Genomic DNA, 115,343 nt, shown 5'->3' on the forward strand with positions numbered 1-115,343 from the left:
GATTGCGTACCTGTTTTTTCAGCTAGCTCACGTAACCGATTAGAGTTAGAGCTGTTTTTTGAACCAACAACAATCAATAAATCAACTTCGGCAGACATGCTACGCACGGCATCTTGACGGTTTTGAGTTGCGTAGCAAATATCATCTTTACGAGGTCCTTCAATTGAAGGGAAACGTTTTTGTAAGGCTTCGATAATATCTAAAGTGTCATCTACTGAAAGTGTTGTTTGGGTAACAAAACATAAGTTTTCAGAATTGCTAACTTGTAAGCTTTGAACATCTTCTGGTGATTCAATAAGATAAACACCACCATTAGGGTTATCGTATTGACCCATTGTGCCTTCAACTTCTGGGTGACCTTCATGACCAATCAAAATACATTCAATGCCTTTACGGCTGGCACGAGTCACTTGTAAATGCACTTTAGTCACTAAAGGACAGGTTGCGTCAAATACCTTCAACCCACGCTCTTTAGCTTCTTTTCTTACCGCTTGTGACACACCATGAGCACTGAATATAACAATGCTGTTATCAGGTACTTGCTCAAGTTCATCGACAAAGATTGCGCCGCGTTGTTTGAGATTTTCAACTACATACCGATTGTGCACCACTTCATGACGCACATAGATAGGCGGTTCAAATAGCTCTAATGCACGCTCAACAATGCTAATGGCACGGTCAACTCCTGCACAAAACCCTCGAGGATTAGCCAGTAAAATGCTCAGTTCAGGAGATGTAGGATCAACTTTCAACATATTCTGCCTTTATTCCGTTATAACACTGACCACTTCAAGTTCAAATGTAATGGTGTGGCCGGCTAATGGATGGTTTAAATCAACGGTAATTGAATCGCCCGCAGTGTCACGCACAACACCAGGGATTTCACTACCTCCTGGTCCTGCAAAGCTCACTATCACGCCGGTTTCAAGCTTCATATCCCCAGGAAAACGGCTTCGGTCCATATAATGGATTGCATCAGGATTTGATTCACCAAACGCATCTTGCGGTGCGAGTGTAAATTGATGTTTATCCCCTTCTTTCAAGCCTTTAAGTTGAGCTTCAAATGCAGGACTTAAACTATTATCACCAATGTTTAAACGAGCTGGTTTACCCGAGGCTTTAGTGCTATCGGCTGTTGAGCCGTCTTCAAGCACGATATTCATGTGGCATACAAGTGCATGGCCATCTTGTTTAGATAAATCAGTCACGGTGAGATTGCTCCTCTGACGCGTTAGCTTCTGGTTTAAACGATTCCCAAATGATTAATATCGCACCAACAAATATGCCAGCATCGGCGATATTAAAGGCTGGGTAATGGCTGGTATTCCAGTAAAAATCAATAAAATCCACGACAAAGCCATGCATTAAGCGATCAACTAAATTACCTAGCGCCCCACCAATTACAAGGGTAAAAGCTAAATTACTGCGCCACATAGTGTGCGACTGCTTACGTAGCCAAATGGTTAATAAAGTACTAAACCCCACCGCAATAACGGTAAATAACCAACGTTGCCAGCCACCGGCATCACTTAAAAAGCTAAATGCTGCGCCGTAATTTCTTACGTAAGTGAAGTTAAAAAATGGCAGTAAGTTAACCGAGTCATACAATTCGAAGTTGCTCAGTACCCATTGTTTAGATAGCTGATCGGCTAAAAACACCAATGCAGCTACCCAATACCAACGCAAGCCACTGTCTTTCCAAGTTAATGGCACAGAACTCATTATTAGTGCTTCCTTAAGCGAATTCGCGTTGTTCGCCTTCACCCTCAATATTGGTCACACAACGTTGACACAATGTTGGGTGAGCTTCGATGGTGCCAACCTCTTCACGGTAGTGCCAGCAGCGCTCACACTTCTGTGCGTCACTTTTGCTAACCACTAATTTAAGTGAGCTTAACTCGGTTTCAATTGCGTCATCGCCCGCTTGAGATAAATCAGCAACTGCCGCTTTTGAAGTCAATAACACAAAGCGAAGTTCATCGCCGACTTTTGCTAACTGCGCAGCTAAATCAGCATCAGCATATAGCGTAAGCTCAGCTTCTAATGAACCACCAATACGCTTATCACGACGTGCTTGCTCAAGCACTTTGTTCACTTCGTTACGAACATCTAACAGCTTAGCCCAATAGTCATCACTTAAATCAGTATCTAAAGTGACAGCATCAAGGCCTTGATACCACTCTTGAGTGAATACGTACTTTTCACGCTTACCAGGCAATAATTGCCAAACTTCGTCAGCGGTAAAGCTAAGGATAGGTGTCATCCAACGTACCATTGCTTCTGCAATATGGAATAACGCAGATTGACAACTACGACGAGCATGTCCTTCTTGCTTAGCGGTATATTGGCGATCTTTAATGATATCAAGATAAAAACTACCTAACTCAACTGAACAGAACTGCATCAGCTTTTGAGTTACTTGGTGGAAGTTATATTGATTATATGCTTCGATGATTTCTTTTTGTAGCGCTGCTGCACGGCGAACAACCCAACGGTCTAGCGCCACCATATCTTCAGACGCAATCATGTCAGTTTCAGGATTGAAACCACTTAGGTTTGCTAACAAGAAACGCGCTGTATTACGAATACGGCGATATGCATCAGCACTGCGATTTAAAATCTCGTCAGATACGGTCATTTCACCGCTGTAATCAGTCGCAGCAACCCATAAGCGTAAAATGTCTGCACCAAGCTTGTTAGTCACCTGCAAAGGTGCAATCACATTACCCACAGACTTTGACATCTTGCGGCCTTTACCATCAACGGTAAAACCATGGGTTAGCACTTGTTTATAAGGTGCTTTACCATTCATCGCAGTTGAAATCATTAGCGACGACATAAACCAACCACGGTGCTGATCACTACCTTCTAGGTATAAATCGATTTCGTGACCATGGAATTCAGGGCGCGCAGCAACCACTGATGAAAAAGTTGAACCAGAGTCATACCATACATCTAATGTGTCAGTGACTTTACGGTATTTATCGGCTTCATCACCGAGTAGCTCGCTTGCATCAAGGTCCCACCAAGCTTGGATACCTTGCTGCTCAATACGATGAGCAACACGCTCCATTAATGACACGCTATCTGGATGCAGTTCTTCAGTTTCGCGATGTACAAATAGTGTGATTGGTACACCCCAGGTACGTTGACGTGAAATACACCAGTCTGGGCGGTTTTCTACCATTTTTTCGATACGGCTTTGACCCCAATCTGGGATCCACTGCGTCTTTTCAATTTCTTTCAATGCTTGCGAACGTAAACCATGGTTATCCATAGAGATAAACCATTGTGGCGTTGCACGGAAAATAATGGGCGTTTTGTGACGCCAGCAGTGTGGGTAGCTATGACGATAAGGCACATGCAGCAATAACGCGCCCTTTTCTTCAAGTAATTCAACCACATTTGCATTGGCTTTAAATACATGCTGACCGGCAAAAAACTCTGTATCTGGCTTATAAACACCATTATCGCCAACAGGGTTTGCCACTTCTAGACCATATTTTTGACCAACCACAAAGTCGTCTTGACCATGGCCAGGTGCAGTATGAACAATACCGGTACCCGCATCAGTAGTAACATGGTCGCCTAAAATAGCTGGGACGTCGAATGCGTAGAATGGGTGATTAAAGCGCATAAGCTCAAGCTCAGCACCTTTCACTTCACCTAAAACAGTGTGTGACTCGGCGCCATAACGCTCAAGACAAGACTCAACCAACACTTGTGCTAAAACCAGTGTGGTTGTTTCACCTTCTTTGGTAAATTCAACCAAGCTGTAATCTAATTCAGGGCTAAGTGATAACGCGCGGTTAGCAGGTAGAGTCCACGGAGTCGTAGTCCAAATAGCCATTGCAACCGGCTTGGCATAGTTTTCAACACCAAATTTAGCAGCCACGGCAGCACTGTCTACAGCAACAAAAGCCACATCAATTGCTGGTGAGGTTTTATCTTCGTATTCAACTTCTGCTTCAGCAAGTGCTGAGCCACAGTCGGTACACCAATGCACTGGCTTAACGCCTTTATGTAAATGGCCACTGTCGATAACTTTTGCTAGCGAGCGAACGATATTCGCTTCAGTTGAAAAATCCATGGTTAAGTACGGATTTTGCCAATCACCCAATACGCCTAAACGAATAAAGTCATCGCGTTGACCGGCAACTTGGGTTGCAGCATATTTGCGACATTCTTCGCGAAATTCTGCAGCAGAGATTTTAACCCCTGGCTTACCCACTTTTTGCTCAACTTTGAGCTCAATCGGTAAACCGTGACAATCCCAACCAGGAATATAAGGTGCGTCAAAACCTGACATGGTTTTTGATTTAATAATAATGTCTTTCAGAATTTTATTTACAGAGTGACCAATATGAATGCTGCCATTAGCGTATGGAGGGCCATCGTGCAAAATGAAAGGTTTACGGCCAGTACGGCTGTCACGGATCTGTTGGTACAGTCCATCTTGCGTCCAGCGAGTTAACATTTCTGGCTCGCGATTTGCCAAATTACCGCGCATCGGAAACTCTGTTTCCGGCAAATTCAAAGTAAATTTATAGTCGCTCATTGATCCCATACCGTTATTAAAGCTGATTAGTTTCAGCTAGCATCGTTGCTAAACAAAGCCCGCGCTTCGTTTGCATCATTTAAAATTTGTTTTTTTAGCGCATCCAATGATTCAAAAGGTTGTTCATCACGGATTTTTGCTACTAACTCCACTTCCACTCGTTTACCGTATAAATCACCGGAAAAATCAAACAAGTGGACTTCTAATCTACAGGTTTGCCCATTGACTGTCGGTCTAAAACCCACATTAGCAACACCTTCATAAATATCACTATCATCCCAATATAAACGCACAGCAAACACGCCGCGCACCGGAACCACATTTCTTTTTAACGCAATATTGGCAGTAGGAAATCCAATAGTGCGGCCAATTTTTTGCCCGTGAGCAACACGACCGCTGAGTATGAAAGGATGCCCTAATAAACGCCTGGCTTGCTCTAGATGACCTAATGCAAGCTGCTCTCTCACTGCAGTAGAACTGACTCTAAGTGAGCCCACCATAAAGCTTTGAGTGCTCACCACGGTAAAGCCAAACTTTTTACCCGCAGCAACCAGCATATTAAAATTGCCAACACGACCTTTACCAAAGCAAAAATCGTCACCTACAACCAGATATTTCACACCCAGTTTTTTGACCAGTAAATCTTCAATAAAGACTTCTGCAGGTTGATTAGCAAAAGCGACAGTAAAGTTAATACACAACAATTGTTCGATTTTAAGCTCGTCGAGCAACCGAATTTTGTCACGTAAAAGGCTTAAGCGAGCTGGAGCATCTGCACCACGAAACCGTTCTTGTGGCTGCGGCTCAAAAGTCATTACAGTGGCTGGCAATTGAAAGTGATGCGCCTTATTCACTAAGTTGCTTATCACTTGCGCATGACCACGATGGACACCGTCAAAATTCCCGATGGTTAATACGCAACCATGATGAGAAGGTAAAATATTGTGTATACCGCGGATTAATTCCATTACGCTCAATAACTGCCAATTGTAAATCGGCAGATTATATACCCAAACCAATGTCAGATGCGAGTTTCCACCTGATATAATTCCACTCGTTTTAAGCTAAACTCGCCGTGTTGTTTATCAATGCTTATATCAGTTTGCTGTTGATTGACGTTTTATTTTCCAAGGTCGAACGCCCATCACAAGTAAACTCAATAAATACACCAAGGCGCCGCCCACTATCAATTCAAATAGCATCACCATGCGTTCAAATGTATGCCATTCAAGCCATTCGCTTATTTGCGGCATAAAATAGGTAATCACTAATGTCATTATAGCTGTGGCCACGATTACTTTTGCGGTAAAGAAAAGCGTTTGCCGGCTCATTTTATACACACCAGCACGATGAAGACCACGGTACAAAAGGCTTGCGTTTAACAACGCCGACAATGATGTCGCCAGTGCTAAACCGACATAACCAAAGGGTATGGCGAAGATTAAGTTAAACCCCATGTTACTCACCATGGCAATGATTCCGTATTTTACTGGAGTTTTGGTGTCTTGGCGTGAGTAATAACCCGGCGCGAGCACCTTAATCATCATAAAACTTAACAAGCCACAACCATAAGCCACCAAACTGTAAGAAGCCATTTCAACATCGTTGATGCTAAATGCGCCGCGCATAAACAACACCATCAACATCGGTTTCGCTAATATAATTAATCCAAGCATGGCTGGTGTGCCCAACAACAAAATGGCTTTGACCCCCCAATCCATTGTTTGATTAAAACCTGAGCCTTGGGCGGTAACATGTTTTTGTGATAATGCAGGTAAAATGACCGTTGCAATGGCAATACCGAACAGTCCCAGCGGAAACTCAAGTAACCTGTCTGCGTAATACAACCAGCTAATGGAGCCTGTCATCAAAAAGCTCGCGATAAACGTGTCGAACAATAAATTGATTTGTGAAACCGATACACCAAATAACGCCGGCACCATTAAGGTTCTAATTTTGACAACGCCCGGGTGACTCCATCCCCACGAAGGTTTTACGAGTGCTTTTTCGCGAATTAAAAAAGGGATTTGGAATAAAAACTGAATCAACCCACCAGCAAATACCCCCCAGGCCAAACCAATTTCAGGATTTTCGAGGGTATCGGCATACCACATCGCAACACAAATAATCGCGATATTTAAAAACACTGGAGTAAATGCCGATACAGCAAAGCGTCCACGGGTATTTAAAATTGAGCCTGCAAGTGCGGTAAAAGTAATAAACCACAAATATGGGAAGGTAATTTTGAGCATCAATGATGCCAATTCAAACTTTTCAGCATTAGGACCATCATTTAACCAATCTAAAAACCAACCACCCCCAAAAAGTGCTGCTAACACGGGCGAGCAAATCACACCGAACAATGTGACAATGGTAACCAATAAGCCCAAGGTACCGGCTACTTTACCGATCAGCTCCCGCGTATCTTCTGGGGTCATCTTTTCTTGATATTCGGTTAAAACAGGCACAAAAGCTTGCGCAAAAGCACCTTCAGCAAACAAACGCCTTAAAAAGTTAGGAATTTTATTAGCAAAGAAAAATACATCTGCGCTGCTACCCGCGCCCATTAAATTGGCAATGACTACGTCGCGAACTAAACCTAATACTCGCGAAATCAGGGTCATAACACTCACAATTAGACCTGATTTAAATAATTTTTTGCTCAAACAGCCCCCAGAGACTCAGCCACTTCAAAGAAAATTAATGGGATTTATGACAAATATTCGATTCTAGCCCTGTCACACCGACTAAAGAGCTGGTAGAATTGCGCCACATATTACACGAGTTGGGTTGAAGATAGGCATGCTAGGTTGGATTAATTTATCTTTATGATGAATATTCAATCGCAGTCGTTGACAAGACGATAAAAAGCAGGCATATTCCTCGGCCTTTAAAAGTATCAAATCCAGTTTTTAGGAGTTGCACCTTGGCTAATAGCAAGTCTGCAAAGAAGCGCGCGCTTCAGTCTGAAAAGCGTCGTCAGCATAACGCTAGCCGTCGCTCAATGTTACGTACATACGTTAAAAAAGTTATCGCTGCTATCCAGAGCGGTGACCATAAAGCGGCTACAGAAGCATTCGCTACTGCACAACCAATTGTTGACCGTATGGCGACTAAAGGTCTTATTCATAAGAATAAAGCCGCTCGTCAAAAGGCACGCTTAAACGCAAGAATCAAAGCAATTGCTGCTTAATTCTTACGATTAAGATTTTAAAAAACCGGCTTATGCCGGTTTTTTTATACCTAAAATTTAATCACTTACCTACACAAGCTTTTCAAAACTCACCAAATCAACAATGCTTTACCATTTGTATACTCAAACCAAATAGCTGCACTTTTATACACTCGGATAAACCTAAAAGCGAGCCACAATCCGGATAACGAGAGCAGTAGTTGAGTGGTAGGCTGTGCATGAGGGAGATCGACAACACACAATTGATACTCACGATGAGCTTAATTTATTGTGCAGTAAAACCAATTGAAGTTATCACAGTTACAGACAAGAAAACGCGAAACGTCTTAATGAACGATTCATTAAGACGTTCGTGAGATAGTATTAATGGCAATACATATTGTTTAGCACTTGGATCAGCTCTTTTACCTCATCACTCTTCAATGAATAGAAAACCGTTTGTGCTTCTTTTCTGGTACATACTAAATTATCTTTTCGAAGCCATGCCAAATGTTGAGATAAAGCCGATTGGCTTAGCCCTAATTTTTTATTCATCTCTCCGACACACATTTCACCTTCATTAAGAAGATGGCACAAAATAAACAATCTACGTTCATTTGCTAATGCTTTTAGCAACACTACTGCATGATCTGCTTGCTGCTGCATTTTTTCTATATTCATCACGAGTATGTTCTCCTAATCTAACCCCGCTCTAATATAGCGTTCCCTTACAAATAGAGTCGGGACATAAAGCACACTTTTTGGTAGATTGTTTTAAAAAATGAGACTTAGCTAAAATAATCAAAGGAAACTCATGAAACACTATCAAACAGCCAGCCTCGTCGGCGCCATTTTTGTCGCACTTGTTGGTTGCCAAAATATATTGCCAACTCAAACTTCCACCCCAAAATTAGTTATTAATAACTCAGATGATGCTCAAATTAGCCAGAAACTGGCAAAACAAGCATTAGCATCTCAATTGAGCTATGACATTGTTGAATCGCTAACCGTTGAAGTCGGCCCCAGACTCGCTGGCACAGAAAAAGACATCGTCGCCGTTGAATGGGCCATGGAAAAGTTGTGGCTGATGGGTTTTGATAAAGTGTACAAAGAGTCAGTTCAAGTACCGGCATGGTCACGCGGTACTGCGTACGCGAGTGTGGTATCTCCGTATGAGCAACCTTTAGTGGTTACCGCGCTAGGTGGCAGTATTGCAACACCCGTTAATGGTATTCAAGCCCCTATTGTGCGCTTTGAAAGTTTAGAAGAATTAACCCATGCCTCTCCTGGCCGCATTGAAGGGAAAATTGTCTTTATCGACCATAAAACTGAACGCCACATTACAGGCAAAGGCTACGGTGAGTCCGTTGGCGGCCGTTCTCGTGGGGCAATTGCCGCAGCTGAAAAAGGCGCTGTAGCGATTGTGATCCGCTCTATTGGTACAGATCATGACAGAATGGCACATACCGGTATGATGCGTTACCAAGAAGACGTGCCTAAAATCCCTGCTGCTGCAATGTCTAATCCAGATGCTGATTTAATTAATGCCATGCTAAAGCGTGACCCTAAAGTGGTACTGTCATTAAACATGACATCAGAAAATCAAGGCATAGCCACATCATATAACGTGATTGCTGAAGTAACAGGCAGCAGCAAACCTGATGAGATAGTATTAATTGGTGCTCACTTAGACTCTTGGGATGAAGGCACGGGTGCAATTGATGATGGTGCGGGCGTCGCCATCGTAACCACAGCCGCTAAACTCATTCAAGATTTACCCCAAAAACCTGCTCGTACAATTAGAGTGGTATTATTTGCAGCAGAAGAAGTTGGCATAGTGGGCGCAAAAGCCTACGCAGAACAACATGCAGACGAGCTAGATAAACACTATATTGCTGCTGAATCAGACTTTGGCGCAGGTCCTGTTTACAAGATTGATTTTAATGTTAATCCTGCGACCTATGAGCAAGTTAAGCAAGAACACTCAGCAATGACCTTATTTGGTGTTGAAATGGGTAACAACGAAGCTTCGGGTGGTCCAGATGTATCAATCATGCCAGCCTTGGGCGTACCCGTTGCCTCGCTCAGACAAGATGGCACTGATTACTTTGATTATCACCACACGCCGAATGATACCTTAGATAAAATCGATCCTAAAAAACTGGCTCAAAGTGCAGCCGCTTATGCGCAATTTGCTTACATGATGGCGCAGTCTGAAATTGATTTAAGACCTCTTAAACAAAAACAACAGCAGCACTAAAATATAAGCGCCATAACGCTTAAACAGTAAAAAGCCCTCAACTAGATGTCTAGTTGAGGGCTTTATTTTTACAAAGAAGTAGAGCTAAAAACGGCTCACTAGTTTTGTTCCGCACGTAAAAAAACAGGTTCTGTCGGTGTAGATTGCTCTTCACTGTAATAGTAGCCTTCAAGATCAAACTGAATTAGTTGTTCGATACTATTAGGTTGAGTATCAACTATATAGCGAGCCATCAAGCCACGTGCTTTCTTAGCGTAAAAACTAATCACCTTAAATTGACCATTCTTACAGTCTTTAAACACTGGCGTAATGAGCGTTCCATCAAGTTGCTTAACCTTGACCGATTTAAAGTATTCGTTGGATGCTAAGTTAACGATAATATCATCGTCCTGCTCTTTTAATGCTTTATTCACTTCCTCGGTAATGGTTTCGCCCCAAAAAGCATAAAGATTACTGCCTTTAGGATTAGCCAATTTTGTGCCCATTTCTAAGCGATAAGGCTGAATTAAATCAAGCGGTTTGAGCAAACCATACAAGCCTGACAAAATGCGCAAATGCTTTTGGCTAGCGTCAATTTGCGCTTTAGATAAGTTATCAGCATCAAAGCCAGTATACACATCGCCTCTAAATGCAAAGATAGCTTGCTTAGCATTATCGAGCGTAAAAGGAGGTTGCCAATCAGCAAAACGGGCTGCATTTAATCCTGCAATGTTATCGCTTACTTTCATTAAGCTGGCAATGTCCATTGGGGTTAACTCACGGCAAACATCTATCAACTCTTGGCTTTGCTTTAATAAAGGAGCCTGAGTAAATGTATTGGTTATTGGAGGATTTTCAAAATCCAATGTTTTCGCAGGTGAAACTAAAACCAGCATAAGTTCGCTCCAAATAAAATCATAGCTTTATGATACTGAACTGATATAAAAAAACCATGCCGCAATGACATGGTTTTTTCGATTACCTTAATAGATAAATCTTACTTTTTGGTTGCTTCAGCAGAATTGGGCCAAATTTTCTCTTCTAACTGATCTGCCAATTCAGGAAATTTGCTAGTGTCGAATTTAGGATCAATACCCGCATCGATTTGCTCACGGTAATCATTAATGACTCGAACCGCTAAACCAGATAACAACACAAGCGCCACCAAGTTAACAATCGCCATTAAGCCCATTGATACGTCCGCTAAGTCCCACACTAAACTGATTTTAGCGAGTGAACCAAACATAACCATGCATAAAACAACAATACGGAAAATGGGTAAGGCTTTTTTACTGTTACCAGACAAAAACATCACATTGGTTTCAGCGTAAGAATAGTTAGCAATAATAGAGGTGAAACAGAACAGCAAAATAGCAAAAGCAATAAAGGCACCGCCCCAATCACCAACATGGCTGGTTAAAGCGCTAATGGTTTTAGCAATACCGTCAGAACCGGCAGCAGCATCACCAGAGAGTAAAATAATGGCTGCAGTGGCAGTACAGATTACAATAGTGTCTACAAACACGCCCATCATTTGCACAAAGCCTTGTGATGCTGGGTGGTTAGGATTGGGTGATGCACTTGCTGCAACGTTCGCCGCGCTGCCCATACCAGCTTCGTTTGAAAACAAACCACGCGCAATACCGGCTTGCATTGCTTGTGCAACACTATAAGCAATACCCCCAGCGGCCGCTTCTTGCCAGCCAAATGCACTGTTTATCACCAACATAAATACATCTGGGAGTTTTTCAATATTCATTGCCACCACCACAAACGCAATGGCGATATAGGCAACAGCCATGACAGGCACGATTAATTCAGAGGCTTTAGCGACTTTCTTTAAGCCACCTGTAATCACAAATGCACTGCATATCACAATACCAATGCCGATATAGGTAGGCTCAAAACCAAATACTTGAGTCATTGCCCCTGTGATGGTATTTGCTTGCACTGCATTAAAGACTAAGCCAAAGGCTAAAATTAGGAAGAATGAAAACAATACCCCCATCCAACGTTGGCCTAAGCCTTTTTCCATATAATAAGCAGGACCGCCACGGTATTGTCCGTCAGTGTCTTTCACTTTATAAACTTGGGCTAAGGTTGATTCGATCATCGCGGTAGCCATACCTAGCACAGCAATTGCCCACATCCAGAACACAGCACCGGGGCCAGCGGTACCAATAGCGACGGCAACACCAGCCATATTACCTGCGCCAACCCGGGCCGCCATACTGGTACAAAATACCTGAAATGAAGACAGTCCATGCTTACCAGGACGACGACTGATAGATAATACTTTAATGCCATGAACAAAGTGAGTTATCTGAATAAAGCCAAGACGTACGGTAAAAAACAGACCGGCACCAACCAAGCCGTATACCAATAACTTGCCCCATAGTAGGCTGTTCATGAAATTAATGATCGTTTCTAACATTGCCATATTGATTTATCTTCCCCGTTGTAAGGTTATTTTTCTGTTTCAGATTTATACCTGAATATCTATCTCTACAAAAACAGACTAAGCACGTCACTGTGCAAACTGTTCTGCGTAAAACGTTTTGAGTTCAAAATTAATCAAACATTATAAAAGCTAAAGCATGTTGATTCATAGGTATTGTTTGCCGAAGTCCTTGAATGCTAAAACCATGTTATCTAATAAATGGATTGCCTAAGTAAATAACACGTGAAAGCAACACAATTAAAACAAAACCCACAAGTGAGTCGCGTCACACTTTATCACTTCTCTAATTAATGCTCTATTTATAAAATTCCAGTGAATCGTTATTAAATTTCAAGCGATTAGCACCAAAACCTAAAAAAGTGCGATCTAGATAAACAAACATTGCTCAAAAATTAGATAAAGGCCACATTATTGTAACTAAATTACGAATACAGTGTTCCCCAAGAAAGTTAATTAAATATTTTCACTTTTAACCGAGGTCACTATGGCTAACTCAAATGAGATCACCGCGCTAAAGAAATATGTAAGAGCAACCAACTTCCTTGCTACTTCACAAATTTATCTAAAGCAAAACGTCCTATTCAAACGTCCTTTACAGCACACAGATATCAAACCACGTCTTCTTGGCCACTGGGGCACCTGCCCGGGTATCAACTTTGTCTATGCCAACGTTAACCGTTTAATTGTTAAACATAAACGTGAATTTATTTATCTTGTCGGTCCTGGTCATGGTTTCCCAGCGGTACAAGCAAACTTATTTGTTGAAGGTTCATTAAGCCACTTCTATCCAGAAACAATCCCTTATACCGAAACCGGCATTGAAGATATTTGTAAAAAATTCTCTGCTGCGTACGGATACCCTTCACACGCAAACCCAGAAGCACCAGGACAAATTCTAGAAGGTGGTGAGTTAGGCTATTCACTTTCTGTTGCTTGGGGCTCAGTACTTGATAACCCAAACCTTATTGCAGCCTGTTTAATTGGCGACGGTGAAGCGGAAACCGGTCCTTTAGCCGCGTCTTGGTATGCTAACCGTTTAGTTTCTCCAGCTAACAACGGTGCGGTACTACCAATTGTTCATATCAATGGCTATAAGATTTCAGGTCCAACACGCATGGGTCGTATGAGCCATGAAGAATTAGATCTCGAGTTCCGTGGCTTGGGTTACCATCCCATTATTGTTGATGACCAGCTAGACACTGACATCTTTGAACAAATGACAGCGGCAATGGACTTATCATATGACATGATTAATGACATTCAGCGTCGTGCACGTTCTGGCGAAGATGTTGTCAAACCACGCTGGCCGGTGATTTTAATGCGCACAGCAAAAGGTTGGACAGGCACATCTGAATACGATGGTAAAAAACTAGAAGGTAACTGCGAATCACACCAAGTGATTGTCAACAACTGTGCTAAAGATAAAGGCCACCTTGCGGCACTTGACGCATGGTTAGCCAGCTACAAGTTTGAAGAGTTAGTACAAACGACAGAAACAGGTGAGTTAGTATTTGATAAAGACATCATGTCTTTAATGCCACCAAAAGATCTGTGCTGTGGTCGTCAACGTTTAAGTTACGGCGGCGAAGTGGTGCGTGCACTAGCAAACCCTGATTTAACGAAATTAGGATACGGTGCGGAAACCCCACGTGGTCAGCGCGGTTTCTCAATGTTGAAAATGGGTCAATGGATGCGTGATGCATTCAAATTAAACCGTGACCAACGTAACTTGCGTATTTTCAGCCCTGATGAAACTTATTCAAACCAATTACAAGCAGTATTTGAAGAAACAGATCGCGCTTGGCAGTGGCCAATTGAAAGCTGGGATGAAGACATGTCTCGTGATGGTCGCGTCATCGAGCTTTTATCTGAAAACTTGCTTTTTGGTATGCTGCACGGTTACACAGTAACGGGTCGTCACGGCATGTTCCCAACTTATGAGGCATTCTCACAAGTTGTATCTTCAATGGCTGACCAATACTGTAAATATGTACATGCGAGCCAAGGCATTCATTTCCGTAAGCCTATTCCTGCATGTAACGTAGTACTGTCATCGCTACTAGAACGTCAAGATCACAACGGTTATTCTCACCAGAACCCATCGTTCCTTGGCGCTATGTTAGAAAAACACCCAGACATTATCTCTGCTTATTTACCAGCAGATGCTAACAGCACCTTGATTTATACTGAACGCGCTTATGCTGACAGAGATAAGTTAAACATTATTGTTGCGGGTAAAAAATCGCTACCACAATGGTTATCATTAGATGAAGCTCGTAAACAAGCTAAAGACGGTGTCATGGTATGGGATTTTGCCTCTGACGAAAATCCTGATGTGGTATTAGCGGGTTGTGGTGATTACGCAACACAAGAATGTATGGCTTCATTGGTACTCATTCGTGAAATATTACCAAGAGTGCGTATTCGCTTTGTCAGTGTATCTGAATTACACAGTAGCGGTTTAGGTAGCCTTAAATTCCAAAGCAAGCCTTGGATGATGGACGAAGTGTTCACCGAAGATAAAGGTGTGGTATTTAATTATCACGGTTACCCAAATACCATCAAAAAATTGGTGTTTGATTATAAAGGCAACCGTCGCTTCCGTATTAAAGGTTACGAAGAAGAAGGTTCAACGACTACACCATTTGATATGGGTGTACGTAACGGGACATCTCGCTACCACCTCGTTATCGATATGGCGTATAAATTGTTCCAACAAGGTGTGATTGATGAAACTCAACATGTTGCAATTACAACAGACATGTTACAACGCTTAGTTGATCACAAGAACTACATCAAAGCCAACGGTGTAGACCCAGAAGAGATTGAAAACTGGGTATGGACTCGTTAATTCAGTCAGTTAGATAAAAAATACGCCGTCAAGGCGTATTTTTTTGTCTGTAGCGCAATAAAAACGACATTTTTTTAGGTGTATTAGACTAACTATCTAAAAATAAAGATTAATTTCAACATTGATTTTCAATCATTCACATTAAAAAACAAGTTTCATTAGCAATTGTTTTCATTGGTATTTTTCTGCATACGTCAATTTTACAACGGTGACTTTTAATTGACCATTACAAAAAATTAATCCTTTTTACTATAGAAAAACATCTAATTACGGCTCATAATTGCCGCGCTGACTAAAATACAAAGAATCACCACACTAAGTGTCAGCAATGCATGACCCTAACAACTCCGTTACATGCATGTATGGTGGAGTAAAATAACAATGGACTATAAGATTATGATGAAGAACACATTAAAAGTAGTATTACTCACCTCTATGTTACCTTTCGCAGCCTCTGCCGCTGAAGAAATGACTCCTTGGTATATTGGTGGTGGTGTAGGCATTAACGATTACGAACAGAATTGCGACAACGCATTGACATGTGGTGACGATGACCCATATGCATGGGATGTGTTTGGTGGCTATTTATTTAACGAATTCATCGGTATCGAAGTCGGCTACCGTGATCTAGGCAACGCAGAATGGACTGGTAATGACGGCAACATGTATGACGTTGGCGCAAGCGGTGTTAGCGTAGGTGTTGTTGGCTTTTACCCATTAGCTGACAAGTGGAGTCTTTCTTCTGAAGTTGGTACTTACAGCTACCTTCTAGAAAACGACAAAAAAATTAATGGCTCAAACTTGAGCGATTCAGGTATTGGTTTATTTGTTGGTGCAGGTGTTGGCTATAACTTTACCGACAACCTTAAACTACAAGCTAAATACCGTCGCTATGAAAACATGGATGCTGACGTATTAAATAACCTTAAGATGGAAAGCAACTATTGGGGCTTAGCTCTTAGCTACCGTTTTGGTACTGCTAGCCCAGCACCTGTTGCTGCAGCGCCAGTAGTTGCCGCTGTTGTTGCCGCTCCTGGCGATGATGACAAAGATGGTGTAACAAACAACATCGACAAATGTGCAGACACGCCAATGACTCACAAAGTTGATGCTACTGGTTGTACTGTATATGAAAACATCACAACCAAGCATGATTTAGGCGGTATTTTATTCGCTAACAATTCTGCTGAAATCCGTACTGGTTCATTTGCTGATTTAGAAAAATTAGCTGACTATTTAACTAAGTACCCACAACACACTGTATCTATCGAAGGCCACGCGTCTAACGTAGGTAAAGCAGAATACAACATGAAGCTTTCTGAGCGTCGTGCTGTAGCTGTAGCAAATGCATTAAACACAAAATATGGCATTAGCTCTAGCCGTATCAGCTCTGTAGGCTATGGCGTAACTAAACCTGTTATGCAAGGTAGCTCTGCTGAAGCAAACCGTGTAAACCGTCGCATCGAAGCGATTATTACTGGTACTGAAAAGCGTCCAGTAATGCGTTAATTTTTACAAAAAATACGCTACACTTTAAAGTCGCTGCTTGCAGCGGCTTTTTTATTTTCAGAACGACCAAAAAACAATACAACACTGACTAACACTGACGTTGCGGTAACTGAATTGTCAATCAAGTTCAGCTTGGTTAACCAATTCTGTCTGTTTAGCAACAATATCAATTAAATTTGAGCGAAAATAATGATTTTTTTCGTAATTTTTTTACAAATTAAGTTGGAATAATCGCTATAATCGCTTCTAATAACGGTATAGATTTATATTAATTGCTTATCGAGAGGAAAATTTCCATGGCCAACACACTCGCGCAACTCAAGTCATTCACTACCATCGTTGCTGATACTGGCGACATAGAGGCAATTAAGCGTTACCAGCCTGAAGATGCCACGACCAATCCATCATTGATTTTAAAAGCATCTCAAATTCCAGAATATGCACCGCTTATTGATGACTCGATTGCTTGGGCTAAAACACAGAGCAGCAACATTGACCAACAAATCGAAGATGCTGGCGATAAACTGGCTGTCAACATCGGTGTTGAAATTTTAAAATTAGTACCTGGCCGCATTTCTACAGAAGTTGATGCACGATTATCATTCGACAAGCAGCGCTCAATTGATAAAGCTCACAAACTAATTAAACTTTACCAAGAAGCGGGTATTGATAAGTCACGCATTCTTATTAAGTTGGCTTCTACTTGGGAAGGCATTTGCGCTGCAAAAGAGCTCGAAAAAGAAGGTATCAACTGTAACTTAACCTTACTGTTTAGTTTTGCCCAAGCAAGAGCTTGTGCTGAAGCTGGCGTATACCTTATCTCGCCTTTTGTAGGCCGTATTTTAGACTGGTATAAAAAAGACACAGGTCTAGATTACACCGCTGAAACTGACCCAGGTGTCGTTTCGGTTACTGAAATTTACAACTACTACAAGCAACATGGCTACAACACAGTAGTGATGGGCGCGAGCTTCAGAAATATCGGTGAGATTATCGAATTAGCCGGTTGTGACCGTTTAACGATTGGCCCTGCTCTGCTTGAAGAATTAGCTAACACAGATAAAACAATTAGCCGTAAATTAGTGGCAACAACCTCAACAGTTGCAGCGCCAACAGCACTCACTGAAGAGCAATTCCGTTGGGCCTTTAATGAAGATCCAATGGCCGTTGACAAGTTAGCAGAAGGTATTCGTAACTTTGCCATCGATCAGGGCAAGCTAGAAGTTATGCTAAAAAGCAAATTAAGCTAAACAGTAGGAGACTTTACTCGTGACTAAACTCACTCAAAGCACTACCTGGAAAGCACTACAGGCTCACACAAGCCAATTACCTCATATGCGTGAACTGTTTGCTCAAAACCCACAGCGTTTTGAACAAATGAGCGTTAAGGCCTGTGGGCTGTTTTTAGATTATTCTAAAAACCGCATCAACGATGACACGCTTGAGCTGCTTTTTTCATTGGCTAAAGAAGCCAATTTAACTGAAAAAATAGCAGCCATGTTTAATGGCGATGTCATTAACAACACTGAACACCGTGCAGTGCTTCACACCGCCCTTCGCAGTAAAGCGGAGCAAGAAATCATTGCTGAAGGTGCCAACATCGTCCCTGAAGTACAGCAAACACTGGCTAAAATGGCCGGTTTTGTTGAGTCTGTTCAATCAGGACAATGGAAAGGCTACACAGGCAAAGCCATCACTGATGTTGTCAGCATTGGTATTGGCGGCTCTTTTCTTGGGCCTAAGATTGTCTCTCAAGCGTTGAGACCTTATTGGCATGCAGGGCTTAATTGCCACTTTGTCGCCAATGTTGACGCGACATCAATTTGCGAAAAGCTTAAAGGCCTTAATGCCGAGACAACCTTGTTTGTCATGTCATCAAAGTCATTTGGCACCCAAGAAACACTCACAAATACCTTAAGTGCGAAAGACTGGTTCTTAGCTCAAGGCGCGACACAGCAAGATATTGCAAAACATTTTGTCGCCGTCACATCCAATGTGGCTAAAGCGACTGAATTTGGAATGGATGCAAACAACATTTTCCCAATGTGGGACTGGGTTGGTGGACGCTATTCTTTATGGTCAGCAATTGGTCTGCCAATCGCGCTATTAGTCGGTATGGATAATTTTAAAGCCTTACTTGACGGTGCTCACCAAATGGATGAGCACTTTGCCAATACGCCTCTACCCCAAAATATGCCGGTGATTATGGCGATGTTGTCTGTGTTATATGGTAATTTCCATGGTTCACAGTCGCATGTCATTTTAACCTATGACCATTATTTGCGTGGTTTACCTGCTTATTTCCAACAGCTTGATATGGAAAGTAACGGCAAGTCAGTCACCTTAGATGGCACCGATGTAGATTACAGTACTGGCCCAGTGATTTGGGGCGGCGAAGGCACTAATGGTCAACATGCTTATCACCAATTACTGCATCAAGGTACAGCATTAATCCCTGCTGACTTTATCATGCCACTTCAAAGTCATAATCCTTTGGGTGAACACCATGATCAATTAGCCTCAAATTGCTTTGGACAAACTCAAGCATTGATGCAAGGTCGTACGTTTGCAGAAGCATTGGCAGAACTCAGTAACAGTAAGCTTGATGAGCCACAAAAAGCGCTTATCGCCAAACATAAGGTGATGTCTGGTAATAAACCAAGCAATACTTTATTGATGGATAAATTAACCCCGACGACCTTAGGTGCATTAATTGCGCTATATGAACACCGCACATTTGTGCAAGGTGCGATATGGCAAATTAACTCATTTGATCAATGGGGTGTAGAGCTAGGTAAGCAGTTAGGTAATGATGTACTAGAGCGCATTGGTGCAGACCTAGATGCAACAGAACTAGACAGCTCAAGCAATGCTTTGGTCAACCTATATCGTCAAGGTAAGCTTTAAAAGCAAGCTTGTGTGCCCCCATAAAGCACGATGAATAAAAAATGCCGTTCAACTTGTTTGAACGGCATTTTTGTTTTTAATTTCTTGCAAATTCACTAAATCGTGATTTTTTAGTAACCTAAATGCAACACAAGTGTTGCACCCTATAGTTGAAATATGATACTTATTTGTTGAGAGACATCATAATAACAAGGGAGGTTACCATGGATCGATTAGACTATGGTGGTGCGCTAGACGAAGTTGTTGAAAGACCAAGCCGCTCAAAAAGCTCGTCCAAAAAACGCAAATGGCGTGAGATTGAAGCCATTAAAGATAAACAGCGTTTGCTCAAGGAATTACAAGATATCGATAATTCATTCGATTTTGATGCTAATACGTTAGTTTTATAACTATACTGCTCAATCTTTGATTGTAGCTAACATCACATAAAAAGAGCGCATTTAGCGCTCTTTTTGTTATCAAGAATAAGACCAACACTACATAGTCGTTTCTGCTTTTTCGATATAAGCTCGCAACTCTTCAAACATCGATTTATCGTTATCATTAAATAGTGGGTCATCAACTAAACGCTGTTGGCATAAAACCGCCACCCTATCCCAATCATTATCGTTAAAGGTTTGCACAAACAGTGGAAAAACCTCACGCTCTTCATACTCCATATGCAGCTTTTGCAGTTGAATATAATCACGTAAATCGTTAATGAGCTTTTCACGAGAAATCACCACATCAGACAAAATCATATTAAGACTATAAATCAGCGAACCTGACGCTTGCGCTAAACGATGATGCTCGTTATACAATTGGCCACAATTGGCTAAACCCGCTTTATTGCTATAGTAATCAAAAATAATATCTTCCAGTGGATGATGGCTGTGTTCAGCATAACCTTGCATGTACTCAACAATGTCTCTAACAAGATTAAAATTCACCCCGTTTCCATCAGCCAATCGAGTCAACTTATTCGAAAGAATATTCAACAAAATGGCAATATGCTTATGATCGCGCATTAAACGTTGCAACATAACTTTCTCCCGTCATCTAGTTACAAGACACTCTACGTATAAATAATAGTCAAATTTGGCACTTTTACTAATCTACACTGAGATACACAAAATGAGGTATGACCAAGATCATAATATTTGAATATAAAAAAACACCTAACCACAACCCTGTTGCGTGTTAGGTGTTTGAATAGAGTTAAGGCTTTATTTTAAAACAGAAAACATATGAACTTTAAGCAGCTCAAAATTAGCGTCTAATTCTGCAGATAATATAGGCTTCTCTGCTACAGCGGCTAATTCTGGCGGTAAAGGCAAATCAATGGCTAATTGTTGATCGACCACATCTTTAAATTTAGCTGGATGTGCTGTACCTAAGAAAATGCCACTTTCATCACCTGCTAACCCTAAGGTTAATGCCTGTGCAGCAATAGCTGCGTGAGGCTCAGACTGATAACCCAGTTGATAAAGCTCAGCTAATGCTGAAGCCGTTTCAGCTTCAGTTAAAGCTACGCCCGTCACTAACGATAACGGCCAGCCCATTTGCTCACAAATCGCTTCAACGCGTGGCCAATTGCTTGGTTCAGAGACATCCATGGCATTTGACATGGTTGCCACCGTTTTATGTGGTTGCCATGCGCCATCTTGCAAATAACGGGGCACGGTATCATTGCTGTTCGTTGCAGCAATAAAACGTTTAATCGGTAAGCCCATGGCTTTAGCAAATAAGCCCGCGGTCAAATTACCAAAATTACCGCTTGGTACTGACATCACAATTTCATCTTTACCCGCTTTTTTCGCTTGAGCAACGGCTTCAAAGTAATAGCAAATCTGCGCTAACAAACGACTGATATTGATTGAGTTAGCTGAGTTTAATGCTAAACCGTCACGTACATCTGTATCGTCAAATGCTTGCTTAACAAGGTGTTGGCACGCATCAAAGTCGGAGGTCACTGCTACGGTATGAATGTTTTTACCTAAAGTAGTAAACATCTTTTCTTGTAGCTCACTGATTTTACCTTTTGGATAAAGCACCATCACATTCACGTTATCTAAACCATAAAATGCATCTGCTACCGCAGCACCAGTATCACCTGAAGTTGCCGTTAAAATAGTGAGTTTTTTGTCGCCCGCAAGTAAGTTGACACACTGAGCCATAAAGCGAGCGCCAAAGTCTTTAAAGGCTAATGTTGGCCCGTGAAACAGTTCTAAACATGCACGCTTATCATCAACATTGGCTAAGGGCACATCAAAGGTAAAAGCACTATCTACCAGCTTATCTACACTTTCTTGCCCTAGCTCATCAGCAAGCCATGCACCCAATACTTTTTTGCTTCGCTCTGCAAAAGGTAACGCTAACAACGCATCGACATCTGCTAACACCGGAATGGTCTTTGGGAAAAACAACCCTCTGTCTTTACCTAATCCCAACTGTACTGCTTGGCTGAAATTTACTTCCTGTGACGGGTGTTTTAAATTATATAATTGCATTACGACTGCCTTTTTCAAATTTCAAAATAATTAAAGCGAATAGGTGATACTTACACACAGCGGGTGCCTAACTGATCTAATTTACACACATGGGCAAAACCGCCAGACTGAGAAATATAGTGTTTGAGTAACCAATCTTTCGCTTTTTCAGCCGTTGCGAGGTCGTCGGTTACACTAAACAATGTTGGACCACTACCCGATATACCTGTGGTTAACATACCTAGCTCTTCTAACGCTGAGCGCGCATCGGTATAACCCGGAATAGCCGCGGCACGATACGGTTCAGCTAATACATCTTTCAGCATTTCAATAGCTAAAGCGGCATCCTGCTGATAACTCGCATGCACAAATGCACTTAAATTGCGGCCAAAATCAATGGCAACCGCTTTATCATATTGTGCTGGCAGTAATTCACGCATTTTGGCCGTCGACAATGAAATGCCAGGATAAGCGACAACCCAATACCAATTGTCAAAACTTGGAATAGCAGCACAAGCTTTATCTTGTGCATTAAGCATTAGCTGCATACCGCCTAAATAACAAGGTGCGACATTATCATAATGTACGCTGCCTGAAATTTTACCTTCAAACTCGCCCATTAATCCCAGCAGAGCTTGTTCATCAAAAGGTTTACCAAAATGTTCATTTAAGGCATATAGCGCTGCAACGACCGAGCTTGCACTAGAGCCTAGCCCACTGCCAACTGGAAGGTTTTTTTCTAAGCTAATGTTCACGCCATCTTTACGGTCTAGCTTATAGAGAAAAAACTCAGCACATTGATAAACGATATTATCCTTACCTTCTGCTGGTAACTTATGTGCCCATTCGCCGACCTGGCTAAAATTAACCCCAGAATCTGCCGAACTAATCATGACCCGGTCACCTAACAGTGAGCCATCAATAGGGGCTAAAGCAGCACCGAGTAAATCAAATCCTACACCGACATTACCCATTGACGCAGGGGCATACACGGTAAGCATTTCTTGGCTTACATTTACCGCTTGATTCATAGCCCAACCTCACGCGTCCAATTTAAGGTTCTTAATACGTCAGCAAAAGCACCTGCTGCGGTTACATCCGTACCGGCACCATAACCTCTAAGCACAAAAGGAATTGGCTGATAATAACGGCTGTAGAACGCAAGCGCATTCTCGCCACCTTTAACGCTGTATAATGGATTAGTTGCATCAACCTCAACGATTCTGACATGGCATTGACCTTCATCGATTTGACCAACATAGCGTAACACTTTGCCTTGTGCCTTAGCCGCAGCGACACGCTCAGAGATCTGTGCATCTAATGATGGAAGGTTAGCCATAAAATGCTCGACATCGCCAGAATCATCAAATGATGCAGGCAGTACTGATTCAACATTAATATCAGACAGCTCTAATGGTAAACCTACTTCACGGGCAAGAATTAACACCTTACGCGCCACATCCATACCACTTAAATCTTCACGTGGGTCAGGTTCAGTAAAGCATTTTTCACGCGCAATACTGGTGGCTTGAGAAAGGCTCATCCCTTCATCTAACATGCCAAAAATATAAGACAATGAACCCGAAAGAATACCGTTAAACTTATGAAGTTTATCGCCTGCATACAGGAGCTTTTTCAAGTTATCGATAACAGGTAAGCCCGCACCGACGGTTGTTTCATATAAAAATTGACGACGCTGGTTTAATGCCGTTTGGCGCAGTGCTTGATAATAAGCATAATCGCGAGTATTCGATTTTTTATTTGGTGTCACCACATGGAAACCAGCATTCATGACATCGAGGTAACGGTCAGACACGAGTTCACTTGAGGTGCAATCTACCAATACAGGATTAAGCAATTGTTGCTCTTGTCCCCACTCAAGTAGCTTAGCTAGATCATAATCTTGGCCTTCTTGCTCTAATGATGACTGCCACTCATTAAGCTCAATACCGTCGCTGTTTAGTAGCATTTGACGAGAGTTAGCAATACCGCACACTCGGATACTAATATGCTGCTCTTTTAACATCGCAGCCTGCTGCTTTATTTGATCTAATAAACCCGCACCAACGTTACCACTGCCCACTAAAAACACATCAAGATATTGCTGGACATCGAAAAAGGCTTGATGACACGCACCAATGGCATGCTTGGTTTTTTTCTGTTGGATAACAGTCGAAATGGAGCGCTCTGACGACCCCTGTGCGATTGCAATGATATTGACACTGGCTTTGGCTAACGCACTGAAGAACTTGGCCGCAACGCCTTTATGGGTCTTCATACCGTCACCGATCAATGACACGATCGCCAGGTCTTGGCGTTGTTCAATAGGTTCGAGTAACTCATTTTTTAGTTCTAGTTCAAACTCTTGCTCTAATGCCCATTTAGCTTTGTTTGCCTCATGAGTGGCAACACAAAAACTGATGCTGTATTCAGATGAGCTTTGAGTAATCAATGACACTGAAATGCCGCTACGCGAGATTGCTGCAAGCGTGCGACTCGCCATTCCCACCATGCCTTTCATACCAGGGCCAGAAACGTTAAACATCGTCTGATGGTCTAAGTTAGAAATCGCTTTAACTTGCAAGCCGGTTTGATCAGCTTCATTTGACACTAAAGTGCCTGGCGCAGAAGGATTAAAGCTGTTTTTGATGTAACACGGGATATGATATTGAGCAATCGGTGCAATCGTTTTTGGGTGCAGCACTTTAGCACCAAAATAAGATAGCTCCATCGCTTCTTGATAACTCAATTGCGACAATAATTTAGCATCAACAACTACACGTGGGTCAGTATTATATACACCATCTACGTCGGTCCAGATTTCACAGCTTGATGCATCTAAACATGCCGCGAGTACAGCAGCTGAATAATCTGAGCCATTGCGGCCTAACGTCACAATATTGCCTTGGGCATCGGCCGCGGTAAAACCTGGCATAACCCATACACGGTGTCTATCTAATGGTAATAATGCAAAACGAGGTTTGCTCACACTAATGTCAACAACTGACTCTAATGGTTGGCCGTGGGCCAGAAACAATGCCACGGGGTCTAGCTGCGCTGCAGTTAGGCCTTTAGCCAGCATCACTTGTTCCATTAATGCAGCCGATAATCGCTCACCAGTGACCACAACTTGAGCTCGGACACTGTCAGGGCATTCTCCTAATAACTTAACGCCATGTAACTTATCTTGCCAAACCAACATTTGAGCTGCTAATTTTTCGACTAACAACTCAAATTGTTGAGCAGAAAGTAATGAAGCAGAAGCTTCAGTAAACAAGCTGGTATACACCTGTTCAATATGATCTAAAACCGGTTGGTAATCTTGTTGGCTTACTGCTATATCAACCATTTCTAACAATGCATTGGTGACCGTAGCAGGAGCAGAAAGTACTGTAGCAACAGACTCTACAGATGATGAGTCAGCGATAATGTCTGCCGCCATCGAAAAACGTGACCAATTCGCTAGCGAAGTTCCGCCAAATTTCATTACCTTCATCTACATCTCCCTGTCACCACGTGATGACATATAAAATTAAAATCGTTGAATTAGAAATAAAAAAGCCCGCTTCTGTTGTGAGAAGCGGGCTTGTAGTACAAATCTTTTAGGGTGTAATCAGCCCGCCCCCACTCTGGTAATAGTGGTGGTTGTAATGGTGGTAATTACAACGAGCATAAGGGTAAGCATCTAGTTAATCTCTTAATCAATTCTTGTAGGTTTACTGTTTTAATCCAGCAACCGAATTTGCTGATACACATTGGCTTACAGAATTGCTTTTTTTGCCCAACCTTGTCAACCCCTGCTTACAGTTTATTTTAAAGTTATTTTTATATGCTAGTTGATTTATGCGTTTTATGAATATACGGAGTTTTAAATTACGGACAAAACAAACAAGTTCGATGATAACAACAAGCATCCTCATCATTAAAACAACCTAGCGCCAACAGCAAACCCGATAAAATACAACAACTTAACCATAAAAACCAATCGTTCGTAGGCTTATGGTTCATCACGTGTTCACTGTGGCATACATTGATTCGCCAGTATTTACCTCAAGTTTGGTTAATACCATAAAAAAACGTGATTTATTTTCAACATCAACCCAATAAAGGGTTAAACCGCAAACAGAAATAAAAAAGCTGTGATTGAATAAGCAAAAACTGATGTTTGTCATCGCAGCCAACTCATAAAATACGGTATGATGCGCTCAACACCAATTGGAGGCGATATGAAAATTTCAAAACATGCAGCGGTTACCATTCATTACCGCTTGTCTGATGAGCAAGGCGAATTAATTGAAAGTTCATTTGAAGGTGAACCAATGGTTTATCTGCACGGAACCGAAAATTTAATTCCTGGTCTCGAATCAGTTTTAGAAGGTAAAACAGCAGGCGAAAAAGTCGATGCTAACATCCCTGCAGCTCAAGGCTATGGTGAATACCACCAAGGTTTAAAGCAAGAAGTGCCAGTGAGTGCTTTTGGTGACATCGAAGACATTATTCCAGGTATGCGTTTTATTGCTGAAACTGAGCTAGGCCAACGCCCAGTTCAAGTGACTGAAGTTAAAGATGACGTGATTGTTGTTGATGGAAATCACCCGCTAGCAGGTCAATCATTAAACTTTAGCGTTGAAGTGATTGCAGTGCGTGAAGCAACTGCAGAAGAGCTTGCACACGGTCATATTCATGCAGAAGGCGGTTGTGGTAGCCACGGACATGATCACGACCATGAACACGGTTCTTGCGGTTCAGAAAAACCAGGATGTGATGGTAACGGCGGCTGTGGCTGTCACTAAAAACACATAGACTTAATAATGCTTTTTGCACTCTACTGTCAGTAAAAAGCATTAAAAGAATTGAAGGCGTTGTCTAAGTTCTAGGCAAGGCCTTTTTTTTTGCGTTATAATTGAGAGGTAAATCACACTAACTAGTCAGACTTATTGTCGCTACTGTAAAGGACCACGGTGTAGCGAGAATCCTAACTAATTAGCTTTTCATATAATAATTAATACATAGCGACGGAGTGCTTATGTTAATTAAACCAGTATACGAGTTGTTACCTTTTAGCTACATGCTTGTTGGCTCTGTCAGTATTTTTTTACTGGAACCTAGCTATGCGCTTATCGCATCGATTGTGGTGTATTTGTACGGTGCTCATATTTATAACTTACGTTCTAAAAACCGCCGTACAGATCCTAAGAGAAAGCGTAAATCAGGTGGTATGCCAGATATGCTCTACGGGCTAATGCCTTTCTTGTATGTATTAACGGCGGTTAGCTTATATCGATTTTACCCAAGAGACTCTAGCACTTTGTTTGCATTGTGCTTAATCACTTATGGCGGTTATTTATTTTTACGTCGATCAAGTTACCGACACCATAAATATCCAAAAGGTATCCGCCAATAAAGGTGTATCGCTATCACTTGCTGAGGCACTAGTCCAAAATTAACTTGCGGACTCTTGCTCTTTGGCTGGCGGGCATGTTTTTTAAATAGTTAGAGCATCGAGTAATCGTCGCGATACTCACTTGGTGCTCTGCAGCTATCTGTCTCTGACTCAACTCACCAGCCAATAACGTTTGAAACACCTGCAAACGTCCCGATACTGCACTTCTTTCTTCTTCTGTCAGTAATAATTGAAACAACACTGACAAATCATCCTCATTATTGTGAGTGAGTATTTTATCTACAACTAAATTCCAGTTGGCACGCATAATTTTTATTCTCTTTGTAGTAATGCCGAAACAGTACAAGTGTATCAACTTACCTTGGCACTTTGCAAAAAGACTCGCGTGATAAACATCGATAAAACATATCGCAATGTCTTAATAAAATTGTGTAGAATGAATGTGATTGATTGCACGTATACTCATAAAACGAGATATACGTCGTGCTTATGGAACCAGTGCCACTACTGATAAAAAGAAGGATTACAATGAAAAAGTTACTATTGACCGTTGCGGCTACCGCAATACTTATTCCGGCTGCGTTTGCTAATAATTTTGAAAAACCAGCTGATGCGATTGAATATCGTCAATCTGCGTTTGGGTTAATTGCATATAACTTTGGTGATATGGGTGCAATGCTCAAAGGTAAAAAGCCATTTGATGCAAGCGTATTCAGTTCACGTGCTGATAACGTTGCAGCACTATCTAAAATACCTCATGAGGGTTTCATTGATGGTACTGATACAGGCGACACCGAAGCATTAGCTAAAATTTGGCAAGATAAAGCAGACTTTGATAGCAAAATGACAGCATTTCAAGATAATGCCGCGGCATTAGCCGTTGCAGCTAAATCAAGTGACAAAAACCAAATCAAACAAGCTTTTGCTAACACAGGTAAAAGCTGTAAAGGTTGTCATGACGTTTACAAAAAAGATTAATACGCGATAATTTAATCTAAACATAAAGCCCATCCGATGGGCTTTATTTTTATAGCCGAAGTCTACAGTCTACGTGTTAATCTATAAAAAACTCACCACGGGCTCTAACCATAGCCACCAAATACCAGCAAACAATAGCGCCACTATCACCAAGGCTAACCAAGGTGATCGTAAAGTCGGCGCAGTGACCTTGTCACTCACGTACTTATAGCCACTAAACATCGCTTTTAAAATATTGTCGCCTTTAACCACATGTAAAATCACTGCAGCAACGTGCAGCACAACTAGCCCTAAAATTACATTGAAATTGGTTTTGTGTAACCAGGTTAACCAACTTGCGGTGTCAGAAGATACCAAGTGAATTAATGGCCCTTCAGTAAAAATCTCATCGGTTGCAAATAAACCGGTCGTTAATTGCAACACTAATAAACCAAGCAACGCAAACACCATATAACCACCTAAAGGGTTATGCCCTAATGAGGTTGGCTTTGGGTTAGTTAGCGCATAATTGATGACTTTTTTAGGTCCAACAAAGAACTGACTAAATTTAGACGTTTCACTCCCAATAACGCCCCAAATCAATCTAAACAAAATGAGTGTCATTAACACGTAAGCCAATACTTGGTGCCATTGCATCTCACCAATGTCAGCGGTCCACCACAAGCCACCTAATAAGCCAACCATGGACCAATGAAATAAACGTGTTGGAAAATCCCATACCTTTATTTTGTGTTGTTCTATACTCATTTATAACTGCCTATATCCATTTACGTACGGAGATGATACCAAATGTCGACGAGATTTTACGCTTTTAGTAAAAAAGACTAAGGCAGTGTCAAGCATTGCCAATCGCAATTCACATAATGATGAAAAACGTACAAATCATAATTAACAAAAGAGGAACGATAAGAGGAGGGAGAAGAAGCACAGCAACAACGCAGATGTTGATAACTTACCTAGTGTTATCAATTGCACGATAAATACACAAAACAGATAATTTAGTATCAACTTATTCATTCAAATATGAGCTGTTCTACAGCGTAATACAAGCACATTTTGACACTTTTTAGTTAAAAATGTCTAAGCGATCAAATAAGCGGCAGTCGGACGTAAACGCCACCAAAAGCGTGACTAAGATCACACTTTTTATGGCTAACCTTGGTAATCTGAAGTTAAGCAAACAACAAGAAGGTTCTAAATATGCTGAAAATCACTAGCAAACAACTTGAAGTCACTGCCCTCATCCGCGAACGTATTGAAGGAAGATTAGAAAAATTATCTCGACACGATATTCAGTTAATTAATCCGCACGTTATTATTACCCAAGAAAAGCAACTGTTTAAAATTGAGGCTTCAGTTGGATTACCTAGTGGAAATTTATTTGCCCAGGCGAAAAGTGAAAACCTATACGCAGCGATTACTGCAATGGGACAAAAGCTGGAAAAACAGCTAAACCGCCTGACTCACAAACCCCAGGCTCAACGCCACGTTTCATTACCCAATGACACGGAAAGCGAGTTTGAGTATGTCTATAAGGAGGAAAACGCAGCTTGAAGTTAAATATCTTTCACCAGCGCACCTTCGGGTGCGCTTTCTTTTGTCTGTAATTAAGCCTTGATGAGTAGAATTACATTGACAGGTTAACTCTGTGGCTTTAGTTTTACTCTATGAGCACAAAAATATTCCGCTTTTTTATTTTCTTTTTTATTCAGCCCACCCTCGGAGGCGGATTTTCTGTGTAAAAACGAAAATGAAAATTCTAAAGCCTCCCACTTGGGAGGCTTTTTTGTCTTATAAATACTGTTGTATTCACCATACGTCAGACTGTTGCGTTACATTGAGGTCAATATGCAAAAACCACCAGAGTTAAGTCAAACTCGTGAGCAGATCACAGCACTCGATAAATCATTATTAGAACTGTTATCTAAACGCCGTCAATTGAGCTTAAATGTCGCCCGCAGTAAAGAAGTTGATGTTAGACCGATACGTGATACCCAAAGAGAAAAAGAACTACTCGAGCGCTTAGTGCAACAAGGACGTGAACAGGGACTTGATGCACACTTTGTTATTTCGCTCTACCAAAGCATTATTGAAGACTCAGTACTGTTTCAGCAAACCTACTTACATGGCCGTGCTAATCCTGATACTCAAAAACAACAATATACGGTGGCGTATTTAGGTGCTCGTGGCTCATATTCATATTTAGCCGCGACTCGCTACTGTTCTCGCCGCCAAGTAGCCATGATCGACTTTGGTTGCCAAAGTTTTGATGACATCGTCAATGCCGTTGAATCAGGTCATGCTGACTACGGTTTTTTACCGATTGAAAACACCTCTTCAGGGTCAATCAATGAAGTGTATGACGTACTGCAACACACGACCTTATCCATTGTGGGTGAAACGACCATTGAAGTCGGCCACTGTTTACTGACAAAGCCCGATAGCAAAATCAGTGATATCAAAACAATTTACGCTCATCCGCAACCTATCAGCCAATGTAGCCGCTATTTAAGCCAGTATCCTCACATCAAACTCGAATATTGCTCAAGCAGTGCTGAAGCGATGACTAAGGTTATCGAAGCGGATAATAACTCTGTAGCCGCTATCGGTAGCGCAGAAGGCGGTGCTCTGTATCAGCTAGTGGCTATCGAAAAAGGCTTAGCTAACCAAAAAATTAATCAAAGTCGCTTTATTGTGGTCGCACGAAAAGCCTCGGCAGTGCCATCACAACTGCCCGCAAAAACCACATTAATTATGGCAACCGGCCAAAAACCAGGCGCTTTGGTTGAAGCGCTATTAGTGCTAAAAGCACATAACTTAAACATGAGTAAGCTTGAGTCGCGCCCCATTCCTGGTACGCCATGGGAAGAGATGTTTTACATCGACATCGACGGCAACTTAGCCACAACGCAAGTGCAGCAAGCGATTAAAGAGTTAGAGCGATTAACAAGATTTATTAAGGTCTTAGGTTGTTACCCTTGTGAGACAGTCAAACCAACTCAATTGTCTCAAGCTCAATTATTAATTGAACCAGACAGTTCAAAACATATCGCAGATAAAGCCTTATCAAATAACCAAGACAAACATTCGCGTGATTACAAGTCGCAAGACACCCAATTAGTGTGTCAAAATTTGCATATTGGTGCTGGTCAATTTGGCGCGCTACAGCAAATTAACTTACCGATTGATAATACAGAGTTAGCCACCCAAGCAAAGCATATTAAAGAGTCTGGATTTCAGGCCATTGTGCTAAATGATTTAAAAAATCAGCTTAACGAGCAACAATTAAAATCACATGCACAAGTTATTGAACAAGCAGGTTTGCTGTGTGTGATACAAATCGATCAAGAACAAGACTTTGCTTTAGCTAGCCCTATCGCTGATATGTTAATTTTAGCGGGCAAGCAAATGTATAACCCAGACTTATTAGCACTCATTGGCTCGGTTAACTTACCGGTTTTACTCGAGCGGAATACCATGGCCAGTATTGATGATTGGCTACAGGCCGCTGACACGGTCCTTAGCCACGGCAATCAACAACTAGGCTTGTGTGAGTCAGGTGTGCGAAGTTTTACTCATCCTGAGCAGCTCAGCTTAGATTTAGCAGGTTTAGTTGAAGTTAAATCTCGCAGCCACTTACCTGTGATTGTTAATACCAGCTTTAGCATTGATCCTGCACGCTTAACAACCCATGCAAATGCAGTGAAGCAACTTAATGCTGATGGCATTATATTATTAAAACAAGAGGGTGTATCTCAAGCAGACCTTATTCATAGCCTATATCAGGCATAGTATTTACTAAGATTCAGTTTAAAGCACCATCAAAAATGCCGAGATAATTCTCGGCATTTTTATTATTAAATTGTATTTTTACGTTATACCGCCAAGCCATCATTTAAACTAATCCAACCTTTAAAGATTCGATAGCTAAACCAAGTCACGCCCATTAGATACATGGGTAAGCTTAGCCACAGTGGGCTAATCCAATAACCTGCGATAAAAAAGGGGCACAAACCAATAATACTTGTTCGCTGCCAGCGTAAATGGCTGCCTAACACAGACTCTGGATTGACATTTTTTTGGATTAGATTAAACCATAAGCTCAACAATACAGGGACAAAAAATAGCGGAAACGCACTCATTAAACCGTAAAGAAAATGCCCAAGGGAATTGTCTTCAACCTGTTGTTGTACAGGTAGCATATGCGATGGTGTCATCGACATGGTATTCCTCCAAAGGCAAGTTTACAGGGCTTAATGAAGCATAAAATTAATCGGTCTCATTAATTAAACATAAGCCTTGTGTCACTATTTGGCAATCATTGAAACGATTAAAAAAGATTAACCTGCTTTCATATCATTGACCGACTGCAACATGGCTCGGCTTTCATGTTGGAACTGAGGCGCAAAATCACCAAACCATTTTGCGACTCGCTGAAACTGAGTCACAAACTCTTGACGATTACCGGCCTTAAGCATGGTAAGTGCATCACGATAGTTATCTAAATAATCACTAATCGCATGCTGGCTACCTTGTTGGGCAAATATAATATCGGCATAAAGCTCAGGATCTTGAGCAAATAACCTACCGACCATAGCCAGTTCTAAGCGATAAATAGGCGAGCTAAATTGCAATAGACTTTCAATGTCGGCTTCTTCTTTACACAGATTTAAACCGTAAACAAACGTTGAAAAGTGACGCATCGCCTGTACCAATTGCATCGCTTTATCATGACGCTCAGCTTCAGCTTCAACAATGCGTGCCCCCCAAATCTCCATTTGCTGCAATAGCCATTGATAAGCTTGCGGTTCGCGCCCATGACACACTACCACGACTTGTTTAGCAAGACTCCCAACGTCTGGGCCAAACATTGGGTGCAACCCCACTACAGGCCCTTTATGAGCCTCAAGCATTGCAGCCAAAGGCTTCTGCTTAATCGAGGTTAAGTCCGCTAAAATGCAGTGTTCTGGTAACTGAGTTAACTTGTCGGCAATAACTTCACAGGTCACATTAATCGGTACGGTCACAATCACTAAACCCGCACCATCAAAAATAGCGTCGGCATTTTGCCAATCATTTTTATCAATGCTGTTAACTTTATAACCCGACAAAGTCAGCATTTGAGTGAATAATTGCCCTAGCTTACCTTCACCACCCACGATAACAACATGACCTAAATCTTGTTTAACCTGCTTAAAACCAACATCTTTTTCATTAAGATAAGATTCGCGCATTAATCGACGTAAAATATCTTCTATTAATTGCGGTGATACATTGATGTTTTCAGCTTCGGCGCGGCGCTTAGCTAACATCGATGCTTCACGTTGAGGAGCATAAATGGGTACCCCTGCGGCATGCTTTACCGCCCCAACCTGCGCGACTAAATCAAGACGCTTACGTAATAGATGTAACAGTTGCTGATCGACACCATCGATTAAATCACGTAGGTTCTCAAGATCAGCAGTGGTCTTTTCGTTCATTTTATTATTCATTAACCGTTGGCAACCTGCAGCAAATCAAACCGAGTCGGTAATACTGCAGACAATTGGTTAGCGCCTTGTCTTAAAATAGTTTCAGTCGTATCCCAATCAATGCAAGCATCTGTTACAGAAACCCCGTATTTAAGCTCTGCTAACGGCTTATCTGAACTTTGATTTCCTTCATTGAGGTTACTTTCAAGCATAACACCAATAATCGATTTATTGCCCGCTTCAATTTGGTTAAATACATCTTCACAAACATTTTTTTGACGCAAATGATCTTTAGACGAATTCCCGTGGCTACAATCAACCACTAAACGCGCACTGAGTTTGGCCTTGTGAATTTGCGCTTCGCTTTCTGCCACACTGGCGGCGTCATAATTAGGCGCTGAACCACCTCGTAAAATGATGTGCCCATCTGGATTACCTGCCGTTTGCAATAATGCCACCTGGCCTTCTTGGTTAATCCCCATAAAACGATGACTACTGGCAGCTGATTTTAATGCATTAATAGCCACTTCTAACTTGCCGTCTGTACCATTTTTAAAACCAACAGGCATCGATAAACCTGACGCCATTTCGCGGTGGGTTTGAGACTCAGTAGTACGCGCACCAATGGCTGACCAAGTCACTAACTCTGAGACATACTGTGGGCTAATAGGATCGAGCGCTTCAGTGGCAATGGGTAATTCAAGCTCTGCTAACCAAATCATGAGTTCACGTGCCATTCTTAAGCCTTTTTCGACATCAAATGACTCGTCCATATCTGGGTCGTTAATCAAGCCTTTCCAGCCAACGGTTGTGCGTGGTTTTTCAAAATAAACACGCATAAGGATGTAAAAATCATCGCTGAGTTCGTCATGAAGCTTTTTAAGTTTTAATGCATATTCTTTTGCGGCATCAATATCGTGAATTGAACAAGGACCAGTCACGACTAACACGCGGTTATCACGCTTATGAACAATATCAGCTACCTGTTTACGGGCATTGAGGATGTATTGGTAAGCATGAGTCGACAACGGTAATTCTTGCTTTAATTCTGCAGGAGTCACTAATACTTGTTCTGAACTTATGTGGACATTATTGATGGTATCTTGCTGCATGCTTATCACTCTCTTATGACTTCAGGCCAAAGGCCACACGTAAATTGATATTTTGTTAATTTAATGTATTTTTGTAACGCTACACCATTACACCCTGTAAGCAACTATGCCTGCGCTCAGGTTGGAGATCAAGGCTTATTTAAGTAAAAGAGTAAAATTGTTCAGATGGCAGATAATTGATGAATATAAGCTGTTTAAAATATCAAAAAATCGTTGTTATACTGATTTGAGAGTGGATTGGTGGTGGGTTAATTATGAGCCAGAAACAAAAACCCGCCTTTCGGCGGGTTGTTGTGCGAACACTGCATCTTTATTCTGTATCGGTAACTATTACTTAGTTGCCAATTTTTCACGGATACGTGCAGACTTACCTGAACGCTCACGTAAATAGTACAGTTTAGCACGACGTACACGACCGCGACGCTTAACTTCGATGCTAGCAATTAATGGGCTGTGCGTTTGGAAAGCACGCTCAACACCTTCGCCATTAGAGATTTTGCGAACTGTGAATGCTGAGTGCAAACCACGGTTACGCTTAGCGATAACTACACCTTCAAAAGCCTGAAGACGTTCTTTCTCACCTTCTTTAACACGAACTTGAACCACTACTGTATCACCAGCACCGAATTCAGGTACGTCTGTTTTCATTTGCTCATCGTTGAGCATTTTAATGATATTGTTCATAACTACTCCGTTCTAGAATTAACTGAGCATTGACTATGCGGACTTGTCCGTTTCATTCACGAACTGCGCTAATAAAGTCGTTTGTTCGTCAGTCAGAGCTAGATTTTCAAATAATTCTGGTCGTCTCAAAAAAGTTCTTCCGATACTTTGTTGCAAACGCCAGAGTCTAATTTTTTCGTGGTCACCGCTTAACAGCACTGCCGGTACATCCATACCATCCAATTGTTCAGGGCGAGTGTAATGAGGACAATCCAGTAAGCCATCAGAGAAAGAATCTTGCTCTGCTGACGCTTGCTTGCCGAGTACACCAGGTACTAAACGCGCCACTGAATCGATTAATGTCATTGCTGGTAACTCGCCACCCGAAAGTACGTAATCACCAATAGACCATTCTTCATCCACTTCCGTTTGAATAATGCGTTCATCAACACCTTCGTATCGACCACACACTAAAATCATTCGGTCTGATTTAGCCAACTCAGTCACGCCACGCTGATCCAGCTTGCGTCCCTGAGGCGACAAATAAATCACTTTTGCCCCATCACCTGCAGCCGCTTTGGCTGCATGGATGGCATCGCGTAAAGGTTGCACCATCATTAACATTCCTGGGCCACCACCGTAAGGGCGGTCATCCACAGTACTGTGTCGATCATGGGTGAAATCACGAGGATTCCACGTTTGCACCTCAAGCAGTCCGTTTTTCACAGCTCGACCCGTAACACCAAAGTCTGTAACAGCACGAAACATCTCTGGAAACAGGGTGATTACCCCTAACCACATATGTTGCACCTCGACTTAGAAGTCAGGATCCCAATCCACTAAAATCTGTTTCCCTTGCACATCCACCTGTTTGACGAATTGCTCGGGGACAAAGGGGATCATACGTTCCGCTTTGCCGAAGGCATCTTTGGCATTAGCTTTAACTAACAGTACGTCGTTTGATCCTGTTTCCACGATCTGATCAACAATACCCATGTTATAGCCGTTTATATTGGTCACTTCACAGCCGATAAGATCACGGTGATAAAATTCATCATCAGCGAGCTCTTTCATTTGTTCTGGCAAAATCGCAATTTCACAATTAGTGAGCATTTGCGCATGCTCTCGTGTAGTCACACCCTCAAGTTCAGCAACAAGTGCCTTGCCCTGAAAACGCCACTGCGCAACCTTAACTTCACGCCACACGCCTTGCTCTTTAATCAACCAAGGCGAATAATCGAAAATACCTTCAACAGAATCGGCATAGGAAGTGATTTTAAGCCAACCTTTAATACCATGACTGGATCCTAATTTACCCAGTACGATTGGCTGTTGGTTATCGCTCATCTATCTATACCTTTTAAATACGCAATTAAGCAGCAGCTTTACGCGCGTCTTTGATCAGTTTTGCAACACGCTCAGATGTTGCAGCGCCAGTAGCAACCCAGTGCTCAACACGATCAAGATCTAAACGTAAAGTTTCTTCTTGGCCACGAGCCAATGGATTGAAAAAACCAACACGTTCGATGAAACGACCGTCACGAGCATTGCGGCTATCAGCAACAACGATATTGTAAAATGGACGCTTTTTTGCGCCGCCACGAGCTAAACGAATGGTAACCATGCGTTTTATTCCTCTAATGATTTGCTAGAAGCAAAAATAAAAACTGGAACTCCGTGTTCGCGAAGAGTCCCAGAAAGAAAGCCGGAAGATTTTACCTGACTTTTGAACTATTGCAACCAAATCTGATGTTTTTTAGCTCACCGACTTTGTTGCTCTAATGTCAAAGATATAACCTAACCGACTGATGTATGGATTAATTAACTGCGTTTATGCTTAAAAGATGACGTCATTATCTTCCAGGAAATTTCATTCCAGGAGGTAACATTCCGCTCATTCCGCGCATCATCTTCTTCATGCCACCCTTTGCAGACATCTTTTTCATCATTTTCTGCATTTGGGTAAACTGCTTTAATAAACGGTTAACGTCTTGGATTTGAGTGCCAGAACCTAATGCGATTCGGCGTTTACGAGAGCCTTTGATTAAATCAGGATTTTTACGCTCTTTGGCTGTCATCGAGTTAATGATGGCTTCCATTTGACCGGTCATTTTACCGTCTTGAACTTGAGCTAGGGCTTCTGGTGGTAATTGACCCACACCAGGTAATTTTTCCAGCATGTTCATCATGCCGCCCATGTTTTTCATTTGCTGTAATTGCTCACGAAAATCTTCAAGATCAAAACCACCACCTGATTTAACTTTAGAAGCGAGCTTCATGGCTTTGTCTTTGTCGACGCCGCGCTCAACTTCTTCAATCAGTGACAATACGTCACCCATGCCTAGAATGCGTGATGCAATACGGTCTGGGTGGAATGGTTCTAGTGCGTCAGTTTTTTCACCGACACCTAAAAACTTAATAGGCTTGCCCGTGATGTTACGAATTGATAACGCTGCACCGCCACGAGCATCACCGTCAACTTTGGTTAAAATAACACCCGTTAAAGGCAATGCTTCGTTGAATGCTTTAGCAGTATTGGCAGCGTCTTGCCCTGTCATTGCATCAACAACAAATAACGTTTCTACAGGGTTAACCGTTGCGTGCAGCGCCTTGATTTCATCCATCATGGCTTCATCAACGTGCAAACGACCTGCTGTATCGACAATCACCACATCAATAAATTTAAGCTTAGCATGGCTAATGGCCGCTTTAGCGATATCGACCGGCTTTTGACTTACGTCAGATGGGAAGAATTCAACGTCGACTTCTGTCGCGAGGGTTTCTAGCTGTTTAATTGCCGCAGGGCGGTATACGTCAGCACTAACCACTAACACCGATTTTTTATGGCGTGTACGCAGCAATTTACCGAGTTTAGCAACAGAGGTGGTTTTACCCGCACCTTGTAAACCGGCCATCATAATCACGGCTGGCGGAGTTGCAGCTAAGTCTAAGGCTTCGTTTGCCTCGCCCATGGCTCTTTCAAGCTCACTTTGAACGATTTTGATAAAAGCTTGCCCAGGGCTTAAGCTTTTTGACACCTCTTGACCCACAGCGCGTTCTTTTACGCTGTTGACGAATTCTCTAACAACAGGTAAAGCGACATCTGCTTCAAGCAGCGCCATACGCACTTCACGCAGGGTTTCTTTAATGTTGTCTTCTGTTAAGCGACCACGGCCACTAATATTTTTTAGTGTGCGTGACAGTCTGTCGGATAAATTCTCAAACATTGATCAGCTCTTTTAAGCATATCGATAATTGTGGCTATTATACCCAAGCCACTCTAAATTACGATACTTGCGACCACAAGAACGCCAACTGATATCGTGTTTAGGTAAATTATTTGCCGCTAAGGGTAAGATACTGTTAAATTTTGAGCCTCAGGTCACTGCCATAATAGGCACTGTTCATGTTAATCTAAGACAAACAATGGGATTACAGTATCTGAACGCTATTTTGTTACTTTTATTAACGTATATACTGTTTTCAACGACGCGTTCACCACTTTCGATAGGTTGATTTTAAAATGGTTATTTTTTCAGCTGCTGCGATGTTTTTTTATTGTATCGCATTAATTTTGGTTACCAGTAGGCTGTTTCATGCCCAAGGTCCAAACCGTAAAGCGGTCATGGTCGCGTCTAGCATTGCCGTCGTGCTTCATGGCTTTGCACTGTCTAGCGCTATTTTTACTCTCGATGGACAGAATTTCAGCCTAACGAATGTTATCTCATTGGTTAACTGGATTATCGCGCTTGCGTTTACCATCACCATGCCACGCCTTAAAGTGATTGTTGTGGTACCTGTAGTTTATGCCTGCTCGGTATTGTCGGTTGCCCTACTCTGGCTCTTGCCGCCGCAGTTTATTACTCACTTTGATTTACACCCTGAGCTACTCGCCCACGTCGTGTTGTCATTGATGGCATATAGCGCCATGATGATTGCAGCGTTATACGCCATTCAACTTTGGTTTATTCAAAACAAACTTAAAAAGAAACAACTGATGATGAGCCCTGCAATGCCACCGTTAATGACGGTAGAAAAGCAGCTTTATCATCTGATTATTATTGGTTTTGTATTATTAAGCCTGTCTTTAATCACTGGTTTTGTGTTTTTAGAAGATATGTTTGTTGACGGTAAAGGCCATAAAGCCGTGCTATCAATGGTCGCCTGGGTCGTTTATGCCATTATGTTGTGGCAACAATATACCGTAGGCTGTAGAATCCGTACCGCGGTTATCTACAGTTTATCTGGCGCAGGGTTGCTTTCATTAGCCTACTTTGGCGCAAGGATTGTTAAAGAGCTGATATTAAACTAATTAAGCTATTTAATATTGAGATAACCACTCGCATCTCATTGAATCATCAATAAGATAACTTGACACTAACAGCCATTCATAAATAATGGCTGTTAGGATTATATACATTGGTGTTTTTCACTAATTTTACTGTACTTTAATGGGGCCCTTTTTTGGACGCTATATCTACCAGCGCACTCCTTATTTTTCTTTTCGTATTGATTGTGATTTCTGCCTACTTCTCTGGCTCTGAAACGGCAATGATGAGCCTGAACCGCTACCGCTTACGGCATCTTGCTGGTAATGGACACAAAGGTGCGCAGCGCGCATTAAAGATGCTTGACCGCCCCGACAGACTTATTGGTTTAATTCTTATTGGTAATAACCTTGTCAACATTTTGGCCTCTGCAATTGCGACCATTGTAGGGATGCGTTTGTTTGGCGATATGGGGGTTGCAATTGCAACCGGTGTGCTTACTCTTGTGGTATTAGTCTTTGCTGAAGTGACTCCAAAAACCTTTGCTGCATTGCATCCAGAACGTATCGCATTTCCATCTAGTATTTTATTAGGCTGGTTATTAGTACTGTTGTCGCCGTTAGTTAAGGTTATCAATTTAATTACCTCAGGCTTTTTACGTTTAATGGGTATTAAAACAGTAAAAACCAGTGACGCACTTAGCCAGGAAGAATTACGCACTGTAGTACATGAAGCGGGCGCACTTATTCCGCAACGTCACCAAGAGATGCTGCTGTCGATTCTTGATTTAGAAAAAGTCACCGTTGAAGATATTATGATTTCGCGTGCTGACATCTACGCCATTAACGTTAGTGATGATTTTAAACTCATTAATAAAATGGTTATCCAAAGCCCACACACCCGCGTGTTGGTGTACCGTGACAATATTGACGATGCGGTAGGCTTTATTCATTTGCGTGATGCTCTACGGTTACAGTCTAAAGAACAATTCAGTAAATCATCTTTGCTGCGCGCCGTAAAAGAGCTGTATTTCATTCCCGAAGGCACACCGCTAAACGTGCAGTTATCTAACTTTCAGCATAATAAAGAACGTATTGGCTTAGTGGTTGATGAGTATGGTGACATTCAAGGTCTAGTGACCTTAGAAGACATTTTAGAAGAAATTGTCGGTGACTTTACCACTTCAATGATCACTACCCCAAGTGAAGACATTAACATACAACAAGACGGCAGCTTCTTGATTGACGCGACCATTAACATCCGTGATCTCAATAAAGAAATGAAATGGAACCTACCCATTGATGGTCCTAAAACATTAAATGGTTTAATCATTGAGTTCCTTGAAGACATTCCTGCTGCCAGCACCAGTTTACATATTGCCGGGTATCAAATTGAAGTCGTAGAAGTTGCTGATAATATGATTAAAGCCGTCAGGGTGTTACCTGGTAACCTCGACGTTATTGAAGAAGATGACGATGAATAACCATTTGCATCTGCAAGCTTAACCCAGTAAAAACACAAAAGGCGCTTAATGCGCCTTTTGTGTTATTAAGCTCAAACTAGCCACGAAGTTTAGCTTCGAGTGCGCGACGCTTATCGCGTGCAATCGGTTTAATCTCAGCTTCTAAGTTTTTCTCCCAGCCAAAAATAAAGTACAACTCCGCCATAAGAAAAAATGGACCAATTAATAACTGATTTAAGTCATCCATAAAGGCAGGTTTGGCTTTTTCATATTTATGGCCAACAAACTGGATAACCCAACCAATCACAAAAATACTAATCGCAATGACAAAAGGATGTTCGCTATGCACTACCAGTTCAGTGGTATACAAAACCGGTAAAATAAACAGTACTAGCCCTAATGCGAGACGGACATGTAGCATCATATAATATGCCAGCACAACGACGGTGACGACCATTGCCAAACTGATTTGATAATCTTGCCACGCGACTCTTAGCGTGCCTAACATTAAAAACGCAGACCAAATAATCATAGGAACCCCAATAAAATGGGTGCGAATATTGTTAGGATTTAAGTGGACACTTTTATAAGTTGATAATTGCTCTACAGCCGATTTCATTTTGAGTCTCGTTATATTAATTGTTGTTATCTTGTTAATTTAACCTAGTTTACCTGCTTTTAAAAGGCACAAAAAAGGCGCTAATGCGCCTTTAATCAAATAATCAAGATGGTGTGGTATCGCGGTTTAGCTTTCTAGCACGACTGTAGCGACCGCATAATGTTGCTCATCAGCAATACTAATAAACCCTTTATTACCGCCAAGTTGCACTAATCGCGCCTGTGCACCATCAGTAAAACGAATAACCGGAGCACCATTGGCGTCATTATCAATATGGATATGCTGGAAAGAGACTCCCCGGCCAATGCCGGTACCTAATGCTTTAGCTGCAGCTTCTTTGGCAGCAAAGCGCTTTGCTAAAAAACGCTCAGCTTGTTTAGACTGCAGGTATATTGTAAGTTCAGCCTCAGTCAGTACCCGCTTAGCCAATCTGTCGCCCACACGCTCACGTTGAACATGTATTCGCGCTATCTCAACGATATCGGTACCAATCCCCACAATTGCCATTACTCGCCTCTGCGCCCTTCTAGCATCAGTTTTTTCATATCGCGCACGGCGGTTTCCAAGCCGTCAATTGCAGCTCGGGCTACCACTGCATGACCGATATTAAGCTCGTACAATTCAGGAATGGCCGCAATGGCTTTAACATTATGATAATGCAAACCATGGCCAGCATTTACAACTAAACCTTTACTGTGCGCATATTTAGCCATTTCCGTAATGCGAGCTAACTCTTGGGCTTGTTCCGCATCGGTATGTGCATCTGCATAACAGCCTGTGTGAATTTCGATGTAAGGAGCACCAACAGCCACCGCGGCATCAATTTGGGCTTTATCAGCATCAATAAATAATGACACTTTAATCCCTTCTGCGGCTAAACGAGTCACTGCAGAGGTGATTTTGTCTAATTGCCCCGCAACATCTAAACCACCTTCTGTGGTAAGTTCTTCGCGTTTTTCAGGGACTAAACAGGCATATGCGGGTTTAATTTCGCAAGCGATAGCAATCATTTCTTCGGTAACAGCAAACTCAAAATTCATGCGGGTTTTAAGGGTTTTCGCCAATAAATAAACATCGCGGTCTTGAATATGACGACGGTCTTCACGCAAATGAATCGTAATACCATCGGCACCGGCATGTTCAGCAACGGCTGCCGCATGGATTGGATCAGGGTAATTAGTGCCACGAGCCTGACGCAATGTAGCAATGTGATCGATGTTAATACCTAATAGAATTCCGCTCACACCGAGCTCCTTAAAATTTATAAACGAAGAGATAAGCTTAGAGTTAACCTTGTACAAAATGAATTGTACTTGGTTAATGCCATTATACGAAAAGCTTATTGCGCATTTTTGGTAAATAACTGCCGACTTAACAGCGGCTTGTTACCCAGTAAAGGGGTTAATAAATAACGCATTAAACCTTTTGCTTGATTAAGGTGCTCTGTTTGCAATTGCTGTGTGGCTAATGCCGTTAACATCGCACCGCTTAACTGTCCTTTGCCGTGTGTAAAACCTTCTTTATGTTGTACCACAGGTAAAAACCCACTTTCGGCGACAAAGCGATAGTGGCAATCAGCTGCTAATGCATTACCCAATGTGTCATAGCTTAGTGAGGGAAAAGCGCCTAATTCAAGCAGTAATGCCATTTCAAAATAACGTAAGTGACTGGAACAAAAACCTTTGGCAAGTGACATCAGCGCACGGTGATAATCTATAAATAGCCCTTCAGCTTGATGCTCTACTGACAACAATCTCACTAATAATTCATTTAAATAAAAGCCAGAATACAAACTATTGCCCACCAACGGCATTGCAGGAGCTGCAGCTTCAATTTGAGTAATGTTTTTTAAACCGAGATTTTTGGCTTCAGATTGGGCACTGAACTGAATAATGAGAGGTTGAAAAGGCTGTAAAATACTTTTGATTGAGCGCTTACCTGTGCCAACACGCGTTATAGCATCAACACGACCAACACCTTCAATCAATAAATTGACAATCACACTCGATTCGCGAAAAGGACGGTGATGTAACACATAGCCACGTTTCATGGTGGCCATGCCTACAACATAACACTAAATAGTAGGGTTGACGGTTTAGTCTTCGCCATAACCTAAGCTTCTTAGGGCGCGCTCATCATCAGCCCAGCCAGACTTCACTTTTACCCACACTTCAAGAAACACTTTATTGTCGAATAGGGTTTCCATATCAAGACGTGACTGGGTGGCGATCGTACGAATACGCTCACCTTTATTACCAATCACCATACGTTTTTGACCATCACGTTCAACGAGGATGAGCGCATTAATTTGATAAACACCGTTGTCCATCATTTTAAATTGCTCAATCTCAACGGTAGCATCGTATGGCAGCTCGTCACCTAAAAAGCGCATGAGCTTTTCACGGACAATTTCAGAGGCCATAAAACGTTGTGAGCGGTCAGTAACATAGTCTTCAGGGAAGTAAAATGGCGCTTCAGGTAACGACTCGCGGGCCATATCTAAAATACGCTGAACGTTAGTGCCTTTGCTTGCTGATATTGGCAATATTTCGTCAAAGTCGAACTTTTTCGCTAATTCAGTTAAATACGGGAACAAAGACTCTTTATCTTTGATGTTATCAACTTTGTTGATGGCTAAGATAATTTTACGATCGTCATTACGGTGTTGAAGCTTTTGCAACACCATATCGTCGTCAGCAGTCCAAGTCATGCCATCGACCACAAAGATAACCATGGCAACATCGGCTAACGAACTCGCTGCAGCGCGGTTCATTAAGCGGTTAATGGCACGTTTTTCTTCAATGTGTAAACCGGGTGTATCAATAAACACTATTTGCTGAGCGCCATCGGTATGGATCCCCATAATACGGTGACGCGTCGTTTGCGGTTTTTTAGAGGTGATACTGACTTTTTGACCAAGCAACTTGTTCAATAGTGTCGATTTACCCACATTTGGCCGACCGACAATCGCCACCATGCCACAGTAAGTAACATCATATTGAGCGGCGGCAGTTGGCGCTGCTTGGTTCATCCTTGCCAGCAGTTCATCTAAGCTAGGTTCTTGTTCAGTACCCGCTGGCAAGTCTGTTTTTTTGGTCATTTATTCAGTAACTCCAATACCTGAGCAGCAGCAAGCTGTTCAGCTTTTCTTCTAGAACTTGCCACACCGGTGACAACCTCGTTTAATTCACTAATTTTGCATTCAACAGTAAAGGTTTGATCATGCGCTTCACCTTCAACAGCCACCACTTGATAATCTGGTAACGGTTTTTTAAACCCTTGAAGATGTTCTTGTAATATCGTTTTAGGATCTTTTTGATTAATACCTGGTTTTATTTTAGCTAAACGTTCGGCATACCAAGTCAGTAATAACTTACGGCAGACCTCAAGATCTGCATCAAGGTATATGGCGCCTATAATAGCTTCTACGGCATCTGCTAAAATGGATTCACGTCTAAAACCACCACTTTTTAACTCACCGGGGCCTAAATATAAGTAATCACCTAGCTTAAACTCTTTTGCAATTATGGTAAGCGTGTCACCTTTCACCAAGGTGGCGCGCATACGACTTAAGTCGCCTTCAGTGGCTTTAGGAAACTGGTGATATAGCGCATCAGAAATGACTATCGATAAAATCGAATCACCTAAAAATTCTAAACGTTCATTATGCTTATTTGCTGCACTTCGATGTGTTAACGCCTGTGTTAACAACTCAATGTTGTTAAACTCATACCCTAATGTGCGGCTTAAGCGCGGCAAATTTTTTATGGGTTCCATCAATGTATTCCACCTGCTCTTTCAAAACGCACACCAGTAGGGACCCAAGTGGGTAGCCAATCATTAGGGCTGCGTTCAAATTCAAAACTAATCCAAATAGCAACCGCTTTACCTACGAGGTTTTCTTCAGGTACAAATCCCCAAAAACGGCTGTCAGTACTATTATCTCGGTTATCGCCCATGGCAAAATACATACCTTGGGGTACCAAAAACTCACCGGCTGGCATGCCGGGTTGAGAATAAAAATGTTGTCTAAAATCAGGGCGTGATGGGTTAATTAAAATATCATGATTAACCTCACCTAATTGCTCATTTAAGCGGATCAATGGCACGTCATTTTGGCTAAACTCACCGCGATTAAGCTCTGTATGTGCAATCAATTTGGGCTCGGCGCAATCTTTGCCCGTATCACACGCTTCTTGAATCATTAACTGTTTGTTGCGGTAAATAATCTTGTCACCTGGCAGACCGACAACCCGCTTAATATAGTCAATTTTTGGGTTTTCAGGGTATTTGAATACAAATACGTCACCACGCTCAGGCTCTCCAGTTTCAACTAATTTACTGCGCCATACCGGATCGCGTAAACCATAACTGAATTTCTCAACCAAAATAAAGTCGCCCACTAACAGTGTAGGCATCATTGAGCCCGATGGGATCTGAAATGGCTCATAAATAAACGAACGTAATATCATCACAAACGCGATAACAGGGAAAATAGAATGGGCGGTTTCGACTAAAATGGGTTCGCGAACGATTTTGTCGATGGCGTCTTCACTTAGCTCACTTGCATTGGCTTGAGCTAACGCGAGCTTTTCACGGCGTTTAGGCGCAAAAAAGATCACATCAATTAACCAGATAAGACCACTACCTAAGGTTACGAGCACTAAAATAAGCGAAAAATAGGCTGCCATTACTGATTTATCTCCTGCAGGATGTTGGTGTTTGCATTGCTCGGGCTAAGTACCCAATGTTACTCAATCCAGTATGGTGATTCACTTGCAAACATTCACCCTGTTGAGTGTTACAAAATATATAGTAAAAATAACGATAACGCCGCAATACGCGGCGTTATTAGAAAAACTAAATCAATTAATTATTATTAATCGTTTAGTTTAAGTACCGCTAAGAATGCCTCTTGTGGCACTTCAACGTTACCGACTTGTTTCATGCGCTTTTTACCTTCTTTCTGCTTATTAAGCAGTTTCTTCTTACGCGACACGTCACCACCATAACATTTAGCGGTTACGTCTTTACGTAATGCTTTAATGGTTGAGCGAGCAATAATCTGGCTACCTACAGCAGCCTGAATCGCAATATCGAACATTTGGCGCGGGATTAACTCTTTCATTTTTTCAACGAGTGCCAAACCACGATGACGAATGTTAGAGCGGTGAATAATCATCGCTAACGCATCAACACGATCGCCGTTGATCAAAATATCTAAACGCACCATGTCGGCAGCGTCAAAACGAATAAAGTTATACTCAAGTGATGCATAACCACGACTGGTTGATTTTAGACGGTCAAAAAAATCCATAACCACTTCAGCCATTGGCAAGTGATACGTCACTGCCACCTGATTACCGTGATACACCATATTGGTTTGCGAGCCACGTTTTTCAACACAAAGCGTGATCACATTACCTAAGTACTCTTTAGGCACCAAGATGTTGGCTTCAACGATTGGCTCACGCAGCTCTTCAATATTGTTCAGTGCAGGTAAATCCGATGGATTATCAACATAAACGATATCGCCGTTAGTCATGACAACTTCATAAACTACGGTAGGAGCTGTAGTGATTAAATCAAGGTTATATTCACGCTCTAAACGCTCTTGAACAATCTCCATGTGGAGTAAGCCCAAGTAACCAATACGGAAACCAAAACCAAGTGCACTTGATGTTTCTGGTTCGAAAAACAGTGATGCATCATTTAAGCTTAACTTGTTTAGCGCATCGCGGAAGTTTTCATACTCGTCGGTAGAGATAGGGAAAACACCAGCATAAACCTGTGGCGTAACCTTTTGAAAACCAGGTAACGGCTTTTCTGCACCATTTTTAGCGTGGGTTAAGGTGTCACCTACTGGTGCACCATGGATTTCTTTAATACCAGAAATCACATACCCTACTTCACCGGCGCGTAGCTCAGGCTCATCTTGCTGTTTAGGCGTAAAAATACCTACACGGTCAGCATTGTAGTTTTGTCCGGTCGACATCACTTTAAATTTGTCGCCTTTCTTTAATACGCCGTGCTTAATGCGTACTAACGACACTACACCTAGGTAAGCGTCAAACCATGAATCGATAATCAAGGCTTGTAAAGGCGCGTTCTCATCACCTTCAGGAGGCGGAATCTTAGCAATAATTTCTTCTAAAACTAAATCAACACCAATACCGGTTTTAGCTGAACAACGCACAGCATCCTTGGCATCAATACCAACAATGTCTTCAATTTCTGCGGCAACACGCTCAGGCTCGGCTTGCGGTAAGTCGATTTTGTTAAGGACTGGTACAACATCTAGATTCATGTCTAGTGCGGTGTAGCAGTTTGCTAATGTTTGCGCTTCAACACCTTGGCCTGCATCAACAACTAATAATGCACCTTCACAGGCAGCAAGCGAACGTGATACTTCATAAGAGAAGTCAACGTGGCCTGGCGTGTCAATAAAGTTTAATTGGTAGGTATTACCATCTTTTGCATGGTAATCAAGTGTTACGCTTTGGGCTTTAATCGTAATGCCACGCTCACGTTCTAGATCCATTGAATCTAAAACCTGTGCAGCCATTTCACGGTCAGTTAAGCCGCCACATACCTGGATCAGGCGATCGGATAAAGTTGATTTACCATGGTCGATATGGGCAATAATCGAGAAGTTTCTAATGTGTTTCATTATGCTGCAATGACTACTACTAAATTTGATTAAAATTAAGGTGGCAAATTGTACCTGATTAGGGTGGCAATACCAATCAGATTCAGCAATAGTCTCTATTTTGCTCCTAAGAAGGGTTAAAATACGATGTTTACGGGGGTAATTATAGTGCGAATGGGGATTAGATAAAGCTAGATTTTATGTTTAACTCGTCTAACTCAGGGCTTATTTAGCCATGATTAGCACTAATAACACCCACTTCTTGACCTAAATAGGCGATGATCACAGGCGACGCTTGAGCTTCGAGTTTTGCGGCTAGGCGCTTTCCGATGATCCATGCGATTGAAGCACCGATGACCGCAAACACCATAGCTGATGTATTGGTATTTATATCTAAACCTAGCGCAAGGATGTGACCAAATGTCGCAAACACAAACAAGCCGAGTAAAGGCAATAAATACACTAATGCCGCTGCTTTGATGATAACGCTTTCAGGTAAGCCAACTTTAAGTAAATCGCCTTCTTGGCAAGGTTTATCAGCCGGTAATGAAAAGCGCTGAGTTTTTACTGAAAACGCTTTGGCGATGGTTGAGGTTCCGCAATTTTCGCTACTGGCACAATGATTACAGGCGCTTTTTAATTCAACTTCGACGGTGGCCCAGCCTTGTTGATAATCAACCACACGGGCAATTTCTTCCATCATTGATGATTGTGGCGCTGTTGATTGGCTCATAAATAAAACCTATTGCTTGAGATAATTCAATATTAACACAAAGTGAAATAACACCGTAGCGCCTTTGAGCAACCTAGGTCTGTATCAGGCAGACAAAAAGAAAGGAAGTATAAAAGGAAATAATTAGTTAAAGCATCATGTTAGTCATCATGCTTTAACCATTTAGGTAGGCTATTTTAATACCAAACTGTTGGCTATTCGCTCTAGCGTTTCAGAGGGGACTTTGCCAATGGCAACTACCTCAAGCCCCCCTACTTTAACTACAACCATTGATAGGCCATTACGGGTTAGTAATTCATTAGGCAAAGGGTTTTCGCCCGAGCGAGCAACATAAACTGATATATTCGTTAAACCGTCAGTTAAGGCAATATATTCAACAGGTTCATGAATACCAATCAATCGATGATGGTCACGTACAACCACGTCAAACCCTTGCGGTAACCAAGTAAACTGCCAATTTTTACCGTCAGTACGTTCAGCTTGATTGATCACGGCAGGCCAATCTTGCTTAGCGGCTTCGATTAAAATATTAGCCGGTTCAGACAGTTCAAATAACTCAACCACCATAGTTTGTTCAAGCAGTTGCTTTTCTTGATTTAAAGTGTCAAATCGTAACGGTAAATATGTTTCCATATCGACCCAAACTTGCGCATCGTAACGATTTTCATCTTTTGCCAGTAAGCGGATCATTTGTCCAGGGCGTCCAGCTATTCGGCTACGGCCACCTATAACAAACTGATAGCCTTGCTCCAGTTGACTAATATCGCCAGCTAAAGCCGCAGGCCACACCCCTTGTATACGCGGAGCACTGACACTGTACGCGGGTTGATCATGTTCGATAAAGGTAACGCGACTCCCCACACGAATGGCGTTTTTAGGCGGACCATTAAGGTATTCAAGCAACGCAACCTCTTGGTTGTCGACAATACCATGGATATACACCAACGGGCGTATATGATCAGCTTGGAGTTGAATAATAGAGACTTTGAATTGCTTATCTCGCATAGCCTGGCTCATATTTTTAAGCCAAGCTTTTGCAGATAAATCTTCTTCAGCGTGTGTAGAAAAGGTTAAAACTAACAGTGCTAGCAGGATAAGGCGCAAGCTAACTCCTAAATTGATAAGCCAAGGTTTAGCTGCAGATTATGGATTAACCGCAGCATCTTGATTACTATTTTCGTCGATAACAACACCAGGATTCAAGCGCTGTTGCAACATATGGTCCTGAATATAAGCATTAATTCGACGACGTTGTTCAATGACTTGATCGTTTGAATAATTCTGCTGATTCTGCACCGCACCTGTTTGATAACTTACAGGAGACACGGTACCCACTAGAGGGCGTGTGGTTAATACCGGTAATGGTGACTCAGCATCATTCGTTTGATTGTAAGACTGCACACCCACAATCGCGACCATAGCAACAGTCGCGGCAATAGCATATTGGCCAAACTGTTTGAAAAATGGCACTACATTGCTGGTTTTAGCTGCCGGGGCAACATGTTCCGCTGGCTCAGTTTGCTGAGCTTTAGGGGCAATAATTGTTGGTTCAAGGTCAATTGCTGCCATGATGTTAGCAGAAAGATCTAAGTCAATGGCCTCAGGCAATTCGCCGCGCATCGTATCACCAATCATGTGATAACGTTGCCATTGTTCATGTGAATCAACGTCAGCAGAGAGTTGCGCTAATGTTTTATCATCGGCTTCACCATCAACTGCTGCAGATACCCACTCTTGACTTGATTTAAGCATTATTCACCTATTTAGCGTTAAGGCAGTTACTTTTCCAGCAAAGGCTGGAGCTGTTTGTCGATTGCTTCACGAGCTCGGAAGATACGTGATCTTACGGTCCCGACCGGACAATCCATGATGTTGGCAATATCTTCGTAACTCATACCGTCTAGTTCTCTAAGCGATATCGCCATCTTTAATTCTTCAGGCAATGTATCGAGCGTATCAAAGATCACTTTACTCATTTGATCTTTCATTAATAAACGCTCTGGTGATGCGAACTCTTTTAGTGCATCACTACCTTCATAATATTCTGCATCTTCAACATCCACATCGTTTGCAGGTGCTCTGCGCCCTTGTGAAGTAAGATGGTTTTTTGCGGTGTTTACCGCAATGCGGTACAACCAAGTATAAAACGCACTCTCACCACGAAAATTTGCTAACGCTCTATATGCTTTAATAAAGGCTTCTTGTGTTACATCTTGCACATCCGCTTGGTTGCGAATATAGCGAGAAATCAAACTCATCACTTTATTTTGATACTTCAGCACTAACAGGTTAAATGCGTTTTTATCGCCTTGCTGTACTCGCTCAACTAATTGTTGATCACTATATTGTCCACTCATCCGAGCCGACTACTCCTAAATCTGTAATACTGATTTCTCAGTCGCTCGAATCCTGTTCATATAAGTAGACTCACTGATATGAAAAAAGTTCGATGTTGAATTAAAAAAAGTTAATTAATTTGAGATAAAAATAAAATATCTCGTTAAAACCTCAATAAAGCTCGCTGTAAAAGTACCCAGTTAAGGTGATTTGATTTACTATGATCAAACCACTTAGCTATACCATGATACCTGATGAAACAAGCAGTTGAACACCAATCTGACATTTTGGTCATCGGCAGCGGTGCTGCAGGACTGACTTTAGCATTACATTTAGCTGAAAAATCAAAAGTAATTCTTCTTTCTAAAGGGCCTTTATCAGAAGGTTCGACCTTATATGCACAAGGCGGAATCGCATCTGTGTTTGATGAAGGCGACACGATTGAGTCCCACGTCAATGACACACTGATTGCTGGCGCTGGATTATGCGACAAATCGGTTGTGACTTACACAGCAGAAAACGCCAAAGGTGCCATGCAATGGCTCATTAATTGCGGCGTCGCATTTGATAAAGAAGAAAATAACACTGCTGATAGCTCTGCTTCAATGCCTTATCACCTCACACGTGAGGGAGGCCACAGTCATCGACGTATTTTACATTCTGCCGATGCTACGGGTAAAGCGGTACAAACCACTTTGCAAGAGTGTGCGTTAGCCCATCCCAATATCACCGTTTTAGAGCGTTATAACGCCATCGACTTAATCACCACACGTAAATTAAACCGGCCGGGCAACCGAGTGTTAGGGGCTTATGTTTGGAATAGAGATGAAGAGCATGTCGAAACAGTCAAAGCAAAGTTTGTCGCTTTAGCGACTGGCGGCAGCTCAAAGGTATATCAATATACTTCAAATCCAGACATTGCCAGTGGTGATGGTATTGCCATGGCCTGGCGTGCAGGATGCCGTGTTGCCAACATGGAATTTAATCAATTTCATCCAACGTGTTTATTCCACCCTAATGCCAGAAACTTTCTCCTCACTGAAGCATTACGTGGTGAAGGTGCTTATTTACGTCGCCCAGATGGCAGCCGGTTTATGCCAGACTTTGATGAACGTGCAGAGTTGGCGCCTCGCGATATTGTAGCCCGTGCTATCGATTATGAAATGAAACGTTTAGGTGCAGATTGTGTTTATTTAGACATTAGCCACAAACCTGCCGACTTTATTATTAAGCACTTTCCAACCATTTATCATCGATGCCTTGAGTTAGGTATCGATATGACGAAAGACCCGATCCCAGCTGTACCTGCCGCCCACTACACCTGTGGTGGCGTGATGACCGATTTACATGGTCAAACCGACATCAACGGTTTGTACGCTATTGGTGAAGTCGCCTACACAGGTTTGCACGGTGCTAATCGCTTAGCGAGTAACTCATTATTAGAGTGTTTAGTGTTTGCGCGCGCTGCCTCACATGACATTGAAAGTCAGCTACATAAAATTGCTGCGCCTTGCACATTACCGGCATGGGATGAAAGTAAAGTGAGTAACTCGGACGAAGAAGTCGTCATTGCCCATAACTGGCACGAGTTACGCTTATTTATGTGGGATTATGTTGGTATTGTCAGAACGGACAAACGTTTAGAGCGCGCATTACGTCGTTGCTTAATGTTGCAACAAGAAATTGAAGAGTATTATTCAAACTTCCGTGTCAGCAATAACTTATTAGAGTTGCGTAATTTAGTCCAAGTGGCAGAGTTGATCATTCGCTGCGCGATGGATCGTAAAGAGAGCCGTGGGTTACATTATAACATCGACTACCCAGAGCAATTTGACAACCCTAAGCCAACCATTTTACAGCCTGGACGCTAGGCGAGCTTAAGTTGTAATAATAACCGACACAGGGTGCGATATTCTGTGTCGGTTAACATATCATGCCATACCCACAGTATTCGCCTATCTCCCGAATGAATATCTTGTAAAAATATCATGCAAAATAAAGGGTTCACCAGCGCCCGACGGCAAAAGTCAACAAGATAAGTTTGCGATGAATGCTCAACAATCTGAGCAAAGCCACGTTTATCAAGACTAAAAATACACTGCCAGCGGGTTAATTTTCGCCAACAATAAACCATTAGGCATAAGGTCAATAGAACAAGGAGTAATTGGGCATAAACTAACAATGATGATGCCAGGTTTGGCCACGCAAGAAAACTGCACAGTATCACAGCAAAAAAACACACGAGGGCTAAGCGGGACAAAAACGACGCACTCAACCCAAATTGATGAAGATGAGTGCGGGGAGAAAAATCAGAGACTTGAACGGGCTTAAGGTTCGGCTCGACCACGGACTTTAACTACCATAGCGGCAAGTTGCTGATCTGGGCATTGTTCATGGCCCATAAACCAAGCAAATAACTCTGGATCTTCGCATTCTAACAAGCGAATAAATGTTTGCTTGTCGTCATCGGCTAACGCTTCATAGTGCGCTTCAACAAAGGGTTGAAACAAGACATCTAACTCTAACATTCCACGACGGCATGCCCAACGTACACGAGCAATATTCATTAATTCCAACACAAATCTCCTGATGTCTATATCACAAATATACCAATCATATTCACAGCCTAGAGCGTAAAAATGGCCAGAGAAGACCCGATAGGTATTAGTTTATACGGTGTTCAAAATCTTGTACTTGGCGATCTTTCCCCGCAAACAAGTCATCAAAATCAGTCGCCAGTAACGATTTAACTGACGGATGTTGAATCATTCGTTCGGCAAACATCACATGATATTCTTCTTTAATATCGGTCGTTTCACCAAGTAATACCATTCCTTGCGACAGTATATCATGACGATAAATAGACGGTGCGACAAAAATACCCCTGTTGAAATAACCAAATGCTTTCATCATTTCGGCATCATCAAACTCACCTAAAATGTTCACATCGAGGTTTTTTTCAGCAAACCAGCCATGTAATTGCTGTCCAAGTGAGGTGCGTTTACCCGGAATAAGTAATTTATGCTCCTCTAAACATGCAGGAAATGGCAGCGCTGAGGGTTGCGCCGCAAAAAAGCTGATGCCACATTCACCCAATTTTTTTGACAAAATCTCAGGAAACTTTAATGAACCACCGGCGCAATCAGATAAAATCATATCTAATTTATGCCCTCTTAAGCGCTCAATTAAGCTTTCGTGTGTAGACTCATAACAGGCCAAGTGCACCGAGCCATCACTTGGGATCACCGTTAATAACACTCGGCTTACGAGTGCTTTCGATAACGCATCTGCAATGCCGACCTCAAACAACAAAGAGTTATTTTTTTGATAATTAAGTAAGTCGAGCATTTCATAACTCAAACTAAACATTTTATCGGCATAACGAAACACCAACTCACCCAACTCTGTCGCTTCTAAGTTGCGCCCAACTCGTTTAAACAAGCTCCCTTTTAAACGTTCTTCTAAGGCACGTATTTGCCCTGTAATCGTTTGCGGAGCAAGACATAATGCTTCGGCGGCTTTGGTCACTGAGCCTTTTTTTTGTACCATCCAAAAATAATACAGGTGGTTATAATTTAAATGCTGCATATCATTCAGAAACCTAAAAAAATTATTAATCTACTATAGCAAATAACTCACTGAACCCACGCTAAAATACTGACAAAAAAACGCAGCCAAAAGGCTGCGTTTTGATAACTCGATGGTTATTTGGGGCGCGGGCAATCTAATATTGTCGTAATGACGCTTTCTAGCTCATCACTGTTACTCACATTTTTCAACGCCACTTGCTCCGTTAGTGCCGATACCACCTCTGACTTAACCAGTATATGGCTAGAGCAGTAATTAACATTGGCAGTTTGGTAACGCTTACCTGCACGATATTTAAGGGCTCGCGACTCATAATTATTGGGATCGATACGTTTTTTAGCCTGATTGTCACGATACATCAATGCACCATCAACCACGCCCTCAAGATAACTTTGGCATGTTGCAGACTCTGCAGACTTCAAGCAAACATCAAACGAATTTGCCGACGCAGGTATAACAATAACACTCAGCAATAATCCTAGAGATAATTTAATTAGTTTCATGGCTTCCTCCTGAATTAGGCAGAACTTTGGCTAACCAAAAATAACCAATCAGCGCTGCAAATAACGAACCTGTTAAAATACCTAACCTTGCATAATCACCATACTCTGCAGGTGAATGTTCAAATGCTAATGACGAAATAAACACCGACATAGTAAAACCAATACCACACATCACTGCGACAGGGGTAATATGTCGCCAACCAATACCGGGTGGTAATTCTGCTAACTTCAGTTTTACCGCCACATAGCTAAATAAAAATACTCCAATAGGCTTACCTAACATCAAGCCCATAATGATCCCCAGAGTAATCGGTTCTGCAAACGATTCGAATGACATATTGGTCAATGACAAACCTGCGTTAGCAAATGCGAATACCGGAAGAATTAAAAACGTACTCCACGGATGTAGCTGGTGCTCTAAATGTCCTGATGGTGATGTGCCATCTTTCGCTCGTAACGGGATACAAAATGCAATGATGACACCTGCTAAGGTAGCATGAACACCAGACTTTAATACTGCAACCCACAACATAAATCCAACTAAGGCATATGGCGTTATAGAGGTTACCCCTTTTCGATTCAGCGCCACCATCAACACAATAGACACTGCAGCAATGATTAAACTGGTCATTGATAAATCAGTGCTGTAAAACAGCGCAATAATCACAATAACACCTAAGTCATCAATAATGGCCAAGGCCAATAAAAATACCTTTAACGCCACAGGCACTCGATTACCCAGCAATGCCATAATACCCAACGCAAACGCGATATCTGTTGCGGCAGGAATAGCCCAGCCGACTTGGGTTTCTGGGTTAGAATAATTAAATGCTAAGTAAAATAGCGCCGGGAATACCATCCCACCAATCGCCGCAAACGTCGGTAAAGAAGCTTTAGCCACACTCGACAGTGCCCCCTCTAACAACTCACGTTTAACTTCTAGTCCAATCAATAAAAAGAATAACGCCATTAAGCCATCATTAATCCATAGCAATAATGGTTTATTGATATCCAATTCGCCGACACGCAATTGAACTCCTGTACTCAAGAAGCCCTGATACAAATCCGCTAAAGGCGAATTTGCCAATATCATTGCCAAGGCCACCGCGACCATTAACAAAATACCGCCGGCAGACTCTTGGCTTAAAAAGTTTCTAATTGCACGTTCCATATAACACTCCTAAATTAACAATAGATTGACTCTAACGCATCCATTCAAACAATAATAATCGATTGTTTCTTACCTTAAACTCGGTATTTCCGAGTTATCGGTAGTTTTTAAGGAGACACACCTCACAATTAAACATTTCTTGTTTACAGATTTGAAGCCCTTGATTAGGTATAATCACATTAAGCAAAAAAAGGAATTGAAACAAATGAAACAGTATTTAGATCTGTGTAAACGCATCGTCGACGAAGGTCAATGGGTCAATAATGCCCGCACCAACAAAAAGTGTCTCACGGTAATCAATGCCGATTTAACTTATGATGTTGGCAACAATCAATTCCCACTGGTTACCACCCGTAAAAGTTTTTGGAAATCTGCCATTGCAGAAATTCTAGGTTATTTACGCGGCTACCAAAATGCAGCTGATTTTAGAGCGCTTGGCACCAAAACATGGGATGCCAACGCTAACGACAACCAAGCATGGTTAAATAATCCTAATCGCAAAGGTCAAGACGATATGGGGTTAATATACGGTGCCCTTGGACGCGCTTTTCCTAAACCCAGTGGCGGCCATGTCGATCTGCTTAAACAAATTGTAGAGGATTTGAGCAATGGTATTGATAACCGTGGAGAAATATTAACCTTTTATCATCCTGGCGCATTCGATCTAGGTTGTTTACGTCCTTGTATGTACGAACATCATTTCTCGCTCCTAGGTGATACCTTATACCTAAACAGCACCCAACGCAGCTGTGATGTGCCATTAGGATTAAACTTTAATATGGTGCAAGTGTATGTACTGTTAGCATTAATGGCCCAAATAACCGGCCACAAGCCTGGTAAGGCTTACCATAAAATCGTTAATGCGCATATTTATGAAGATCAATTGGCCCCCATGCGTGATATTCAATTAACCCGTGAACCATTTGATCCACCCAAATTAATCATTAACCCAGAGATAAAGAGCTTAAAAGACATTGAAACCTGGGTCACATTAGATGATTTTAGTGTTGAAGGTTATCAACACCATGACGCCATTCAATACCCATTTGCGGTATAATTTGCGGTATAAATAGTCTTAAAATAAACGCCCTTGTTATAACCTAACAAGGGCGTTTTTTACTCGTCATTTATTCATTGACTTAACTCAATAGCAGTTTCAAGCCAACCACCACGAGTAAACAGGCAAAAATCTTTCTCAATACCGGTGTCGGCCATGTGCTAGCCGCTTTTACACCAAGCGGAGCGCACAATATCGAGCTAATAATGATTCCGCCAAGGGCAGGTAAATAAATAAAGCCAAATGCCCCTGGTGGTAGATTAGGGGCATCAAAGCCCGCAATCACGTAACCGATGGTGCCAGATATGGCAATAAACATTCCGGTTACCGACGAAAATCCAACAGCTTGGCGCATTTGCAAACCGCAATAACTTAAAAATGGCACCAACAATACCCCGCCGCCAATCCCCATCAGGCCTGCAATTAAGGCGATCAAAACAGAAACCATAAATAACACCGCAAACTTAGGCATATCGTCGCCCGTTTTAACTTTTAACGGAAACGCCATTTGTATTGCCATTAACACCACAAAAATCGCAAAGGTTTGCTGTAAGTTATCTGATGATATTTGCTCTGACACAAACGCAGATGCCAATGAACCCACCACAATACCTGGCATAATGGGCTTAAATAAATGCCATGGCACATTGCCACGTTTATGGTGTGCAGTTGCTGAAGACATTGAGGTTAAAATGATTGATGCCAGCGAGGTCGCAATGGCGACATGAGTGAGTTGGGTAACACTAATGCCAACAGAAGGTAATATATACAATAGTGCAGGTACAATGATAAGTCCGCCACCAATGCCAAGTAATCCGGCAAAAAAACCGACAACAGCCCCAAGAAATAAACAAATAATAAAAACCTGCAGCATACTGTCCATAACGATATCCTTATTTTTATTTTTTTAAACAATACGCTACATATTGGCTAATTGACTTGATCCATATTATGGATTAATCAAATCGGCTAGGTCATGTTGCTGTAAAAACTGCCCTAATAATGTTCGCACTTGTTGGCCGTTAGATTGGCATAACACAGTACTTAATAACTCAGATAATTCTTGTTGCGATACCCGTCTGAGTAAATAGTTGATTCTGGCCAGGCTTGCTTGGTTCATACTGAGCTTATGGTAACCCATAGCCACTAACAACAAAGCACCATATGGCTCGCCAGCTAATTCGCCGCAGACACTGACATCTAAATCATATTGTTTACAGTCATCAACGGCCATTTTAAGAGCGCGTAAAATGCCGGGATGATAACTATCAAATAATGAACTTACACTGGGGTTATTACGGTCAACCGCCAGTAAATATTGGGTTAAATCGTTACTGCCAACAGACACAAAATCGACCCGTTTTGCCACATCTTGTAATTGATACAATAATGCAGGTACTTCAAGCATCACACCCACTTTAGGTCTAACTAAAATGGTATTGAGTTCTTGGTTTAATTCAGTAAACGCTTGCTCGAGATACGTTAAGGTTTGGTCTATCTCATCAAGATTGCTCACCATAGGCAGTAAAATTTGTAATTGATTGCCCTTTCCTGCTGCTTGCAGCATTGCTCTGAGTTGGACTAAAAACAACTCAGGGTGATCAAGTGACAAACGAATACCACGCCAACCTAAAAACGGGTTATCTTCTTTGATCGGAAAATAAGGTAAAGGTTTATCACCGCCAACATCCAAGGTACGCATCACCACAGGTCGCTCGCCCGCAGCACTTAGCACTTGTTTGTAAACATTGATTTGTTCGCTTTCACTCGGAAAGCGCTGATGTAACATAAACGGAATTTCTGTACGGTATAAACCTATTCCATCAGCACCTTCAGCAATTTCAGATGCGATGCCACTGAGTAAACCAGCATTAAGATAAAGCTGGATGCGTTGGCCATCTGTAGTCACCGATGGCAAACTTAATTCTGCAGAAAATTGCTTTTGTTTTTCAACATCAGCATCAAGCAGTAATTGATATTCTTCAATGACCGCCGGTGATGGCGACACGAGTAGCTGACCGCGCGTGGCATTGAGCACTAATAACTTTTGATCGATGTCGGTCGACAATACATCGTCCATACCAACAATGGCAGGCACACCGAGTGCGCGAGCTAAAATGGCAGCATGGGCGTTTACACCACCACGTTCGGTAACAATCCCCGCAAGCTTCTGCCGAGGGAACTCTGCCAATAATGTGGCATCGACTTCTTTAGCAACTAAAATAACCGGTTTGTCAGACTCAACTTCTAAGCGCCCTGGTTCAATTAATTGGCGTAATACTTTTTGACCAAGCTCGCGAATGTCGCTTGCCCGTTCTTTTAAGTAGGGATCTTCCATCGCCAAAAATTGATCGATATAACGAAGTGACACGCGACTGACAGCAGATTCAGATTGCCAACCAAGTGCGACCTCTCGAGCATACTCCCCGCCTAAACTTGAATCTTCAAGCAATAGCAGGAAAGCAGTAAAGATAGAAGCAACATCAGCAGACTTTTCGCTCTCAAAACGCTGAGAAATAGCCGAAAGCATATCTTTACAACGTTGCATGGCTTGTTTAAGCCTAAGCAATTCAACGTCAACATCATCACAATGACGCTCAGGTTGCTCTAGTGAAATAGCACCACCGAGCACTAAGCCGTGTGCAATCGCAATACCACTTGAAGCGGTGATCCCATTGAACATCACTTGATGTTGCACATTAGTAATGGCGGCTTTATGTTTTAGGCTACGAACAACCACGGCAAGCTGAGCCGCTAACGTCATCAAAAAGGCTTCTTCGCTTTCGCTGAACTGCCTCGCGTCGGGCTGCTGAACCACAATGACGCCAACTACTAACTTTTGAAAAATAATCGGTACAGCCAAAAAGGCCCGATAATCTTCTTCAACAGCCTCTGGGAATAATTTAAAGCGTGGGTGAATACGTGCATCAGCCAAGTTTACGGCTTCTTCACGCTGGGCTACTAAGCCAACAAGGCCTTCAGATAATGGCATGCTGACTCGGCCGACGGCAGACTTTTCAAGCCCTTCAGTGGCCGATAGCACAAGGTTTTGTTGCTCAAGGATATAAATGGAACAACAATGTGTCGCCATCGCAATGCGCGTTTGCGACACCAAAATATTTAATGCACTCTCCAAACTGTTGGCTCTTGCAACAGCTTGAGTGATATCCCTGAGCATGTTTAACACGGTTCCAATCCTCTTTGAAATCAATTAACTCCGTTGTTTGCTTCGTTTTCTATTAAATTCGCGCGTTTGCAGCGCTAATGTCGTCGATGCGAACTCTTTCATTACTTTTCTATATACATCGCGCTTAAAAGACACTACCTGACGCACAGGGTACCAATAACTCACCCAACGCCAATCATCAAACTCCGGATGACCAGAAGAATTTAAATTAATGGTATTATCGTGACCTTTTAATTGTAGTAAAAACCATTTCTGCTTTTGGCCAATGCAAACAGGTTTGCTTTCTTGGCGCACCAAACGCTTGGGTAATCGATACCGTAACCAAGAACGAGTGGACGTTAAAATTTGTACATGCTCAGGTCTCAGTCCCACTTCTTCGTAGAGTTCGCGATACATGGCTTGCTCTGCATTCTCGCCATCATCTAACCCACCTTGTGGAAACTGCCATGAATGTTGGCCAAAACGTCTAGCCCACCTTGTGGAAACTGCCATGAATGTTGGCCAAAACGTCTAGCCCACATAACTTGTCCAAATTTATTACAGATAATGATGCCCACATTTGCGCGAAAGCCGTCGCTATCAATCACATGGACTCCAAAATTAACCAATTTTATATCGTCTGATTGTTTCACAAAGCATGCCTATCGGCAAACCTCTATTTAATGTGGATAATTGAATAACAATGTTAACAAAGCTTATTTATCAACAGCTGTTATGTTTTACCCTGTAGATTATCCACAAAATCTGTGGATATCTCTGTTCGAAACTTTGGTAAAGCTCAATTAGTGGGTAAAAACCAACAGATATTGATTTAATAAATCGTCACAAATAATAACAATAAGCATATTAAATACAAACACTTAAAATAATTTAGTGTATTGGTAATATTTGGATCGCTTAGATCGAACAAAAAAACAACGACTCTAAATTAGATCAACAACTCATTCTAGTACGTCTGAAGTTATACACAAATAACAAGGCATTTTTTAAAATAAACCAAAGAAAAAGCCATTTTATTGCGTTGACTTGCCCTTTTTAATCAGTTAAAGACAATTGTTTTCACAGTTATCCATTAATTCTGTGGATAACTGTGTGTGAAATACTAGGGCAAAACGAGAGTAACTTGGGACAATTCAATATTAAAAACAGCAACGATTTATAAAAACAAATTAAAACATGGAGTTATAGACTTATTCAATCAAAAAGTTTTACCCACAAATAATGCGTTCATTTTTTGAGCATTAACACTAATATCAGTAAACTTGTTATTATTAACTAATACTTGCTAGCATATCGGCGCATATTTACGCGTTTACCATATTGTCATTCGCATACTGAGTTCACCCAATCAATCTGTAAGAACAATGCAATATGGCTACGTAACATCGATTAAAGGTAATGGAAGTGACATGGCTAAATCCTCGCCTAAAGACATTAATGAATTAATGCTAAGAGCACATAACATGGCCGGGATCCGCCTTGCTGACATTGCAATGGACAACCAAATTGCCGTGCCGGCAAACTTAAGGCGTGATAAAGGCTGGGTTGGCCAACTTATTGAGTCTGAATTAGGTGCGCTGGCAGGCTCAAAACCACAGCAAGACTTTATTCATTTAGGCGTTGAGTTAAAAACTATCCCTATCGATAGTAAAGGTAAGCCGCTTGAAACCACTTATGTCACAGTCGCTCCACTGGTCAACATTCGAGGGCTAACCTGGCAAGACAGCGTTGTGTATCACAAGTTACAACAAGTATTGTGGGTACCCGTCGAAGGTGAGCGCAGTATTCCTGTCGGCGAAAGACGTGTTGGCACTCCGATTTTATGGCAGCCCAATGTGCAACAAGCACATCAACTACAGCAAGATTGGGAAGAAATAATGGAGTTAATCGCTTTGGGTAAGGTCGATAAGATTACAGCCCGACACGGAGAAGTATTACAACTGCGTCCAAAAGCAGCTAATAGCCAAGCATTAACAGAAAGCATTGCAGAAGACGGCAGTATCCAATTATCTAATCCGCGTGGTTTTTATTTAAAAATCGATTTTACCCAACAAATTTTAAATAATGCTTTTGGCTAAATTAACATTTTAGCGTTAATACAATCAGTTCCATCGACTGAGCAAAACTTTGCACTAGGCCACATTTTTCTGCACTTCTCTTGATCTAAATCACAAATAAACTATCCCTATTGAGCAGAATTTCTATAAACTACACCGCTTATTACTCAGCTATTCGGACATCTTAATTCTCTTGAAAGCGCGCCGTCAGACTCAAAAACTATTGTTCGCTGTGTTTGCTTGGAGCGTCGCCATGGCGTCATTTGTGTTTTTCCGCTATTCACAATCCTCGCAACTTCCTGATTGGGCTGTTGGAAACGCAGACTTAGCCACGTTGGCAGTATTTATGGGTTTTGTTTTTGGTGGCCTTCACTGGATGTCGAACCTCATTGCCGACTTTAGTGCCATTAGTCGCCTGCCTTATTTGTTTTCAGTGGTTTTTAAAGGCTTGTTCTTATTACTTGGCGCAACCACGCTTGCTTATGTGACTCAGTTTTTAAACATGTGGACCATAGACAACCACATGATCACCTTACGACAAATGCTCAGTGTGCATATTATTTACAGTCCATCATTTCAGGCATTGATCGTTTATTTAGTTGTAGTGCGGGTTAGCTTGGCCTTTATTGAACAGATGGCACTGTTGGTAGGGCCTAAGGTGTTATTTAATATTGGTTTAGGGAAATACCATAAACCAAGATATGAGCATCAACTATTTTTATTTATCGATATGGTATCGTCTACGGCACATGCAGAAACCCTTGGCGATTACCGTTTTAGCCGGCTCATCCAAGACAGCTTTAGTATGCTGGCTGACACGGTGACAGACAACGAGGCTGAGATATATCGTTATATGGGTGATGCGGTATTGATTCATTGGCCTTTAGAGCAAGGCATCAAACACGACCGTTGCATGAACATTTACTTCGAGTTTTGTAAGCAACTTAAGTGGCAGAGCCAATACTTTGAACAACAATATGGCTTTGTGCCTAAATTTAAAGCCGCTGCACATTGTGGCCAGGTGGTCGCTGCCGTTGTGGGGGTTCACAAACAAGAGATAAGTTTCTTTAGTGATGTACTGAATACGTTGGCAAGGCTTCAAGACCAATGTAATCCATTAGGTCAAAGAATGTTGTTATCTGGGGATGTTGTTCATCGACTTGAGCTGCAAAATAGCCAATATGACTTAACTAATTTAGGCCCAATTGTATTAAAAGGTAAGCAGCACCCCATTGAAGTCTTTGGCGCTGCACCTATCAAATCGACCCACTCATAATGCGTTTATTTTTTGCTTGGTAACTCTTGAGCCAGCAACTTTTTCTGTATCGCTAACCCTAAGGTTCTAAAGGTTGAAATACGACTAGTCGTTTGACGCCACACTAAACCAATATCACGATACGGCGCTTCACCCGGTGGATCGATCGCAATGAGATCGGTGTCATGTAAAATCCCGGTATCAATAGCCATCTGAGGTAAAAAGGTCGTGCCCAGTTTGCTATTCACCATTTGCACTAACGTATGCAAACTGGTTGCAGCAAACGGATTCACCTTGGAACTATCACCTAACTGACATGCTGTAATCGCATGGCCTGTAATACAGTGCTCAGCTTGCAGTAAAAAAATACTTTCATCAGGCATTTTTTGATAATCAATAGGCTGTATAACATCTTGCGATAACTCTTTGTGCATTACCATCTTAAATGGGTCGATACCCACTTTCATGCTATGAAAGCCATTCGTGTCCACAGGCAAAGCCAAAATCAATAAATCGAGCTCCCCTTTAGCTAACGCATCAAGAAGCCTTTCTGTGGTGTCTTCTTTTAATAACAAGCTTAATTTGGGGTAATCTTGCTGACACAGTTTCACTACGCGGCTCAGTAAAAACGGCGCAATCGTCGGAATACAGCCTAAACGGATCTCGCCCGTCATTGGCTCCCCCTGATTCTTAACCAACTCCACTAAGTCATCAACGTTGGTTAAAATATTTCTCGCACGTTCAACGACTTCTTCACCAATTGCGGTAAACATAAATGACTTATGATCCCGTTCGATCAATTGATAGCCGAGCTGTTCTTCAAGGTTTTGTATTCCGCTAGACAAAGTTGATTGACTCACAAAACACATTTTTGCAGCGCGATTAAAGTTCTGCTCTTGATGTAAATGCACTAAATAATAGAGATTCTTAAGGCTAGGAAGATTTTTCATTTTAACGATTACCCTTACCGATGTTGATTCAAATAATGAATTAAATAGGCCAAAATAACAAGTAACAGATAAGCATTAATGCGACATACATCCATAAAAAAGCCTCATTGATAGAGGCTTTATTTAGGTTAAGCAAACTAAAGAGCGGTTAAGCTTTTGCCTCTAGGTACGCTTTAAGTTGTTGTAAATCTTTAGCGGCATGCTCAACGATTTCAGCTAACCAGGTTTTATGGTCGGCATCCCAATTTGCTTCTTCGCTATGTTGTAACAACTGAGCAAATTGTTGAATACGTTTTAAGCCAACAGAACCTGCTGCGCCTTTAAACTTATGTGCTTCTGCACATAAAGTATCTTTATCATCTGCATCTTCAGCTTTCACTAAGCTGCTGACATATTCAGGCATTAGTTGCTCAAATAGCACTACGCTTTTTAATAACGTCCCAGCACCAATGGCGCTGATATATTGCTCAAGGGTGTTGAGATCCAATATTGAGTCTAACTGCGTTGTGGCCATTGTGGCACCTCTATAAGAATTCTAACTCTATAAAATTACAAAACATAATACCGAGTAAAATAGCCTATGCAAGGTTTGAACACCAATAGCATCACTTTTAACTGAAATGATAACAAGATATTAACACCACTTTTTCACTGGCATTACCAACGTTTAAAAAAAGCTCATTTTGATTTTTTTTCAACCAAGTCGAATGTTAAACAACCAATAGTGTACATTAAGCCGTTTTATATGCACCATTGAGCGCACTTCCTTGGCCTCCATATTCTCTCAGTTCATCCACAATGGCGACTAAGCCATCCCAGCGAAATGCACACCAGTCAGGGGCGAGCAACATTGGCTTTTTAGCATACGCGGTAACACGGTGGTAAATGATGTGTTCAGGCGTATGACGAATGAGCATTGCAGCTGCAGAGGCATATTCATTTAATGTTAATAAAGGCATTGGTTTATAATGCCACTGCTTGGCCATGGTACTCCCTTCAACAATATGTAATGGATGAAGCTTAATTCCATCAACACCAATGCCGAGTACCGTTTTTAAGCTATTTAAGTAGTCGGTAGTGGTTTCGCCGGGTAAACCTAAAATTAAATGGGTACACACTTTAATACCGCGTGATCTCGCTGCTATAACAGTTTGGCGATACTCAGCCAATTGGTGACCACGATTAATTTTTTTCAGCGTGTGATTATTACTGGTTTGTAGGCCTAGCTCTAACCATACATCTAAGCCACTTTGTTGATATTCAACCAGTAAATCGAGAACCTCATCTGGGACACAATCTGGCCGAGTGCCAATGTGTAATCCCACCACATGCTTATCTTCAACTGCAAGGTCATATTTTTGCTTTAGGCGATTAAATTCATCGTATGTACTGGTATAGGCTTGAAAGTAAGCAATATATTTACTTGATGATACCGGAGCCGGTCTCGACTTATTAGCACATTGGTCTTGCGAGTGCGCACGTACTTTTCCATCTGCAAGTTGCACTGGAATCGACAAAATTTGCCCTTGTTGAGCATTAAAAGACGCCACATTACAAAATGTGCAGCCTCCAAGCCCTAGCGTGCCATCTCGATTAGGGCAGGTAAATTCAGCATCAATGGTCAGTTTTTTTATTCTTTCACCATATTGACGCTTGCAATAAGAACCAAATGTATTAACGTAGTCATCCAAGCCCATCTGGCTACCCTCTTCAACTAAAAGGGCGCTAGTTTATGGATCACTTAAACACCTGTCTCGGTGCTAAATCAATAAAACCTTCATTTAAACCCAGCAAACACGAAACTCTGCGCTATGTCGCAAAAATGTTTAAAACATCCCAACATGAAATAAATTAATAAAAATGAATATTTACTCATTTAGAGTAAATTTTTACCCAACAACTGTATTTGAAATAAAATTCACTATTTTTAATTCAAAAACAATCTTCTACTTTTGTTGCCAAAAAGTAGCTATATGTTTGAAATAATATTTAAATTGTTTTTATTCATAAGGTTATAGCGCCAAACCCACAGTTTACGTTAACGTAAGCTTAATAGGCAAATCCATTTTTTTGGTAATTATATTTCAGTTTGTTGCATTTTTTTGGTTTGACCTTTATGCATTCTCGGTTTAATTTGAATGGTTCGGGTGCATATCTATGGAATGTTTCACATTTACCCCGAGTCGTATCTAGTAGAGGTTTAGGGGGTTTTTTGTATGAGCTTGTATCATCCCAGTTTTGAGCGTGACAATTGCGGATTTGGTTTAATAGCACAAATGGATGGTGACGCGAGTCATCGAATCGTGCGTACCGCAATTCATGGTCTCGATCGAATGAAGCATCGTGGTGGTATTGCAGCTGACGGACGCACAGGTGATGGCTGTGGTTTATTAATGCAAATGCCGACTGCTTTCTTTGAAGCTATCGCCGCAGAAAATGATTGGCATTTAAGCCGAAAGTTTGCCGTAGGTATGCTATTTCTTAGCCAAGATGAACAACGCGCTGATGAAGCTAAATTTATTTTAGAAAAAGAATTACAAAGAGAAACACTGAGTGTTGCAGGTTGGCGTAAGGTTCCGGTTAATCCAGATGTTCTGGGGGAGATTGGCCGAGCAAGTCTACCGCAAATTTATCAAGTTCTGATTAATGCGCCTGTGGGATGGCGTGAAAAGGATCTTGAGCGTCGCTTATATATGGCGCGTCGTCGTCTTGAGCAACAAATTACCGATGACAAAGATTTTTATGTGGCCAGTTTGTCTGGCCAAGTGATTGTCTATAAAGGCTTAATGATGCCAGCTGATCTGCCATCATTTTACACTGACCTTGCAGACATTCGCTTAAAAAGTGCGATTTGCTTATTCCATCAGCGCTTTTCAACTAATACATCGCCAAAATGGCCATTAGCACAACCGTTCCGCTACTTAGCACACAACGGTGAAATCAATACCATTACGGGTAACCGTCAGTGGGCGCGCGCACGTGCCTACAAGTTTAATTCACCCTTATTACCAGATTTACAACAAGCTGCGCCTTTTGTGAATGAAACAGGTTCTGATTCATCGTCACTAGATAACATGCTTGAGATGTTGTTGTCAGGTGGCATGGACTTATACCGCGCAATGCGTTTGCTTATTCCACCTGCATGGCAGTCAAATCCAGAAATGGATGATGAGCTAAAAGCTTTTTATGACTTTAACTCAATGCACATGGAGCCCTGGGATGGCCCAGCAGGTATTGTAATGACCAATGGCCGCCATGCTGCGTGTGCAGTTGACCGTAATGGTTTGCGCCCTTCGCGTTATGTCATCACTAAAGACCGGATTTTAACCTTAGCCTCAGAAGTCGGTATTTGGGATTACGCCGCTGATGAAGTGATTGAAAAAGGCCGTGTTGGCCCAGGTGAATTACTGGTACTCGACACAGTGAATGGTCGTTTATATCAATCATTTGAAATTGATAATGACTTAAAGCGTCGTCACCCATACAAAGAATGGATGTCGAAAAACAGCCAAACACTGGTACCTGCTGAAGATATTGCCCCTTCTCGTCAAGGCGAAAGTGGTTTTGATTCAAAAACCTTACTGCAATACCAAAAACAATTTGGTTTTACTCGTGAAGAGTTAGAGCAAGTGATTTGGGTTTTGGCCAGTAAAGGTGAAGAAGCCATTGGCTCAATGGGCGATGACACGCCGATGGCAGTATTGTCGAAAAAGTCACGTTCGTTATATGACTATTTCCGCCAAAAGTTTGCTCAGGTCACTAACCCGCCTATCGATCCACTACGTGAAAAACACGTTATGTCGTTAGCCACATGTGTTGGCCGCGAACAAAACTTATTTAGCGAAACCACAGGTAACGCTTATCGAGTGATGTTTAACTCACCGATTTTATTATTCAGTGACTTTAACCAACTACTCGGTTTAGACAGCACTAACTATCGTGCAAATACTGTTGATTTAAACTACGACGCACATGAAAGCTTAGAGCAAGCTATTCATCGTATTACCGATGAGGCAGAACGTTTAGCACGCAGTGGCACAACGCTATTAGTGCTATCTGATCGTGCAGTGGCACATAATGCCCAGGTAATCCCTGCTGCGATGGCCGTCGGCGCTGTGCAAACTCGTTTAGTTGATAAGAGCTTGCGCTGTGACACTAACATTATTGTTGAAACCGCATCCGCTCGTGACCCGCATCATTTTGCCGTGTTACTGGGTTTTGGCGCCACAGCAATCTACCCATATCTTGCGTATGAGTCGATTTCTGCAATGGCCAAATCACACCAGGTAGAAGACGTCACCCCATTAATGCTTAACTTCCGTTATGGTATTGAAAAGGGCTTACGCAAAATCATGTCTAAAATGGGCATCAGCACCGTGGGGTCATACCGTTGTAGCCAACAGTTTGAAGCCGTTGGACTTGCGCGTGACGTCATTGAGTTATGCTTTAAAGGTGTGATTAGCCGTATTGAAGGCGTTAATTTTGAACATATCGCTAACGATCAAAAAATACTCCACACCGCGGCTTACCGTGCTCATATACCATTACCGCAAGGTGGATTACTCAAATATGTTGAGGGCGGCGAATACCATGCCTTTAACCCTGACGTAGTCAACACATTGCAAAGTTCACTTAAAAACCAGGATTATGTCGAGTATAAGAAGTTTGCTCGCCTAGTTGACGATCGCCCTATTGCTACCTTGCGTGACTTAATTGGGATTAAAGGCCAGCTTGAGGCCATTGATACCGACAAAGTCGAAGGCGCAGAGACCTTGTACCCACGCTTTGACAGTGCAGCAATGAGTATCGGCGCATTAAGCCCTGAAGCTCACGAAGCATTAGCGGTTGCCATGAACCGTTTAGGCGGTCGCTCTAACTCAGGTGAAGGTGGAGAAGACGCAAATCGCTTTAACAGCGAACGCAACTCAGCCATTAAGCAAATTGCATCGGGCCGTTTTGGTGTAACAGCGCATTACCTCGTCAACGCAGATGTGCTGCAAATTAAAGTCGCTCAGGGTGCAAAACCGGGTGAAGGTGGTCAGCTACCGGGACATAAAGTCAGTGTCGAAATTGCAGGCTTACGTCATGCTCGTCCAGGCGTCACCTTGATTTCACCGCCACCACATCACGACATTTATTCAATTGAAGATTTAGCCCAGCTTATTTTCGATTTAAAACAGATCAATCCAAAAGCGCTTGTATCTGTAAAATTGGTTTCAGAACCCGGTGTTGGCACCATCGCGACTGGTGTAGCAAAAGCGTATGCAGATATGATCACCATTTCTGGTTACGATGGCGGCACAGGCGCAAGTCCAATTACTTCTGTTAAATATGCCGGCTCTCCTTGGGAGCTTGGTTTAGCTGAAGTGCATCAATCGTTAGTTGAAAATGGCCTACGCCATAAAATTCGCTTGCAAGTAGATGGCGGTTTAAAAACCGGTACTGACGTAATTAAAGCGGCATTACTGGGCGCTGAAAGCTTTGGTTTTGGTACTGTGCCGATGATCGCTCTCGGGTGTAAATACTTACGTATTTGTCACCTCAATAACTGTGCGACAGGTGTAGCGACTCAAGATAAAAACTTACGTGAAAAACACTACCACGGCCTACCAGAACGCGTAATGACTTACTTTGAGTTTGTCGCTCAAGAAGTACGTGAATGGATGGCAGCATTAGGTGTGAGCAAGTTTGAAGACTTAGTCGGCCGCAGCGATTGGTTGCATGCTATTGAAGGCCAAACTGACAAACAGCGTGGTTTAGACTTAGCACCAATTCTGTACCAGCCAAAAGTACAGCCAAACTCAGCATTAACCTGGAAAGAAACCAATCCTCCGTCAGATGTAGGCAAGCTAAACCAAACACTGGTTGCCGATTGTTCAGCTGCAGTGGAAGCGGGCGAGCCATACTCGTATCAATACATGATTAACAATACCGACCGCTCTGTCGGCGCGGCATTGTCTGGCTTTATTGCCACTAAGATTGGCGTACAAGGTACTAAAGAAGCCATCAAACTTGGTTTTAACGGCAGTGCCGGTCAAAGTTTCGGCGTATGGAACAGCCCAGGAATTGAACTTAAGCTATGCGGTGACGCTAACGACTATGTCGGCAAAGGCATGTCTGGCGGTAAAATTGTTATTCACCCACCGATTGGCAGCCCATTCCAAAGTGAGCGCAGTGCCATTATGGGTAACACCTGTTTGTATGGTGCAACCGGCGGCAAATTATTTGCCGCAGGTCAAGCTGGCGAACGTTTTGGTGTGCGTAACTCAGGTGCTATCGCTGTCGTTGAAGGTGTGGGCGATAACGGTTGTGAATACATGACCGGCGGTATCGTGGTCATTCTTGGTAAAACAGGGGTGAACTTTGGTGCAGGTATGACAGGTGGCTTTGCTTACGTATTCGACCAATTTGGTCGCTTTAATCGCCGTGTTAACACCGAAATGGTTGATACGCAAAAGTTAGAATCAACCATCCACCAGCAACACTTAAAAGGGTTAATTGAAACTCACTACGCAGAAACTAGCAGTGAACATGCCCATATGATTTTAAGTGATTTTGAAAACTGGTTAGATTGTTTCGTACTGGTTAAACCAAAGAATATTGCCGTTGCTGACCTGCTTAAAATTGAGCAGAAGAGTCCGGAATTAGTTGTAAAGGCAGGATAATCATGAGCAATGACTTTCAATTTGTAGAAGTGGGTCGTGCTGACCCCGTAAAACATGAAGCCAAAAAACGTGCTACACAATTTATTGAAATTTATCAGCCGTTTACTCAGCCTGAAGTAAAAGAACAAGCCGATCGTTGTCTTGACTGTGGTAACCCGTATTGCGAATGGAAATGCCCACTGCATAACTACATTCCAAACTGGTTAAAACTGGCTGAACAAGGTCGCATTATGGAAGCAGCAGACTTGGTTCACGAAACCAACACCCTGCCAGAAATATGCGGCCGAGTATGCCCACAAGATCGTTTATGCGAAGGTGCGTGTACCCTCAATGACGACTTTGGCGCGGTCACCATTGGTAATGTAGAAAAATACATTACCGATACGGCTATCTCTCAAGGCTGGCGTCCAGACATGACCAAAGTAACACCTCGTAAAGAGCGAGTTGCGATTGTTGGTGCTGGCCCTGCAGGTTTAGGTTGTGCGGATATTTTAGCCCGTAATGGCGTACAAGCCGTTGTGTATGACAAATACCCACAAATTGGTGGCTTGCTAACTTACGGTATTCCATCATTTAAGCTAGATAAAGATGTTATGGCGACGCGCCGCTCTGTACTAGAAGGTATGGGGATCCAGTTTAAAATGGGCGTGACCGTTGGAAAAGATGTGAGCTTTCAAAGCCTGCTAGACGAATACGATTCCGTGTTCCTTGGCATGGGGACTTACACCGCAATGAAAGCTAAGTTACCCAACGAAGATGCCCAAGGCGTTATCCAGGCACTACCTTACTTGATTGGTAACACTCATCACTTAATGGGTACACAAGACGATTCAACGCCCTATTTAAGCCTTGAAGGCAAAAACGTCGTAGTACTAGGTGGTGGTGACACTGCAATGGATTGCGTACGTACAGCAGTGCGTCAGGGCGCTAAAAGCGTGACTTGTGCATACCGTCGTGACGAAGCCAACATGCCTGGTTCGCGCCGTGAAGTGCAAAATGCGCGTGAAGAAGGCGTTAATTTCTTATTTAATCGCCAACCTGTGGCCATTAAAGCTGAAAATGGCGTAGTGGTTGGCATTGAATGTGTGGAAACCCAGATGGGTGAAGCAGATGCGAGTGGCCGTCAACGTGCTGAAGTTATTGCTGGCAGTGAGCAAGTACTCGAAACCGATGCGCTTATTATCGCCTTTGGTTTCCAAGCAAGCCCTGCACCTTGGTTTAGCGATTTTGGTATCGAAACCAACGAGTGGGGCCTAGTTAAAGCCACTAAAGTTGACGATAACCCTTTCCAAACCACTAACCCTAAAGTGTTTGCTGGTGGCGATATGGTGCGCGGTTCAGATCTAGTCGTGACCGCTATTGCAGAAGGTCGTGATGCCGCGATGGGGATTTTAAACTACTTAGATTAATGAGATAAACCAATATAGCCTGTGATTGAGTGACTCATTGCAGGCTAATAAATCAAATAATGTACCGAGTTTGCTTGTGAATTTTAGCGCATCTATATGATGCGCATTTTTTTGCCCAAACGTCAGTAATTATTTATTTGCTGAGTTCACTAAAAAGTAGCTAAACAATTGGTTTTTCAACTCAGGATGATCATCAGAAAACTTCACCCCAACGGTCATTTCACCTTCAAGTTGCTGCACCTTAACCGCGGTCCCGGTTAAAATCCCAGACAAGCTTTCATCGATAGAAATTGCCACGTGTATTTCTGCATCTTGTTCTAGAGTTATCGATTTAGGCGCCAGTGTGACAAAGCAACCCGTCAAAGAAAAGTCGAGCATTTTTGCAATGATTTTATTGTCGTTGTGCATAATAAACACATCTTGTTCAATATCGACTCGCAACTGCTCTCTGACTTTTTTCTTAGTGATAGATTTTGGCACACTCAAACACAACATACGCACAGGTAGATTAACCATCGATAAAATCGAGGTCTTAAAGGCAATGATGTCTTTAAAACCACTGTTGGTCATCGCTCTCACCACAATCTCAGCATTGGCAAGCATGTGTTGATAGGCTTCAGAAAAGTCTTTGGTGGGGTATTCAATCAAAAGAAAGCGATTGATTTGATAACCAATCAAACTCGAGCGAGATTGCACTTTTTTACCATTGGCAAAATGGATCTCAACAAACAACTCCATGCCAATATCAATTAAGCGCAAATCGTCAAGCAACTCGCTCACTGGTGTTTTTATCATAGAACTTTCACCCTGTAAGTGGACGTGATAGCGCTCTGTTTCATCAACTTATTGATCCAAAATATCATCATTAACATAAAGATAACAGATTTCGTATTGTTCTACATAGAGCCTGCTGGTCTTTGTAAAAGAATTTTGTTTCTTTTAGCCAAAAGCAATTGGAATATGACGCGACGTAACCAATCTTAATAGAATAACGCGCTCACCGACAGAGGGATAAATACCCTAAAACAAATCAGGCCAGCAAATGCTGGCCTGAAATACAAATAGCTACATCGTTATTTTACCGTAAACTTAGTATCTTGATCTCTTAACATGTACAAGGCAAAACACGCGGCCCACATCGGCCATGCAGCAAAGAATAATAAGTTATTAAATGCATCAAAGTATTGATTAAATGCTGACAAGGTTGACGCGCCATGCATTAAGAATATCACTCCGTATGTGATACGTTTTTTAATCCCAAGTACAAAGGCAATCACCAGTAACAATTGCAAACCACCCATAACATACGCAGCGACCTCACTCACACCGCCAATCCCATAAAACTTCTCGAAGATTCTCATACTGTGGCCAGGATTAACAAATTTATCCAATGTCCACACGAACATCACTAAAAATACACCTAAGCGTAAAGACAATAATGACCACTGCAATTTGCTCTGAACATCGCTAGTAAGTGTTGTTTGCATCTTAATTCCTTAAAAAATATAAATAAAACTCATTCTGCTGAGCTTTTAATAGGCTAAACTGGTGTTAACGACAAAAGTTAACCAGCTCCCAATGGACCGAATAAACTCAGATGATATTGCACAACCACTTATGCTATTTAATTCTAAATAAACAAAATTTGGCATAAGATAGTTGTAATAAATTCGTTAATCATTAGGTCTTTTAGGCCATGTTCATCACAGCAGAAAACATTATGCCTATTTATCGTTACCCACATCGTTCCAAGACAGCTGTGGCTGTTGGCTTAGCCCTATTCTCTTCGTTAACTGTTGCCGCAGAAGACACTTCAACAATTGAAGTGATCAATGTGTCTGGCAAAGTCATAAACGACAATGGCTTGTCACCTAAAAACAGCACGGTTGATGGCCCATTTGGTGATGGTATTGCGCTAAAAGACATTGCCCGCTCGGTCACCCCAATTACCAGCGAAATGATTGAACATCTTAATATCACCGACTTGTCAGATATTCAAAAAGTCAGCCCCAATAGCTACTCGGCCAGCGGTTTTGGCGCCTCAAGCTTGCCGACCATTCGCGGTCAGTTAGGTGAGTTATATCAAGATGGTGTGCGCCGTCAGGCAGGTAATAATGGCTTTGGGATCCCAATGTCGTTTAACGCCATAGAACAAATTGATGTGGTAAAAGGTGCGCCACCGGTGTTGTTAGGCACCAGCCAACGTAATGGTGGTTTTGTCAATGTGCACTCTAAAGTGGCACCCACTAATGACAGGTTTGCCGAACTTACCGCCTCTGCTGGCAGTTGGGATCATTACCGTGCTCAATTAGATATTGCCACCGATATAGTTGCAGACCAAAGTGGTGTGCGTTTAAGTGTCGAGCACATCGATAACGGCAGCTACTATGATTACTCTGGTTTTCAAAGCGACAGTATTTTTGTGGCATTTCGCCTGTTGCCAGACGATGTCAGCACCTGGGACATCAATGTCGAATATTATGATGTCGATTTTACCGACAATGCCGGGATTAACCGCCCGACCCAAGCATTAATTGATGATGGCTTATATGTTACCGGTCAAGGCGTTCAACCTAATGGCAGCACCATACCAGGCGCTAATGCCATTGTGTCGCCGACCGGGTTAGTCAAAATAGATCGCAGCCAGGTACTGACCGATCCAGACAACATCAACAACGCGCAAACGTTTATCGTTCACAGTACCTATGTGCGTGAATTAAGCGATAAAGCCACTTTTAAAAATATCACTTACTATCAGCACTTAGAACGTGAAGAAATTGCCCAAAACAGTTTTGTTGAAATCATCGATGGCGCTGACACTGCACAAAACCGGGTTGAGCTAGCCTATCAATGGAACAACGACCAAAACACCATTGTCGCCGCCGATATCCGCTACAACAAGGTGTTAGGTTACAGCCAATTTACCACCGAAGCCGATTTACCGATTGATTTAACAGGCCCCATTGAAAATCGCCGAATTCCACTTACCGCAGAACAGCAAGCAAGGCTGGTTGAACTGCGCCCAGGGGTGTTTGTATCGCCTGGGGCACAATACGACATTGATGGCGATGGCAGCGGCGACTATTCATTATCTGACACCACAGACTCAACCAGCTGGCAAACCGGCCTCGCGATTCAGCACAACAGCCAATGGACCGACAAACTGTCGACCAGCATAGGCTATCGAGCCGACTTTTATGACGTTGAGGCTCGCGATGCTTTAGCGCCCCAAGGGCAAATTGCCGCCAGTGATTCAATTAATGAAATGCTCGAATCGGGGCAAATCAGTATTAGCTATCAGTTCAGCGACTTTATCACCACTTATGCTAGCGCCAGTTATAACGAGTCAACCTCAAACAGCATGGCGGGCGGCACCACATTAAGCGCCAATAACCAAATTAGCAGCCAAAACTTTGCCACCGAAAACACCTTAACCGAAGTGGGTATTAAATATTCGCCAAGCGATAGCGCCTGGTATGTCGATGCGGCAGTGTTTGATCAAAAACGCAGTTTGCGAAATCGTGATGGCAGCAACACAGGTATTCGTACTAAAGGATTTGAGGCGCAAGCCTTTTATGACGCCGACCCATATTGGTTTAGTGCTGGCTACAGTTATTTAGATGCTCGTTATGATAATTCAGCCAGCAGCCAGGATACGGTTCAGGTGGCCGATGCGTTTGATAATTCACGCCCTGATATCATTGCAGGTACTGGAATCGGCGCGCCAAACTTTGCGTCATTTGCAGCGTCTGACCGCCGTGTACAAGGTTTACCTGAACAAACGTTCACAATTAATGGAGGTATGTCGATTACTGAGAAATGGAAAGCCGGTTTCTCCGGTCTATATACCAAGAGTTACCCATTAGACTATTTAGCAACTGTGTATATTCGCGATCAATACACGCTCAATATCAATACTCGTTATGACTTTAGCGAACAAACAAGTTTAAGATTAGACGTCAATAACGTTACAAACCAAAAGAACTGGCGCCCAGTATTTGAAGGCGGTTATTTTGGTTCAACCTTGGTATACCCTGAGTTACCGGTTAATACCACCCTGACATTGCAGCATTCATTTTAAGGCTATAAAACATGTTTAAAAAAATCGTACTATTAATTATTGCAGCAACGCTGGTGGGGTTATTTTTCCACTATGACTTAAACCAACTACTCACACTTGATGGCCTAAAAGGTTCAATGGCGCAATTTAGCCAGCTACGTCAGGAATCACCGCTATTAGTCATCGGTGGCTTCTTTGCATTGTATGTGGCTGTCACAGCATTATCCTTACCTGGTGCGGCGATATTAACCCTCGCATCTGGTGCGTTATTTGGCATAGTCGAAGGCTTAATAATAGCCTCATTTGCCTCAAGCATTGGCGCAACACTGGCCTTTTTAGTGTCGCGTTACTTATTACGTGACTCGATTAAACAACGTTTTCCAGAGCGTTTAGCAGCCATTGATGCCGGTATTGAAAAAGAAGGCGGCTTTTACCTATTCACTCTACGTTTAGTGCCTATTTTCCCGTTCTTTTTAATCAATATGCTGATGGGCGTTACCGCATTTAAATCGTGGACCTTCTATTGGGTCAGCCAAGTCGGTATGTTTTTGGGCACCTTTGTATACGTCAATGCCGGGACTCAATTGGCACAAATCGACAGTTTATCGAATATTTTATCGTTCAACCTGATTGTGTCATTTGCACTATTAGGCTTATTCCCGCTTATTGCTAAGGCCATTGTCAACATGATCAAAAAACGTCGCGTATACAGCAAATGGACCAAGCCCGCTAAATTTGACCGCAATATGATTGTGATTGGCGCTGGCGCGGGTGGTCTTGTGACTAGCTATATTGCCGCTGCAGTAAAAGCCAAGGTGACCTTAATTGAAGCCGGTGAAATGGGCGGCGATTGCTTAAACTATGGCTGCGTGCCCAGCAAAGCGATTATTAAAAGTGCCAAAATAGCCGAGCAAATACGTAATGCCCATCATTACGGCCTAGAAGACAGCACTCCTGAGTTTTCATTTAAAAAGGTGATGGCACGTGTACATCAAGTGGTTGCCGATATTGCCCCACACGACAGTGTTGAGCGTTACACCAATTTAGGGGTGGATGTGGTCAAAGGCTACGGCAAGTTAATTGACCCATGGACAGTAGAAATTACCGACCCAGACGGCAACACTACTCGCCTAACCGCGCGCAGCATTGTAATTGCCACCGGTGCCCGCCCATTTGTGCCGCCATTACCGGGTATTGAAGACGTCGGTTATGTTACCAGCGACACCTTATGGGACGAGTTTGCCAAACTTGATGCTGCACCACAAAAATTAGTGGTACTTGGCGGCGGCCCAATTGGCTCTGAGCTTGCGCAAAGCTTTGCCCGTTTAGGCTCACAAGTCACCCAAGTTGAAATGGCTGAGCGCATCATGATTAAAGAAGATCTTGAAGTGTCTGAGTTTGCCACCCAGGCATTACGTAACAGTGGCGTTAACATTTTAACCTCGCACCAGGCCCTGCGCTGTGAACTGCGAGAAGGTAAAAAATACCTTATCGTTAAGCATCAAGACCAAGAGCAAGCTATTGAATACGACCAGTTGTTATGTGCTGTCGGTCGCAGTGCACGTCTAAGCGGTTACGGTTTAGAAGAACTCGGCATTGAAACCAATCGCACCATTCAAACCAATGAATATTTAGAAACGCTATACCCTAATATTTATGCCGCTGGTGACATTGTTGGCCCATATCAATTTACTCATGTGGCCGCGCATCAAGGTTGGTACGCAGCAGTAAACGCACTATTTGGTCATTTGAAAAAGTTTAAAGTCGATTACCGCGTGATCCCATGGACCACCTTTATCGATCCAGAGGTGGCTCGCGTCGGTATAAACGAATATGAAGCTCAGCAACAAGGGATTGATTATGAAGTCACGCGCTTTGATTTTGCCGAGCTTGACCGCGCCATTACCGACAGTGCCACAGACGGTTTTATTAAAGTCATCACTCCAAAAGGCAAAGACAAAATCTTAGGCGTGACTGTCGTGTCAGAACATGCTGGCGACTTAATTGCTGAGTTTGTATTGGCGATGAAGCACGGCCTAGGGCTGAATAAGATTTTAGGTACCATCCACAGTTACCCAACGTGGGCCGAGGGTAACAAATATGCTGCAGGCGAATGGAAACGTAATCACGCACCAGCTACCGTGCTGCGTTGGTTAGAAAAATACCATACATGGCGCCGTGGTTAATCCTTTAAAAGGCATAAAATGGTGGCAGTTAACCCAGGTTAACTGCCAGTCATTAAATGAAACAAGCGTGAATCAATAGCAAAAGCTGCCCGGCAAGAGATAATGCCAATTGCAGTAAGAGAGCCAAATAAGATGAGTACAATATTCAAGGCATTTGTCGCAAGTGTTGTCATTGCACCCCTACTCTTAAGCACACTACTATTCAGTCAAATCAGTGTGGCTGCCGATGCAATCCCAGTAACAACTGAGCAGGCATTACACCAACAGTGGCAAGCCTTGGTGAGTCAGCACGTAAAGCCGATTAATAATGGCAACAGTAGCGCGGTAGATTATGCGGCAATGCAGCAGCAACGCACTCAACTGCAAAGCTATCTCAAGCAGCTGAGCAACATCAGTCAGACACAATTTGATGCATGGGATAAATCGACACAATTAGCCATGCTCATCAATGCTTATAACGCCTGGACGGTTGAGCTCATCTTAACTAAGTATCCAGATATTGAGTCAATAAAAGATCTCGGCGGATTTTTTAGCTCGCCCTGGGATAAAAGCTTTATTCCTTTGCTTGGGAAAACCCGTAGCCTCAATGATATTGAACATAAACTGATCCGTGGTAGCGATCGATATAATGATCCTAGAATTCATTTTGCGGTAAATTGTGCCAGCATCGGCTGCCCAGCGCTGCTTGAAGAAGCCTATACCGGCGCTAAGCTTGAGCAACAACTTGATGCCCAAACCAAGCGTTTTTTAGCTGACACTAGCCGCAATTATGCCAAAGGCGATACGGTCTATTTGTCTGCCATTTTTAAATGGTATGGCGATGACTTTACTCAAGGTTTTGCCGGTGCGGATTCTGTTGAGGCATTTTTATTACTCTACCCTAACGCGTTAACACTCAATGGTGCTCAGCAAGATACCGCGAATAAGCAGCAATTAGATATCGATTACCTCGATTATAACTGGTCGTTAAATGCGGTTCGATAAACTAATATTCTCCAGTAAAATCTCTAACATAATGAAGCATATTGTGGCGGCTTTGACATTGGGTGTCAGTGTATATGCTTGCCTTTGGACGAGCGTAACTTATGGACAAACCAATAAGCTTGCCGCATGGGAAGAGATAGAAACCCGTGGTGTTAATCAAGATGTGTACTTTCATGCTTGGGGCGGCGATCCGCAAATCAATCGCTATATTCAGTGGGTTGCAGAGCAAGTTAAGCAGCAATACCAAATCACATTACACCATGTAAAACTCACCGACACAGGCGAAGCCGTTAGCCGGGTATTGGCCGAAAAGTCAGCCAGTAACCATCATAATGGTAAAGTCGATTTAGTGTGGATTAATGGCGAAAACTTTGCCGCGATGGCAAAGCATCAACTATTAACGCCAAACTGGGTTACGCAATTGCCCCACTTTGCCTTAACTGACCCTGATAACAATCCTGCCATGAGCCGTGATTTTGGCGTACCGACTCAAGGCATGGAAGCACCGTGGGGCAAAGCGGCACTGACGTTTTACTACGACAGCTTATTGACCCAAACGCCACCACAAACACTGCAACAATTAAGCTTATGGGCAAAACAACATCCGGGGCGATTTAGTTATCCTAAGCCGCCTGATTTTTTAGCCATGAGCTTTTTAAAATATGCGCTAATCGCCCTTAACAACAGTCAGCCTGATGCCATTAAAAATAGGCTTTATCAACCCGCTAACGCGCAAAGCCAGGCATTATTATTGCCACCACTTTGGCAATACTTAGACGATTTACATCCAAACTTATGGCGTAAAGGCCAACATTTTATGTCCAGCGGCTTAGCGCTGCGCCGATTAATGGGCGATGGCGAGCTAGCACTGGCCTTTACCTTTTCGGCCGCCGAAGTGCCCGCGGCTGTCGCGCGCTTTGATTTACCAGACAGCACCCGAAGTTATCGCATGCGTGACGGCAGTTTAAGCAACATCCATTTTGTCGCCATGACTTACAATGCCGCCCACCCAGATAGCGCCAAATTGGTGGTTAACTTTTTACTCAGCCCAAAAGCTCAGGCCAAAAAGCAACAAGCAAGTGTGTGGGGCGACACCAGTGTGATTGCGTTATCGCAATTACCTGTGGCTCAACAGGCATGGTTTGCTCCACCCGCACAGTCACACCCAAGTGCCAATATCGTTAATCAAGACAGCAGTCCCGCATTAAGCGAGCCGCACCCAAGCTGGACTAACGTCATCGCTGCGCAGTGGATACAGCGCTATGGAGTGATGCGGTGATAACAGCAAAAAGTGGTTTTAATACCTTGGTTCGCAGTAGCCCCTATTTAATGATGGCTTTGTTAGTGCTGCCGGTTATCGGTGGTTTAATTGCAGTGGTGTTACCGGCTTTTGGCTGGTTTCCGGTACTTGGACACACTCAATTTAATGTCAGTGGCTTTGTGGATTTATGGCATACACCCGGCATTGGCTATATGGCACTGCTCAGTGTGTCCACCAGCTTTATCAGTACCTTACTGGCTTTTGTCATTACCATATTGATTTTAGGCAGTTACTTTACTAGCCCTTGGCTGGGTTATATTCAACGCTTGTTAGGGCCAATTTTAGTGATCCCTCATGCCGCTGCGGCGATTGCCATAGGCTTTTTAATTACCCCATCAGGGATGTTTTCACGGATTGTGTCTCCCTGGTTAAGCGGCTGGGATTCACCACCTGATTGGCTTTTTCCGCATGATGCTATGGGGCTAAGTATTATTTTAGGCTTAACCCTCAAAGAGTTGCCTTTTTTATTATTGATGGCACTGGGTGTGCTGGTACAGCCCGAGTTAGGCCATACGTTGCGGGCTCAGCATCGAGTAGCACTAAGCCTGGGCTATTGCCCGATGACCGCTTTTTTCAAAGTGGTCTTGCCCAGCTTATATCCGTTTTTACGTTTGCCGATTTTAGCGGTACTTGCCTATGCCAGTGCCAGTGTCGAAATTCCGTTAATTTTAGGCCCCAATAGTCCGCCAACGCTTGCCGTGGCCATTATGCAATGGTTTCACGATGTCGATTTAAGCTTGCGTATTAAAGCCTCCGCTGGCGCTATAGTACAAATAGCCCTGACGTTACTCTTACTGCTTGGCTGGTGGCTGGCAGAAAAGCTCATCAAAAAACTGTCTCAATCTATGCTGGTTAATGGTAAGCGCGAATATGCCGGCGCCATCATGCAAAACATCACTCACGTAATAACCGTGATGATGTTAACGATTATCGGCTTAGCCTTGCTTGGTATGGTGTTATGGTCTTTCGCCGGCTTTTGGGCTTATCCAGATCTATTGCCTCAAACGTTTGTTGGTCAGCATTGGCAATCGGCGTTGCACCAAATGCACACGCCGCTACTCGATACAGTGTTAATTGGAGTGTGTGCTACGGGATTAGCGATTGTGCTGACCTTACTGACGCTAGAATCTGAGCAACAGACCAGTAAAGCCACCTCAAGATTAACCAGTGTGATCATTTACTTGCCTTTGCTTATTCCCAGCATTGCGTTTTTATTTGGCCTGGTATGGGTATTAGAGCAAGTAAACAGTCACCATACCTTTATTAATGTGGTATTAGCCCATTTACTCTTTGTATTGCCCTATGTATTTTTATCGCTGGCCAGCAGTTACCGGCGTTTAGATCCGCGCTTTAGTTATGTTGCCGCCAGTTTAGGCGCCAGCCAGGCAAAAATATTTTGGCAAATAAAATTACCCATATTGCTAGCACCTATTTTTATAGCTGCGGCGCTAGGCTTAGCCATTAGTTTTAGCCAATATTTACCGACATTATTAGCCGGTGGTGGGCGGATTAATACCATTACCACTGAGGCTGTCACTTTAGCGAATGGCGCCAGCCGACGTACCAGTGCGGTTTATGCATTAGTACAAATGTTGCTCCCAGCATTGGGTTTTCTGCTCGCATGGGCACTGCCTAAAATGCTGTTAACACACCGCGATTAAGGACACATATGCAAACGCACGAGCAAACAACCGCGGCAAGTTCAAACACTTCTTCGTTGGTGATTGAACAGTTAACCCTAAAGCGGCAACAACAGCTGTTGTTATCCTTAAACGAAACCATCGTTGGTGGTAATATTCTGACGATTATGGGGCCATCGGGTAGCGGAAAATCGACGCTGTTAAATTGGCTCACCGGAATGCTGCCAAAGGGGTTTAGTGCCACGGGCAATTTATACCTAAATGGACAGCTCATCACTGACACGGCCAGCCACATGCGTCGAATTGGCTTATTATATCAAGACCCTTTACTGTTCCCGCATCTCACTGTCGCAGGTAATATTAGCTTTGCCATGCCAGCCGGAGCTAAAGCACAACGCCAAGCTGATATTAGCCAGGCATTATCTCAAGTAGGATTAGCCGGTTTAGAGCATCGCAGCCCACAAAGCTTATCGGGTGGGCAACAAGCTAGAGTCGCACTGCTGAGGGTGTTATTAAGTCAGCCCAAAGCCATTTTACTTGATGAGCCTTTTAGTAAGCTTGATAGCCAATTACGCCAAGAAACACGGCAGTTGGTGTTTGAGCAAATTCGTCAGCACAAGCTGCCCGCGATTATGGTCACCCATGATCAAAGCGATGCAGAGGCGGCGCAGGGCAAGATCATTTCGCTGTTTTAGCGTGTGAATAGTGACAATTAATTGGAAACCACAAATGCTAGATAGATTTATAACACCCGTGATCAAGCCAATGCTTAAACCGCTTGTATTGCTGCTGGATAAAAAACAAGTACAACCAGACCAACTGACACTGGTCGGCTTTATCGTGGGTATGATGGCGGTGCCTTTTTTGGCGCTACAGCTATGGTATGCGGCATTATTTTTTATTGTATTAAACCGCGTACTCGACGGCCTAGATGGCGCGCTTGCTCGACATCAAAATCACACAACGGCAGCAGGTGGCTACTTAGATATCTGCCTCGATTTTTTGTTTTACGCTGCTATTCCTTTAGGGTTTGCACTCGCCAATCCCAATGAAAATGCGTTAGCCGCTGCTGTGCTGCTGACGGTGTTTATTGGCACGGGTTCTAGCTTTTTAGCGTTTGCTATTCCTGCTGAAAAAATCAATTTACCGCGGCCTCAATTTGTCCATAAAAGTTTTTACTTCTTAAACGGCCTGACTGAAGGCACTGAAACTATCGCCTTTTTTGTGGCATTTTGTTTGTGGCCAACTTACTTTCCAGAGCTGGCTTATACGTTTGCTTTTTTAGGTACTATTACCATTTTTACCCGTATTCACGGCGGCTATAACACCTTAAAAAATCACCTGGCGGCGCAGTCATCAACAACTGAGACCAACCCAATTAACACAGCAATTGAGGAGCCGAAAACATGATAGATGATATGGCAGCCATTAGATTGGGAGTGTTTTTAACCATTTTGGCGTTAATGATGAGTCTCGAGGTCTTGTTCCCTGCGAGAAAACTCAGCAAAACCCCTCAGTCAGCCTCAATGGCAACACGCTGGGTGGGTAATTTTGGCTTGTTAATTATCTCATCGGTTATCGCAAGATTGATTCAACCAATAGGATTGGCAGGTTTTGCCCTGTATGTCAGCTCGCAACAATGGGGGCTATTACACTATTTAAGCTTGCCAGTTTGGCTGAATATTGCTGTCAGCGTGTTGCTGCTTGATATGTTGATTTATTGGCAGCACAGGTTGTTTCATCGCATTCCATTATTATGGCGTTTGCACAAAGTGCATCATGCCGATCGCCACGTCGACAGCAGTACCGCATTGCGCTTTCACCCTATCGAAATCATTGCCAGCCTAGGCATTAAAGCTGTCGCCATTGTGGTATTGGGTATCCCTGCTGGAGCGGTCATTTTGTTTGAAATATTGCTCAATGGCTTTGCTATTTTTAACCACACCAACATTCGCTTACCCGCAAAAATTGAAAAACTCGCCCGTTTAGTGCTGGTCACTCAGGTATTGCATCGGATACATCACAGCCAACTGATGAGTGAAAGTAACAGCAACTTTGGCTTTAGTATTATTTGGTGGGACAAATTATTTGGCACCTACACCGCACAGGCCAGTAAACCAGATACCCAAATTGATATTGGCTTAACCCAATATCCTAACGCGAAACAAAATGCATGGCTTAGCGGTTTATTGTGGATGCCTTTTAGTAAAAAAAGTAATGCGGCTATAAAAAAATAACGTGCTGTTTTTACACAATAAGTAGAACGCCATTCCCTTTAAGCTTATGTGCTTAAAGTTTATATTCTCTTTATTTGTGATATGTAACGTTTTACGTCCTTGATTAAACCGCTCTTCGTCATCAAAATGTTGATTATCGATGCGCACAAATAGAGATACTATGATCGGTTTTACTCAAGGTTTAAAAACGAAAATTGCCGAATTAGAACTGTTACGGGTAAACAAAGAACAGCAACATGCCGATGAGCTAGCACAATTACAACACAAAATTTCACAATGAGTTAACTCAACAGTTAACTCATTGTGGACAACAGTTTGAATACGATACCAACTGCGCCAATTTACAACTGCAAGGCGCTTCGATGTTAAATGATATTCGTGATAGCACCCTAGCAAACTCGATTAAGTTAGACGAAGAAAAACAAATGCTCGACGAGGTAGATCAGCTCTTTGGTCAAACTCGCGTGGCCATTGGCAACTTAAAGAGTCGTGCAGAAAATTTAAACGAACATGCCGAAAAAAGCTTGACAACGGCAGCCCAGTTGAGCCAATCGGCTAATGGTATTAGCCACCTGGTAGCCTCTATTCAACAGATTTCTGAGCAAACGAACTTACTTGCGCTCAATGCCGCTATTGAAGCAGCCCGAGCAGGTGATGCCGGACGCGGCTTTGCAGTCGTTGCCAGTGAAGTACGTGATTTGGCCAGTAATGCCCATGATGCCAGTGCCAATATTGAAGCATTAGTGACAAAAGTGATTGAACAAGCAGAGCAAATTAAACAGGTCGTTGTTACCAACCAGACTTGCTCAAGCGACATTGCAGTTTCTTCTGAACAAATCGATCAAGTGGTCTCTAATGTGTTGCAAACCTCAACAAAAATGAAACGGGTGATTGGCGAAGCGTCAATGACCGCATTTTTAACCACGGTAAAATTAGACCACAGCGTTTGGAAAAGTCAGGTTTACAGTATCCTTGCCAACAAAGACCATAATACCACGGTGAATAGCCATACAGAGTGTCGTTTAGGCAAATGGTATTATCATGGCGAAGGCCAGCAATTTGCCAGTTTGTCGAGTTTTAAAGCGATTGAGCAACCACATAAAGCTGTACATACCGCTGGAAAAGCGGCAATAGCTGCGATGCAATCGGGTCACGAGGCCGAGATTTTAACTCACCTTGAAACCATGGAAAATGCCAGTATTAGCGTGGTACACGCAATTGATAAATTATTGGCACAAAGCCAGCATCAATAAACACTTTAGCTTTGTCTTCGCTTAAAAATTCGTTAGCCAGTTAACGCCTGGCTAGCAGATTGTGTCACACCACACTCATCACTAAAATCACACCTGAGTTTTCACAAAATCGCCCGCCCATGGTATATTAGCGCCCATTCGAATTTGTTTAATCAGTTAAGGTTTATCCATGAAAATCGGTATTATTGGCGCTATGGAGCCAGAAGTTGTTCATTTAGTACAAGCCATTGTTGAGCCTGTGCATACTACTATCGCAGGCATCGAATTTATTAGCGGTAATATCGGCGATAACGAAGTGGTTGTTACCCGCTCGGGCATTGGTAAAGTTGCAGCCAGTATTGCCACAACGTTACTGATTGAAAAGTTTGCGGTATCACATGTGATAAATACCGGTTCTGCTGGTGGTTTTGTTGATTCATTGGCTATTGGCGACATTGTTATTTCATCTGAAGTGCGTCACCACGATGTCGATGTCACCGCTTTTGGTTACGAGATTGGCCAGATGGCACAACAACCAGCCGCGTTTTTACCTGACGACACATTAGTGATTGCAGCTAAAAAAGCAGTGGCCGAACTCGGTGAAGTAAAAGCCATTGAAGGGTTAATATGTACTGGCGACAGCTTTATTTGTGACCCTGTACGCACTAAAGTTATGCGCGAAAACTTCCCAACCATGGCCGCATGCGAAATGGAAGGCGCTGCCATTGCTCAGGTTTGTCATCAGTTTAACGTGCCATTTGTGGTCATTCGTTCGTTATCAGACAATGCAAATAATGACTCGCCAGTTGATTTCGACTCGTACATCATTAAAGCGGGCATGCATTCAGCCATGATGGTTATTGCACTGTTACAACAGCTGTAGACTTTAACGCTAGAGCGAAAAATCCCGTTAGCTTAAGTAACCCAACTATTGAGTCTCTATGATTAATCAATTATTCGATCCGCAATTGTTGAGCCAGGACAGTGGGTTACTGCAAAGCTGTTGTATTTTATTTTGCGCGTTAATATTGGCTCGTTTTGTTCCTATACCACGCGATCTGCAACCATTACTTTGGTTTAATCGCATCGCGGTGTTACTCGCCACCAAGGTTAACCATCCTGAACGCGCAGTGAGCCAACAGCTAACAGCTGGCATTTTAGCAACGCTGATTTTAGTGGTTCCCTGTGGGATTATTGTCAGTTTTTTACTGAGTCTTGCCGCATACCCATGGTTTTTTGAGCTGATTATTTTATATTTTTGTTTGTGTGATTCCGCCTTTAAACCCGTGGCTGAAAATATTGTCGATGCCATTAAAACAAACAATAAACAAGATGCTAAGCAGTTACTGGCCCCCTGGACCAGCCAAAACACTAATGTGCTCTCTGAGGTCGGATTGAGTAAAGCCACCATCGAAAAACTGTTTACCACCCCAATATATGGCACCTTAGCCACTATTTTGTTTTTTGCCCTTGGCGGCGCTGTGATGACATTAGTCGTGAGAATGCTCAGACAACTTGAACACAGCTGGCCACCTTATCATCCTCATTTTCACGTGTTTGCGAGTTTTATCGGCCAATTCAATCGAGTGATCTTTTTTATCCCGACCTTGCTATGGCATTGTTCGTTGGCGATTCAATTTGGTCAGCTCGGTCTCAAATCGATTTGGAGCTCAATCGCACCACCAGCCTGCCAACAACTTAACAATCATTATGGTAGTTATGCGTTAGCGGCTAATTTATTGAAAATAGAATTAGGTGGACCACAACAATTTATTGAAAACGGCATAAGTACCCGGGTGGATTTAGCCAAAGTAAAAGCTGGCCCACTGCCAGATCATCGCCACATAAGCCAAGCCATAACCATCACGCAAACCGCTAACCTGTTTTGGATAAGCTTAACCTTGCTACTGCCGTTAATTTGGGCTGGATTAAGATTTCTCTAAAACATGTAAATCCTGTTTTAAACACGTTATTATTTAGCGATAATACGCCCGATTTGCGGGTAAAGACTCGTTCCGATGTACCGTCATAATCCTTTGTTAACATAAAATATCTGGTTTAAGGCTTACATTGCTAAACCGTAAACCCTCTTTAGCCACCGATTGTTGATTATTACCAGCGCGAAACCTGCTTAGGAATACCATGTTACTCAATAACTTACATGTCTCATTAACCACTCCGGCACTATTGTTTCCGGCTATTTCTTTATTATTGCTGGCTTACACTAACCGTTTTTTCTCTCTTGCAGCACTCATTCGTAACCTCAGCAGTAATGACAAACCGGTACAAGATGAACAAATTAAAAACTTGCGCCAACGGATTATTATCATTCGCAAAATGCAAGAAGCGGGTGTCAGCAGTTTTGCCATGTGTGTGTTTTGTATGATTTTGATTTACACCGGTTTTAACCAAACTGGTTCAATTGTGTTTGGCCTTAGCTTACTGTTATTACTGTACTCATTGATTTTATCGGTGATTGAAATTCGCATCTCAGTTGATGCGCTCAACATTCACCTCAAAGAGTTAAGTAAATGAGTCAATGGATCTACATTTTCGATTTATGTGGTACCGCAGTGTTTGCCCTTTCTGGCGCACTTGCCGCGGGGAAACATCGCATGGATCCGTTTGGAGTCATTGTACTGGCCTCAGTTACCGCCATTGGCGGAGGCAGTATTCGTGATGCATTAATCGGCGCAACACCGGTATTTTGGATCCGCGACCCTAATTACATCATCGTTATTTTAGCAACGGTATTAGCGTGTTTAGTCTTGGTGCGTAAACCCCATAAGTTACCCGCAATCACATTACCCGTGGCTGATGCTCTGGGATTAGCCTTGTTTACCGTTATTGGCGCCGAAAAAGCGTTGTTAATGGGATTATCAGGCATGATAGCCGTGGTTATGGGGTTAATTACCGGTGTCGGTGGTGGGATTATTCGTGATTTACTGTGTCGCCAGGTTCCTATGGTATTACGAACAGAAATTTACGCTACTGCTTCCATCGTTGGTGGGATCTGTTATACCTTAAGCTTAGTTGTCGGAATGGACACCATTACATCGATGTTTATTGCGATGATAAGCACGTTAATCATCCGCTTAAGCGCTATCCGCTGGCATTTATCATTACCGGCTTTTGACTTAAAAACAAAGAGAATTTAATGTGCGAATAATCTTGTTACTGTGTTGTTTAGTATTTAGTTTTTCAGCCCATGCCAATATAGGCGACATGCCAAAAGAGCAGCAATTGGCCATGAAGTACATGGAAGCATTAACTGATCACGACTATTCTGCGCTGCGACGTTTTTATTCTCGCGAAACCGTTTTTTACGACAAAACTGCCAATACCACTTATACCGGCGGTCGCCAAATTATTGGTTTTTTACAACGGGCTCATGAGGGCGTACTCGAATACCGCTTAAACATAGAACATATGTTTAATACCGGCTCGTTAGTCGTGATTATTGGCAGCTACCGTTTACGAGGCCCTGGCGACCAGTACGGAAAACCCGGCAAAGTCATTGACCTTGCGGTTCCGGGAGTGACCACGCTAAAATTTGATAATAATACTCAACGTTTAGTTGAACAAATGGATCTGATGGATTACCAAACCATGTCAGACCAACTTGAGTCGCAGTAGATAATAGGTATAAACTTCAGGCATAAAAAAACGGCTTATAAAGCCGTTTTTATGGGTGACTAACAAGAGTTACTTCAAAATCACTTTAGCAAACTTACGCTTGCCTACCTGGAATACTGCATCTAGGCCAGCATTAAAGCTTTGACGGCTGTCTTCCACTTTTTCGCCATCCATCTTCACTGCGCCTTGCTTAATCATCCGCATACCGTCAGATGTTGAGCCCACAAGGCCTGCATTTTTAAGTAAGTTAGCAATCGCTAAGCCATCGCCTGCTTCTAATACCACTTCTTCAATATCATCTGGGATAGCACCTTTTTGGAAACGATCAATAAAGGCTTGATGAGCGGCTTGTGCTTGTGTTTCATCGTGGAAGCGCGCAATGATTTCTTTGGCTAATAAAATCTTAATGTCGCGTGGGTTCGTGCCATTTTCAACGTCTAACTTAAACTGGGCAAGCTCTTCAAGTGGACGGAACGACAATAGCTCAAGGTAGCGCCACATGAGGTCATCTGAAATCGACATGATTTTGCCAAACATTTCGTTAGCAGGCTCACTCACGCCAATATAGTTGTGCGCCGACTTAGACATTTTCTTAACGCCGTCTAACCCTTCAAGCAATGGCATCATAATCACGGTTTGTGGCTTTTGCCCTTCTGCCTTTTGCAGCTCACGCCCCATCAATAAATTGAATTTTTGGTCTGTACCGCCTAATTCAACGTCTGCTTCTAACGCAACTGAATCATAACCTTGCAACAATGGATACATAAACTCGTGGATCGCAATCGCTTGGCCTGATGCATAACGCTTTTTAAAGTCGTCACGTTCCATCATACGGGCAACGGTTTGTTGTGATGCTAAACGGATCATCCCAGCGGCGCCTAATGGCTCTAACCAGCTAGAATTAAATTCGATACGAGTTTTAGCCGGGTCTAAAATTTTATAAACCTGCTCTTTGTAGGTTTCGGCGTTAGCAAGCACTTGTTCACGAGTTAATGGAGGACGAGTACTGTTTTTACCACTTGGATCGCCTACCATACCGGTAAAGTCACCAATCAAGAAAATCACTTCATGACCTAACTCTTGAAAGGTACGCATTTTGTTTAAAATAACGGTATGGCCTAAATGAATATCTGGAGCGGTAGGATCTGCACCTAATTTGATGCGTAATGGACGCCCTTCTTTGAGCTTCTCAAGCAAATCCGCTTCAAGTAATATCTCGTCGGTACCACGCTTAATTTCTGCCAATACTTGATCTAAATTCGCCATCGCTACTGCAACTCCTAGGGCTTGCACAAAAAATAAAGAGGCCTATGTTACTTGTTAGCCACGGCAAATGAAAGAGTGTACACTTAGCATATAATAACGCGAGAGAGAAATTGGTACCTGAGTCAATGGCAAAGCTTCTTACATTATTCACATTGTTGCCAAAAGCACATCAAATCACACTGTCTTTATTAGTGATGTTGACCGCGATTATTCTGATGTTTCCATCGGAAGACGCGCAAGCCTCTAAACAAACCGGTTTAGTCGATAAATCCAACGCTCAAAAGACCATCGAAACCAACACGCGTTATGCCGTGCCATTGGCTTTTAGAACGCCATCAGCCCCAGGCGCAGATAACAGCACTGAAGCGCCCGCTGACAATATTTTTGATGACTCGACTCAATCGCTGCAAACTGGCTCAAATGACAACAGTCAGGCCACTGCTGACGATGAAGCATTCGCCAAACATTTAGCCTCGTTACAAACTCGCCCTAACGGTGTAGATGGCGTTATTAGTGAACTTGACGAGCAAATCGCTCAACAAAAAGCTCAGCTAAAACAGCAAGCAGGCAACGATGATTATACTATTGAGTATTATGAGGTCGTAAAAGGCGACACCTTAGGTGGGCTTTTTAGTCGTGCTGGGTTAAGCGCTAAAGATGTGTATGACATCACCCAACTCCCTTTAGCGAAAAAGAACTTACTTAAAATTATGCCAGGCGAAGAAATTGCCATCAGCAAAAATGATTTAGGTGAGTTAAAAGAGCTGAGCTATCGCATGGACAAGGTATCAACCTTGGTGATTAGCCATAATAACAATAACTATAAAGAAGTGGTTAATACCAAAAAAGTTGAAAGCCGCACCTCATTTATTACCGCCACCATTAAAAGCAACTTTTGGAACGCCGCGGCAGACGCAGGTTTGTCGGGGAATCATATTATGGAACTGGCCAATATTTTTGGCTGGGACGTCGACTTTGCCCTAGATATCCGCAAAGGTGATAATTTCTCATTACTGTTTGATCAAGAATACGCCGACGGCCAGTTTTTACGTAACGGCAAAATTTTAGCTGCCGAGTTTATTAACCAGGGTGAGCGCTATACTGCGGTACGTTATACCGATGGCGAATATTACTCTGAAAACGGTGACAGTATGCGTAAGGCTTTTTTACGCTCACCGGTCGATTTTAAATATGTTAGCTCTAACTTTAATCCACGCCGCTTACACCCTGTAACCGGTCAAGTTAAAGCCCACCGAGGCGTAGATTATGTTGCCGCTATCGGCACGCCAATTAAAGCTGCCGGCAAAGGGAGAGTCATTGAGTCAAGTTACAATCAATACAATGGTAACTATGTATTCATTAAACACAATGATACCTACACTACTAAATATTTGCACTTAACTAAGCGTAAAGTAAAACGTGGCGACAGCGTAAAACAAGGCCAAATTATTGGTACCTTAGGCAAAACAGGCCGCGTTACCGGTGCTCATTTACATTATGAATTTATCGTTAATGGGGTTCATCGCAACCCTCGCACCATAGACCTGCCTAAATCAATGCCAATTAACCGTAATGAGAAAGGCAAATTTACGACGTTAAGCAAACAGTTAATGGCACAATTAAAATCAAATCAACAGCAGCAATTAGCAAGCAATTAGTTCGCTTGCCAGCTCGCGACTTCAGAACAGAGAGCATTTCATGTCTAAGCCAGAATATTTTATCGGCCTGATGTCGGGCACCAGTATGGACGGTGTCGATGCCGTGTTAGTTGATTTTACAGCTGAGCAGCCTAAATTGATTGCCGGCCATACCGAAGCCATTCCGAGCCATTTGTTAAAAGGTTTACAGCGATTATGTCAAGCCGCAACCGATGATGAAATAAACCGCTTAGGTCGCCTTGACCGCAGTGTCGGAAAATTATTTGCCCAAGCCGTGAATAATTTACTCGCAAAAACGGATGTCAGCGCAGAACAAATCATTGCCATAGGCTCTCACGGCCAAACTGTGCGCCACATGCCTAATTTAGAAATCGGCTTTACCCTGCAAATTGGTGACCCCAATACCATCGCTGTTGAAACCAACATCGATGTCATTGCCGACTTTAGACGTAAAGATGTTGCCCTCGGTGGCCAAGGCGCGCCATTAGTACCAGCGTTTCATCAGCAAGTATTTGCCAAGCCGGGACAGACCCGAGTGATTTTAAACATTGGCGGAATTGCTAATATTACCTATTTACCGGGCAACAGTGATGATGTGCTTGGCTTTGATACCGGCCCAGGCAATACCTTAATTGATTATTTTGTCAATCAAAGTCTTGGGCAACCCTTTGACGAAGACGGCGCATGGGCTGCATCAGGTAAAACCAATCCAGCGTTTCTTGAACAGCTATTGTCCCATTCTTATTTTGCCCTAGCCGCCCCTAAAAGTACTGGCAGAGAGCTGTTTAACCAGGCATGGCTTGAACAACAACTTGCCGACTATAGCCACCTAGATCAGGAAGACATTCAGTCGACGTTACTCGACCTAACCTGCCATAGCATTGCCAACGACATCAATAAATTGTCGGACACTGGCGAGTTGTTTATTTGCGGTGGTGGCGCACTAAATAGCGAATTAGTCCGTCGTTTGACGCCATTAGTCGCGGGTTACAAGGTCGATACCACTGGAAGACTGGGTGTTGATGCTAAATGGGTAGAAGGCATCGCCTTTGCTTGGTTGGCAATGCGTCATCATCATGACCTGCCAGCTAACTTACCCGCGGTAACGGGGGCATCGCGCCAAGCTGTATTAGGTGGACGTTTTAAAGCAAGATAACTTTTTCAAAGCGGGCCTCAATGTTATGATGACCGCAAATTTGCGCAGCTCTTTGGGTTGGCAAAGCCTTTACTAAATAATGAGAGTCAATATGAGCAACAAAGCCAAAAGTGTATCAGAACTAATGAATCTAACTCCTGAAGGTCGTTACGATTACATGGTTGAGCAAATTAAAGCCGAAAAAACCATTTGGACCCTGCAAGATCAAGATGGCTGCGTCATGTTGACCACCGAAGATGAAGATTGCATTCCGATGTGGCCATCAGAAGAAACCGCTGCACTTTGGGCTGTTGATGAATGGAAAGAGTGCGAGCCATTGGCCATTCCGTTATCTGAATTTCAAGAGCGCTGGGTTAGCGGCATGGAAGATGACGACTTGTTTATTGCGGTTTTCCCTGTGCAAGAAGATTTAGGCGTCGTTGTACCGCCTTATGAAGTGAATGAGCGCTTAACACCAAAGTCACAAGCTAAACATTAATGTGTACCCAATGAGTACACAATAATGACTCAAGAAATACCACAACCAGACAATGCGCCAGATGCCGTAAAACCTCATTTGCCTAAGCGGTTGATTGCGTTAATGCTGGTTTATGTCATTGCCTCTGTGACGGGCTTAATGTTAGCTCAATCAATGGCTGAACTCAGTGCAATGCTATGCATATTAACGCTGATGTTAGTGCTAGGTATTGTGGGTAGACAAAAAGCGGCGCTTTATTTATTACGCACTTTTAGTCTGCTGCAATTGGTGCTATACAGCATGATGCCAATCATCATGTATGACCCAGAAAACCTAGATAGCGGCCCTACCACTATGGACTTTGGTTTGTTTCAAAGCGTGGTGCCCGAGTGGCTTATCTATAGTGTTTTTATCGCTTTGGGCATGCTGCAAGTGTGGATAAGCTTTAATGGCAAGGTTAAAGCCTGGTTTAAGCCGCGAGTTAACTTCAATATTATTGCCAGTTAACATTTAAGCGCTGAGGTTAAATAGGTACAAAAAAGCCGTCGCTAGACGGCTTTTTTATTGGCTCGTTATAAAAAACAATTACACCGAGAAACTTGCTCCACAACCACAGGTTGTTGTTGCATTAGGGTTTTTAACAAAAAAACGAGAACCCTCAAGGCCAGAAGTATAATCCACTTCGCCACCTACTAGGTATTGCAGGCTCATAGGATCAACCACAAGCTGTACGCCTTGTTTTTCAATAGTGAAGTCACCTTCGTTGACTTTTTCATCGAACGTAAAGCCATACTGAAACCCAGAGCAACCGCCGCCAGTAACATATACTCGCAGTTTTAATTCAGGATTCTGTTCTTCTTCTAACAGCCCTTTTACCTTAGTCGCTGCAGCATCGGTAAATTGGATCGGCATTGCTGCATCAGTTTGTTCAGTCATTACTACCTCTTACTTCGGTTTCTACTGAGAATTATCCTTTACCTGACTATTTTGTTCAAGTATTACCCGCAGTTCTTTTTCGCCCATTAATAGCTCAGGTACATTATACACTTGTTCGATCTCGCCGCCCTTTACTCCACGACTGGCTTTCACCTTCACCTTAACGGCAATTCTTTGCAAGCTAAACCCGTCAGGCAGAACAATATCACTGTCCATGATTTGAAAATAACTAAATTCAAAGTCTAACTTTTTGTTAAGTAATTTATCTAATGACAACTCTTTTGTTTGACCATTTTGCACTCCAATTAACATCACTTCGGCTTGCGCTTTGACTTTTGCTTTGCGTTTTTGTAACTGGGTTAACACTATGCGCAGCGTAAACTGCTCTGCAGTCATCCCTTGTGATAATTCAACAGCGTTAATCGCCACACCTTCAACGTCGGCATCGGTCACCATGACACTGCGATAAAATGCCAGTTCTTTTTCCAGTGCTTTTTGGTCTATTAGTTGGCGGCTAAACATGTCCTGCATTTCTTTGTTGGCATTTTCTGCAATACTTAATGCCAAATTACGGCTGGCCAACACTTGTGCTTGTTCATCAAGTTGCTGTAATAATTTACGCTTGCCACTGGCACTATTGGTGGTGGTTTCTGGCGCAAACGATAACCACAAATTATAACTTAACGCGCCTAACAAAAAAGAGACTAACATTAAGCTAATTAAGTATTTGCTCGACGTCCGGTTTTTATGCTGTAAAACTTGCAGTCTGTCTAACCAACGGTGATAATTTAACATTAGGTAACAACCCTTTAAAAATACAAATGCCAATGAGCCTAGAGCCAAACAGTGCAATTTAAAATAAACAAAGTCGCTATTATTCACGCCAAAAGAGCTGCGCGCAAATATCTGCATAACGAATTTAGAGATAAATTATCTCAAGCCAAAATTAGTGTGCAACTTTGTGCGCTGGCGCTGCTGTTTGCAATCATTGCCTCTTTGGTCATTATTGCATTTCGACTGATTTTATTATGGGCCGAACAATATCTGCTTTCTGACACTAATACCATTAGTTCTACATTAACCGACTGGCGAAGTTACCTGCCTTTAATTGGCGCGGCCTTGATTTGGTTATTATCGTTACTCGGTTCAAAACGTTATCGCCGTATGGGCATAGCCTATGTACTACACCGCTTTAAACTACATTACGGTAAAGTACCTCTACAATCAGCTCCAGGGCAATTCTCACAAGCATTAATCGCCTTAATGACTAACTTTTCGGTCGGTAAAGAAGGCCCCGCCATTCATCTAGGGGCCGTTAGCGCCAGCGTAATGGCAGAAAAATTCAGCCTACCAGACAACAGCGTACGTATTATGTGCGCTAGCGGAATAGCCGCAGGAATAGCCGCCATCTTTAACGCGCCACTTGCTGCGGTACTGTTCGTGTTTGAAGTGATCGTTCGCGAATATAAAATCCATTATTTCTTCCCCATTATGTTGTCGGCCATTTGTGGCGCCGTGTCGAGCCAGTTAGTGTTTGGTAACATTCACGAATACGAACTTATCAATGTTATCCGTATCCCACTCGACCATTACCCTATTTTGCTTATTGGCGGTGTGGTACTGGGTTGCGTCGCTGCATTATTTAATTTTTCGCTGTTAAATGTCACCGCTAAAGGGCAAAACTGGCCGTTAATTTACCGCTTATTGATTGCTGCAGTGATTACCACTTCGATTGGCCTGGTGATGCCGCAAGCTTTAGGCTCGGGTGACTTTGCGATTCACGAAGCCATTAGCGAGCACCCAAGTTTGCTGTTTCTAATCGGATTATTGCTCGCAAAAATGCTTGCAACAATTGCCGCTATTGGTTTTGGTATACCGGGCGGACTCATTGGCCCCTTGTACGGAATTGGGGCTTTGGTCGGCGCCATTTTGGCTATCATCAGCAGTTTACTGTTTCCATCAATTGCCCCATATGTTGGTTTGTATACGGTTATCGGCATGACAGCCATGATGGGGGTGTGTTTAAGTGCCCCCTTAGCGGCCTTAGTGGCACTGCTAGAGTTAACCAATGATGCGTCGATTATTTTACCGGCAATGTTTGTGACCATTCCGGCCTATTTGATTGCATACCAGGGCTTTAACACCAATTCTATCTTCTTAAAGCAATTAGATATTATGGGCTTAGGCTATAAAGTTGCCCCATTAAACCAGGGCTTACAAAATAAAGGCGTTAGGGTGTTAATGGACCGGCGCTTTGTGATTGTAAACGATGACGATGAACTGCTGCTTGAAGTACTAAAGCGGGCTGAGGGCCGGCCGGTTTTAGTGCGGAATAGTGAAGGCCAAATAGAAATGTTAAGCCTTGAGATGCAGTCATTTGAAGACTCAACCACCTTGTCACGTCACCCAATGCCTGGACTACCGGACAGCGCTACATTAAACGAAGCCTATGAAGCGCTGGTCGCTAAACGCTCAGGTGAAGTGTATATTTATCGATTAAGTCCCAATAGCCCTAACCATCAAAAAGTCGTTGGGGTGATAAGCTGGGCTAACTTATTACAAGAGATCCGCTCAGGACAAATTTAATCATTTTATTGATGAGAGACCAATAATTTACCCCTTGATGATGGAGACATTACTCTCACTAGGTTGTTCTATTTCAAAGCAAGTGAATCTTGTAGGGCATATTTATCTGTTGTTTATTTTCTGCTACAATTTTGCCTCAGCCATATAGTAATAAAACCACAAAATACCCTATAAAAATATCGGTGAAATAGCATGCTGTTCTGGTGAATATTTTACCCTACACTTTGGAAATCAGGCTGATGATGCAGTTCGAAGGTTCACATATCCTTTCCGTAAACCAGTTAGATCTGGATTCAATTAACACTATTTTTAATGTTGCCAGTAAAATGACCCCCTACGCTTTGCGCGAAAAACGCACCAATGTGTTAGATGGCGCGATTTTAGGCAATCTGTTTTTTGAGCCTAGCACCCGTACACGTGTTAGTTTTGGCTGTGCTTTTAACTTGCTTGGTGGCCATGTACGTGAAACCACAGGAATGGCGTCATCGTCATTATCAAAAGGTGAGTCTTTATACGACACAGCCCGAGTGCTATCGACCTACTCAGATGTTATCGCCATGCGTCATCCCGATGCTTACTCAGTAAAAGAGTTTGCCGAAGGTAGCCGCGTGCCAGTGATTAACGGTGGCGACGGCCCCAATGAGCACCCGACGCAGGCATTACTTGATTTATTTACCATCAAAAAAGAGCTTAGCCACGCAGGTATGAGCATCGATGGTATGCACATTGCGATGGTAGGTGATTTAAAATATGGCCGCACAGTGCATTCTTTATCGCGCTTACTTTGTATGCATAAAGACATTAAGTTCACATTGATTTCACCCAGTGAGCTAGCAATGCCTGACTATGTGATCGCCGACATTGAAAATGCTGGGCATAAGATCACAATAACAGAACAACTTGAAGGTAATTTGCATCAGGCAGATATATTGTACCTAACCCGCATTCAAGAAGAGCGTTTTCCGTCACAAGAAGAAGCCAACAAGTATCGCGGCAAGTTTCGCTTAAATCACAATATTTACACGCAGCATTGCAAATCAAATACCGTGATCATGCACCCGTTACCACGAGACTCGCGCGCCCAAGCAAACGAGCTCGACAATGATTTAAACAGCCATCCAAGTTTGGCTATTTTTAGACAAGCCGACAACGGCTTACTTATCCGTATGGCACTTTTTGCATTAACACTTGGAGTTGAAAACCAACTCGAAAAGTATGAGTGCCCAGTAAACTGGTATTCACGTAAAGCCGATAGATAATTGGCATACAAAATTAAGGATTAGACATGACCCGCTCCGAAGTCTTATTTGAACAGGCTAAACAAACCATTCCAGGTGGCGTTAACTCACCTGTTCGTGCCTTTAATGGTGTTGGTGGTTCACCGTTATTTATCGAAAAAGCCGATGGCGCTTATATTTTCGATGCCGACGGTAAAAAATATATCGACTATGTTGGTTCATGGGGACCGATGATTTTAGGCCATAACCATCCTAAAATTCGTCAAGCGGTTTTAGAAGCCGTTGAAAATGGTTTGTCATTTGGTGCACCAACTGAGCTTGAAGTCAAAATGGCTGAAAAAGTGATTTCAATGGTGCCATCAATGGAACAGGTTCGTATGGTGAGTTCAGGTACTGAAGCCACCATGAGTGCCATCCGTTTAGCCCGTGGATTTACTAACCGCGACAACATTTTAAAGTTTGAAGGTTGTTACCACGGCCATGCTGACTGCTTATTAGTTAAAGCCGGTTCTGGTGCATTAACCCTTGGTCAGCCAAGCTCACCTGGTATTCCAGAAGACTTTGCTAAGCACACGTTAACAGCAACCTATAACGACCTTGATTCTGTGCGTGCTATTTTCGAGCAGCACCCAGACGATATCGCTTGTATCATCCTTGAGCCTGTGGCCGGCAACATGAATTGCATTCCACCTGTAGAAGGCTTTTTACAGGGTTTACGTGCCATTTGTGATGAGTTCGGTGCGTTATTAATTATCGATGAAGTCATGACAGGTTTCCGTGTATCAATGAGCGGTGCACAAGGCCATTACGGCGTTACACCTGACTTAACCACTCTAGGTAAAGTGATTGGCGGCGGCATGCCAGTGGGTGCATTTGGTGGCCGTAAAGAAGTGATGCAATTTATTGCACCTACAGGCCCAGTTTATCAAGCTGGTACCCTATCAGGTAACCCAATTGCAATGACCGCAGGTTTAGCGCAAATGGATGCCTTATGTGAGCCTGGTTTATATGAAGCACTTGCGGCCAAAACCAAACGCGTTGCAGAAGGCTTTAAAGCTGCAGCGGACAAACATGGTATTCCATTAAGCATCACTTGTGTGGGTGGTATGTTTGGTTTCTTCTTTACTGAAGACAAAGCACCAATGACTTCATTTACTCAAGTAACCAAGTGCAACATGGAGCATTTCCGTCACTTCTACCATGCAATGTTAGATGAAGGCGTGTACTTAGCGCCAAGCGCATATGAAGCCGGCTTCTTATCAATGGCCCATGGCGATGAAGAAATTGACTACACTCTCGCTGCTGTTGACCGTGTTTTTGCTGCAATGAAGTAAGCGCTCAGCCTGTTAGAAAAAGGATAATCAACTTAGTTGGTTATCCTTTTTTATTGGTATAAACCCACCCATCTACGACTTCCCCCCCTCTTGGTGCTCAAACCTTGCTCGACTTTGGTCTATTTTGGCGCAAACAATTGTGATCTCTGTTGCGAAATATCCATTTGTGTGATGTGATCGCGCCGCAAATAGAAAACTTAATTGAACCTTAAAATGAGGTTGGGTTAAGTGAGCATAAATTCTCGGTAATAATGTTAGGGCTTTTGAAATAAGCTTGAACGATCAACAGCGCCTAATGACCTACAACACAAAGTTGGAATTGCAGTCATGCTACATACTTTTCTTATCTCTCTTGCGGTGCTCGCACTGCTCAGTATCGTGCTCGAAGAAGTTACTCACATTAACAAAGCAAAAACCACTTTATTCCTTGGCTGTATCGCCTGGATAACCTTGTTTATTGCCTCTGGCAGTCCTGAAAACAGTAAACTGGTTGGCGAAGAACTGAATGAAAACTTATTAGAGATTGCCACATTATGGCTATTTTTAATGTCGACTATGACCTTTGTCGCTTATTTAAACGCTAAAGGCATGATCCAGGTTTTAGTGCAAAAAATATTTCCGCAGCAAGTCTCTGTTCGCATGTTAATGCTGCAAGTTGGTTTGTTCGCTTTAGTGTTATCAACATTTTGTGACAACGTCACCGCAACCTTGGTGTCTTTAGGCCTGCTAACTACCTTTAACCTCGACAATCAAATGCGTCGCCGCATGGCGGTATTGATTATTTTTGCGGTGAACTCAGGTGGTGTTGCGTTGATTACTGGCGATGTCACCACATTAATGATTTTCTTAGCCGGAAAAGTGCATATCTCTGAGCTACTGGTGTTGTTCATTCCTGCAGGGATAAGTGTTGGCTTGTTAGCAGTGCTGTTTTCACTCAAAGCTGAGGGCCATGTGAGCACCACGCCAATTGAACAAAGATACAATACGGTTGATATCGTGATAGGGATAATCTTCTTTGCCACGATTATTTTAACCATGGCACTTAACGTACTGTTTGGAGTTCCACCTGTGCTGACGTTCTTATTTGGTTTGTCGGTCATGTTCTTAGTTGGCCGTACAGACAAGAGTAACAGCGAGGAAGTACAGGTACTCGAATACATACGCCAGGTTGAATTTGATACCTTACTGTTCTTCCTAGGGATTTTATTATTGGTCGGCATGCTGAAAGAAATTGGTACGCTTAACTTATTAACCGACGTATACGGTATGTATAACCCAAGTATTTCTAACTTCTTCACCGGTGTTGGCTCAGCATTATTAGATAACGTACCACTCACGGCTGCGTTATTAAAAGCAGACCCAGTGTTAACCACAGTGCAATGGTTAGGCTTAACCTATGCTGTGGGTGTGGGTGGTTCATTATTAATTATCGGTTCAGCGTCAGGCATTATTGCCATGAGCAAAGTAGAAGAACTGACTTTTGTGAGTTATTTAAAATACGTTCCTGCGTTGTTGTTATGCTACAGCTTGGGCTATGTATTAACCTTGTTTTTAGCTAACCATATTCACGGTTAAGGCGACGTTAGCAATACTTAATAAACAACAAAGGCGCATTACGCGCCTGTGTTGTTTTAATCTACATGATACCGATTAGATAGCTGGCACCCTAAATTGCTCACCATTAATATCTAAAATAATATCTCTTGGGCGGATCTCAATAATCGTCAGTTTATTTTTAATCATGTCCCCTTGCTGAAGCTCTGCACCATCAACATTTAACCAACGGTTAGTTGGGTCTGTGGCATAAACATGTGCGTTAACATTAAACTCTGGCACCTGCAATTGCAGACTGGCGGGTAAGTCGCCATATTTAGGAATTTGGCGGTTACTCGGCGTTGGGATCGGATCAAGCTTAGCCTCTGTCATCCGTTGATTAACTGATTCCTCAAATTCGACTTCTTTAAGTGCGGTTTCAAACGCGGCCAATAAATTGTTTTGCTCATCAATCGACGGCGCTTTCACTGACGCAAAATCGACTTCTTGAGCCGCTGCGTTCACTTGCATACGCAACGCTTCAAGTTCAGCAAGTCCACGGCGGTTAGCATTAGCCCCTAAAACTATCGGTTCTTGTTGTGATGGTTCTGCATAAGATTGCGTTTGCTGGCGAGGACTATTTTGTGCAGGCGCTGATTGTTGCTGCGGATATTGCTGCGTGTTTACCGGAGCTGTATTAGCCTGTGAAACATATGCAGGGCCAGAATCTCGGTAATTGCTTGTCGGCACAGACATCGCCGTTTGATTAAACGGTTTTGCTATTGGCAGTGCCACTTTACCCGCTAAGCGAACATCATCAGATACCGGAGTCATTGCTGTTTCAACCTTCGAAACTGGCGGGTTAACTACTGCCGGTTTTGGTAAACTTTGAGCTGGAGCGACTGGCGCAATAGACTGCGTTGTAGGCGACACAAGCAGCAAGCTCATCCCCCAAGCAGCACCCACTCCAACAAACACCGCAGTTGCCAGTAAACCGTACTTTTTTAGCGAGGCAGGTTTATTTGGCGGCGATGAATATTGTGGAGGGGTCGACATTAAATCGGCCACATTGCCTTGCTGTTGTTTATTGCGATTAACGGCATCCAATAAAATCGACATTAACGACGTTCCTCAGAAGCGCTTAATCTAGGGCCTTGTTGGCTCAAATATAAATTAAGTTGTATTAGGGTTTGATTACCGGCAATGCCATCTGGTTTTAAACCATGCTGACGCTGAAACTGCATAAGTTGTTGCTCTAACTCACTGTCAAATTGAGTCAGCAAACGCGCGCGACGTTGGCTCACAATGGCTAAACTATTTTCTAACCACTGCACTTCAGCCACACTGGATGCCTGGCCGATTTCACGCGGTAAAATACTGTCTGGCTGCCATAAAATCTCAAAAGTGCCGCTAAAGTGACGATCAAACCAATCTTTATTGACCCAAAATTGCTGCTCACCTAACTGCAGTAAGATTTGATCAACTTGACGCTCAACAATCACCCCGTAAAACACATTAGCTTGCGCATCTTGCAAATAAACAACGGCAGGATAATTGAGGCGCATAATACTGTTCCAATTACCTTGTTGTTGGTAACAGGCTAGGTTTTGTTGTTGTGCAGCCTGACAAGCAGATAAACCAATGATGGGTTGCTTATCCCATAAACCAAACAACCCAGCAAAAGCATTATCGATACTGTTACTTTGCAGCATTGCCTGACGTAATATTTGCTGATCTGCATTAACAGCAGGTGTTGATTGCACTGGAGCTTGTGGTTGTTGCACCTGTATAAGCGGTTTGTCTGCAGTAGTTGTAGTGATGGGTTCATCTACGGGTTGCTGAGCCTGAGCTGGAGGCAATGTAGTGGTAGCACTGAGGTTTTCGTCAATCGCTGTGCGATTAAACAAATAAAATGATAAGCCAAATGCCAGCACCAACGCCGCAGCGGCCACAAATGGCCAGCGCTTTTCACTAGACTCATCAATGTCACCTAACACTTCAACCGCCGCTTGATTAACCATCTTATGATCAATTGGCACTTTGCCTTGGCCATAACCGGCCATTAACGCACGCTCACATAGTAAATTGGTTAATCGAGGAATACCGCCAGAGTGCTTATGCAATGCCGCTATTGCTTTACGGGTAAATAAAGGTTCATGGCGTCCTGCCACCTGTAACCGGTGCAACACATATAAAGCAATTTCTTCTCTATTTAACGGCAATAAATGATATCGAGCGGTGATACGCTGAGCCAACTGGCGTAAATCTTGGCGCTTCAATAATTGCTGCAATTCAGGCTGACCAATTAAAATAACCTGTAATAGCTTTTTGGTGTTGGTTTCTAGGTTTGTTAATAAGCGCAGCTGCTCTAACACTTCCGAGCGCAAATGCTGTGCTTCATCAATAATCAGCACCGTATTGCGGCCATTTTTATGATTATTGAGTAAATACATGCTGATGAGATCTGTCAGCTGTTTTAAGGTTGGATTTTCACCATAACTAATTTCGAGCTCATCACATAATGTGGCTAATAGCTCTAGCTCGGTTAAAGAAGGATTAAGAATAAAAGCAGTATCGGTATTATCAGGTATTTGCTGCAATAAACAGCGTGAAACGGTGGTTTTACCCGTCCCAACCTCTCCTGTTAATAACACAAAACCGCCGGTTTCTCCCAAACCATAAGTTAGATGGGCTAGCGCCTCACGATGGCGGTCGCTTAAGAACATATAATGAGGGTTAGGCGCAATTGAAAACGGATTATCATTTAATCCATAGAAGGCTTTATACATTCGACCAAAAATCCTTATTTGAAACTGACGGCTCACGTTAATGCTTGTATCACAGCTTGTCAAAAGTTAGCCGTAAAAATCTAACTCTGGTAATATTTATGACACTTATTATTACACGTTGTGGTACGCCATGAAGATTTATTTAGTAGGCGGGGCCGTGCGCGATTCCCTTCTTAATCAACCTGTGGTCGACAAAGATTACGTGGTTGTGGGTAGCAGTGTTGAACAAATGCTAGCGCTTGGTTATCAGCAAGTTGGCAAAGACTTCCCGGTTTTCTTACACCCCAAAACACAACAAGAATACGCCCTAGCCAGAACGGAGCGAAAAACCGGTAATGGTTACCAGGGATTTAGTTGTGACGCCAATCAACAAGTCACCCTTGAACAAGACTTACTACGTCGTGATTTAACCATTAATGCCATCGCTCAAGACGAACAAGGCAACTTGCTCGACCCTTACCATGGTGTTGACGATATTAAGGCTAAGGTGCTGCGTCATGTTTCTAATGCGTTTATAGAAGATCCTTTACGGGTATTACGTGTTGCACGCTTTGCTGCACGTTTTCATCATTTAGGCTTTAGTATCGCACCAGAAACATTACAGTTGATGCGTGATATTGCCAATAATGGCGAACTTGAGCACCTCACTCCTGAGCGCGTATGGCAAGAATGCGATAAAGCATTAGCGAGCCAAAGCCCACACGTGTTTTTTGAAATATTAAGAGAATGCCAAGCGTTAGACGTGTTATTTCCTGAGATCGATGCCTTGTTTGGTGTGCCACAACCTGAAAAATGGCACCCTGAAATTGATAGCGGTATCCATACTTTAATGGTACTGGAACAAACCAGTAAATTGAGCACAAACAAAGCGGTCCGTTTTGCTGCGTTAGTGCACGACTTAGGTAAAGCGCTTACCCCTAAACAAGATTGGCCAAAACATCATGGCCATGGACAAAAAGGCTTAGCCGCAATCAAAAAGCTGTGTCAACGAATAAGAGTACCGAATGAATATCGTGATTTAGCGCTGTTAGTGAGCGACCAGCACCAAAATATTCATAATGCGTTTGAACTTAGAGCTGAGACCATCATCAAACTGTTCGATAAGGCAGACTTTTGGCGTAAACCTCAGCGGCTAACCGACTTATTATTATGTTGTCATGGCGACATAAGAGGGCGTACCGGATTTGAGCAAGCACAGTATCCGCAGGCTGATTATTTACAGCATTGTTTGCAACTAGCAAACCAGGTTGATGTGCAATCGATTATCGCTGAAGGGCACCAGGGTGCGGCAATAAAAAGCCAATTACAATTAAAACGCATAGAACGTGTTAATGAGTATAAATTACAATTGGTTAAAAAATAACATTCGTGTTACAACTATCTTTACTACTTTGATAGTAAAAAAGCGAAAAAATGCAATTTTTAGCGGTGAATAAGCAATAAATCACTAAGATTTATATAAAATCGATAAAAAAGAGTAGTTTTAAGCCAGTAGACTTGCAATTTTCATTTATTTCGTTATTTTAGATAAATAATCTTATATTTGCCTATAGCAAATAAAAAAAACTGTGACATAATTACGCCGTTGCAAAGGCAGACGCCGTTGCACTATTTAACAACCTATATATTAAGGGATTTACCCATGAACAAAAAAGTACTGATGATTGCTGGTGTTGCGATGACTGCTTTATTAGGTGGTTGTGCTAACACTACTGCTTTAGAAGAAAGCGTAGCAAACCTAGGAAACAAAGTTGATCAACTATCAGCAGAAGTTGGTTCTTTAAAGTCTGAGCAAAGCAAGCTATCTGCTGATGTTAAAGGCGCTAAAGCTGCTTCTATGGACGCACAAGCCGAAGCTAAACGTGCTAACGACCGTTTAGACAACATGGCTTCTTCTTACAAAAAGTAAGAATTGCTATTAAAAATTAGCTTATATTAATAGGTTGATTATTAGGGCTTGATTGTTGATTAACTACTTAGGTAGCCTTCAACGTCAAGCCTTAATTATTTGTGAAACATAAAGAATCAAGCAGTATTAAGCAGTTAATCTAAACATTTCCTACAACTCCACACCTGTGCAAACAGTATTTCCCCGATGCATTGTTCAACCATTTAATCTTTCTAAACAGTCCTATAGAAATCTTAGTCTCTGGCCGCAATAGTACCTAACAGCGAAGCGCCTAATACTCTAAGGCTCTCGCCGCACCTTTATCTTATCGTTTGTTATCACTTGTCATCAGATTAGTTTTTTATCAGCGCTTCTTAAGCGTAATGATCTGCCAATCAAACTCAAGTTCAGATATCGCAGTCGCTTTGATTTTGTGCTTTAACTCATCATTAGCCCGCCAGCCAAACACCGACATTTCTAACAACGTGAGCGCTTGCTCGCCAGCTACAGATTGGGTAAAACTCACTTGCTGCTGTGATTCAATCTCAAGCTCATTCGGTAAATTAAGCTGTAACGGCTTTTCGACCAAATCAGGATACACTTGCTGCTTAATTTGCCATAAATGACGCACACCAGGCTGTAACATCAAAATTCGGCCATCATCCTTTAATACTCTAATACACTCTTTCCCTTTTAAGAGTGAATCGAACACGGTAACGACATCCATTGATTGAGTCGCAAAAGGCAGTTTTTTTAGCGCGGCTAAAATAAGTTTTGCTGGGGTTTGTGCTTTAGCCGCTGCAAATATTGCATTCTCGGCGTCGGTAATCCCCCAATGCTCACACGCAACACCAGCCTCTGCAACGGCAGGCACTAGCTGGCGTAAGTAATAGCCATCGGCACACTGGTAGTCCAGATGCTCAAAAGCCTGATCACTGCTGGCATTTATTACACTTAATAACCTTGCTTGTAATTGTGTAATAAGCGGTGCGAATAGCCCTGATTCCAACAAAAAATGACGCCCACGCATTTGCTGGCGCGACAACACTTGAGGTTTAGTTTTGGTATTACTCAGTAACGGCCAATAACCTTGCGTATGTTTATCAAAATGGTGTTTATTGTCACAATAAAATCCCATTGAAGCTTGATGTTGATTTATCGGTGCAGCGCACACTGGGCATAATAGCGGTAGAGTCATAGCAAACCTTAACTCGAGATAACAAACAGTTACCAATAATGAAAACAAAAAACGGGCATTGCTACCCGTTTATAAAGTGTGTGATTAACCTGAGCTCGGGATAAGGGATGAACTTATGCTATTTAAAATCAAGATGTTACCCATTCTCACTTTCAAGCTTGTCATTTGTTCAGCTAACAAGGCGAATTGACGCGTCAATAGCTAGCCTATTGTAAGTCGATTCAACGCAGTTAGCAGGACAAAGGACTGTTTGAAAGGCGTTTATTATCCCGAGCTCAGGTTGATTAGTCTTATTTAATGTTTAGCCATCGTCTTAAAGGTAAAGCATCCCCAGTAATAAACCCCCTAATAGTAGGCGATAAATCACAAATGGTGTCATGCCAATCTGGCTAATAAACTTTAAAAAGTAATGAATACATAAATAAGCCGATACAAACGACACCACAACACCTAATCCAAGCGCTTGATAGTCTATTGCCGCAGGGCTTTCAACTAAATCTTTAGTCACCAATAACGCAGCACCAAAACTCACGGGTATCGACATTAAAAACGAAAATCGGGCGGCGGCTTCGCGGGTTAAACCTAGCATCAGTGCGGCGGTCATCGTGGCACCAGAACGAGATGTACCAGGTATAAGCGCCATGGCTTGAGCGACACCAATCAATAACGCTTTTTTCCAGCCCATTTGAAACTCGTTTAATTGCGCTTTTGACATTCTGTCGGCAAACCATAGCAACAAACCGAACACAATAGTGGTGGTTGCGATTACAAGTGTGTTTCTAAAATGAGTTTCGATAAAGTCTTTCGCTGTAAAACCAACAATCACGGCAGGGATTGTGGCTAAAATAATCCACCAAGCCAGCTTACTTCCCTGGCTAGATTTGCCAGTAAGACTCATAAACCAGGCTTTAGCTAAGGCAACAATATCGTGACGAAAGTAAATCACTACCGCGAATAAAGAGCCAGTATTCACAGCCACATCAAATGATAGGCCTTGATCTGCCCAGCCTAAAAGTTGCGACGGTAAAATTAAATGTGCCGAGCTAGAAATCGGTAAAAACTCAGTTAAACCTTGAATTAATGCCAGCAGAATAACTTGAAGCGTTTCCATATTTGTCCTTGTGAAGATTCACTTTTTAAAGGGTTGATAACTTGATATTGGGTTGTAATTCAGCTGGGAACTCAAACGCTATCGGCCATAAGCTTTGACATTGTTTGTCATAAGCTTGCCAAAGTGCGTGATAACTTTTTTGTGCTACCGGATGGTTCAAGTTAGGGGCAACTTCAGCAAGAGGCCATAGTACAAAGGCATTAAATAAAATTTCGCCACGAGGCAGCTCTACCGGCTCGTCACAAACCGTGTCGTCATACAAGAGTAAGTCGATGTCTAGGCTACGCGGACTGAACTTTTTCTCACCTCTAATTCGCCCGTTAGCCTGTTCAATACGCTTAAACGTTGCAACAACCTCTCCAATAGCCAGATCGGTTTCTGCCACTGCCACCATATTTAAAAAATTGGTGCCTTTAAAGCCAACCGACTCGCTTTCAAATACCCGCGACAACTGCAAAGGGCCAAAATATTGCTGTAAATCTAATAAGCCAGCTTTAAGGTGCTGCTCAGGCGAGATGTTCGTCCCTAAGCTGATGTAAATACGTGCCATTGGCTAACCTAAATTGCTAATACGATAAAAAGAAACACTGTTAAATACGGCCACGTTCAATCTCAACACCCACTGATGCGGCATGCGGCACGGCACCGGGTTTCATCACGACCACTTTGACCCAGGGCACATTAAATTCATCTTGCAGGCATTCGGCAATCATTTCAGCAACGGTTTCAATCAATTCAATTGGTTTTTCAGTGATCAGAGCCGTTAAACGATTTGATACGGTTTCATAGCACAATGCATGCTCATAATTATCACTGGCAGCCGCTAGGCGGTTGTCCCACGCCATATCTAAATCAATTAATAACGTTTGATGAAGCTTTTTTTCCCAGTCATAAATACCAATCACAGTTTCTATGGCTAACTGACGTATAAGCACCTTATCCATGTAACTACCCACCTTGAACGACTTAAAAAGACCCTAAGATCATCCTAATCAAACTTTATTAGCGATTATATGCCTAATAATACACATTTAAGCTTTTTCCTAATGAATTAAAGCAGTAGGATAGCGCTATTGTGCAATTAACATCTTTTAACTGATGACAATTTGCCATAAGACAGCACAATGCAATGCTGTCATGCAAATCAATGCGCGATGATACCCTAAGAAGACTAAGGAAACCAATTTGAACACCGTTATTGTCACAATATTGATGATCATAGCCGCTTATTTAGCTGGTTCGATCTCAAGTGCCGTATTGGTCTGTAAAATTAGAGGTTTACCTGATCCAAGAACCAGCGGTTCTGGCAACCCTGGAGCCACGAACGTATTGCGGATCGGTGGCGTCAGTTCAGCAGGGCTAGTGCTGTTTTTTGACATGCTAAAAGGCGCACTTCCTTCATATCTTGGTTATAAAATTGGTCTGGATGCGGCGTCACTCGGTTTTATTGCAGTATGTGCTTGTCTTGGACACATATTCCCACTGTTTTTTGGCTTTAAAGGTGGCAAAGGTGTCGCAACAGCCTTTGGTGCAATGGCTCCCATTGGTGGCGACTTAGCACTGTGTCTTATTTTAACCTGGGTGGTGTTTGTGTTAATCACGCGCTATTCATCTGTTGCGGCAATGGCTGCGGCAACCTTGGCACCTTTTTATACCTGGTGGCTCGACGATAGATTTATTTTACCAGTAGCAATGCTTTCCACCTTGATTCTCATTCGCCATAAAGACAATATTGGTCGCCTGCGCATAGGTGAAGAAACAAAAGTCTCCCGAAAAAAATCCATAAAAAAACCTAACTCCACAACCAACAAGAGTTAGGTTTTCATTTCGCTAAGGTAAAGCTTAATCAACCGCAGGCAAACTATCTAATGGCCAGCGAGGTTGACCTTTAACTGCTAAATCTTCGATTTGTCCTGCGCGTAAACGTTGCAAGCCTGCAAACGCAATCATTGCACCATTGTCGGTACAAAACTCACCACGCGGGTAGTACACTTGCCCACCTAAATTCGTCATCATCTCAGCAAGTGATTCACGTAAACGCTTGTTCGCGCTTACGCCGCCGGCAATGACTAAACGCTTATAGCCAGTTTGCTTTAATGCACGTTTGCACTTAATCGCTAAGGTATCGACTACAGCCTCTTCAAAAGCACGAGCAATATTGGCACGGGTTTGATGATCGTCAGGTTCGGCTGCAATGGTATTGGCGGTAAAGGTTTTTAAGCCAGAAAAGCTAAAATCTAAACCCGGTCTGTCTGTCATCGGCCGAGGAAACTTATAACCAGCAGGTAAGCCTTCTTGGGCCAGTTTAGCCAAGCGTGGCCCACCAGGGTAATCAAGGCCCATTAACTTAGCGGTTTTATCAAATGCTTCACCGGCAGCGTCATCAACCGACTCACCTAATACCTGATAACGGCCAATGCCTTCAACCTGAACCAACATCGAATGTCCGCCTGACACTAGCAGTGCAATAAACGGAAATTCTGGCGCATCCTCTTCTAGCATAGGTGCCAATAGATGGCCTTCCATATGGTGAACGCCCACCGCAGGTTTATTCCAGGCATAAGCTAAAGAGCGGCCAACGCAGGCACCAACCAGTAGAGCACCAATAAGACCAGGGCCTTTGGTGTAAGCAACACCGTCGATGTCATCTAAGCTTGAATTAGCTTCACTTAGCGCCTGCTTTATTAATGGCACAATTTTACGAACATGATCACGAGATGCGAGCTCAGGCACTACACCGCCGTAATCGGCGTGCAATTTAACTTGGCTGTATAGTACATGCGACATTAAGCCCAACTTATCGTCATACACCGCAATCCCAGTTTCATCACAAGATGTTTCTATACCTATAACCCGCATAATCTCTCGTCTTCATTAAAAATAAGGCCGCTAATTCTACCCGTGTCAGCCTAAATACTCCAACATTTCAGTATTAAAGCCGATAAATATCAGAAAATGAAAGTGTTACCTCATTATCTAAGAGAAACTCAATCAGGGGTTTACAAATGGCTGCTGGTCGGTGTAAAATTCCGCACCATTTTAAATAGCCTTTGGATTGAGTTGAGGCCTTACTGTTTACTCGCTGTCATTTGTTATTAACGGGTGTCAGACAAATTAAACCGTAGACTTAGCCAACCAACATAACTACACCTAAGGGGTGATGGCGTATGCCAATTATTAAAGTACGTGAAAACGAACCATTCGACGTAGCTCTTCGTCGTTTCAAGCGCTCTTGTGAAAAAGCTGGTATTTTAGCTGACGTGCGTGCTCGTGAATTCTACGAGAAGCCAACTACTGCTCGTAAGCGTGCAAAAGCTGCTGCAGTTAAGCGTTTAGCTAAAAAGCTTTCTCGCGAAAACGCACGTCGCGTACGTTTATACTAATCTCATTATGAACTTAACCGATCAGCTAAAAGACCAAATGAAAGAAGCCATGCGCGCTAAAGAAAAAGTGCGCTTGGGGACTATTCGTATGGCACTTGCCGCCATCAAGCAGATTGAAGTGGATACCCGCGAATCTCTAACGGATGAACAAGCGATAGCTGTATTAACCAAAATGGTCAAACAACGTCGCGATTCGATTGCTCAATATGAAGCAGCCGGTCGTCCGGAGTTAGCCGCAGCTGAGGCTGAAGAGATTCAAGTTATTGAAGCTTTTTTACCTCAACAATTAACGGAAGAAGAAGTCGCAACGATTATCGATGCCACTATTGCTGAAGTTGGTGCTGCATCCATGGCGGATATGGGTAAAGTAATGGGAGCATTAAAATCGAAAGTTCAAGGTCGTGCAGATTTAGGTGCTATTGGCACTATGATACGCGCTAAATTGAAATAATCGCTTTTTAATGTTGAATAAGCCGTGCACTTGCACGGCTTGTTTGTTTAAATCAGTTGATAAAGTAAATTCGAGAACAATAGCAATCAATGGCGATACCTCGTGATTTTATCAATGAGCTTATAGCTCGCATAGACATAGTCGATCTAATTGATCGCAAAGTCCCTTTGAAAAAAGCCGGTAAAAACCACTCGGCTTGTTGTCCTTTTCATAGCGAAAAATCACCTTCTTTCACCGTCAGCAGAGATAAACAGTTTTACCATTGTTTTGGCTGCGGCGCCCACGGCAATGCCATTGACTTTGTCATGGAATACGATCGTCTCGAATTTGTTGATGCCATTGAAGAACTTGCAGGTCAACTCGGTATAGCCGTACCAAGAGAGCAAGGTACAGGCAAAAGACCAGACCAAGGCTTAAGCCGCGATTTATACCAATTGATGGAAGAAGCCAATCTCTTCTACCAAAGCCAGCTAAGACAACATCAAGATAAACAAAAAGTCATTGATTACCTCGAATTTAGAGGCTTATCAAACGACGTTGTTGAACAATTTGGTATTGGGTTTGCTCCCGATGGCTGGGACGGTTTACTCGGACGTTACCGCCAAAATCAAGCAGCACAAGATAAATTACTGACAGCAGGCATGCTTATTGCCAACGATAACGGCAAACGCTATGACCGTTTTCGTGACAGATTAATGTTCCCAATCCGTGATCGCAGAGGTCGCGTTGTCGGATTTGGTGGACGAGTTTTGGGTGACGGTACCCCAAAATACTTGAATTCTCCAGAAACGCCCATATTTCATAAGGGTAATGAGCTTTACGGTTTATATGAGCTCAAACAAAAACACCGCGATCCACAGCACGTTTTAATTGTTGAAGGCTATATGGATGTAGTCGCCCTGGCGCAATTTGAGGTAGATTATGCGGTAGCCTCACTTGGCACGGCCACCACGGCTGAACAATTTCAGCTATTAGTGCGTAGTGCCAAGCAAGTGATTTGTTGTTATGACGGCGACAGAGCTGGCCGAGAAGCCGCATGGCGAGCACTAGAAACCGCCCTGCCGTTGCTCAAACCTGGTGACCAGGTCAAGTTTATGTTTTTACCTCAAGGTGAAGACCCTGACACTATGGTCAGAAAAATTGGCAAAGATGCTTTTGAAGCATTAATGCAAGATGCGATGTTATTGCCAGCGTTTTTATTTGACACGTTAAGTAACAACCATGGTGCCGACAAAGGGGCATTAGCCAAGCAAGCCATTGGTCTAATTGAAAAGGTACAAGATACCGTCCTACAAAATTTGTTGCTAGAAAACTTAGCACACAAATTAGGCATGAACAGTAGCGAAGATTTAAAGAAAAA

General features: G+C 42.7%; 105 protein-coding genes, 1 pseudogene and 1 other annotated feature (2 of these 107 cut by a window edge). Of the genes and pseudogenes, 48 read left to right on the plus strand and 58 right to left on the minus strand.

What is annotated here, in order from left to right; genetic code table 11:
• From ispH to murJ, 6 genes are all read right to left on the minus strand, one after another.
• Positions 1-725: the 5' portion of a 4-hydroxy-3-methylbut-2-enyl diphosphate reductase gene (gene ispH / locus IEY48_RS01965; RefSeq protein WP_188916937.1), read on the minus strand. It extends 205 nt beyond the left edge of the window; only the first 725 of its 930 coding nucleotides appear in the window; its start codon is at positions 723-725; its stop codon lies beyond the left edge, outside the window.
• Between the two features lie 39 nt (positions 726-764).
• Positions 765-1,208, minus strand: a complete 444-nt coding sequence (fkpB, locus tag IEY48_RS01970) for an FKBP-type peptidyl-prolyl cis-trans isomerase (protein WP_188916729.1) — start codon at positions 1,206-1,208, stop codon at positions 765-767.
• Positions 1,201-1,713 carry a signal peptidase II gene (gene lspA, locus IEY48_RS01975; RefSeq protein WP_188916939.1) on the minus strand — a complete coding sequence of 171 codons (513 nt, stop codon included), beginning with the start codon at positions 1,711-1,713 and terminating at the stop codon, positions 1,201-1,203. The genes fkpB and lspA overlap by 8 nt, the downstream gene beginning before the upstream one ends.
• Positions 1,714-1,735: 22 nt before the next feature.
• Positions 1,736-4,558 (minus strand): isoleucine--tRNA ligase, encoded by a 2,823-nt coding sequence (gene ileS / locus IEY48_RS01980; protein ID WP_188916730.1) that lies wholly within the window; start codon positions 4,556-4,558, stop codon positions 1,736-1,738.
• Between the two features lie 32 nt (positions 4,559-4,590).
• On the minus strand, positions 4,591-5,526 hold the full coding sequence (ribF, locus tag IEY48_RS01985; RefSeq protein ID WP_188916731.1) for a bifunctional riboflavin kinase/FAD synthetase: 936 nt from the start codon (positions 5,524-5,526) through the stop codon (positions 4,591-4,593).
• 129 nt (positions 5,527-5,655) lie between these two features.
• Positions 5,656-7,224, minus strand: coding sequence for a murein biosynthesis integral membrane protein MurJ (murJ, locus tag IEY48_RS01990; protein WP_188916732.1), 1,569 nt, complete (start codon positions 7,222-7,224; stop codon positions 5,656-5,658).
• Between the two features lie 260 nt (positions 7,225-7,484).
• Between murJ and rpsT the strand changes: the two genes are divergently transcribed.
• The gene (gene rpsT / locus IEY48_RS01995; protein ID WP_188916733.1) at positions 7,485-7,751 is read left to right on the plus strand and encodes a 30S ribosomal protein S20; all 267 of its coding nucleotides are present in this window, start codon (positions 7,485-7,487) and stop codon (positions 7,749-7,751) included.
• A gap of 363 nt (positions 7,752-8,114) precedes the next feature.
• Here rpsT and IEY48_RS02000 read toward each other — a convergent pair whose 3' ends face one another.
• On the minus strand, positions 8,115-8,411 hold the full coding sequence (locus IEY48_RS02000; protein WP_188739374.1) for an ArsR/SmtB family transcription factor: 297 nt from the start codon (positions 8,409-8,411) through the stop codon (positions 8,115-8,117).
• A gap of 133 nt (positions 8,412-8,544) precedes the next feature.
• Here IEY48_RS02000 and IEY48_RS02005 point away from each other — a divergent pair, with 133 nt between their 5' ends.
• Positions 8,545-9,990, plus strand: coding sequence for a M20/M25/M40 family metallo-hydrolase (locus IEY48_RS02005; protein ID WP_188916734.1), 1,446 nt, complete (start codon positions 8,545-8,547; stop codon positions 9,988-9,990).
• Positions 9,991-10,088: 98 nt separating this feature from the next.
• Here IEY48_RS02005 and yaaA read toward each other — a convergent pair whose 3' ends face one another.
• Entirely contained in the window at positions 10,089-10,865 is a 777-nt protein-coding gene (gene yaaA / locus IEY48_RS02010) for a peroxide stress protein YaaA (RefSeq protein WP_188916735.1), read from the minus strand.
• A gap of 101 nt (positions 10,866-10,966) precedes the next feature.
• Positions 10,967-12,403 carry an alanine/glycine:cation symporter family protein gene (locus IEY48_RS02015; RefSeq protein ID WP_188916940.1) on the minus strand — a complete coding sequence of 479 codons (1,437 nt, stop codon included), beginning with the start codon at positions 12,401-12,403 and terminating at the stop codon, positions 10,967-10,969.
• 511 nt (positions 12,404-12,914) lie between these two features.
• Here IEY48_RS02015 and IEY48_RS02020 point away from each other — a divergent pair.
• From IEY48_RS02020 to IEY48_RS02040, 5 genes are all read left to right on the plus strand, one after another.
• Complete coding sequence (locus IEY48_RS02020) at positions 12,915-15,281, plus strand: phosphoketolase family protein (protein WP_188916737.1); 2,367 nt, start codon at positions 12,915-12,917, stop codon at positions 15,279-15,281.
• A gap of 381 nt (positions 15,282-15,662) precedes the next feature.
• A complete protein-coding gene (locus tag IEY48_RS02025) occupies positions 15,663-16,790 on the plus strand; it encodes an OmpA family protein (RefSeq protein WP_229786291.1) in 1,128 nt (375 codons plus the stop codon).
• 296 nt (positions 16,791-17,086) lie between these two features.
• Positions 17,087-18,040: a transaldolase gene (tal, locus tag IEY48_RS02030; RefSeq protein ID WP_188916739.1), complete on the plus strand. Its 954-nt coding sequence runs from the start codon at positions 17,087-17,089 to the stop codon at positions 18,038-18,040.
• Positions 18,041-18,059: 19 nt separating this feature from the next.
• Positions 18,060-19,697 (plus strand): glucose-6-phosphate isomerase, encoded by a 1,638-nt coding sequence (gene pgi, locus IEY48_RS02035; protein WP_188916741.1) that lies wholly within the window; start codon positions 18,060-18,062, stop codon positions 19,695-19,697.
• 203 nt (positions 19,698-19,900) lie between these two features.
• Positions 19,901-20,086, plus strand: a complete 186-nt coding sequence (locus tag IEY48_RS02040) for a DUF3545 family protein (RefSeq protein WP_188916743.1) — start codon at positions 19,901-19,903, stop codon at positions 20,084-20,086.
• A gap of 87 nt (positions 20,087-20,173) precedes the next feature.
• Here IEY48_RS02040 and IEY48_RS02045 read toward each other — a convergent pair whose 3' ends face one another.
• From IEY48_RS02045 to thrA, 4 genes are all read right to left on the minus strand, one after another.
• Positions 20,174-20,719, minus strand: a complete 546-nt coding sequence (locus IEY48_RS02045; RefSeq protein WP_188916745.1) for a hemerythrin domain-containing protein — start codon at positions 20,717-20,719, stop codon at positions 20,174-20,176.
• 183 nt (positions 20,720-20,902) lie between these two features.
• Positions 20,903-22,186 carry a threonine synthase gene (thrC, locus tag IEY48_RS02050; RefSeq protein WP_188916746.1) on the minus strand — a complete coding sequence of 428 codons (1,284 nt, stop codon included), beginning with the start codon at positions 22,184-22,186 and terminating at the stop codon, positions 20,903-20,905.
• A gap of 50 nt (positions 22,187-22,236) precedes the next feature.
• A complete protein-coding gene (gene thrB, locus IEY48_RS02055; RefSeq protein ID WP_188916748.1) occupies positions 22,237-23,196 on the minus strand; it encodes a homoserine kinase in 960 nt (319 codons plus the stop codon).
• Positions 23,193-25,661 carry a bifunctional aspartate kinase/homoserine dehydrogenase I gene (gene thrA / locus IEY48_RS02060; RefSeq protein ID WP_188916750.1) on the minus strand — a complete coding sequence of 823 codons (2,469 nt, stop codon included), beginning with the start codon at positions 25,659-25,661 and terminating at the stop codon, positions 23,193-23,195. The genes thrB and thrA overlap by 4 nt, the downstream gene beginning before the upstream one ends.
• 730 nt (positions 25,662-26,391) lie before the next feature.
• On the opposite strand from thrA, the gene slyD reads away from it, so the two are divergent.
• The gene (slyD, locus tag IEY48_RS02065) at positions 26,392-26,958 is read left to right on the plus strand and encodes a peptidylprolyl isomerase (protein ID WP_188916751.1); all 567 of its coding nucleotides are present in this window, start codon (positions 26,392-26,394) and stop codon (positions 26,956-26,958) included.
• Positions 26,959-27,191: 233 nt separating this feature from the next.
• On the plus strand, positions 27,192-27,569 hold the full coding sequence (locus tag IEY48_RS02070; protein WP_188916753.1) for a hypothetical protein: 378 nt from the start codon (positions 27,192-27,194) through the stop codon (positions 27,567-27,569).
• Positions 27,570-27,597: 28 nt separating this feature from the next.
• Here IEY48_RS02070 and trpR read toward each other — a convergent pair whose 3' ends face one another.
• Positions 27,598-27,876: a trp operon repressor gene (trpR, locus tag IEY48_RS02075; RefSeq protein WP_188916755.1), complete on the minus strand. Its 279-nt coding sequence runs from the start codon at positions 27,874-27,876 to the stop codon at positions 27,598-27,600.
• 221 nt (positions 27,877-28,097) lie between these two features.
• On the opposite strand from trpR, the gene IEY48_RS02080 reads away from it, so the two are divergent.
• Positions 28,098-28,547, plus strand: a complete 450-nt coding sequence (locus tag IEY48_RS02080) for a c-type cytochrome (RefSeq protein WP_188916757.1) — start codon at positions 28,098-28,100, stop codon at positions 28,545-28,547.
• Positions 28,548-28,628: 81 nt separating this feature from the next.
• Here IEY48_RS02080 and IEY48_RS02085 read toward each other — a convergent pair whose 3' ends face one another.
• Positions 28,629-29,294 carry a cytochrome b/b6 domain-containing protein gene (locus tag IEY48_RS02085; RefSeq protein WP_188916758.1) on the minus strand — a complete coding sequence of 222 codons (666 nt, stop codon included), beginning with the start codon at positions 29,292-29,294 and terminating at the stop codon, positions 28,629-28,631.
• Positions 29,295-29,747: 453 nt separating this feature from the next.
• Between IEY48_RS02085 and hpf the strand changes: the two genes are divergently transcribed.
• Positions 29,748-30,101: a ribosome hibernation-promoting factor, HPF/YfiA family gene (gene hpf, locus IEY48_RS02090; RefSeq protein ID WP_188916760.1), complete on the plus strand. Its 354-nt coding sequence runs from the start codon at positions 29,748-29,750 to the stop codon at positions 30,099-30,101.
• Between the two features lie 115 nt (positions 30,102-30,216).
• Positions 30,217-30,338, plus strand: a sequence feature (Phe leader region).
• Between the two features lie 57 nt (positions 30,339-30,395).
• Entirely contained in the window at positions 30,396-32,339 is a 1,944-nt protein-coding gene (locus IEY48_RS02095; protein WP_188916762.1) for a chorismate mutase, read from the plus strand.
• A gap of 83 nt (positions 32,340-32,422) precedes the next feature.
• Here the strand turns inward: IEY48_RS02095 and IEY48_RS02100 are convergent, their stop codons facing one another.
• From IEY48_RS02100 to ffh, 8 genes are all read right to left on the minus strand, one after another.
• Positions 32,423-32,770: a hypothetical protein gene (locus IEY48_RS02100; RefSeq protein ID WP_188916764.1), complete on the minus strand. Its 348-nt coding sequence runs from the start codon at positions 32,768-32,770 to the stop codon at positions 32,423-32,425.
• 117 nt (positions 32,771-32,887) lie between these two features.
• Positions 32,888-34,027, minus strand: coding sequence for a bifunctional chorismate mutase/prephenate dehydrogenase (tyrA, locus tag IEY48_RS02105; protein ID WP_188916766.1), 1,140 nt, complete (start codon positions 34,025-34,027; stop codon positions 32,888-32,890).
• Between the two features lie 11 nt (positions 34,028-34,038).
• The gene (locus IEY48_RS02110) at positions 34,039-35,130 is read right to left on the minus strand and encodes a 3-deoxy-7-phosphoheptulonate synthase (RefSeq protein WP_188916768.1); all 1,092 of its coding nucleotides are present in this window, start codon (positions 35,128-35,130) and stop codon (positions 34,039-34,041) included.
• 330 nt (positions 35,131-35,460) lie between these two features.
• On the minus strand, positions 35,461-35,814 hold the full coding sequence (gene rplS, locus IEY48_RS02115) for a 50S ribosomal protein L19 (RefSeq protein ID WP_188916770.1): 354 nt from the start codon (positions 35,812-35,814) through the stop codon (positions 35,461-35,463).
• A gap of 33 nt (positions 35,815-35,847) precedes the next feature.
• On the minus strand, positions 35,848-36,594 hold the full coding sequence (gene trmD, locus IEY48_RS02120; protein ID WP_188916772.1) for a tRNA (guanosine(37)-N1)-methyltransferase TrmD: 747 nt from the start codon (positions 36,592-36,594) through the stop codon (positions 35,848-35,850).
• Between the two features lie 15 nt (positions 36,595-36,609).
• Positions 36,610-37,140: a ribosome maturation factor RimM gene (gene rimM, locus IEY48_RS02125; protein WP_188916774.1), complete on the minus strand. Its 531-nt coding sequence runs from the start codon at positions 37,138-37,140 to the stop codon at positions 36,610-36,612.
• Between the two features lie 25 nt (positions 37,141-37,165).
• On the minus strand, positions 37,166-37,417 hold the full coding sequence (gene rpsP / locus IEY48_RS02130; RefSeq protein WP_160053063.1) for a 30S ribosomal protein S16: 252 nt from the start codon (positions 37,415-37,417) through the stop codon (positions 37,166-37,168).
• 229 nt (positions 37,418-37,646) lie between these two features.
• Positions 37,647-39,020, minus strand: a complete 1,374-nt coding sequence (gene ffh / locus IEY48_RS02135; RefSeq protein ID WP_188916775.1) for a signal recognition particle protein — start codon at positions 39,018-39,020, stop codon at positions 37,647-37,649.
• Positions 39,021-39,316: 296 nt separating this feature from the next.
• Here ffh and IEY48_RS02140 point away from each other — a divergent pair, with 296 nt between their 5' ends.
• Both IEY48_RS02140 and IEY48_RS02145 read left to right on the plus strand, forming a co-directional pair.
• On the plus strand, positions 39,317-40,105 hold the full coding sequence (locus tag IEY48_RS02140; RefSeq protein ID WP_188916783.1) for a cytochrome C assembly family protein: 789 nt from the start codon (positions 39,317-39,319) through the stop codon (positions 40,103-40,105).
• A gap of 152 nt (positions 40,106-40,257) precedes the next feature.
• Positions 40,258-41,544 (plus strand): HlyC/CorC family transporter, encoded by a 1,287-nt coding sequence (locus tag IEY48_RS02145; protein WP_188916790.1) that lies wholly within the window; start codon positions 40,258-40,260, stop codon positions 41,542-41,544.
• Between the two features lie 76 nt (positions 41,545-41,620).
• Here the strand turns inward: IEY48_RS02145 and IEY48_RS02150 are convergent, their stop codons facing one another.
• The 12 genes from IEY48_RS02150 to rpoE form a co-directional block, all read right to left on the minus strand.
• Positions 41,621-42,142: an Mpo1 family 2-hydroxy fatty acid dioxygenase gene (locus tag IEY48_RS02150; protein ID WP_188916792.1), complete on the minus strand. Its 522-nt coding sequence runs from the start codon at positions 42,140-42,142 to the stop codon at positions 41,621-41,623.
• 126 nt (positions 42,143-42,268) lie between these two features.
• A complete protein-coding gene (acpS, locus tag IEY48_RS02155) occupies positions 42,269-42,649 on the minus strand; it encodes a holo-ACP synthase (protein WP_188916794.1) in 381 nt (126 codons plus the stop codon).
• Positions 42,649-43,386: a pyridoxine 5'-phosphate synthase gene (pdxJ, locus tag IEY48_RS02160; RefSeq protein WP_188916796.1), complete on the minus strand. Its 738-nt coding sequence runs from the start codon at positions 43,384-43,386 to the stop codon at positions 42,649-42,651. Before pdxJ ends, acpS begins: the two co-directional genes overlap by 1 nt.
• Positions 43,387-43,481: 95 nt before the next feature.
• A complete protein-coding gene (gene recO / locus IEY48_RS02165; protein WP_188916944.1) occupies positions 43,482-44,192 on the minus strand; it encodes a DNA repair protein RecO in 711 nt (236 codons plus the stop codon).
• Positions 44,193-44,237: 45 nt separating this feature from the next.
• Positions 44,238-45,242, minus strand: a complete 1,005-nt coding sequence (era, locus tag IEY48_RS02170; protein WP_188916798.1) for a GTPase Era — start codon at positions 45,240-45,242, stop codon at positions 44,238-44,240.
• Positions 45,239-45,919, minus strand: coding sequence for a ribonuclease III (rnc, locus tag IEY48_RS02175; RefSeq protein WP_188916800.1), 681 nt, complete (start codon positions 45,917-45,919; stop codon positions 45,239-45,241). The genes era and rnc overlap by 4 nt, the downstream gene beginning before the upstream one ends.
• The gene (lepB, locus tag IEY48_RS02180) at positions 45,919-46,833 is read right to left on the minus strand and encodes a signal peptidase I (RefSeq protein ID WP_188916802.1); all 915 of its coding nucleotides are present in this window, start codon (positions 46,831-46,833) and stop codon (positions 45,919-45,921) included. The genes rnc and lepB overlap by 1 nt, the downstream gene beginning before the upstream one ends.
• Positions 46,834-47,021: 188 nt before the next feature.
• Positions 47,022-48,812, minus strand: a complete 1,791-nt coding sequence (gene lepA, locus IEY48_RS02185) for a translation elongation factor 4 (RefSeq protein ID WP_188916804.1) — start codon at positions 48,810-48,812, stop codon at positions 47,022-47,024.
• Between the two features lie 208 nt (positions 48,813-49,020).
• Positions 49,021-49,494, minus strand: a complete 474-nt coding sequence (locus IEY48_RS02190; RefSeq protein WP_188916946.1) for a SoxR reducing system RseC family protein — start codon at positions 49,492-49,494, stop codon at positions 49,021-49,023.
• A gap of 201 nt (positions 49,495-49,695) precedes the next feature.
• On the minus strand, positions 49,696-50,628 hold the full coding sequence (locus IEY48_RS02195) for a MucB/RseB C-terminal domain-containing protein (protein ID WP_188916806.1): 933 nt from the start codon (positions 50,626-50,628) through the stop codon (positions 49,696-49,698).
• Between the two features lie 39 nt (positions 50,629-50,667).
• Positions 50,668-51,276 (minus strand): sigma-E factor negative regulatory protein, encoded by a 609-nt coding sequence (locus IEY48_RS02200; RefSeq protein ID WP_188916808.1) that lies wholly within the window; start codon positions 51,274-51,276, stop codon positions 50,668-50,670.
• A gap of 26 nt (positions 51,277-51,302) precedes the next feature.
• Positions 51,303-51,881 (minus strand): RNA polymerase sigma factor RpoE, encoded by a 579-nt coding sequence (rpoE, locus tag IEY48_RS02205; RefSeq protein WP_160053050.1) that lies wholly within the window; start codon positions 51,879-51,881, stop codon positions 51,303-51,305.
• A 234-nt stretch (positions 51,882-52,115) separates the two neighbouring features.
• Between rpoE and nadB the strand changes: the two genes are divergently transcribed.
• Positions 52,116-53,732, plus strand: a complete 1,617-nt coding sequence (gene nadB / locus IEY48_RS02210; RefSeq protein WP_188916810.1) for an L-aspartate oxidase — start codon at positions 52,116-52,118, stop codon at positions 53,730-53,732.
• On the opposite strand, the gene IEY48_RS20620 is transcribed toward nadB, so the two are convergent.
• The 5 genes from IEY48_RS20620 to nhaA form a co-directional block, all read right to left on the minus strand.
• The gene (locus IEY48_RS20620) at positions 53,729-54,208 is read right to left on the minus strand and encodes a protein YgfX (protein ID WP_373293684.1); all 480 of its coding nucleotides are present in this window, start codon (positions 54,206-54,208) and stop codon (positions 53,729-53,731) included. The genes nadB and IEY48_RS20620 overlap by 4 nt on opposite strands.
• A complete protein-coding gene (locus IEY48_RS02220; protein WP_188916814.1) occupies positions 54,189-54,437 on the minus strand; it encodes an FAD assembly factor SdhE in 249 nt (82 codons plus the stop codon). Before IEY48_RS02220 ends, IEY48_RS20620 begins: the two co-directional genes overlap by 20 nt.
• A gap of 88 nt (positions 54,438-54,525) precedes the next feature.
• Complete coding sequence (gene nhaR, locus IEY48_RS02225; protein WP_188916816.1) at positions 54,526-55,449, minus strand: transcriptional activator NhaR; 924 nt, start codon at positions 55,447-55,449, stop codon at positions 54,526-54,528.
• A gap of 116 nt (positions 55,450-55,565) precedes the next feature.
• The gene (locus IEY48_RS02230; RefSeq protein ID WP_188916818.1) at positions 55,566-55,952 is read right to left on the minus strand and encodes a hypothetical protein; all 387 of its coding nucleotides are present in this window, start codon (positions 55,950-55,952) and stop codon (positions 55,566-55,568) included.
• Complete coding sequence (nhaA, locus tag IEY48_RS02235) at positions 55,939-57,123, minus strand: Na+/H+ antiporter NhaA (protein ID WP_188916820.1); 1,185 nt, start codon at positions 57,121-57,123, stop codon at positions 55,939-55,941. Before nhaA ends, IEY48_RS02230 begins: the two co-directional genes overlap by 14 nt.
• Positions 57,124-57,328: 205 nt before the next feature.
• On the opposite strand from nhaA, the gene IEY48_RS02240 reads away from it, so the two are divergent.
• Entirely contained in the window at positions 57,329-58,180 is an 852-nt protein-coding gene (locus tag IEY48_RS02240; RefSeq protein WP_188916822.1) for a thymidylate synthase, read from the plus strand.
• 82 nt (positions 58,181-58,262) lie between these two features.
• Here IEY48_RS02240 and IEY48_RS02245 read toward each other — a convergent pair whose 3' ends face one another.
• From IEY48_RS02245 to rppH, 3 genes and pseudogenes are all read right to left on the minus strand, one after another.
• Entirely contained in the window at positions 58,263-59,063 is an 801-nt protein-coding gene (locus tag IEY48_RS02245) for a sulfite exporter TauE/SafE family protein (protein ID WP_188916823.1), read from the minus strand.
• Positions 59,064-59,129: 66 nt separating this feature from the next.
• Positions 59,130-61,367 carry a phosphoenolpyruvate--protein phosphotransferase gene (ptsP, locus tag IEY48_RS02250; RefSeq protein ID WP_188916825.1) on the minus strand — a complete coding sequence of 746 codons (2,238 nt, stop codon included), beginning with the start codon at positions 61,365-61,367 and terminating at the stop codon, positions 59,130-59,132.
• 24 nt (positions 61,368-61,391) lie between these two features.
• A pseudogene (gene rppH / locus IEY48_RS02255) lies at positions 61,392-61,954 on the minus strand (RNA pyrophosphohydrolase).
• An 822-nt stretch (positions 61,955-62,776) separates the two neighbouring features.
• Between rppH and mutH the strand changes: the two are divergent.
• On the plus strand, positions 62,777-63,445 hold the full coding sequence (gene mutH / locus IEY48_RS02260) for a DNA mismatch repair endonuclease MutH (RefSeq protein ID WP_188916827.1): 669 nt from the start codon (positions 62,777-62,779) through the stop codon (positions 63,443-63,445).
• A gap of 232 nt (positions 63,446-63,677) precedes the next feature.
• On the plus strand, positions 63,678-64,700 hold the full coding sequence (locus tag IEY48_RS02265; RefSeq protein ID WP_229786292.1) for an adenylate/guanylate cyclase domain-containing protein: 1,023 nt from the start codon (positions 63,678-63,680) through the stop codon (positions 64,698-64,700).
• A 5-nt stretch (positions 64,701-64,705) separates the two neighbouring features.
• Here the strand turns inward: IEY48_RS02265 and oxyR are convergent, their stop codons facing one another.
• From oxyR to mnmL, 3 genes are all read right to left on the minus strand, one after another.
• On the minus strand, positions 64,706-65,629 hold the full coding sequence (gene oxyR, locus IEY48_RS02270; RefSeq protein ID WP_188916831.1) for a hydrogen peroxide-inducible genes transcriptional activator OxyR: 924 nt from the start codon (positions 65,627-65,629) through the stop codon (positions 64,706-64,708).
• A gap of 148 nt (positions 65,630-65,777) precedes the next feature.
• Positions 65,778-66,143 (minus strand): Hpt domain-containing protein, encoded by a 366-nt coding sequence (locus IEY48_RS02275; protein ID WP_188916833.1) that lies wholly within the window; start codon positions 66,141-66,143, stop codon positions 65,778-65,780.
• 217 nt (positions 66,144-66,360) lie between these two features.
• Positions 66,361-67,326 carry a tRNA modification radical SAM protein MnmL/YtqA gene (gene mnmL, locus IEY48_RS02280; RefSeq protein WP_188916835.1) on the minus strand — a complete coding sequence of 322 codons (966 nt, stop codon included), beginning with the start codon at positions 67,324-67,326 and terminating at the stop codon, positions 66,361-66,363.
• Positions 67,327-67,845: 519 nt separating this feature from the next.
• Here mnmL and gltB point away from each other — a divergent pair.
• Together gltB and IEY48_RS02290 are read left to right on the plus strand one after the other, a co-directional pair.
• Positions 67,846-72,294, plus strand: coding sequence for a glutamate synthase large subunit (gltB, locus tag IEY48_RS02285; protein ID WP_188916837.1), 4,449 nt, complete (start codon positions 67,846-67,848; stop codon positions 72,292-72,294).
• A 2-nt stretch (positions 72,295-72,296) separates the two neighbouring features.
• On the plus strand, positions 72,297-73,703 hold the full coding sequence (locus IEY48_RS02290; protein ID WP_188916839.1) for a glutamate synthase small subunit GltD family protein: 1,407 nt from the start codon (positions 72,297-72,299) through the stop codon (positions 73,701-73,703).
• A 129-nt stretch (positions 73,704-73,832) separates the two neighbouring features.
• Here the strand turns inward: IEY48_RS02290 and IEY48_RS02295 are convergent, their stop codons facing one another.
• Together IEY48_RS02295 and IEY48_RS02300 are read right to left on the minus strand one after the other, a co-directional pair.
• Positions 73,833-74,498 (minus strand): flagellar brake protein, encoded by a 666-nt coding sequence (locus IEY48_RS02295; protein ID WP_188916841.1) that lies wholly within the window; start codon positions 74,496-74,498, stop codon positions 73,833-73,835.
• A 278-nt stretch (positions 74,499-74,776) separates the two neighbouring features.
• Positions 74,777-75,190 (minus strand): hypothetical protein, encoded by a 414-nt coding sequence (locus IEY48_RS02300; RefSeq protein WP_188916843.1) that lies wholly within the window; start codon positions 75,188-75,190, stop codon positions 74,777-74,779.
• A 209-nt stretch (positions 75,191-75,399) separates the two neighbouring features.
• Here IEY48_RS02300 and IEY48_RS02305 point away from each other — a divergent pair, with 209 nt between their 5' ends.
• The 14 genes from IEY48_RS02305 (at position 75,400) to IEY48_RS02370 (ending at position 90,999) form a co-directional block, all read left to right on the plus strand.
• Complete coding sequence (locus IEY48_RS02305; RefSeq protein WP_229786293.1) at positions 75,400-77,784, plus strand: TonB-dependent receptor; 2,385 nt, start codon at positions 75,400-75,402, stop codon at positions 77,782-77,784.
• A gap of 11 nt (positions 77,785-77,795) precedes the next feature.
• Positions 77,796-79,949: a dihydrolipoyl dehydrogenase family protein gene (locus IEY48_RS02310; protein WP_188916845.1), complete on the plus strand. Its 2,154-nt coding sequence runs from the start codon at positions 77,796-77,798 to the stop codon at positions 79,947-79,949.
• 141 nt (positions 79,950-80,090) lie between these two features.
• On the plus strand, positions 80,091-80,933 hold the full coding sequence (locus IEY48_RS02315) for a DUF547 domain-containing protein (RefSeq protein WP_373293688.1): 843 nt from the start codon (positions 80,091-80,093) through the stop codon (positions 80,931-80,933).
• Positions 80,934-80,976: 43 nt separating this feature from the next.
• Entirely contained in the window at positions 80,977-82,212 is a 1,236-nt protein-coding gene (locus tag IEY48_RS02320) for an ABC transporter substrate-binding protein (RefSeq protein ID WP_229786294.1), read from the plus strand.
• A gap of 50 nt (positions 82,213-82,262) precedes the next feature.
• Entirely contained in the window at positions 82,263-83,915 is a 1,653-nt protein-coding gene (locus IEY48_RS02325) for an ABC transporter permease (RefSeq protein WP_188916952.1), read from the plus strand.
• A gap of 8 nt (positions 83,916-83,923) precedes the next feature.
• Positions 83,924-84,589, plus strand: a complete 666-nt coding sequence (locus IEY48_RS02330; protein WP_188916849.1) for an ATP-binding cassette domain-containing protein — start codon at positions 83,924-83,926, stop codon at positions 84,587-84,589.
• A 34-nt stretch (positions 84,590-84,623) separates the two neighbouring features.
• A complete protein-coding gene (locus tag IEY48_RS02335) occupies positions 84,624-85,304 on the plus strand; it encodes a CDP-alcohol phosphatidyltransferase family protein (RefSeq protein ID WP_188916851.1) in 681 nt (226 codons plus the stop codon).
• Positions 85,301-86,131 carry a sterol desaturase family protein gene (locus IEY48_RS02340; RefSeq protein ID WP_188916854.1) on the plus strand — a complete coding sequence of 277 codons (831 nt, stop codon included), beginning with the start codon at positions 85,301-85,303 and terminating at the stop codon, positions 86,129-86,131. Before IEY48_RS02335 ends, IEY48_RS02340 begins: the two co-directional genes overlap by 4 nt.
• 362 nt (positions 86,132-86,493) lie before the next feature.
• The gene (locus tag IEY48_RS02345; RefSeq protein ID WP_194497702.1) at positions 86,494-87,384 is read left to right on the plus strand and encodes a methyl-accepting chemotaxis protein; all 891 of its coding nucleotides are present in this window, start codon (positions 86,494-86,496) and stop codon (positions 87,382-87,384) included.
• A 169-nt stretch (positions 87,385-87,553) separates the two neighbouring features.
• Complete coding sequence (locus IEY48_RS02350) at positions 87,554-88,246, plus strand: 5'-methylthioadenosine/adenosylhomocysteine nucleosidase (protein WP_188916855.1); 693 nt, start codon at positions 87,554-87,556, stop codon at positions 88,244-88,246.
• Between the two features lie 58 nt (positions 88,247-88,304).
• Positions 88,305-89,306 carry a cobalamin biosynthesis protein CobD/CbiB gene (locus IEY48_RS02355; protein WP_188916857.1) on the plus strand — a complete coding sequence of 334 codons (1,002 nt, stop codon included), beginning with the start codon at positions 88,305-88,307 and terminating at the stop codon, positions 89,304-89,306.
• Positions 89,307-89,505: 199 nt separating this feature from the next.
• Complete coding sequence (locus tag IEY48_RS02360) at positions 89,506-89,898, plus strand: DUF2721 domain-containing protein (RefSeq protein ID WP_188916859.1); 393 nt, start codon at positions 89,506-89,508, stop codon at positions 89,896-89,898.
• The gene (locus tag IEY48_RS02365) at positions 89,895-90,521 is read left to right on the plus strand and encodes a trimeric intracellular cation channel family protein (RefSeq protein ID WP_188916861.1); all 627 of its coding nucleotides are present in this window, start codon (positions 89,895-89,897) and stop codon (positions 90,519-90,521) included. The genes IEY48_RS02360 and IEY48_RS02365 overlap by 4 nt, the downstream gene beginning before the upstream one ends.
• Before the next feature lies 1 nt (position 90,522).
• Complete coding sequence (locus IEY48_RS02370) at positions 90,523-90,999, plus strand: nuclear transport factor 2 family protein (RefSeq protein WP_188916863.1); 477 nt, start codon at positions 90,523-90,525, stop codon at positions 90,997-90,999.
• Between the two features lie 69 nt (positions 91,000-91,068).
• On the opposite strand, the gene tyrS is transcribed toward IEY48_RS02370, so the two are convergent.
• Positions 91,069-92,265: a tyrosine--tRNA ligase gene (tyrS, locus tag IEY48_RS02375; RefSeq protein WP_188916865.1), complete on the minus strand. Its 1,197-nt coding sequence runs from the start codon at positions 92,263-92,265 to the stop codon at positions 91,069-91,071.
• A gap of 125 nt (positions 92,266-92,390) precedes the next feature.
• On the opposite strand from tyrS, the gene IEY48_RS02380 reads away from it, so the two are divergent.
• The 4 genes from IEY48_RS02380 to IEY48_RS02395 all read left to right on the plus strand — a co-directional run bounded on the left by IEY48_RS02380 (position 92,391) and on the right by IEY48_RS02395 (position 96,043).
• Positions 92,391-93,923: a peptidoglycan DD-metalloendopeptidase family protein gene (locus IEY48_RS02380; RefSeq protein ID WP_188916868.1), complete on the plus strand. Its 1,533-nt coding sequence runs from the start codon at positions 92,391-92,393 to the stop codon at positions 93,921-93,923.
• Positions 93,924-93,963: 40 nt separating this feature from the next.
• On the plus strand, positions 93,964-95,079 hold the full coding sequence (locus tag IEY48_RS02385; RefSeq protein ID WP_188916870.1) for an anhydro-N-acetylmuramic acid kinase: 1,116 nt from the start codon (positions 93,964-93,966) through the stop codon (positions 95,077-95,079).
• A gap of 91 nt (positions 95,080-95,170) precedes the next feature.
• Positions 95,171-95,557, plus strand: coding sequence for a DUF2750 domain-containing protein (locus tag IEY48_RS02390; RefSeq protein WP_188916871.1), 387 nt, complete (start codon positions 95,171-95,173; stop codon positions 95,555-95,557).
• 24 nt (positions 95,558-95,581) lie between these two features.
• A complete protein-coding gene (locus IEY48_RS02395; RefSeq protein WP_188916873.1) occupies positions 95,582-96,043 on the plus strand; it encodes a hypothetical protein in 462 nt (153 codons plus the stop codon).
• 78 nt (positions 96,044-96,121) lie between these two features.
• Here the strand turns inward: IEY48_RS02395 and erpA are convergent, their stop codons facing one another.
• Entirely contained in the window at positions 96,122-96,472 is a 351-nt protein-coding gene (erpA, locus tag IEY48_RS02400) for an iron-sulfur cluster insertion protein ErpA (protein ID WP_055024237.1), read from the minus strand.
• Between the two features lie 21 nt (positions 96,473-96,493).
• Positions 96,494-97,267, minus strand: coding sequence for a DUF6776 family protein (locus IEY48_RS02405; protein ID WP_188916875.1), 774 nt, complete (start codon positions 97,265-97,267; stop codon positions 96,494-96,496).
• A 51-nt stretch (positions 97,268-97,318) separates the two neighbouring features.
• Between IEY48_RS02405 and IEY48_RS02410 the strand changes: the two genes are divergently transcribed.
• The 4 genes from IEY48_RS02410 (at position 97,319) to nhaD (ending at position 103,205) form a co-directional block, all read left to right on the plus strand.
• Positions 97,319-99,058, plus strand: a complete 1,740-nt coding sequence (locus IEY48_RS02410; protein WP_188916877.1) for a chloride channel protein — start codon at positions 97,319-97,321, stop codon at positions 99,056-99,058.
• A 239-nt stretch (positions 99,059-99,297) separates the two neighbouring features.
• Positions 99,298-100,317, plus strand: a complete 1,020-nt coding sequence (locus IEY48_RS02415; RefSeq protein WP_188916879.1) for an aspartate carbamoyltransferase — start codon at positions 99,298-99,300, stop codon at positions 100,315-100,317.
• Positions 100,318-100,343: 26 nt separating this feature from the next.
• A complete protein-coding gene (hemL, locus tag IEY48_RS02420) occupies positions 100,344-101,630 on the plus strand; it encodes a glutamate-1-semialdehyde 2,1-aminomutase (protein ID WP_188916881.1) in 1,287 nt (428 codons plus the stop codon).
• 327 nt (positions 101,631-101,957) lie between these two features.
• Positions 101,958-103,205: a sodium:proton antiporter NhaD gene (gene nhaD, locus IEY48_RS02425; protein ID WP_188916883.1), complete on the plus strand. Its 1,248-nt coding sequence runs from the start codon at positions 101,958-101,960 to the stop codon at positions 103,203-103,205.
• A gap of 75 nt (positions 103,206-103,280) precedes the next feature.
• Here nhaD and IEY48_RS02430 read toward each other — a convergent pair whose 3' ends face one another.
• On the minus strand, positions 103,281-104,282 hold the full coding sequence (locus tag IEY48_RS02430; protein WP_188916884.1) for a general secretion pathway protein GspB: 1,002 nt from the start codon (positions 104,280-104,282) through the stop codon (positions 103,281-103,283).
• Entirely contained in the window at positions 104,282-105,952 is a 1,671-nt protein-coding gene (locus IEY48_RS02435) for an ExeA family protein (protein WP_188916885.1), read from the minus strand. The genes IEY48_RS02430 and IEY48_RS02435 overlap by 1 nt, the downstream gene beginning before the upstream one ends.
• A gap of 130 nt (positions 105,953-106,082) precedes the next feature.
• Between IEY48_RS02435 and IEY48_RS02440 the strand changes: the two genes are divergently transcribed.
• Positions 106,083-107,315, plus strand: a complete 1,233-nt coding sequence (locus IEY48_RS02440) for a multifunctional CCA addition/repair protein (protein ID WP_188916886.1) — start codon at positions 106,083-106,085, stop codon at positions 107,313-107,315.
• Positions 107,316-107,594: 279 nt separating this feature from the next.
• A complete protein-coding gene (locus tag IEY48_RS02445; RefSeq protein WP_124017059.1) occupies positions 107,595-107,861 on the plus strand; it encodes an Lpp/OprI family alanine-zipper lipoprotein in 267 nt (88 codons plus the stop codon).
• Between the two features lie 343 nt (positions 107,862-108,204).
• Here IEY48_RS02445 and IEY48_RS02450 read toward each other — a convergent pair whose 3' ends face one another.
• The 4 genes from IEY48_RS02450 to folB all read right to left on the minus strand — a co-directional run bounded on the left by IEY48_RS02450 (position 108,205) and on the right by folB (position 111,093).
• Positions 108,205-109,038 (minus strand): putative RNA methyltransferase, encoded by an 834-nt coding sequence (locus tag IEY48_RS02450; protein WP_188916887.1) that lies wholly within the window; start codon positions 109,036-109,038, stop codon positions 108,205-108,207.
• Positions 109,039-109,351: 313 nt separating this feature from the next.
• Positions 109,352-110,149: an undecaprenyl-diphosphate phosphatase gene (locus tag IEY48_RS02455; protein WP_188916888.1), complete on the minus strand. Its 798-nt coding sequence runs from the start codon at positions 110,147-110,149 to the stop codon at positions 109,352-109,354.
• A 25-nt stretch (positions 110,150-110,174) separates the two neighbouring features.
• Positions 110,175-110,699 carry a 2-amino-4-hydroxy-6-hydroxymethyldihydropteridine diphosphokinase gene (gene folK / locus IEY48_RS02460; RefSeq protein WP_188916889.1) on the minus strand — a complete coding sequence of 175 codons (525 nt, stop codon included), beginning with the start codon at positions 110,697-110,699 and terminating at the stop codon, positions 110,175-110,177.
• Between the two features lie 40 nt (positions 110,700-110,739).
• Complete coding sequence (gene folB / locus IEY48_RS02465; RefSeq protein WP_188916890.1) at positions 110,740-111,093, minus strand: dihydroneopterin aldolase; 354 nt, start codon at positions 111,091-111,093, stop codon at positions 110,740-110,742.
• Positions 111,094-111,334: 241 nt separating this feature from the next.
• Here folB and plsY point away from each other — a divergent pair, with 241 nt between their 5' ends.
• Positions 111,335-111,967: a glycerol-3-phosphate 1-O-acyltransferase PlsY gene (plsY, locus tag IEY48_RS02470; protein ID WP_188916893.1), complete on the plus strand. Its 633-nt coding sequence runs from the start codon at positions 111,335-111,337 to the stop codon at positions 111,965-111,967.
• 24 nt (positions 111,968-111,991) lie between these two features.
• Here the strand turns inward: plsY and tsaD are convergent, their stop codons facing one another.
• Positions 111,992-113,008 carry a tRNA (adenosine(37)-N6)-threonylcarbamoyltransferase complex transferase subunit TsaD gene (tsaD, locus tag IEY48_RS02475; protein WP_188916895.1) on the minus strand — a complete coding sequence of 339 codons (1,017 nt, stop codon included), beginning with the start codon at positions 113,006-113,008 and terminating at the stop codon, positions 111,992-111,994.
• Positions 113,009-113,316: 308 nt separating this feature from the next.
• On the opposite strand from tsaD, the gene rpsU reads away from it, so the two are divergent.
• The 3 genes from rpsU to dnaG form a co-directional block, all read left to right on the plus strand.
• On the plus strand, positions 113,317-113,532 hold the full coding sequence (gene rpsU / locus IEY48_RS02480) for a 30S ribosomal protein S21 (protein ID WP_006080725.1): 216 nt from the start codon (positions 113,317-113,319) through the stop codon (positions 113,530-113,532).
• Positions 113,533-113,539: 7 nt separating this feature from the next.
• Positions 113,540-113,983, plus strand: a complete 444-nt coding sequence (locus IEY48_RS02485) for a GatB/YqeY domain-containing protein (RefSeq protein WP_188916897.1) — start codon at positions 113,540-113,542, stop codon at positions 113,981-113,983.
• An 89-nt stretch (positions 113,984-114,072) separates the two neighbouring features.
• Positions 114,073-115,343, plus strand: the 5' portion of a protein-coding gene (gene dnaG, locus IEY48_RS02490; protein ID WP_188916899.1) for a DNA primase. The gene runs 457 nt beyond the window's last position; only the first 1,271 of its 1,728 coding nucleotides appear in the window; the start codon lies at positions 114,073-114,075; the stop codon falls past the right edge of the window.

This window comes from Shewanella saliphila, from assembly GCF_014648295.1.
In the GTDB taxonomy this organism is placed as follows: Bacteria; Pseudomonadota; Gammaproteobacteria; order Enterobacterales; family Shewanellaceae; genus Shewanella; species Shewanella saliphila.

Bases quoted from the DNA above. Each gene is read 5' to 3' on its own strand.
- ileS (WP_188916730.1), bottom strand. From the start codon at position 4,558: ATGAGCGACTATAAATTTACTTTGAATTTGCCGGAAACAGAGTTTCCG.
- ribF (WP_188916731.1), bottom strand. From the start codon at position 5,526: ATGGAATTAATCCGCGGTATACACAATATTTTACCTTCTCATCATGGT.
- IEY48_RS02000 (WP_188739374.1), bottom strand. From the start codon at position 8,411: ATGAATATAGAAAAAATGCAGCAGCAAGCAGATCATGCAGTAGTGTTG.
- IEY48_RS02005 (WP_188916734.1), top strand. From the start codon at position 8,545: ATGAAACACTATCAAACAGCCAGCCTCGTCGGCGCCATTTTTGTCGCA.
- yaaA (WP_188916735.1), bottom strand. From the start codon at position 10,865: ATGCTGGTTTTAGTTTCACCTGCGAAAACATTGGATTTTGAAAATCCT.
- IEY48_RS02015 (WP_188916940.1), bottom strand. From the start codon at position 12,403: ATGTTAGAAACGATCATTAATTTCATGAACAGCCTACTATGGGGCAAG.
- IEY48_RS02020 (WP_188916737.1), top strand. From the start codon at position 12,915: ATGGCTAACTCAAATGAGATCACCGCGCTAAAGAAATATGTAAGAGCA.
- IEY48_RS02025 (WP_229786291.1), top strand. From the start codon at position 15,663: ATGGACTATAAGATTATGATGAAGAACACATTAAAAGTAGTATTACTC.
- tal (WP_188916739.1), top strand. From the start codon at position 17,087: ATGGCCAACACACTCGCGCAACTCAAGTCATTCACTACCATCGTTGCT.
- IEY48_RS02040 (WP_188916743.1), top strand. From the start codon at position 19,901: ATGGATCGATTAGACTATGGTGGTGCGCTAGACGAAGTTGTTGAAAGA.
- IEY48_RS02045 (WP_188916745.1), bottom strand. From the start codon at position 20,719: ATGTTGCAACGTTTAATGCGCGATCATAAGCATATTGCCATTTTGTTG.
- thrC (WP_188916746.1), bottom strand. From the start codon at position 22,186: ATGCAATTATATAATTTAAAACACCCGTCACAGGAAGTAAATTTCAGC.
- thrB (WP_188916748.1), bottom strand. From the start codon at position 23,196: ATGAATCAAGCGGTAAATGTAAGCCAAGAAATGCTTACCGTGTATGCC.
- thrA (WP_188916750.1), bottom strand. From the start codon at position 25,661: ATGAAGGTAATGAAATTTGGCGGAACTTCGCTAGCGAATTGGTCACGT.
- slyD (WP_188916751.1), top strand. From the start codon at position 26,392: ATGAAAATTTCAAAACATGCAGCGGTTACCATTCATTACCGCTTGTCT.
- IEY48_RS02070 (WP_188916753.1), top strand. From the start codon at position 27,192: ATGTTAATTAAACCAGTATACGAGTTGTTACCTTTTAGCTACATGCTT.
- trpR (WP_188916755.1), bottom strand. From the start codon at position 27,876: ATGCGTGCCAACTGGAATTTAGTTGTAGATAAAATACTCACTCACAAT.
- IEY48_RS02080 (WP_188916757.1), top strand. From the start codon at position 28,098: ATGAAAAAGTTACTATTGACCGTTGCGGCTACCGCAATACTTATTCCG.
- IEY48_RS02085 (WP_188916758.1), bottom strand. From the start codon at position 29,294: ATGAGTATAGAACAACACAAAATAAAGGTATGGGATTTTCCAACACGT.
- hpf (WP_188916760.1), top strand. From the start codon at position 29,748: ATGCTGAAAATCACTAGCAAACAACTTGAAGTCACTGCCCTCATCCGC.
- IEY48_RS02095 (WP_188916762.1), top strand. From the start codon at position 30,396: ATGCAAAAACCACCAGAGTTAAGTCAAACTCGTGAGCAGATCACAGCA.
- IEY48_RS02100 (WP_188916764.1), bottom strand. From the start codon at position 32,770: ATGTCGATGACACCATCGCATATGCTACCTGTACAACAACAGGTTGAA.
- tyrA (WP_188916766.1), bottom strand. From the start codon at position 34,027: ATGAACGAAAAGACCACTGCTGATCTTGAGAACCTACGTGATTTAATC.
- IEY48_RS02110 (WP_188916768.1), bottom strand. From the start codon at position 35,130: ATGCAGCAAGATACCATCAATAATGTCCACATAAGTTCAGAACAAGTA.
- rplS (WP_188916770.1), bottom strand. From the start codon at position 35,814: ATGAACAATATCATTAAAATGCTCAACGATGAGCAAATGAAAACAGAC.
- trmD (WP_188916772.1), bottom strand. From the start codon at position 36,594: ATGTGGTTAGGGGTAATCACCCTGTTTCCAGAGATGTTTCGTGCTGTT.
- rimM (WP_188916774.1), bottom strand. From the start codon at position 37,140: ATGAGCGATAACCAACAGCCAATCGTACTGGGTAAATTAGGATCCAGT.
- rpsP (WP_160053063.1), bottom strand. From the start codon at position 37,417: ATGGTTACCATTCGTTTAGCTCGTGGCGGCGCAAAAAAGCGTCCATTT.
- ffh (WP_188916775.1), bottom strand. From the start codon at position 39,020: ATGTTTGAGAATTTATCCGACAGACTGTCACGCACACTAAAAAATATT.
- IEY48_RS02140 (WP_188916783.1), top strand. From the start codon at position 39,317: ATGGTTATTTTTTCAGCTGCTGCGATGTTTTTTTATTGTATCGCATTA.
- IEY48_RS02150 (WP_188916792.1), bottom strand. From the start codon at position 42,142: ATGAAATCGGCTGTAGAGCAATTATCAACTTATAAAAGTGTCCACTTA.
- acpS (WP_188916794.1), bottom strand. From the start codon at position 42,649: ATGGCAATTGTGGGGATTGGTACCGATATCGTTGAGATAGCGCGAATA.
- recO (WP_188916944.1), bottom strand. From the start codon at position 44,192: ATGAAACGTGGCTATGTGTTACATCACCGTCCTTTTCGCGAATCGAGT.
- era (WP_188916798.1), bottom strand. From the start codon at position 45,242: ATGACCAAAAAAACAGACTTGCCAGCGGGTACTGAACAAGAACCTAGC.
- rnc (WP_188916800.1), bottom strand. From the start codon at position 45,919: ATGGAACCCATAAAAAATTTGCCGCGCTTAAGCCGCACATTAGGGTAT.
- lepB (WP_188916802.1), bottom strand. From the start codon at position 46,833: ATGGCAGCCTATTTTTCGCTTATTTTAGTGCTCGTAACCTTAGGTAGT.
- lepA (WP_188916804.1), bottom strand. From the start codon at position 48,812: ATGAAACACATTAGAAACTTCTCGATTATTGCCCATATCGACCATGGT.
- IEY48_RS02190 (WP_188916946.1), bottom strand. From the start codon at position 49,494: ATGATGGAAGAAATTGCCCGTGTGGTTGATTATCAACAAGGCTGGGCC.
- IEY48_RS02200 (WP_188916808.1), bottom strand. From the start codon at position 51,276: ATGCTTAAATCAAGTCAAGAGTGGGTATCTGCAGCAGTTGATGGTGAA.
- rpoE (WP_160053050.1), bottom strand. From the start codon at position 51,881: ATGAGTGGACAATATAGTGATCAACAATTAGTTGAGCGAGTACAGCAA.
- nadB (WP_188916810.1), top strand. From the start codon at position 52,116: ATGAAACAAGCAGTTGAACACCAATCTGACATTTTGGTCATCGGCAGC.
- nhaR (WP_188916816.1), bottom strand. From the start codon at position 55,449: ATGCAGCATTTAAATTATAACCACCTGTATTATTTTTGGATGGTACAA.
- IEY48_RS02230 (WP_188916818.1), bottom strand. From the start codon at position 55,952: ATGAAACTAATTAAATTATCTCTAGGATTATTGCTGAGTGTTATTGTT.
- nhaA (WP_188916820.1), bottom strand. From the start codon at position 57,123: ATGGAACGTGCAATTAGAAACTTTTTAAGCCAAGAGTCTGCCGGCGGT.
- IEY48_RS02240 (WP_188916822.1), top strand. From the start codon at position 57,329: ATGAAACAGTATTTAGATCTGTGTAAACGCATCGTCGACGAAGGTCAA.
- IEY48_RS02245 (WP_188916823.1), bottom strand. From the start codon at position 59,063: ATGGACAGTATGCTGCAGGTTTTTATTATTTGTTTATTTCTTGGGGCT.
- mutH (WP_188916827.1), top strand. From the start codon at position 62,777: ATGGCTAAATCCTCGCCTAAAGACATTAATGAATTAATGCTAAGAGCA.
- IEY48_RS02265 (WP_229786292.1), top strand. From the start codon at position 63,678: ATGGCGTCATTTGTGTTTTTCCGCTATTCACAATCCTCGCAACTTCCT.
- oxyR (WP_188916831.1), bottom strand. From the start codon at position 65,629: ATGAAAAATCTTCCTAGCCTTAAGAATCTCTATTATTTAGTGCATTTA.
- IEY48_RS02275 (WP_188916833.1), bottom strand. From the start codon at position 66,143: ATGGCCACAACGCAGTTAGACTCAATATTGGATCTCAACACCCTTGAG.
- mnmL (WP_188916835.1), bottom strand. From the start codon at position 67,326: ATGGGCTTGGATGACTACGTTAATACATTTGGTTCTTATTGCAAGCGT.
- gltB (WP_188916837.1), top strand. From the start codon at position 67,846: ATGAGCTTGTATCATCCCAGTTTTGAGCGTGACAATTGCGGATTTGGT.
- IEY48_RS02290 (WP_188916839.1), top strand. From the start codon at position 72,297: ATGAGCAATGACTTTCAATTTGTAGAAGTGGGTCGTGCTGACCCCGTA.
- IEY48_RS02295 (WP_188916841.1), bottom strand. From the start codon at position 74,498: ATGATAAAAACACCAGTGAGCGAGTTGCTTGACGATTTGCGCTTAATT.
- IEY48_RS02300 (WP_188916843.1), bottom strand. From the start codon at position 75,190: ATGCAAACAACACTTACTAGCGATGTTCAGAGCAAATTGCAGTGGTCA.
- IEY48_RS02305 (WP_229786293.1), top strand. From the start codon at position 75,400: ATGTTCATCACAGCAGAAAACATTATGCCTATTTATCGTTACCCACAT.
- IEY48_RS02310 (WP_188916845.1), top strand. From the start codon at position 77,796: ATGTTTAAAAAAATCGTACTATTAATTATTGCAGCAACGCTGGTGGGG.
- IEY48_RS02325 (WP_188916952.1), top strand. From the start codon at position 82,263: ATGATGGCTTTGTTAGTGCTGCCGGTTATCGGTGGTTTAATTGCAGTG.
- IEY48_RS02330 (WP_188916849.1), top strand. From the start codon at position 83,924: ATGCAAACGCACGAGCAAACAACCGCGGCAAGTTCAAACACTTCTTCG.
- IEY48_RS02335 (WP_188916851.1), top strand. From the start codon at position 84,624: ATGCTAGATAGATTTATAACACCCGTGATCAAGCCAATGCTTAAACCG.
- IEY48_RS02340 (WP_188916854.1), top strand. From the start codon at position 85,301: ATGATAGATGATATGGCAGCCATTAGATTGGGAGTGTTTTTAACCATT.
- IEY48_RS02345 (WP_194497702.1), top strand. From the start codon at position 86,494: ATGTTAAATGATATTCGTGATAGCACCCTAGCAAACTCGATTAAGTTA.
- IEY48_RS02350 (WP_188916855.1), top strand. From the start codon at position 87,554: ATGAAAATCGGTATTATTGGCGCTATGGAGCCAGAAGTTGTTCATTTA.
- IEY48_RS02355 (WP_188916857.1), top strand. From the start codon at position 88,305: ATGATTAATCAATTATTCGATCCGCAATTGTTGAGCCAGGACAGTGGG.
- IEY48_RS02360 (WP_188916859.1), top strand. From the start codon at position 89,506: ATGTTACTCAATAACTTACATGTCTCATTAACCACTCCGGCACTATTG.
- IEY48_RS02365 (WP_188916861.1), top strand. From the start codon at position 89,895: ATGAGTCAATGGATCTACATTTTCGATTTATGTGGTACCGCAGTGTTT.
- tyrS (WP_188916865.1), bottom strand. From the start codon at position 92,265: ATGGCGAATTTAGATCAAGTATTGGCAGAAATTAAGCGTGGTACCGAC.
- IEY48_RS02380 (WP_188916868.1), top strand. From the start codon at position 92,391: ATGGCAAAGCTTCTTACATTATTCACATTGTTGCCAAAAGCACATCAA.
- IEY48_RS02385 (WP_188916870.1), top strand. From the start codon at position 93,964: ATGTCTAAGCCAGAATATTTTATCGGCCTGATGTCGGGCACCAGTATG.
- IEY48_RS02390 (WP_188916871.1), top strand. From the start codon at position 95,171: ATGAGCAACAAAGCCAAAAGTGTATCAGAACTAATGAATCTAACTCCT.
- IEY48_RS02395 (WP_188916873.1), top strand. From the start codon at position 95,582: ATGACTCAAGAAATACCACAACCAGACAATGCGCCAGATGCCGTAAAA.
- erpA (WP_055024237.1), bottom strand. From the start codon at position 96,472: ATGACTGAACAAACTGATGCAGCAATGCCGATCCAATTTACCGATGCT.
- IEY48_RS02405 (WP_188916875.1), bottom strand. From the start codon at position 97,267: ATGTTAAATTATCACCGTTGGTTAGACAGACTGCAAGTTTTACAGCAT.
- IEY48_RS02415 (WP_188916879.1), top strand. From the start codon at position 99,298: ATGATGCAGTTCGAAGGTTCACATATCCTTTCCGTAAACCAGTTAGAT.
- hemL (WP_188916881.1), top strand. From the start codon at position 100,344: ATGACCCGCTCCGAAGTCTTATTTGAACAGGCTAAACAAACCATTCCA.
- nhaD (WP_188916883.1), top strand. From the start codon at position 101,958: ATGCTACATACTTTTCTTATCTCTCTTGCGGTGCTCGCACTGCTCAGT.
- IEY48_RS02430 (WP_188916884.1), bottom strand. From the start codon at position 104,282: ATGTCGATTTTATTGGATGCCGTTAATCGCAATAAACAACAGCAAGGC.
- IEY48_RS02435 (WP_188916885.1), bottom strand. From the start codon at position 105,952: ATGTATAAAGCCTTCTATGGATTAAATGATAATCCGTTTTCAATTGCG.
- IEY48_RS02440 (WP_188916886.1), top strand. From the start codon at position 106,083: ATGAAGATTTATTTAGTAGGCGGGGCCGTGCGCGATTCCCTTCTTAAT.
- IEY48_RS02445 (WP_124017059.1), top strand. From the start codon at position 107,595: ATGAACAAAAAAGTACTGATGATTGCTGGTGTTGCGATGACTGCTTTA.
- IEY48_RS02450 (WP_188916887.1), bottom strand. From the start codon at position 109,038: ATGACTCTACCGCTATTATGCCCAGTGTGCGCTGCACCGATAAATCAA.
- IEY48_RS02455 (WP_188916888.1), bottom strand. From the start codon at position 110,149: ATGGAAACGCTTCAAGTTATTCTGCTGGCATTAATTCAAGGTTTAACT.
- folK (WP_188916889.1), bottom strand. From the start codon at position 110,699: ATGGCACGTATTTACATCAGCTTAGGGACGAACATCTCGCCTGAGCAG.
- folB (WP_188916890.1), bottom strand. From the start codon at position 111,093: ATGGATAAGGTGCTTATACGTCAGTTAGCCATAGAAACTGTGATTGGT.
- tsaD (WP_188916895.1), bottom strand. From the start codon at position 113,008: ATGCGGGTTATAGGTATAGAAACATCTTGTGATGAAACTGGGATTGCG.
- rpsU (WP_006080725.1), top strand. From the start codon at position 113,317: ATGCCAATTATTAAAGTACGTGAAAACGAACCATTCGACGTAGCTCTT.
- IEY48_RS02485 (WP_188916897.1), top strand. From the start codon at position 113,540: ATGAACTTAACCGATCAGCTAAAAGACCAAATGAAAGAAGCCATGCGC.